This window comes from Heyndrickxia coagulans 36D1, from assembly GCF_000169195.2.
In the GTDB taxonomy this organism is placed as follows: Bacteria; Bacillota; Bacilli; order Bacillales; family Bacillaceae_C; genus Weizmannia; species Weizmannia faecalis.
Genome location: NC_016023.1, coordinates 1441788 through 1557130, shown reverse-complemented (window position 1 = coordinate 1557130; position 115343 = coordinate 1441788). Strand labels below are relative to the sequence as shown.

Annotated in this window: 96 protein-coding genes, 1 pseudogene and 1 riboswitch (2 of these 98 cut by a window edge); of the genes and pseudogenes, 32 read left to right on the top strand and 65 right to left on the bottom strand. The window is 45.8% G+C overall.

The genetic code is table 11. From position 1 onward, the window contains the following. The 8 genes from BCOA_RS24550 to rpoE form a co-directional block, all read right to left on the bottom strand. On the bottom strand, window positions 1-500 hold the 5' portion of the coding sequence (locus tag BCOA_RS24550) for a class II fructose-bisphosphate aldolase (RefSeq protein WP_014096741.1). It extends 358 nt beyond the left edge of the window; the window shows 500 of its 858 coding nt (coding positions 1-500); it begins with the start codon at window positions 498-500; its stop codon lies off the left edge, out of view. 211 nt (window positions 501-711) lie between these two features. Then, a complete protein-coding gene (locus BCOA_RS24545; RefSeq protein WP_013860752.1) occupies window positions 712-1077 on the bottom strand; it encodes a response regulator in 366 nt (121 codons plus the stop codon). A 194-nt stretch (window positions 1078-1271) separates the two neighbouring features. Further along, the gene (locus BCOA_RS24540; protein ID WP_014096740.1) at window positions 1272-2417 is read right to left on the bottom strand and encodes a hypothetical protein; all 1146 of its coding nucleotides are present in this window, start codon (window positions 2415-2417) and stop codon (window positions 1272-1274) included. Between the two features lie 12 nt (window positions 2418-2429). Further along, window positions 2430-3263: a hypothetical protein gene (locus BCOA_RS24535; protein WP_014096739.1), complete on the bottom strand. Its 834-nt coding sequence runs from the start codon at window positions 3261-3263 to the stop codon at window positions 2430-2432. Next, window positions 3260-3949 carry an ABC transporter ATP-binding protein gene (locus BCOA_RS24530; protein ID WP_014096738.1) on the bottom strand — a complete coding sequence of 230 codons (690 nt, stop codon included), beginning with the start codon at window positions 3947-3949 and terminating at the stop codon, window positions 3260-3262. Before BCOA_RS24530 ends, BCOA_RS24535 begins: the two co-directional genes overlap by 4 nt. After that, window positions 3946-4347, bottom strand: coding sequence for a GntR family transcriptional regulator (locus BCOA_RS24525; protein ID WP_014096737.1), 402 nt, complete (start codon window positions 4345-4347; stop codon window positions 3946-3948). Before BCOA_RS24525 ends, BCOA_RS24530 begins: the two co-directional genes overlap by 4 nt. 269 nt (window positions 4348-4616) lie before the next feature. Continuing rightward, window positions 4617-6218 (bottom strand): CTP synthase, encoded by a 1602-nt coding sequence (locus BCOA_RS24520; protein ID WP_014096736.1) that lies wholly within the window; start codon window positions 6216-6218, stop codon window positions 4617-4619. A 230-nt stretch (window positions 6219-6448) separates the two neighbouring features. Next, on the bottom strand, window positions 6449-7033 hold the full coding sequence (gene rpoE, locus BCOA_RS24515; RefSeq protein WP_014096735.1) for a DNA-directed RNA polymerase subunit delta: 585 nt from the start codon (window positions 7031-7033) through the stop codon (window positions 6449-6451). Window positions 7034-8044: 1011 nt separating this feature from the next. On the opposite strand from rpoE, the gene BCOA_RS24505 reads away from it, so the two are divergent. Next, complete coding sequence (locus BCOA_RS24505) at window positions 8045-8725, top strand: ABC transporter ATP-binding protein (protein ID WP_014096734.1); 681 nt, start codon at window positions 8045-8047, stop codon at window positions 8723-8725. Continuing rightward, window positions 8718-11183 carry an FtsX-like permease family protein gene (locus BCOA_RS24500; protein ID WP_014096733.1) on the top strand — a complete coding sequence of 822 codons (2466 nt, stop codon included), beginning with the start codon at window positions 8718-8720 and terminating at the stop codon, window positions 11181-11183. The genes BCOA_RS24505 and BCOA_RS24500 overlap by 8 nt, the downstream gene beginning before the upstream one ends. Before the next feature lie 258 nt (window positions 11184-11441). On the opposite strand, the gene icmF is transcribed toward BCOA_RS24500, so the two are convergent. The 6 genes from icmF to BCOA_RS24470 all read right to left on the bottom strand — a co-directional run bounded on the left by icmF (window position 11442) and on the right by BCOA_RS24470 (window position 21493). Next, window positions 11442-14696, bottom strand: a complete 3255-nt coding sequence (gene icmF / locus BCOA_RS24495) for a fused isobutyryl-CoA mutase/GTPase IcmF (protein WP_014096732.1) — start codon at window positions 14694-14696, stop codon at window positions 11442-11444. 65 nt (window positions 14697-14761) lie between these two features. Further along, a complete protein-coding gene (locus BCOA_RS24490) occupies window positions 14762-15397 on the bottom strand; it encodes a TetR/AcrR family transcriptional regulator (RefSeq protein ID WP_014096731.1) in 636 nt (211 codons plus the stop codon). Between the two features lie 19 nt (window positions 15398-15416). Next, window positions 15417-16559: an acyl-CoA dehydrogenase gene (locus BCOA_RS24485; RefSeq protein ID WP_014096730.1), complete on the bottom strand. Its 1143-nt coding sequence runs from the start codon at window positions 16557-16559 to the stop codon at window positions 15417-15419. Window positions 16560-16594: 35 nt separating this feature from the next. Next, window positions 16595-17731, bottom strand: coding sequence for an acyl-CoA dehydrogenase (locus tag BCOA_RS24480; protein ID WP_014096729.1), 1137 nt, complete (start codon window positions 17729-17731; stop codon window positions 16595-16597). Between the two features lie 41 nt (window positions 17732-17772). Continuing rightward, window positions 17773-18951: an acetyl-CoA C-acetyltransferase gene (locus BCOA_RS24475; protein WP_014096728.1), complete on the bottom strand. Its 1179-nt coding sequence runs from the start codon at window positions 18949-18951 to the stop codon at window positions 17773-17775. A gap of 424 nt (window positions 18952-19375) precedes the next feature. After that, window positions 19376-21493, bottom strand: a complete 2118-nt coding sequence (locus BCOA_RS24470; protein ID WP_187287745.1) for a heterodisulfide reductase-related iron-sulfur binding cluster — start codon at window positions 21491-21493, stop codon at window positions 19376-19378. A 236-nt stretch (window positions 21494-21729) separates the two neighbouring features. Between BCOA_RS24470 and cls the strand changes: the two genes are divergently transcribed. Next, entirely contained in the window at window positions 21730-22929 is a 1200-nt protein-coding gene (cls, locus tag BCOA_RS24465; RefSeq protein WP_014096726.1) for a cardiolipin synthase, read from the top strand. 298 nt (window positions 22930-23227) lie between these two features. On the opposite strand, the gene argS is transcribed toward cls, so the two are convergent. The 3 genes from argS to speB form a co-directional block, all read right to left on the bottom strand. Continuing rightward, complete coding sequence (argS, locus tag BCOA_RS24460) at window positions 23228-24904, bottom strand: arginine--tRNA ligase (protein ID WP_014096725.1); 1677 nt, start codon at window positions 24902-24904, stop codon at window positions 23228-23230. Next, on the bottom strand, window positions 24901-25341 hold the full coding sequence (locus BCOA_RS24455; protein ID WP_014096724.1) for a DUF1934 domain-containing protein: 441 nt from the start codon (window positions 25339-25341) through the stop codon (window positions 24901-24903). The genes argS and BCOA_RS24455 overlap by 4 nt, the downstream gene beginning before the upstream one ends. A gap of 155 nt (window positions 25342-25496) precedes the next feature. Further along, window positions 25497-26369, bottom strand: a complete 873-nt coding sequence (gene speB / locus BCOA_RS24450; RefSeq protein WP_014096723.1) for an agmatinase — start codon at window positions 26367-26369, stop codon at window positions 25497-25499. A gap of 181 nt (window positions 26370-26550) precedes the next feature. On the opposite strand from speB, the gene BCOA_RS24445 reads away from it, so the two are divergent. Next, window positions 26551-28602, top strand: coding sequence for a transglycosylase domain-containing protein (locus BCOA_RS24445; RefSeq protein ID WP_014096722.1), 2052 nt, complete (start codon window positions 26551-26553; stop codon window positions 28600-28602). Window positions 28603-28705: 103 nt separating this feature from the next. Here the strand turns inward: BCOA_RS24445 and BCOA_RS24440 are convergent, their stop codons facing one another. Beyond that, complete coding sequence (locus BCOA_RS24440) at window positions 28706-29218, bottom strand: YwhD family protein (RefSeq protein ID WP_014096721.1); 513 nt, start codon at window positions 29216-29218, stop codon at window positions 28706-28708. Between the two features lie 30 nt (window positions 29219-29248). Next, window positions 29249-29911 carry a site-2 protease family protein gene (locus BCOA_RS24435; protein ID WP_014096720.1) on the bottom strand — a complete coding sequence of 221 codons (663 nt, stop codon included), beginning with the start codon at window positions 29909-29911 and terminating at the stop codon, window positions 29249-29251. Window positions 29912-30056: 145 nt separating this feature from the next. On the opposite strand from BCOA_RS24435, the gene BCOA_RS24430 reads away from it, so the two are divergent. Continuing rightward, window positions 30057-30242 (top strand): 2-hydroxymuconate tautomerase, encoded by a 186-nt coding sequence (locus BCOA_RS24430; RefSeq protein WP_014096719.1) that lies wholly within the window; start codon window positions 30057-30059, stop codon window positions 30240-30242. 14 nt (window positions 30243-30256) lie between these two features. On the opposite strand, the gene BCOA_RS24425 is transcribed toward BCOA_RS24430, so the two are convergent. Both BCOA_RS24425 and BCOA_RS24420 read right to left on the bottom strand, forming a co-directional pair. Continuing rightward, window positions 30257-30775: a YwgA family protein gene (locus BCOA_RS24425; RefSeq protein ID WP_014096718.1), complete on the bottom strand. Its 519-nt coding sequence runs from the start codon at window positions 30773-30775 to the stop codon at window positions 30257-30259. Window positions 30776-30792: 17 nt separating this feature from the next. Beyond that, window positions 30793-32109: an HD domain-containing protein gene (locus tag BCOA_RS24420; RefSeq protein WP_014096717.1), complete on the bottom strand. Its 1317-nt coding sequence runs from the start codon at window positions 32107-32109 to the stop codon at window positions 30793-30795. 500 nt (window positions 32110-32609) lie between these two features. On the opposite strand from BCOA_RS24420, the gene BCOA_RS24415 reads away from it, so the two are divergent. After that, complete coding sequence (locus tag BCOA_RS24415; protein ID WP_014096716.1) at window positions 32610-33320, top strand: RsfA family transcriptional regulator; 711 nt, start codon at window positions 32610-32612, stop codon at window positions 33318-33320. Between the two features lie 1547 nt (window positions 33321-34867). Here the strand turns inward: BCOA_RS24415 and BCOA_RS24410 are convergent. Together BCOA_RS24410 and pta are read right to left on the bottom strand one after the other, a co-directional pair. Then, window positions 34868-35701 (bottom strand): lipoate--protein ligase family protein, encoded by an 834-nt coding sequence (locus BCOA_RS24410; RefSeq protein ID WP_014096715.1) that lies wholly within the window; start codon window positions 35699-35701, stop codon window positions 34868-34870. 779 nt (window positions 35702-36480) lie between these two features. Beyond that, window positions 36481-37452: a phosphate acetyltransferase gene (gene pta, locus BCOA_RS24405; RefSeq protein ID WP_014096714.1), complete on the bottom strand. Its 972-nt coding sequence runs from the start codon at window positions 37450-37452 to the stop codon at window positions 36481-36483. A 169-nt stretch (window positions 37453-37621) separates the two neighbouring features. Here pta and hemQ point away from each other — a divergent pair, with 169 nt between their 5' ends. Then, window positions 37622-38377, top strand: coding sequence for a hydrogen peroxide-dependent heme synthase (gene hemQ, locus BCOA_RS24400; protein ID WP_014096713.1), 756 nt, complete (start codon window positions 37622-37624; stop codon window positions 38375-38377). Between the two features lie 160 nt (window positions 38378-38537). After that, on the top strand, window positions 38538-38984 hold the full coding sequence (gene gerQ, locus BCOA_RS24395) for a spore coat protein GerQ (RefSeq protein ID WP_014096712.1): 447 nt from the start codon (window positions 38538-38540) through the stop codon (window positions 38982-38984). A gap of 42 nt (window positions 38985-39026) precedes the next feature. Here the strand turns inward: gerQ and BCOA_RS24390 are convergent, their stop codons facing one another. From BCOA_RS24390 to BCOA_RS24380, 3 genes are all read right to left on the bottom strand, one after another. Continuing rightward, a complete protein-coding gene (locus BCOA_RS24390; protein ID WP_014096711.1) occupies window positions 39027-39398 on the bottom strand; it encodes a DUF423 domain-containing protein in 372 nt (123 codons plus the stop codon). A 171-nt stretch (window positions 39399-39569) separates the two neighbouring features. After that, entirely contained in the window at window positions 39570-39827 is a 258-nt protein-coding gene (locus BCOA_RS24385; protein WP_014096710.1) for a YwdI family protein, read from the bottom strand. Window positions 39828-40277: 450 nt separating this feature from the next. Then, window positions 40278-40964: a uracil-DNA glycosylase gene (locus tag BCOA_RS24380; protein ID WP_014096709.1), complete on the bottom strand. Its 687-nt coding sequence runs from the start codon at window positions 40962-40964 to the stop codon at window positions 40278-40280. 147 nt (window positions 40965-41111) lie between these two features. On the opposite strand from BCOA_RS24380, the gene BCOA_RS24375 reads away from it, so the two are divergent. Then, entirely contained in the window at window positions 41112-41459 is a 348-nt protein-coding gene (locus BCOA_RS24375; protein ID WP_014096708.1) for a general stress protein, read from the top strand. 126 nt (window positions 41460-41585) lie between these two features. On the opposite strand, the gene BCOA_RS24370 is transcribed toward BCOA_RS24375, so the two are convergent. Beyond that, complete coding sequence (locus tag BCOA_RS24370; protein WP_014096707.1) at window positions 41586-41852, bottom strand: helix-turn-helix domain-containing protein; 267 nt, start codon at window positions 41850-41852, stop codon at window positions 41586-41588. A 1019-nt stretch (window positions 41853-42871) separates the two neighbouring features. Here BCOA_RS24370 and BCOA_RS24365 point away from each other — a divergent pair. Together BCOA_RS24365 and BCOA_RS24360 are read left to right on the top strand one after the other, a co-directional pair. Then, on the top strand, window positions 42872-44512 hold the full coding sequence (locus BCOA_RS24365) for a hypothetical protein (RefSeq protein ID WP_014096706.1): 1641 nt from the start codon (window positions 42872-42874) through the stop codon (window positions 44510-44512). A 68-nt stretch (window positions 44513-44580) separates the two neighbouring features. After that, complete coding sequence (locus tag BCOA_RS24360; protein WP_080564914.1) at window positions 44581-45267, top strand: ABC transporter ATP-binding protein; 687 nt, start codon at window positions 44581-44583, stop codon at window positions 45265-45267. Window positions 45268-45829: 562 nt separating this feature from the next. Here the strand turns inward: BCOA_RS24360 and BCOA_RS24355 are convergent. From BCOA_RS24355 to BCOA_RS24345, 3 genes are all read right to left on the bottom strand, one after another. Further along, a complete protein-coding gene (locus tag BCOA_RS24355; RefSeq protein ID WP_014096704.1) occupies window positions 45830-46474 on the bottom strand; it encodes an ABC-2 transporter permease in 645 nt (214 codons plus the stop codon). A gap of 5 nt (window positions 46475-46479) precedes the next feature. Then, window positions 46480-47160, bottom strand: a complete 681-nt coding sequence (locus tag BCOA_RS24350) for an ATP-binding cassette domain-containing protein (protein ID WP_014096703.1) — start codon at window positions 47158-47160, stop codon at window positions 46480-46482. Between the two features lie 346 nt (window positions 47161-47506). Continuing rightward, complete coding sequence (locus BCOA_RS24345; RefSeq protein ID WP_014096701.1) at window positions 47507-48700, bottom strand: MFS transporter; 1194 nt, start codon at window positions 48698-48700, stop codon at window positions 47507-47509. 365 nt (window positions 48701-49065) lie between these two features. On the opposite strand from BCOA_RS24345, the gene pdxK reads away from it, so the two are divergent. From pdxK to bshB2, 3 genes are all read left to right on the top strand, one after another. After that, on the top strand, window positions 49066-49884 hold the full coding sequence (gene pdxK, locus BCOA_RS24340) for a pyridoxine/pyridoxal/pyridoxamine kinase (RefSeq protein ID WP_014096700.1): 819 nt from the start codon (window positions 49066-49068) through the stop codon (window positions 49882-49884). Between the two features lie 119 nt (window positions 49885-50003). Beyond that, window positions 50004-50351: a YojF family protein gene (locus BCOA_RS24335; RefSeq protein WP_013860797.1), complete on the top strand. Its 348-nt coding sequence runs from the start codon at window positions 50004-50006 to the stop codon at window positions 50349-50351. A gap of 13 nt (window positions 50352-50364) precedes the next feature. After that, window positions 50365-51048: a bacillithiol biosynthesis deacetylase BshB2 gene (gene bshB2 / locus BCOA_RS24330; protein WP_014096699.1), complete on the top strand. Its 684-nt coding sequence runs from the start codon at window positions 50365-50367 to the stop codon at window positions 51046-51048. Window positions 51049-51158: 110 nt separating this feature from the next. On the opposite strand, the gene BCOA_RS24325 is transcribed toward bshB2, so the two are convergent. The 4 genes from BCOA_RS24325 to BCOA_RS24310 all read right to left on the bottom strand — a co-directional run bounded on the left by BCOA_RS24325 (window position 51159) and on the right by BCOA_RS24310 (window position 56553). Next, on the bottom strand, window positions 51159-52025 hold the full coding sequence (locus tag BCOA_RS24325; protein WP_035183175.1) for a Cof-type HAD-IIB family hydrolase: 867 nt from the start codon (window positions 52023-52025) through the stop codon (window positions 51159-51161). Between the two features lie 4 nt (window positions 52026-52029). After that, window positions 52030-54204 carry a DNA helicase RecQ gene (recQ, locus tag BCOA_RS24320; protein WP_014096697.1) on the bottom strand — a complete coding sequence of 725 codons (2175 nt, stop codon included), beginning with the start codon at window positions 54202-54204 and terminating at the stop codon, window positions 52030-52032. 102 nt (window positions 54205-54306) lie between these two features. After that, window positions 54307-55578, bottom strand: coding sequence for an alkaline phosphatase (locus tag BCOA_RS24315; protein WP_014096696.1), 1272 nt, complete (start codon window positions 55576-55578; stop codon window positions 54307-54309). Between the two features lie 126 nt (window positions 55579-55704). After that, the gene (locus BCOA_RS24310; protein WP_014096695.1) at window positions 55705-56553 is read right to left on the bottom strand and encodes a MurR/RpiR family transcriptional regulator; all 849 of its coding nucleotides are present in this window, start codon (window positions 56551-56553) and stop codon (window positions 55705-55707) included. Window positions 56554-56808: 255 nt separating this feature from the next. On the opposite strand from BCOA_RS24310, the gene BCOA_RS24305 reads away from it, so the two are divergent. Beyond that, the gene (locus tag BCOA_RS24305; protein ID WP_014096694.1) at window positions 56809-57675 is read left to right on the top strand and encodes an alpha/beta hydrolase; all 867 of its coding nucleotides are present in this window, start codon (window positions 56809-56811) and stop codon (window positions 57673-57675) included. Between the two features lie 165 nt (window positions 57676-57840). Here BCOA_RS24305 and BCOA_RS35315 read toward each other — a convergent pair whose 3' ends face one another. The 3 genes from BCOA_RS35315 to BCOA_RS24295 are packed head-to-tail and all read right to left on the bottom strand — an operon-like array spanning window position 57841 to window position 59939. Next, a complete protein-coding gene (locus BCOA_RS35315) occupies window positions 57841-58017 on the bottom strand; it encodes an SE1832 family protein (RefSeq protein WP_013860804.1) in 177 nt (58 codons plus the stop codon). After that, complete coding sequence (locus BCOA_RS24300; RefSeq protein ID WP_258433484.1) at window positions 58010-59269, bottom strand: sensor histidine kinase; 1260 nt, start codon at window positions 59267-59269, stop codon at window positions 58010-58012. The genes BCOA_RS35315 and BCOA_RS24300 overlap by 8 nt, the downstream gene beginning before the upstream one ends. After that, complete coding sequence (locus BCOA_RS24295) at window positions 59262-59939, bottom strand: response regulator transcription factor (protein WP_013860806.1); 678 nt, start codon at window positions 59937-59939, stop codon at window positions 59262-59264. Before BCOA_RS24295 ends, BCOA_RS24300 begins: the two co-directional genes overlap by 8 nt. 147 nt (window positions 59940-60086) lie before the next feature. On the opposite strand from BCOA_RS24295, the gene BCOA_RS24290 reads away from it, so the two are divergent. Further along, window positions 60087-60524: a DUF2231 domain-containing protein gene (locus BCOA_RS24290; protein WP_013860807.1), complete on the top strand. Its 438-nt coding sequence runs from the start codon at window positions 60087-60089 to the stop codon at window positions 60522-60524. Window positions 60525-60537: 13 nt separating this feature from the next. Here the strand turns inward: BCOA_RS24290 and ybaK are convergent, their stop codons facing one another. The 4 genes from ybaK to BCOA_RS24275 form a co-directional block, all read right to left on the bottom strand. Beyond that, window positions 60538-61026: a Cys-tRNA(Pro) deacylase gene (gene ybaK, locus BCOA_RS24285; protein ID WP_026104576.1), complete on the bottom strand. Its 489-nt coding sequence runs from the start codon at window positions 61024-61026 to the stop codon at window positions 60538-60540. 106 nt (window positions 61027-61132) lie between these two features. Continuing rightward, a complete protein-coding gene (locus BCOA_RS35310; protein ID WP_013860809.1) occupies window positions 61133-61279 on the bottom strand; it encodes a hypothetical protein in 147 nt (48 codons plus the stop codon). A 69-nt stretch (window positions 61280-61348) separates the two neighbouring features. Then, window positions 61349-62032 (bottom strand): LrgB family protein, encoded by a 684-nt coding sequence (locus BCOA_RS24280; protein ID WP_014096691.1) that lies wholly within the window; start codon window positions 62030-62032, stop codon window positions 61349-61351. Then, window positions 62022-62399, bottom strand: coding sequence for a CidA/LrgA family protein (locus BCOA_RS24275; protein WP_014096690.1), 378 nt, complete (start codon window positions 62397-62399; stop codon window positions 62022-62024). Before BCOA_RS24275 ends, BCOA_RS24280 begins: the two co-directional genes overlap by 11 nt. A gap of 102 nt (window positions 62400-62501) precedes the next feature. Between BCOA_RS24275 and BCOA_RS24270 the strand changes: the two genes are divergently transcribed. After that, the gene (locus tag BCOA_RS24270) at window positions 62502-63443 is read left to right on the top strand and encodes a LysR family transcriptional regulator (RefSeq protein ID WP_014096689.1); all 942 of its coding nucleotides are present in this window, start codon (window positions 62502-62504) and stop codon (window positions 63441-63443) included. A gap of 148 nt (window positions 63444-63591) precedes the next feature. Here BCOA_RS24270 and asnB read toward each other — a convergent pair whose 3' ends face one another. Further along, complete coding sequence (gene asnB / locus BCOA_RS24265; protein ID WP_014096688.1) at window positions 63592-65439, bottom strand: asparagine synthase (glutamine-hydrolyzing); 1848 nt, start codon at window positions 65437-65439, stop codon at window positions 63592-63594. A gap of 353 nt (window positions 65440-65792) precedes the next feature. Here asnB and BCOA_RS24260 point away from each other — a divergent pair, with 353 nt between their 5' ends. Then, a complete protein-coding gene (locus BCOA_RS24260) occupies window positions 65793-66806 on the top strand; it encodes a DUF1646 family protein (protein WP_014096687.1) in 1014 nt (337 codons plus the stop codon). 850 nt (window positions 66807-67656) lie between these two features. Here the strand turns inward: BCOA_RS24260 and BCOA_RS24250 are convergent. The 13 genes and pseudogenes from BCOA_RS24250 to BCOA_RS24190 form a co-directional block, all read right to left on the bottom strand. Further along, window positions 67657-69018, bottom strand: a pseudogene (locus tag BCOA_RS24250) (IS4 family transposase). Between the two features lie 784 nt (window positions 69019-69802). Next, window positions 69803-70249, bottom strand: a complete 447-nt coding sequence (locus BCOA_RS24245) for a threonine/serine exporter family protein (protein WP_014096684.1) — start codon at window positions 70247-70249, stop codon at window positions 69803-69805. Between the two features lie 75 nt (window positions 70250-70324). Next, a complete protein-coding gene (locus tag BCOA_RS24240; protein ID WP_014096683.1) occupies window positions 70325-71074 on the bottom strand; it encodes a threonine/serine exporter family protein in 750 nt (249 codons plus the stop codon). A gap of 453 nt (window positions 71075-71527) precedes the next feature. Beyond that, on the bottom strand, window positions 71528-72601 hold the full coding sequence (locus tag BCOA_RS24235) for a branched-chain amino acid aminotransferase (protein WP_014096682.1): 1074 nt from the start codon (window positions 72599-72601) through the stop codon (window positions 71528-71530). 339 nt (window positions 72602-72940) lie between these two features. Beyond that, window positions 72941-74743, bottom strand: coding sequence for a carbon starvation protein CstA (cstA, locus tag BCOA_RS24230; RefSeq protein ID WP_014096681.1), 1803 nt, complete (start codon window positions 74741-74743; stop codon window positions 72941-72943). Window positions 74744-74873: 130 nt separating this feature from the next. Continuing rightward, the gene (locus tag BCOA_RS24225; RefSeq protein WP_014096680.1) at window positions 74874-75590 is read right to left on the bottom strand and encodes a LytR/AlgR family response regulator transcription factor; all 717 of its coding nucleotides are present in this window, start codon (window positions 75588-75590) and stop codon (window positions 74874-74876) included. Beyond that, window positions 75565-77346: a sensor histidine kinase gene (locus tag BCOA_RS24220; RefSeq protein WP_014096679.1), complete on the bottom strand. Its 1782-nt coding sequence runs from the start codon at window positions 77344-77346 to the stop codon at window positions 75565-75567. Before BCOA_RS24220 ends, BCOA_RS24225 begins: the two co-directional genes overlap by 26 nt. 235 nt (window positions 77347-77581) lie before the next feature. Next, a complete protein-coding gene (locus BCOA_RS24215; RefSeq protein ID WP_014096678.1) occupies window positions 77582-78424 on the bottom strand; it encodes a MetQ/NlpA family ABC transporter substrate-binding protein in 843 nt (280 codons plus the stop codon). Window positions 78425-78485: 61 nt separating this feature from the next. Beyond that, window positions 78486-79148 carry a methionine ABC transporter permease gene (locus BCOA_RS24210; protein WP_014096677.1) on the bottom strand — a complete coding sequence of 221 codons (663 nt, stop codon included), beginning with the start codon at window positions 79146-79148 and terminating at the stop codon, window positions 78486-78488. Beyond that, complete coding sequence (locus tag BCOA_RS24205; protein ID WP_014096676.1) at window positions 79138-80178, bottom strand: methionine ABC transporter ATP-binding protein; 1041 nt, start codon at window positions 80176-80178, stop codon at window positions 79138-79140. The genes BCOA_RS24210 and BCOA_RS24205 overlap by 11 nt, the downstream gene beginning before the upstream one ends. A gap of 72 nt (window positions 80179-80250) precedes the next feature. Continuing rightward, window positions 80251-80359: riboswitch (SAM riboswitch) on the bottom strand. Between the two features lie 81 nt (window positions 80360-80440). Then, window positions 80441-81220 carry an ABC transporter ATP-binding protein gene (locus tag BCOA_RS24200; RefSeq protein ID WP_014096675.1) on the bottom strand — a complete coding sequence of 260 codons (780 nt, stop codon included), beginning with the start codon at window positions 81218-81220 and terminating at the stop codon, window positions 80441-80443. 61 nt (window positions 81221-81281) lie between these two features. After that, the gene (locus tag BCOA_RS24195) at window positions 81282-81854 is read right to left on the bottom strand and encodes a hypothetical protein (protein WP_014096674.1); all 573 of its coding nucleotides are present in this window, start codon (window positions 81852-81854) and stop codon (window positions 81282-81284) included. Window positions 81855-81865: 11 nt separating this feature from the next. Further along, complete coding sequence (locus BCOA_RS24190) at window positions 81866-83044, bottom strand: ParM/StbA family protein (protein ID WP_014096673.1); 1179 nt, start codon at window positions 83042-83044, stop codon at window positions 81866-81868. A 416-nt stretch (window positions 83045-83460) separates the two neighbouring features. On the opposite strand from BCOA_RS24190, the gene BCOA_RS24185 reads away from it, so the two are divergent. From BCOA_RS24185 to pepT, 3 genes are all read left to right on the top strand, one after another. After that, entirely contained in the window at window positions 83461-84810 is a 1350-nt protein-coding gene (locus BCOA_RS24185; protein ID WP_014096672.1) for an MATE family efflux transporter, read from the top strand. Window positions 84811-85003: 193 nt separating this feature from the next. Next, window positions 85004-85798, top strand: coding sequence for a glycosyltransferase family 8 protein (locus tag BCOA_RS24180; protein WP_014096671.1), 795 nt, complete (start codon window positions 85004-85006; stop codon window positions 85796-85798). A 62-nt stretch (window positions 85799-85860) separates the two neighbouring features. Further along, window positions 85861-87093 carry a peptidase T gene (gene pepT / locus BCOA_RS24175; RefSeq protein WP_041817991.1) on the top strand — a complete coding sequence of 411 codons (1233 nt, stop codon included), beginning with the start codon at window positions 85861-85863 and terminating at the stop codon, window positions 87091-87093. A 519-nt stretch (window positions 87094-87612) separates the two neighbouring features. Here the strand turns inward: pepT and BCOA_RS24165 are convergent. Continuing rightward, complete coding sequence (locus tag BCOA_RS24165; RefSeq protein WP_014096667.1) at window positions 87613-89115, bottom strand: DHA2 family efflux MFS transporter permease subunit; 1503 nt, start codon at window positions 89113-89115, stop codon at window positions 87613-87615. Between the two features lie 1367 nt (window positions 89116-90482). Between BCOA_RS24165 and uraA the strand changes: the two genes are divergently transcribed. Next, window positions 90483-91763, top strand: coding sequence for a uracil permease (gene uraA / locus BCOA_RS24150; protein ID WP_014096666.1), 1281 nt, complete (start codon window positions 90483-90485; stop codon window positions 91761-91763). Window positions 91764-91970: 207 nt separating this feature from the next. Here uraA and poxB read toward each other — a convergent pair whose 3' ends face one another. Beyond that, window positions 91971-93695: a ubiquinone-dependent pyruvate dehydrogenase gene (poxB, locus tag BCOA_RS24145; RefSeq protein ID WP_014096665.1), complete on the bottom strand. Its 1725-nt coding sequence runs from the start codon at window positions 93693-93695 to the stop codon at window positions 91971-91973. Between the two features lie 426 nt (window positions 93696-94121). Here poxB and deoC point away from each other — a divergent pair, with 426 nt between their 5' ends. After that, complete coding sequence (deoC, locus tag BCOA_RS24140; protein WP_014096664.1) at window positions 94122-94826, top strand: deoxyribose-phosphate aldolase; 705 nt, start codon at window positions 94122-94124, stop codon at window positions 94824-94826. A 142-nt stretch (window positions 94827-94968) separates the two neighbouring features. Then, entirely contained in the window at window positions 94969-96714 is a 1746-nt protein-coding gene (locus BCOA_RS24135; protein ID WP_014096663.1) for an ABC transporter ATP-binding protein, read from the top strand. Between the two features lie 511 nt (window positions 96715-97225). Here BCOA_RS24135 and BCOA_RS24130 read toward each other — a convergent pair. From BCOA_RS24130 to BCOA_RS24120, 3 genes are all read right to left on the bottom strand, one after another. Further along, window positions 97226-97882, bottom strand: coding sequence for a queuosine precursor transporter (locus BCOA_RS24130; protein ID WP_014096662.1), 657 nt, complete (start codon window positions 97880-97882; stop codon window positions 97226-97228). Window positions 97883-97893: 11 nt separating this feature from the next. Next, a complete protein-coding gene (gene queF / locus BCOA_RS24125; protein ID WP_014096661.1) occupies window positions 97894-98394 on the bottom strand; it encodes a preQ(1) synthase in 501 nt (166 codons plus the stop codon). Window positions 98395-98672: 278 nt separating this feature from the next. Continuing rightward, the gene (locus BCOA_RS24120) at window positions 98673-100877 is read right to left on the bottom strand and encodes an MMPL family transporter (protein ID WP_014096660.1); all 2205 of its coding nucleotides are present in this window, start codon (window positions 100875-100877) and stop codon (window positions 98673-98675) included. A 287-nt stretch (window positions 100878-101164) separates the two neighbouring features. On the opposite strand from BCOA_RS24120, the gene BCOA_RS24115 reads away from it, so the two are divergent. Next, the gene (locus tag BCOA_RS24115; protein ID WP_014096659.1) at window positions 101165-102628 is read left to right on the top strand and encodes an alpha-amylase; all 1464 of its coding nucleotides are present in this window, start codon (window positions 101165-101167) and stop codon (window positions 102626-102628) included. Between the two features lie 38 nt (window positions 102629-102666). Here BCOA_RS24115 and BCOA_RS24110 read toward each other — a convergent pair whose 3' ends face one another. Next, window positions 102667-102927 carry a diguanylate cyclase domain-containing protein gene (locus BCOA_RS24110; RefSeq protein ID WP_014096658.1) on the bottom strand — a complete coding sequence of 87 codons (261 nt, stop codon included), beginning with the start codon at window positions 102925-102927 and terminating at the stop codon, window positions 102667-102669. A 26-nt stretch (window positions 102928-102953) separates the two neighbouring features. On the opposite strand from BCOA_RS24110, the gene BCOA_RS24105 reads away from it, so the two are divergent. The 7 genes from BCOA_RS24105 to BCOA_RS24070 all read left to right on the top strand — a co-directional run bounded on the left by BCOA_RS24105 (window position 102954) and on the right by BCOA_RS24070 (window position 112717). Further along, complete coding sequence (locus BCOA_RS24105; RefSeq protein WP_014096657.1) at window positions 102954-103679, top strand: GntR family transcriptional regulator; 726 nt, start codon at window positions 102954-102956, stop codon at window positions 103677-103679. A gap of 146 nt (window positions 103680-103825) precedes the next feature. Next, window positions 103826-106204 carry a phosphoketolase family protein gene (locus BCOA_RS24100; RefSeq protein ID WP_041818266.1) on the top strand — a complete coding sequence of 793 codons (2379 nt, stop codon included), beginning with the start codon at window positions 103826-103828 and terminating at the stop codon, window positions 106202-106204. Window positions 106205-106447: 243 nt separating this feature from the next. Further along, the gene (locus tag BCOA_RS24095; protein WP_041818263.1) at window positions 106448-107272 is read left to right on the top strand and encodes an STAS domain-containing protein; all 825 of its coding nucleotides are present in this window, start codon (window positions 106448-106450) and stop codon (window positions 107270-107272) included. 606 nt (window positions 107273-107878) lie between these two features. After that, window positions 107879-109078 carry a saccharopine dehydrogenase family protein gene (locus BCOA_RS24090; protein WP_014096654.1) on the top strand — a complete coding sequence of 400 codons (1200 nt, stop codon included), beginning with the start codon at window positions 107879-107881 and terminating at the stop codon, window positions 109076-109078. Beyond that, complete coding sequence (nspC, locus tag BCOA_RS24085; RefSeq protein WP_014096653.1) at window positions 109078-110205, top strand: carboxynorspermidine decarboxylase; 1128 nt, start codon at window positions 109078-109080, stop codon at window positions 110203-110205. The genes BCOA_RS24090 and nspC overlap by 1 nt, the downstream gene beginning before the upstream one ends. A 275-nt stretch (window positions 110206-110480) precedes the next feature. Further along, window positions 110481-111557, top strand: a complete 1077-nt coding sequence (locus BCOA_RS24075; protein WP_014096652.1) for a DUF1611 domain-containing protein — start codon at window positions 110481-110483, stop codon at window positions 111555-111557. Further along, on the top strand, window positions 111557-112717 hold the full coding sequence (locus BCOA_RS24070) for an alanine/ornithine racemase family PLP-dependent enzyme (protein ID WP_014096651.1): 1161 nt from the start codon (window positions 111557-111559) through the stop codon (window positions 112715-112717). The genes BCOA_RS24075 and BCOA_RS24070 overlap by 1 nt, the downstream gene beginning before the upstream one ends. Window positions 112718-112751: 34 nt before the next feature. Here BCOA_RS24070 and BCOA_RS24065 read toward each other — a convergent pair whose 3' ends face one another. The 4 genes in view from BCOA_RS24065 to BCOA_RS24050 are tightly spaced (at most 27 nt apart) and all read right to left on the bottom strand, a layout consistent with a single transcriptional unit that may run on beyond the window. Next, complete coding sequence (locus BCOA_RS24065) at window positions 112752-113594, bottom strand: transporter substrate-binding domain-containing protein (RefSeq protein WP_014096650.1); 843 nt, start codon at window positions 113592-113594, stop codon at window positions 112752-112754. Window positions 113595-113621: 27 nt separating this feature from the next. After that, entirely contained in the window at window positions 113622-114359 is a 738-nt protein-coding gene (locus BCOA_RS24060) for an amino acid ABC transporter ATP-binding protein (RefSeq protein ID WP_014096649.1), read from the bottom strand. Next, on the bottom strand, window positions 114352-115041 hold the full coding sequence (locus BCOA_RS24055; protein WP_014096648.1) for an amino acid ABC transporter permease: 690 nt from the start codon (window positions 115039-115041) through the stop codon (window positions 114352-114354). The genes BCOA_RS24060 and BCOA_RS24055 overlap by 8 nt, the downstream gene beginning before the upstream one ends. Beyond that, window positions 115022-115343 carry the final stretch of an amino acid ABC transporter permease gene (locus tag BCOA_RS24050; RefSeq protein WP_014096647.1) on the bottom strand. 338 nt of this gene lie beyond the right edge of the window, so the window shows 322 of its 660 coding nt (coding positions 339-660); its start codon lies off the right edge, out of view — the gene reads right to left on this strand; the stop codon is at window positions 115022-115024. Before BCOA_RS24050 ends, BCOA_RS24055 begins: the two co-directional genes overlap by 20 nt.

Sequence of the window (115343 nt, the reverse complement as noted above, 5' to 3'; positions counted from 1 at the left end):
GCGTCAACCAGCTTTTTACATTCTTCAGGATCCGCATAAATGATGCCTTTTCCGACAACATCGTCTTCCTGGCCGCCGACAGTGCCGAGTTCTGCTTCCACAGATACGCCGTGGGCATGCGCATATTCCACCACTTTAGAAGTAATTTCCACGTTTTCATCAAACGGATGGTGGGAAGCGTCGATCATTACAGAAGTAAAGCCTGCATCAATGGCTTTCTTTGCATTTTCAAAGCTTGAACCGTGGTCAAGATGGATCGCGACCGGAACCGTAACATTCAAGTCTTCCATTAAACCTTCAACCATTTTTACAACGGTTTTAAAACCGCTCATGTAACGGCCTGCTCCTTCGGAAACACCGAGGATGACCGGGGATTTTTCTTCTTCTGCAGCCATCAGAATGGCCTGGGCGTATTCAAGGTTATTGACGTTGAATTGCCCTACCGCATATTTCCCTTCTTTTGCTTTATTCAGCATTTCAGTCATGGAAACTAAAGGCATGAATTTTCCTCCTTATCATTTGCGTTAAAAAGATTGCCCGAGGTTATCATTTTTATGATATACAATCTTCATAACATCATAGTAGCCTATTGATCATTCCTTAACAATCATAACAAACAAAACCGGCATTTACCAATGAACTTTATTTGTCGGTAAAAAGAAATAAAATTATCAAAATTTTACGGTTTAGCACTTTTTTCACTTCATGCGCTTACATTGCCAAATATTTTTTCACTGCCTTGCGGATGTCGTCAATATCAAACGGCTTTGCAAAATGGGTCAGTGCCCCGAGCTCCTTCGCTTTCTCAATCAAGTCCAGTTCGCCGTAAGCGGTCATAATGATGGCCCGGATATCCGGTTTCATTTCTTTCAGCTTTTTTAAAATTTCAATGCCGTCCATGCCGGGGATTTTCATATCCAGCAAGACAAGGTCGATTTCATGGTTTGCAGCCAGCGAAAGTGCCTGGGGGCCGTTTGCCGCCTGAAAGGTTTCGTAGCCCTCTTTCTGCAGCACTTCCGTAAGCAAAACCCGGATGCCAAATTGGTCGTCAACAATTAAAATATTCGGCTCTCTCATTTTTCTCCTCCATCAGCTGATCAGTTTTAACAAAATTTGTATGTATTTTTGCCTGGCATTACTCACTTGCTTTATGTATGTTAAACTATTTCTACTTCTTGTTCCTTTTTTCCTGCTTATGCAAGTGGCAAATTAAATGATCATAGACGGAGGCGGAAAAGCGGCAAAAAAAATAAAAGGGGAAGGCCCCCCTTTTATTCTATCGTCAACTTAACCCCTTCCACATACCGGGGGTTAATTCGTTTTCCTTTTTGAACCACTTTTCCACTGTACAGCTGCTTGCCGCTTGAAATGTCAAACACATACAGGAGACACGCTTTTTCCCGGGAATCGTTCGGGATAAGGAAGTACAACCTGCCGTTTTTGATTTCAGGGATGGGGTTGCCCGTACTCTGGTACTTGATAGCAAATGTCTTGTCTGCTTTCAGCTTTCCATTCCCGTCAAAGGTTAAAAGGCGCGCGCCTCCTTTCTTTCCCCCGGTTGCCATATAAACCGTCTTTCCGTTGTAAACATATTTCCAATTATCGCGGTTTCGCAGCGGAATGTTTATCGGTGGCTTGAGTTTTTTCGTTTCATTTGTGTAATATTTGTAAATGACGGTATTCATTTCCTTTACTGAACCGTCATCGTCCACTTTCTCTTCTTGATATGCCAGTATATGGTTGGGCTTGTTCATGTCGGTTTCTGCGAGCTGGGTATATTGAGCCATTCTCCCCGTCTGTCCTCTTTGTGTAATCCATTTGCCTCCGGTTATTTTCTTGTCCGGCAGGCTGACACGATATACGCGGATATCTCCATCTGTGGCTGCCGCTACTTTCAGCTCATTCCCGGTTTTTTGCACATCCCAAACCGATGGAAAAGATTGTTTTGAAAAACCCTGCACCTTCCTCTTCATTGTTTCTGTTTTTCTTGTTTTCTTATCCAGCACCTCGACATACAGTTCTTTATCGAACCGGTGAAGCGGCTGCGGAATGATGTCCGCATAAGCAATCATTTGTCTATCCTCATAAAAGCCGCCTTGATTGGTCTTTCCCCTCATAAATCGGGGGTACTGCTTGACATACTGCTTGTACCAATCGGGGTCTTCATCTAGTAGCGAAAAAGAAGATTCCCTTCCTAAATAGCGGCTTCCAGATGAAGTAATCGAAAACATGCGATTCAAATGGTTTTCCTGGTTATCCAGAGCAGTGATTTTAACATTTCGGATTTCTTTTTCATTTCCGCTTATCTTTTTCAGCATAAGCCCCGGATCCTTGTCAGCGGCCAATGCGGTGTAAAAAAAGGGAATCGCCGCCACAACCGCAACCACAATCACCAATAAATTTATATAGCGTCTCATCGTATCTCTCCCTTACACCGTTACTTTGTATTTGATCAAGTATCCCCCCAGCAGGATGGAATACCCCGCGATGATGACAGTCATGGCCACTTCAATCCATAACAATTCCGATTGGTACAAAACACCGGGCAGCAATATATCAAAGAGGAAATCCGGCGTCCAAAATAAAACGAACGAGAGAAAGCCGAAAAGCAGGCCGAGCAAGACCCCCTTCATGCGGAAACTTCTTTCCAATAAGATGGCCGTAAAGATCACAAGGACCACTGTAAACCCTAACCCGTAATGTAAGAGAAAGTCTATCACTGTACTAGGAAGGAGCAGGTTAAACAAGGGAAAACTTAAGACAGCATCTATGACCGTCATATCCATCCTGTAAATGCCCGGTGTAATAGCATTAAAAAAGAAATGTTCAACCGGCAGCAAAACAATCTGAACAGCAACAAATCCAAACACCATCAGCAAAATGCTTGCCGCTTTCGCCAAATAGAGATTCCATCTTTCAACAGGAAGCATCAAAAGCCGGTATATAAACGTATGCTTACCGTACCAGTCCCTGTACCAAATCAGGAATATATAAAACATCATGGCCGCCGCACAAAGCGCAATCGGCCCCATGAACCAAATCGAACCAAAGCAGTCGATAAAGCCGATCGAACCATAATGCTTTACGTATGCCAGCTTTGGCAGTGACTGATGATACATGATCTCATTTGCTTTAGTGATGTAACGATGCACCGTCAAAAAAACGGCCGTAAATTGTGAAAGGATGGTGATTGCAACCAAAGACCAGTAGATTTTCGCAAAACGGTTGATTTCGAAGTTGACGAGTTTTACAAAACTTTTCATTGCCGGTATACCTCCCTCATTATATCGACAACGGATTTCCCTTCGCTTTGGCGAATGTCTTCCGTGTAAAATTCTTTTAAAACCTTCCCGTCCCCGAGCAGCACCACTTTGTCCAATAGATGCTCAATATCGTTGATTTCATGTGTGGTAATCAACACCCCGCGGTTTTCAACCAGGCCGCTTGCGAACACATCTGCAATTTGTTCCCGGCTGAAAATATCAATGCCCGAAAAAGGTTCATCCATCAGCACATAATCGACATCGAGCGATAGCCCAAGCAGCAAATTCACTTTTGCCATGTTTCCTTTCGAAAGGTCACCGATCCGGTCATTTTCATTCAGTTTGAAAAAATAAAGCAAGTCTTTTGCGCGCAATGCATTCCAGTCCGGATAATAATCTCGCATAAAAAGAATGGCATCTTTGATTTTCATCCGCGGCAGCATGATGGGCGCATCCGGAATGAATGCCAGCTTCTCGTAAATATGTTTGTTGTACGGTTCCCCGTCGATCAGAATCTTTCCTTTGCTGACCGGGACAAGCCCTGCAATCGCTTTTAAAGTGGTTGTTTTGCCTGTCCCGTTCACCCCGATCAAACAGGTAATTTCCCCTTTTTCTGCTGTAAAAGAAAGCGAATCAAGCACTTTTTTTCGCCCGTATTTTTTCGTAACTTCCATAACTTCAATCATGCCCGGCCCCCCTTTTGCCCGCGGTATTGCCTTTTTACCAGCTCCAATAGCTCCTCCAGCGGAATGTCCATCGGGCGGATCGCATCCAGAAAATCAGCCAATGCTGACTGGATCAGTTCTTCCCGTACCCGGGCAAGCACTTCCCGGTCTGTTGTAATCCGGCTCGGAAGATTGCGTTCTGTGTGGATCAAACCTTGCTCCTCCATTTCTTTATACGCTCTTTGCGCGGTATTCGGATTGATTTTTAACATGGCTGCAAGTTCGCGCCGCGATGGAATTTCCTGTCCCGCCTCAAGGCTCCCTGACGCAATCCGGGTTTTAAAATAGTGGATAACCTGGATGTAGACAGGATCGCGGTTATTCCATTTAATCTCTGCGATGATCTGAATCGCCCCCATCCTTTTTCATCTCTCCATGTGTATGAAGGGCTTCATACACGAACGTCAAAATGATCGTATTAATACATTCATACAGCTGATATGTGTATCATATCGTTCATACACTTCTCCGTCAATGGTTTTTTATAAAAAACCCGAAAAAAATTCCGGGCTTTTGTATGAAAAAAACGGGATGCAAAAAAGCGGTGAGAAACCAAGCATAATGGTCTCTCACCGCTTTTTTCATTTAGGTGCCTTTGGAAAAATGGAGCACTTCCAAAGGGACGAGTTTATTGTTTCCCCTTGATCGACGCTTCGATAAACCCTTTAAACAAAGGCTGCGGGCGTGTCGGGCGCGAGGTAAATTCCGGGTGGAACTGGGAAGCAACGAACCACGGATGGTCCTTCAGCTCGACAATTTCAATGAGCCGGCCGTCCGGGCTTGTCCCTGAGAACGTGAACCCGGCATTTTCCATCTGTTCACGGAATTGATTGTTAAATTCATAACGGTGGCGGTGGCGCTCATAAATGACTTCATCCTGATAAGCTTCATACGCTTTCGTACCTTTCACAAGCCGGCAAGGATAAAGCCCGAGGCGAAGCGTACCGCCGAGGTCTTCAATTTCTTTTTGCTCCGGCAAAAGGTCAATCACCGGATAAGGCGTATCCGGGTTGATCTCCGAGGAGTGCGCATCTTTCAAACCGAGGACATGGCGGGCAAATTCGACCGATGCAAGCTGCATACCAAGGCAGATGCCGAGAAACGGAATCTTGTGTTCACGGGCATACTGGATGGCAAGAATTTTCCCTTCGATGCCGCGATCGCCGAAACCGCCCGGCACTAATATGCCGTCCGCATCTTTCAGCAGATCCGCCACATTTTCCCTGTCCACCTCTTCGGCATTGATCATGTCAATATCAATATCTGCATCAAACTGGTAGCCGGCATGTTTGAGCGCTTCTGCAACGGAAAGATAGGCATCCTGGAGTGCCACATATTTGCCGACAAGCGCAATTTTTACCGTCTTTTTCAGATTGCGCACCCGGTCAACAAGCCCTCTCCATTCGGCCATATCTGCTTCCGGGCACTGCAGTTTTAAATGGTCGCAAACAAGCTGGTCCAGTTTTTGTTCCTGCAGCATGAGCGGAATGGCATATAACGTATCGGCATCGATGCATTCGACCACTTCGCGCGGCTGGATATCGCAGAACAATGCAATCTTGTCCTTCATATCCTGGGAGATCGGCATTTCCGTCCGGACGACAATGACATTTGGCTGGATTCCGAGGCCGCGCAATTCTTTTACACTATGCTGGGTCGGCTTCGTCTTCATTTCGCCCGATGCTTTTAAATAAGGAATTAATGTACAATGGATATACATGACATTGTCAATGCCGACATCCGTTTTGATTTGCCGGATTGCTTCAAGGAACGGAAGCGATTCAATATCACCGACCGTCCCGCCGATTTCGGTGATGACGACATCTGCATTGGTTACTTTTCCAGCACGAAAGACACGTTCTTTGATTTCATTGGTAATATGCGGGATGACCTGTACGGTGCCGCCGAGATATTCGCCGCGTCGTTCTTTCCGGATGACTTCGGAATAAACTTTACCGGTCGTGACGCTGCTGTATTTTGTTAAGTTAATGTCAATAAAACGTTCATAATGGCCGAGGTCAAGGTCGGTTTCCGCGCCGTCGTCCGTTACAAACACTTCCCCGTGCTGGTACGGGCTCATCGTCCCCGGATCAACATTAATATACGGGTCAAATTTCTGGATCGTAATATTCAACCCGCGGTTTTTTAACAACCGCCCGAGCGATGCCGCAGTAATCCCTTTTCCCAGCGAGGAAACGACCCCGCCTGTTACAAAGATATATTTTGTCACGTGTTGTCCCCTCCTGTAATGTAACATTATTGTTGCCCCAATACACGGCTTCATCCATTTTTAAGGGCTTGGGTCTGGTATGAATCGTTTTTTAAATCAGTCCTGTAAAAAACAAAAAGCCCCTCTTGCAATACGGGTTGCAAGGGGGAGCTTGATTTATTTTGCGATATTCCGTCCTTTTCAAAGGAGCCCAAACATAATAATACCGTTGTCCTGGAAAGAAGTCAAGACTAATCTTTGTCGTTAGCGTCTTCCTCTTCTTCGTCTTCAGTAATGTCGAAATCATCCGTGAGCAGTTCATCGTCTTCGAAAGTTTCATCATCATCTTCATCTTCATCGATATCAGAAAACTCATCGTCAGCCAAATCTTCGTCTTCGGCCAAATCTTCATCTTCCTCGTCTTCGTCGGCAAAATCCTCATCATCATCTTCGACGACATCATCGATATCCTCAAGATCGAGGTCCTCATCATCAATAATGTCCTCTTCTTCCTCGACAACTTTCGCTTTTTTCCGCTTCGTTTTTGTTTTCACGGTGTGGGTCACTTCTTCGTCAATCTGGTCAACCGGGTACCAGGCGCGGAGACCCCAAGTGTTGTCCCCCAGGCTGATAAATCTCCCGTCAATGTTTAAGTCCGTATAGAACTGGATCATTTTTCTTTCGGTCTCTTCTTCCGGCAATCCTAAAACCGCGCCGATTTCCGCAAGCAAGTCCTGGAAGGAAGTCACTTGTTTCTTTTCCTCCAATATTTGTTCCGCCAACTCGATAAAAGACATTTCCTTCAGTTCTTCTTTCGGCAACTGTCGCAAGCTCACGCGTCGCACACCCTTTCTCATTGATCAAAACTGCTATATGGCAGGCAAATGCTAATCTTTGCATGATTTAATAGAAAACATATTTACCATTATATACAAAAAGCAAACGTTTATGCTAGCCCCGCGGCCTTTTCCGGCTTTTTTTATCCCGGATTTTTAAGCGGCCCGGTGTCCTCATCAGCCGGTATGCAAGATAAAACAGAAAAAAAGAGAGGATTAAAAAAGGGATGGCACCAAGTTCTTTACTGTATAAATAATACCCAGCCAGCAAAAAAACGATCATACCGCTGCATGATAGTAAAATTTTGATGAAAGAAAACAAACAGTCCACATCCCTTGAAAAAATAAGCGATTGACGAGTCCTACTCCCACCTTCCGCCTATTCAAGCACATCTCCTATATCCTTGTCCATTTTACATCCATCTGGTAGAAAGAAACAACAGAATTCTATGTGGAAAGAAAATTTATTTTCGTACTTGCCATTGAGCGAAAGCAAAAAACCGGCATTCAGCTGCCGGTTTTTTGCTTTTGGAAGCACACGCTGCATTTTTGTCCAGCGGCAACTCCTAGCGGAAAATGCTATTTGGGTCGTTCAGCTTTGCTGGCACTGTAGTTTTAGCTGTATCAGTATCCAACTTATCCTTTGTTGGCCCGGTAACGTTTGCAACAATACTAAAAGAATGGCCAGAACGCTTGGCACCTGCTTCAGTCGGAATATATAATGCTAATATCAATATTGTCGGTATGAGTAAACTCACATTATAATTGGAATATTATGTTAAACAGATTCTTTTTTAAAAAGTTCCATCATTATCAATATACTGGAAACTTCAAAATTCAGAGAGTAGTTTTACTTCTCCCATTTTGCCAGCCATTCACAAAAAATGGCAACCACTATGCCGCGAGGAGATCTCTTCTATGAATAATGACTTACGATGCAGATCCATACCTAAAATGACCATATGAATACATAGCTCAAAAATATTATCGTTTTTATTGAAGGAGAATATTATGGAAGCATTAATAGAAGCTAATCGAATTTGTAAAAGATATAATCAAAAGAGCAGTAACATGGAATTGAAAGAAACATCCCTTACCATTCAAAAAGGAAAGATTTATGTCATTGAAGGGAAAAGTGGAGCAGGGAAATCAACCTTGTTAAATATTCTGGGAGGAATGGAGAAACCCACATCTGGAAAAGTATATTACAAAGGAAAATCCTTTTATGATCTAAAGGATTCGGAACAGGCTGCTATTAGAGGAGAACAATACGGATTTATATTCCAATCTTTTCAACTTATTCCGGAATTGACTGTAAAAGAAAATATAGAACTTCCACTCATGTTTATAAATAGGCATGAAAGAACAAATAAAGTGGAAGAATTAGCTGGATATTTAGGGATTGAAAATCAATTACATAAGCTTCCTGACTTTTTATCAGGAGGGGAACAACAAAGAGTAGCCATTGCCCGGGCACTTATTACTGATCCCGAAATTATATTTGCCGATGAGCCCACCGGTAATCTTGATGGAGAAACAACCAAAAAAATGATCCATTTATTCACAAGTCTGTGTAACAAAAAAAATATAACACTGATTGTTGTCACTCACGAAAAGAATTTATTCGAATTTCCAGATACTTTGTTTCTTATGAAAAACGGGAGATTGCAGGTGATACAAGAAAATGTTTAATTTAAGCATGAAAATTCTTTTATCGCGAAAAAAATGGTTATTTCTCATCGCTGGTTCAATTGCGATTGTTCTATCATCCGTAGCTTCTATATTTATTGCTTCTGAATCTGTAAGATCGGCAATTAAACAAAAGGCTCAGAATACTTACGGAGAACATACCGGTATGTTAACAAATATTACAGAAACAAAAAAATCATTGTTGAAGAGAAATAAGGGGATATCGGTAGGAGTATATCAAATTATTGGTAAAACTAAAGTTAGTAGTGATAGATTTGCAACGGTGGGCTGGATGGATAAAAAATCAATATTATTGGGGCATTTAAAATTAATAAGTGGGAGATTTCCGGAGAAGCCAAATGAGGTTGCGATAGAATCTGCGTATTTACAAGGCCCTTTAAAAAATTGGAGAATCGCGGAAAAAAGAACAATCAAAATTGGCAACAGCACGAAAAGCTTACGCCTTGTTGGAATAGTAAAAAATTATTCATCACAATGGTCAGTAGCCGAGGATTTTGAGAAGGGTGTCAATGACTTCCCGAATATATTTATATCTAAACAGTTAACTACCAATTATAAGAAAAATAATAGTTTTTTGTTCAAATATAACGAAAGCACAAAAGATTCGTTTGAAAAATCAATAGATCTTATTAATCACTATGACCAACAAGGCACTGTTAATAGTCGATTATTTAATAACGGACTAAATCAATGTGATACTATCAGGTCCTTATCGATTACATTTCAATTATTAATTGTGATTCTTTCACTATTTTCTATAAACAGTCTCATTTTATATTTTACCCAAGATCAACATAAAAAATTGGGTATTATGAAATCCGTAGGTGCAAGTCAACGAGCTTTATACCGCATATACATTTACCAAGCTGTTATTATTTTTGTTTTAAGTGCCTTATTTTCATTTCCTATAGTATATTCTATTCAGTCACTAATCATTCATTTCTCATACAGAGAGTATTTTTCTAACTTTATGCTGATGATTGAAATGGTTGGAATGAGTATATTACTATACATTGGATTATTCTTTATGATCTTATTTTTATTCCTTAAAAATGTTAAGGAGTCCGGCACATTACATGTACAAGAACTATTGAACCAGCAAAATCGTGTAAGTTTCAGCGAACGATATAAAAGCGTTTTTAAAGGCTTTCATTCTAGCTATGGAAAATTATTAGTGAAAGAATTATTTTCGAATCCGAAGCAATTCTACCTTACTGTATTAATTTTATGCTTTTCATCTTTAACATTCACATTTACAAATTATATTCAAAAAGATAATTTATATAGTTGGGAAGGGCTTAAATCCAAGTATTATTTAAACTCCCAAGAAGCTTTTAGCTTTAAAACACAACAAAATTTAAAAGTATTAAGTCACCAGGGATTAACCTTTACAGAAGCTGAAGTAAAAAAACTGGAAAAAACACCCGGGGTTTTATACATAGATAAAACTCCATTCATGGAAGATGTCGAAACGCTAATTGATCGGAAAATGATTACACCTTCCATTAACAATTGGATCTTTAACGAAAACTCTACTTATAAAACTTATAATAATAAAATTATTATTCCGGATGTAAAATACGTTCTTCTCAATAAAGACGACTGGAAAAATATTGAGGCTCCAAAGAAATATAAAGATCTTGATGGCAAAGCATTCATTTATAATCCAGTTAACAAGAAAAACACAAACGAGGATAAAATCTTAGTTGGAAATACATTGACTTTAGTCAGATTGTATAAAACGCCAACTGGAATGAAAACCAGTCAAAAAAAGTTAAAAATTCTAGATGTTATTCATAAACCATTTAAATATAGAGTCAGCCCTTCTGTAGAAATAAAAAAAGATGACTTTATTATTTTGATGGACACTCAAACCGCAGTAAAATCCGGTTTGTTCCATGGGTTTAATGAACTTGAGATTTACACGAAAAAAGATATCTCTCATAAAGAAAAAATGAATCTTGATAAACAAGTAAAATCCTTATCGTCAACATTTCCTGGCAGCTTAGTGCAGAATACTTCTCAATTAATAAAAGACGATAATAAAATTTATAATTATCTCAAGGTGCTTGGCATGCTTTTGTTTTTTGTCTCTCTTATCCTCACTGCGATTTCCGTCACGATCATGATCTTTAGCAAATATCAAACTCAGAAGAGACAGTGGGGCATTTACTTATCTCTTGGGATGAGTAAAAGAAACATCATGCAACTCGTTTTTAGCGAAATATTCATTTATGTTTTTGTCTCTATGATTTTAAGTATGTTAATTTGTTGTATTGGATTGATAATGTTACCGCGTCAGTATCCCCTTGTTTTCTATTTTAAATATTTTCTGTTGTCTATTTTAATTGAAATCAGTTTTCTCATTATCGGGGGCTATATAATAAATCGTTCCTTACAACGTCAATCAATTGCTTCTTTCCTTAGAAGGGATGAGTAACACGCCTTGGACATAAATAAAGAAGCGAAAAGCTATCGTGATATGATGCAATAGCTTTTCGCTTCTCTTTCTTTTTTCTAATTCATTCGCAATATGAATAGAACGCGTGTATAATCGAAATTTTTGCCAGTTTTTTAAGAACAATACTTCTTGCAGCCGGCTCCTCGGATAGCATAACCTGCCCGTAATAAAGCCCTTAGCTTATTCCGGCCAGAACATTTGCCTGTCGGATACGGGCAAGGCGGCGGGACTTTCTGTTCACATATTCCTTCTGTATTGCCCGCCAATTTGGTAGAGGGTGTTGGTGATTTGGCCGAGACTTGCGACTTTGACGGTTTCCATAAGCTCGGCGAAAATATTGCCTCCTGAAACCGCGGTTTGCTTTAATTTTTCCAGTGCGGCTTCCGCTTCTGCTTTGTGGCGGGCCTGGAAATCACGCAAATTTTTGATCTGCAAATCTTTTTCTTCCTTTGTTGCGCGTGCAAGCTGCATATTGTTCAGTTCGTCCTCGTTTTTCGGGTTTGGATTCAGGAAGGTGTTGACGCCGATAATCGGGAGGGCGCCGGAATGCTTTCTGACCTCATATTCCATCGACTCTTCCTGAATTTTTCCCCTCTGATACTGGGTTTCCATTGCGCCGAGCACCCCGCCGCGGTCATTGATACGTTCAAATTCCTCCAAAACGGCGGCTTCGACAAGGTCTGTCAGTTCTTCAATGATAAAAGAACCTTGCAGCGGATTTTCATTTTTCGACAATCCATGCTCTTTTGTAATAATCAGCTGGATCGCCATCGCGCGGCGCACCGATTCCTCGGTCGGTGTCGTAATCGCTTCATCGTAAGCATTGGTATGAAGCGAATTGCAATGATCCTGAAGGGCCATCAGCGCCTGCAGCGTCGTGCGGATATCATTGAAATCAATTTCCTGTGCATGGAGCGACCGGCCGGATGTCTGAACATGGTACTTCAGCTTCTGGCTCCGCTCATTTGCCCCGTATAAATCGCGCATCACAACCGCCCAGATTCTTCTTGCAACACGCCCGATCACCGTATATTCCGGATCAAGCCCGTTCGAGAAAAAGAATGAAAGGTTCGGGGCAAAATCATCCACCTTCATGCCCCTTCCTAAATAATACTCCACATAGGTGAAACCGTTTGCAAGTGTGAACGCAAGCTGTGAAATTGGATTCGCACCCGCTTCTGCGATATGGTATCCGGAAATCGAGACCGAATAATAATTGCGCACTTTATGGTCAATAAAATACTGTTGGATATCACCCATCATCCGGAGTGCAAATTCAGTTGAGAAAATGCATGTATTCTGGCCCTGGTCTTCTTTTAAAATATCCGCCTGCACGGTGCCCCTGACCGTCTGCAGCGTCTTTTCGCGCACCTCCGTAAATTCCTCTACGGTTAAAACGCGCCCGAGCTCCGCTTCTTTCTTTTTCACCTGCTGGTCAATTGCCGTATTCATGAACATTGCCAGAATGACCGGCGCGGGGCCGTTAATCGTCATGGAAACAGAAGTCGAAGGCGCACAAAGGTCAAAACCCGCATACAGTTTTTTCATATCATCGAGCGTGCACACACTTACCCCTGACTCGCCGACTTTTCCGTAAATATCCGGGCGCTCATCCGGATCTTCGCCGTACAGCGTTACCGAGTCAAAAGCCGTGCTCAGCCGCTTTGCCGGATCATCTTTTGATAAATAATGGAAGCGCCGGTTTGTCCGTTCCGGTGTCCCTTCCCCCGCAAACTGCCGCTTCGGATCTTCTTCCTGTCGCTTAAACGGGAAAACGCCAGCCGTAAAAGGAAATGCCCCTGGCACATTTTCTTTATACAGCCATTTTAAAATCTCGCCCTTGTCTTCCCAATCCGGCAGCGCCACTTTCGGGATCGAGAGCCCAGACAAGCTTGTTGTTCTGATCCTCGTTGTGATCTCTTTATTGCGGATTTTGACAGTGACCGTCTCCCCGCTGTATTTTTGCTTTACATCCGGCCAGCTTTTCAAAAGGGTTTTCGATTCTTCTGTCAGCCCTTTTTCCGCTTCCGTACGAAGCGCTTCAAGCGATGCGATCACATCCTCTGCTGCCCCGGACTCCTTTGCAGCCGTAATGGCGCCTTCGAGTTGAAACATTCTCCGTGCGAGCATTGCCTGTGCCTCCGCCTTTTTATGGTACCGGCGGACGGTTTCTGCAATTTCCCGCAAGTAATGGCTGCGGCTTGCCGGGATGATGGTATGCCGGTTGCCCGCTTCCTGTTTTTTTGAAAAAGACGAGCGAAAAGCCGTTCCGCTCTTTTCATTGATTTTTTCCATCAGGGCGCCATATAAGGCGTTTGTGCCCGGATCATGAAACTGGCTGGCAATCGTACCGTATACCGGCATCTCATCCAGGCTTTGATCAAACAGCAGATGGCTCCGCTGGTACTGCTTTTGCACCTGCTTTTTCGCATCCTCTGAACCTTTCCGCTCGAATTTGTTGATCGCAATGAGGTCCGCGTAATCGATCATATCAATTTTTTCAAGCTGGGAAGGCGCTCCGAATTCGCTCGTCATCACATACATGGCAACATCGGAAACATTCGTAATTTCGGCGTCCCCCTGGCCGATCCCGCTTGTTTCGATCAAAATCAAATCAAAGCCGGCAGCCTTTACAATCCGGATGGCGTCATGGATGGCAAGGGAAAGTTCGGAACGGGATGCCCTCGTAGCCATGCTCCGCAAAAAAACGTTCGGATGGAAAATCGCGTTCATCCGGATCCGGTCGCCAAGCAATGCGCCCCCCGTTTTTTGCTTCGTCGGGTCGACCGAAAGAACGGCAATTTTACTTTCCGGATGGTCGTGCAAAAAACGGCGGATCAGTTCATCTGTTAATGAGCTCTTCCCCGCTCCCCCGGTACCGGTGATGCCCACGACCGGCGCTTTCTTCACAGCCGGCACCGCAGCTTCAAGGGCAGCGAGCGCTTCCTGATGGTTCAAATGGTTCTCGGCATAAGAAATCAGCCTGGCAACAGAACCGATCCGCCCTTCGCTTAAGCGCTCCACCTCTTTTACAAAATCCGCTTCCGTTACCGTCGGATGGTCGCACTCCCGGAGCATGATATTGATCATCCCCTGAAGGCCGAGCTTTCTGCCGTCCTCCGGTGAAAAAATCCGCGCGATCCCGTAGTCATGCAGTTCTTTCATCTCACGCGGGATGATGACGCCTCCACCCCCGCCGTAAATACGGATCCCGGAGGCGCCGTTTTCCTGGAGCAAATCATACATATACTTGAAAAACTCGAGATGCCCTCCCTGGTAAGAAGAAACGGCAATGCCCTGGACATCTTCCTGAATCGCCGCCTGGACAATTTCGCGTGCCGAGCGGTTGTGACCGAGATGAATGACTTCCGCACCGCTTGCCTGCAAAATCCTCCGCATAATGTTGATGGAAGCATCGTGACCGTCAAACAAACTGGACGCTGTGACAAAACGGACCGCATGTTTCGGGCGGTAAATTTCTGTGTCAGCCATCATATCCTCCTTGTCTTCATCAGGATTAAGTTAAAACGCATAAATGAACCCCGGGATGGAAAAATTTATGCCATCATACCCCTTGTCTCAAGGCCGGAAAACAGCAAATGGGTTTGCAGGCGGATATAATCCTCAATTGTAAACTTCTTTTTAAATGCCCAGCGGCGGAAAGCCCACATTTCACCCTGGACAAAAATATTGTGGGCGAGCATCTCCATCTCTTTTTCATCCAGATCAAGTTCGCCGTTTTCCGCGCATTTTCTAATCATTTTTTCAAATATGCCGACCATTTCCATTTCCTTTTTTAATACATAAGGCAGTGCTTCTTTTGTCAGTGATTTTGCTTCCTGATACATGACAAGCACTTCATCTTGCAGTTCGTCAACAATCCGGAAATAATGGGCAATCGCGAGTTTCAAACTTTCAAGCGTCCCCTGACCGGCATCAATGCGAAGCAGCCTGTCGCGCACTTCATCATAAATCCGGTCGCACACCAAATAGAGGACATCCTCTTTTGCCCGGATATATTCATAAAGCGTCCCGATGCTAAAACCGGATTTTTTGGCAATTTCCCTCGTTGTCGTCCGGTGGAACCCCTTTTCTTTAAAAAGCGCGACGGCGGCATTGATCATTTGGTTTCTGCGCTTTTCAATCAGCCTTTCGTCCCTGACCGATGCCGGCACAAACTTTTTTTGGCTCACAAACGGCCTCCCCTCTCCATCAGTCCCTTGTCAGCATTCTTGAAATAACAAGCCGCTGGATTTCCTGCGTCCCTTCGTAAATTTGCGTAATTTTAGCATCGCGCATGAACCGCTCAACCGGATAATCTTTTGTATAGCCGTAGCCGCCAAAAATCTGCACGGCTTCCGTTGTGACTTTCATCGCCGTATCGCCGGCAAACAGTTTGGACATGGCGGATTCTTTTCCGTACGGCAGCCCGTTTGATTCAAGCCAGGCCGCCTGGTACGTTAACAGCCTTGCCGCTTCGACTGCAGTGGCCATATCGGCAAGTTTGAAAGACACGCCCTGGTTCGCTGCGATCGGTTTGCCGAATTGTTTCCGCTCTTTCGCATAAGCTGTAGCCGCATCCAGTGCGCCCTGGGCAATGCCGACTGCCTGGGCCGCAATGCCGTTACGCCCGCCGTCCAGCGTCATCATCGCGATTTTAAAGCCCTGTCCTTCTTCCCCGAGCCGGTTTTCTGCCGGCACTATGACATTGTCAAAAATGATTTCCGTTGTGGTGGAAGCCCGGATGCCCATTTTCTTTTCTTTTTTGCCGGTTGAAAACCCGGGAAAATCTTTTTCAATAATAAACGCGCTTGTGCCATGGTGTTTGCTTTTCGGATCGGTGAGGGCAAACACGATGTAAATATCCGCCACGCCGCCGTTTGTAATGAAAATTTTGGAGCCGTTTAAAACATAGTGGTCGCCTTCACGCCTGGCCGTTGTCACCATCGCGCCTGCATCGGAACCCGACCCCGGCTCCGTCAAGCCGTACGCACCGATTTTTTCCCCGCGGGCAAGCGGAACGAGGTATTTCTGTTTTTGTTCTTCTGTGCCGAATTTAAACAGCGGCCAGCTGGCAAGGGAAGTGTGTGCGGAAAGGGTCACGCCGGTTGAGGCGCACACACGCGACAGCTCTTCCACCGCAATGCAGTATGCCAGAAAATCGCTCCCGATCCCGCCGTACTGCTCCGGCCATGGAATCCCGGTCAGGCCGAGCGCCGCCATCTGGTCAAAAATGCCACGGTCAAACCGTTCGTTCTCATCGCGTTCCGCTGCTGTCGGTGCCACTTCCTTCACGGCAAAATCGCGTACCATTTTCCGGATCATTTCATGTTCTTCACTCAAACGAAAGTCCATTTTTCTGCCTCCAATATTGTATAATCCAGGACAACTTATAGCCTTTTCTCCCGTAATAACTGATTGCTGATCACGATTCTTTGAATTTCACTTGTTCCTTCATAAATTTGCGTAATTTTCGCATCACGCATGAACCGCTCAACCGGATAATCTTCCGTGTATCCGTATCCGCCGAAAATTTGCACGGCTTCAATCGCTGTATCAACAGCTGTTTGCGAAGCGAGCAGTTTGGCCATCGCCGCTTCTTTTTTGCAGTCGAGACCGTTGCTCCGCAAAAAGGCTGCCCGGTAGAGAAGTAGTTTGCTGGCTTCAATGTTTGTTGCCATGTCGGCAAGTTTAAAACCGGTTCCCTCAAATGCATGGATGGGTTTTCCGAACTGGCGCCGGTTTTTTGCGTATTGAAGCGCCCGTTCATATGCGCCTTCCGCAATTCCGAGGGCCTGGGCCGCAATCCCGATCCGGCCGGCATCCAGCACCGCCATCGCGATCTTAAATCCTTCCCCTTCTTCCCCAAGCCGGTTCTCAGCCGGAACTTGCAGATTTTCAAAGTGAAGTTGGACGGTTTTTGACCCGTGAAGCCCCATTTTTTTCTCGTCCTTGCCGACCCGGAAACCCGGCATGGTCTTTTCAACAATGAAAGCGGTTATGTTTCCGTCTTCCGTGCGGGCGAATACAATATATGTATCCGCCTCGCCGCCGTTTGTAATGAACATTTTTGAACCATTGAGCACATAATGCCTGCCCTGTTTTACCGCTCTTGTTTTCAAATTTTTCGCATCTGACCCCGCTTCGGCTTCCGTCAGGCAAAAAGCCCCCAGGTACTCCCCGCTTGCAAGCTTTGGCAAATATTTTTGTTTTTGCGCTTCGCTTCCGAAATATAAAATCGGCGCGGTCCCAACGGATGAATGGACGGAAAGAATGACGCCGATCGTCGCGCTGGCTTTGGACAGTTCATGAACAGCCAGAACGTAAGCAGTAAAATCCAGTCCCGCACCGCCATATGTTTCCGGAATGGTGATGCCCATCAGACCAAGGGTTGCCATTTTTCCAAGTATTTCACGCGGGAACACGCCGCGCTCCATGTCGCCCGTAGCCGGCAAAATTTCGTTTTCCGCAAAATCCCGTACGGTTTTCTTTAGCAAAAGCTGTTCTTCCGTAAAATGAAAATCCATGATAAGGCCCCCTTTTCCGGGTGGTCATACACGTTGAAGTTTTATTGCACTTCGATCATGACGGCATCACCCTGGCCGCCGCCGGAGCAGATGGCTGCAATTCCGGTCCCGCCGCCGCGCCGTTTCAGCTCGTATGCAAGGGTTAAAATAATGCGCGTGCCGCTTGCGCCGATCGGATGGCCTAACGCAACCGCGCCGCCGTTTACATTCACCTTTTCCAAATCGAGTTGTGCGATTTTGCTGCTGGCAAGCGCCACTGCGGCAAATGCTTCATTGATTTCAAACAAATCAATGTCATCGAGCTTTCTTCCTGTTTTTTTCAAGATTTCGTTGATCACAAGCCCTGGTGTCTGCGGAAAATGCTGCGCTTCCACCGCCACTTCTGCATGCGCCACAATATTTGCAAGCGGTTCCAATCCTGCTTTTGCAGCCCGTTCAGCGCTCATTAACACGAGTGCTGCTGCCCCGTCATTCACGCCTGGTGCATTGCCGGCCGTAATGGTGCCGTCTTTGTCAAAAGCAGGCGGCAGCTGGGACAGTTTTTCAAGCGTCGTATCCGCGCGCGGCGGCTCATCCTGTTCAACAAGCAGTGCAGGACCTTTTCTTTGCGGGATTTCTACCGGAACAATTTCTTCGGCAAACTTGCCGGAATGGATCGCTTCCAATGCTTTCTGGTGGCTTCTTAATGCCCAGCGGTCCTGAAAATCGCGGGTCAGCCCGAACGCTTCCGCCGTACGGTTTCCGTATGTGCCCATATGGACGCCGGAAAATGCGCAGATGAGTCCGTCATGGGTCATCATGTCTTTCAGCTGGACATCGCCCATTTTCAATCCCCATCTTGCCTTGGGCAGGAAGTAAGGCGCGTTCGACATCGACTCCATCCCGCCGGCTACAATAACTTCCCCGTCTCCCGAGCGGATGATCTGGTCCGCCATGGTCACGCTCCTCATGCCGGAAGCACACACTTTATTCATCGTTTCCGTTTTGACATGCCACGGAATGCCGGCGTGCCTTGCCGCCTGCCGGGATGGGAGTTGCCCCTGGCCGCCCTGCAGGACATTCCCCATAATCACTTCATCTACTTCCCCGTTTTCAACGCCTGCTTTTTCCAATGCATGCCGGATCGCAATCCCGCCTAACGCGGACGCCGGAAGTGCAGCCAGTTTTCCCCCGAATTTCCCAAATGGCGTACGCGCCCCATCGATGATCACCGTGTTCAACCAACTTCTCCCCTTTTACAATGGATTTATGATAAGCGCCGGCCATTTGCGCGAACGCTAATCATCGTTCATTCATCGTTCCTTTGCCATTCGTTGCTAAAATTGTGGCGAGCCTCGTATGAACGAAAAGCGCCTCCCAATCGAGCGAACGCTCAATCATCTTTCATTCATGGCCCTTTGCCATTCGCTGCCAAACAGCAGTGAGCCTTGCCACACTGTGTGATTTATGAAAAGCGCCAGCAATTTGCGTGAACCCTTCATTCTCCAAAACATTTGTTTTCCTGTACGATCTGCGAAAAAAACGGCGGAGAATCTACCCAAACTTTTACATATCCGTTCCCCGCCGTTTTTGCGCAGATGATTTGCCGGTTTAAATACAACTGTTTTTCCTGCCGTGCATCCGTTTCGCAGCGGCATCACCCGCTTAAGAAACTGCAGCCGTCTGACCCGGCGCCCCGCAGACCGAACGTTCCAGAATTTCAGCGACATCCAGGGTTTTCACAGTGTCTTCCACTTCTTTCGCTTTTGTGCCATCAGAAAGCATTGTCAGGCAGTACGGGCATTCCGTGCTGATGACTGTTGGATTCACAGCAAGCGCCTGTTCCGTCCGCGCCACATTAATCCGGTGCCCGGTATCTTCTTCCGTCCACATTAGCCCGCCGCCGGCCCCGCAGCACATCGCTGTTTCTCGGTTCCGTTCCATTTCTACAAGCTTTACGCCCGGGATCATTTTTAAAATGTCACGCGGCTGGTTATAAATATCATTGTACCTGCCGAGGTAGCAGGAATCATGGAAGGTAACCGTTTCATTGACTTCGTATTTCGGCTTTAAGCGCCCTTCTTTCAGCAGCTCGTAAAGCACTTCGGTATGATGGTACACTTCCCCTTCAAAGCCAAAATCTTTATATTCTTTCTTAAATGTATTGTATGCATGCGGATCGATCGTCACGATTTTTTTCACGCCGTTCTTTGTAAACTCGGCGATGTTCTGGCCGGCCAGTTCCTGGAATAAAAACTCATTGCCAAGCCTGCGTGCCGTGTCTCCGGAGTTTTTCTCCTTGTTGCCGAGAATGGCGAATTTCACGCCCGCTTCATTCAGCAGTTTCGCAAACGACTGCGCGATTTTCTGGCTGCGGCTGTCGTAAGACCCCATTGATCCGACCCAGAATAAATATTCGAATTCCTCATCTGCTTTCTTCATTTCTTTGACCGTCTTGACCTCGATATCTTCGCGCCCTTCACGCCACGACTCGCGCTCTTTCCGGTTCAGCCCCCAAGGATTGCCCTGACGTTCGATATTTTGAATCGCCCGCTGTGCATCCGGTTTCATTTTTCCTTCCGTCAAAACGAGATAGCGCCGCAAATCGATGATTTTATCGACATGTTCGTTCATAACCGGGCACTGGTCTTCGCAATTCCGGCAAGTCGTGCATGCCCAGATCTCTTCTTCTGTTATGACATCGCCGATCAGGCTCGGATTATAATCGAGTGCTGCAGCTGCCTCTTCCGCCCCGCGGGTTGCACTTTCCCGGGCGAGCCGGTTACCTGTCGTGTTGGCAAAAGCAAATGCCGGAACCCACGGTGCTTTAGACGTAACGGCCGCGCCGTAGTTGGTCAAATGGTCCCTTAATTTAATGATCAAGTCCATCGGTGAAAGCATTTTCCCTGTTCCGGTTGCCGGGCACATATTCGTGCAGCGGCCGCATTCCACACAGGCGTAAAGATCGACAAGCTGAAGCTGCGTGAAGTCCTCGATTTTGCCGACGCCGAAACTTTCCTGCGATTCGTCTTCAAAATCGATCGGCCGTAATTTCCCGGTATCCCCGAGCCGGTTTAGATACACATTCGCAGGCCCTGCAATCAAGTGGGCATGCTTTGACTGCGGAATATAGACAAGGAAAGTAAGCAGCAGCAACAGATGGATCCACCATGCCACGTAAAACACAACAGCCGCTGCAGTTGGCCCGATCCAATGAAAGGCCGCTGCAATCCCGGCTGCCACCGGTTCCGTCCATGACGGCTCCTCAAAGTGCCAAATGATTTCCATGCCGCCCCCGACCAGGACAGAAACCATTAGCCCGCCGATAAAGATGAGCACAAGCCCCGCTTTAAAATCACGTTTTAAGCGGACGAGCTTCTCAATGTAGCGGCGGTAAAACGCCCAGCCGACCGCAAATAAAATGACGAGCGTGACGATTTCCTGAAAGAAAGTAAATCCGGGGTAAAGCGGCCCGAGCGGCAAGTGTGAACCCGGCGCAAGCCCCTTCCATATGAAATCAATCGCGCCGAACTGGACGAGAATAAACCCGTAAAACATCATCACATGGATGGCGCCGCTCTTTTTATCCTTGAGCAGTTTTTTCTGTCCGAAAACGTATACCCATATTTTTTTGAGCCGCGCCTTGACATTGTTGTCGAATTCCTGTTTTTTCCCCAACTTGATATACTGGATCCTTGTCCTTACCAAATACACAAAAAGGCCGATGCCGTAAGCGGTTACAGACAGGAACAACAGCCAGTTCAACCATAATAAGATGTGCATTTTTCTCCCGACGCTCCCTTCATTCATTTATGCTCGCACAAAAAAGCAGGTAATTTTCCGAATCTTGCTTACCTATATTATATAATGAATGAGCATTCAGTCAATCCTTTTTTCTTTATTTTTTTTATTTCTTTGTGCCTGTTTCCGGCTTTTGTAAGTAGAATCGGCCGCATTTGGGGAAGAATAAAGATACGACTCAGCCACGGAAAAAATCGATTGAAGCGGGGAAAAAAGATATGGTTTTGCTCTTATTCCTTTCTGCCATCATCCTACTCATCATCTGGCTTTTCACCGATTACACGCTTGGGAAAAGGCATTTCTGCAAACATTGCAAACAGCACCAATATCCCGTACGGCACGGGGATTTTACTGTTTTTACCAGCGGAGAAGATCTGTTTCCCCACTACTTTTCCGATATCCTTCATGCCAAAAAAAGCGTATACGTCCTGTTTTATATTGTAAAAAATGATGAAATCAGCCGTGAATTTTTCAGCCTGCTCGCAAAAAAAGCGCGTGAAGGGAAAGAAGTAAAAGTATTGCTCGATTGGGCGGGCAGCCGGAAGGTCACAAAACAGATGATTGCCCAGCTGAAAAACGCTGGCGCCTCGTTTGCCTTCAGCAACCGGCCGAAATTCCCTTTTTTCTTTTACACGCTCCAGCAGCGGAACCACCGAAAAATAACTGTCATTGATGGGGAGACAGGCTATCTTGGCGGTTTCAATGTAGGAAAAGATTATATCGATGGCAACAAGTCGCTTTCTCCTTGGCGGGATTACCATTTCCGCTTAACCGGCGGAAGTATCCGCGACTTGCAGCAGGAATTTATCAGAAACTGGGAAACGGCTACAGGGGAAAATATGCCGTTTAGAACGCCTCTCTCTCCCCATGAGGAGAAAAGCGGATGCCGCCACCGGATCATCCCGACTGCGGGCGATGAGCTTGAACGTCTGGTTTGCAGCCTGATTGAGGAAGCCCGCGAATCGATTTTTATCGGTTCCCCCTACTTTATCCCGACTCCGGCCATCCACAAAAAACTGGTGCAGGCTTTAGTGCGCGGCGTAAACGTCACAGTGCTCGCCCCGGATAAAGCGGACCATCCGCTTGTCAAAGAGGCCGCAAGCCGCTATTTCCGGCAGCTGCTTGATAATGGCGCAAACATTCATTTGTTCAAGCCCGGATTTTATCACGCGAAAATTATGATCATTGACCAGACCATCTGTGACATCGGAACGGCTAATTTTGACCGGCGCAGTGTCCGTTTAAACTTTGAAGTCAACTGTCTTGTATACGACAATGCGTTTATCCAAAAAATGTGTGCGGTCGTAAAGGAAGATATGCGCCACGCTGTCCCTCTTACAGCAGACGGCCTGAACCGCCCCGGATTGGCAACGAGGCTGGCCGAATGGGGTGTGAGGGCAATTGAAGGATTTTTGTGATGAAAGACCGGCTCTGAGCCAGTCGACGCGATCAGAAAAAATTTCCTTAGGAGGACTGGGGCACTGCCAGGCACAATAGGTGGTTAACAGCTAAACCAACGTTTTGGCCGTCCTTGAATACCATCTTGCCGTGCTTGTATCACATGCCCTTTTAAAAGCCATCACTGAACCCCAGGCATGCAGCTGAACGCTATCTTGCTGCTTGTATCCCATTTTGCTTTCCTTAAACCCAATAAACCATTGCGCACCAAAAAAAGCCGCCCCTGAACCCGCAAACGGATGGGGACGGCTTTTTTCTTTACATTTTTTCCGGTGCGGAAACGCCGATCAGCTGGAGCGCATTTTTCAGCGTTATTTGCACGGCCTTCACGAGGGCAAGGCGCGCTTTGGTAGCGTCCGCATGCGCCGGGTCGATCACTTTCACAGCATTGTAAAAGCTGTGGAAGTTGGCCGCAAGTTCGTTAATATAATTGGTAATGCGGTGCGGGATCCGCTTTTCGGCCGCTTCTGCAATCACCTGCGGGAATTCTCCAAGTTTTTTCAGGACATCCGTTTCTTTTTCAGACCGGATCACGGAAAAGTCGGCATGGGCATCTGTATCCGGCGCAAACCCTTTTTCTACCGCCTGGCGCAAAATGCTGCAAATACGGGCATGGGCATATTGTGCATAGTAAACCGGGTTTTCATTGGACTCTGAAACAGCAAGGTCAAGGTCAAAGTCCAAATGCGTATCCGAACTTCTCATCGCAAAGAAGTACCGGGTTGCATCGAGCCCGACTTCGTCAATGAGTTCACGCATCGTGACCGCTTTTCCGGTCCGCTTGCTCATTTTCATTTTTTCGCCGTTTTTATACAAGTGAACAAGCTGGATGATCTCCACTTCAAGATTGTCGCTGTTATAACCGAGCGCTTCCATGGCCGCTTTCATCCGCGGGATATAGCCGTGGTGGTCGGCGCCCCAAATATTGATCAACGTATCGAATCCGCGGTCAAATTTATCTTTATGGTAAGCAATATCCGGGGTCAAATACGTGTAAGTCCCGTCGTTTTTGATGAGCACGCGGTCTTTGTCGTCGCCGAAAGCCGTCGAGCGGAACCACGTTGCCCCGTCCTTTTCATAAATATGGCCTTTTTCGCGCATCAGCTTCAGCATTTCGTCGATTTTCCCGCTCTTGTAAAGAGACGTTTCCGAATACCAGACATCAAAACGAACGCGGAAATCTTCAAGGTCTTTTTTCAGTTTGGCCATTTCGTAATCAAGGCCGTACTGGCGGAAAAATTCGTAACGCGTTTTTTCATCCGTGTCCACAAATTTCCGGCCGTATTCATCGGCAAGTTTCTTTCCAAGGTCAATAATATCCTGCCCGTAATAGCCATCTGCCGGCATTTCCTTTTCAATCCCGAGCGCCTGGAAGTAGCGCGCTTCGACTGACAGTGCCAAATTGTGGATCTGGTTGCCGGCATCGTTGATATAGTATTCACGGGTCACCTCATACCCTGCTTTTTCTAAAATATTGCACAGTGAATCACCAACAGCGGCACCGCGCGCATGTCCGAGGTGGAGATCGCCGGTCGGGTTCGCCGATACGAATTCGACCTGGATTTTTTTACCTCCGCCGGCATCTGAACGGCCATAATCGGCGCCATCGTGAAGAATAGAAGGGATCAGCCGGGTCAAATACGTATTGTCCAAATAAAAATTGATAAAGCCGGGGCCTGCAATTTCCACTTTTTCAATCGAAGTTTTCGATTTGTCGATATGTTCGACAATCGCTTCCGCAATCTGGCGGGGTGCTTTTTTTGCCGTCCGCGCAAGCTGCATGGCAATGTTTGCAGCATAATCGCCGTGTGCTTTTTCTTTTGGCTTTTCCAGCACAATAGCCGGAATATCCGCTTCCGCAACCAAGCCGGTTTTCATCACCGCTTCTTTGATTTCCGTTTTCAGCGTTTCCTGCATTTGTTCCGCAATGTTCATTTTGCTGCTTGTACCTCCTCATAATGGATCTTCATTTTATATGTACCGACCGAATCCCCATGCATATAAAGCCTGTATCCGAGGGAAAGCTGCCCGGAAAGCGAGCCTGTGCGCGTGTGCACAATCTCATCTGCCGCCGCTTCAATCGGGAATTGGCCATAGCCGTTTTCGTAAGTCCCCGGGCGCCTTGAGCCTTCACGCAAATCAAGCCGCATGGAGACCGCACCGCTTCTCATTACAAGCGCCCTACCATTTGCCACTTTGACAACCGTATGAATTTTGCCGGCTTCCTGCACTTCCTCGTACTTTAAATAGGCCGAACCGCCTTTTTCATAATAATGGCCGAACAAAACCAGTTCGATCTTTTCCGCTTCTTCCTGGAAAATCTCCGTGGTCATATGTATTTTTACTGGGCAAGAAACGGTTTTCTCCGCCATTTTCCCACATCCTTTATTTCATCCATTATAACCTTTCCGGCGGAAAAATAATATGCGTACTCTCCTTATTTTATCATATATAACGAAGCTGCTCTCCCGCAAGCTTCACTTTAAAAACTCGGCACCGGCTGCGGGGGCAGGTGCCGGGTTTTCCGTTACTTCACCCAGCCAAGCATCATTTCGCGCACGAGCTTGCTAGCCGTATTGGCTGTTTGCTCAGAATGGTCGTATACAGGCGCCACTTCAACAAGATCACAACCGATGACATTCACGTTAGAACGGGCAATTGCATGAATCGATGCCAGCAGTTCTTTTGAGGTGATCCCGCCGGCATCAACCGTCCCTGTCCCCGGCGCAAAAGCCGGATCGAGCACATCAATATCGACCGTTACATACACATGGCGGCCGGAAAGCGCCGGCAACACTTTTTTGAGCGGCTCAAGCACTTCAAATTTTGCGATCTGCATGCCGTTTTTTTCCGCCCATTCAAATTCCTCTTTCAAGCCGGACCGGATACCGAATGAATACACATTCCGAGGTCCAATCAACTCCGCCGTTTTCCGGATCGGCGTCGCATGCGAAAGCGGCTCACCTTCATAATCCGTGCGCAAATCGGTATGGGCGTCAAAATGAATGACAGCAAGATCCGAGTATTTTTTATAAACGGCGCGGATCACCGGCCATGTCACCAAATGCTCGCCGCCGAGGCCGAACGGAAATTTCCCGTCGCCGAGCAATGTCCCAACATAATCCTCAATCATATCGAGGCTTTTTTGCGGATTGCCGAACGGCAGCGGCATATCGCCGGCATCAAAATAGCTGATTTCGGCAAGTTCCCGGTCAAGATACGGGCTGTATTCTTCAAGCCCGATTGAAACTTCCCGGATGCGCCCCGGACCGAACCTTGAACCCGGGCGGTAGCTGACTGTCCAGTCCATCGGCATGCCGTAAAGCACCACCCGGCTTTTTTCATAATCAGGGCTTGCCCCGATAAAAACATGGCCTGAATAAGCTTCATCAAATCTCATCTTTTTCTCCTCTTTTTCACAATTTCCGACACATGGAAAAAGTATAGTGAAATTCCGAAAAAAAGCAAGAATCTTTTTACAGCGGGCCCACTCTCTTCGGTATCCTTTTTTCGGTTCTGGTGTTTAAAATTTCCTTTCTTACTAAATACTAAGGAAATAAGGAGAAAAAGAGGTGCGGATGATGGAGACACAGACAACACCAAAGATCCGGAAAGCCAAATGGGGCCTGCGCCTGATGCTGTTTGCCCTGATTACTTTCGCCATCCTGCTGTCCGTCTTAACGGCAGCTGTCTATCTGTATGCAAAAATTCTCGGTCCGCCGCCGCTGTCCGTGCCGCAATCAACGCTGTATTATGCACAAAACGGCAAACAAATCGGCGAGTCGAACAGCGGCCAGCAAAGATACTGGGTGCCGCTTGACGGCATCTCCGAAAACGCTATTGACGCGACCATTTCAATCGAAGACCGCAACTTTTACCATCACCACGGTTTTGATTACCGGCGCATGGCCGGGGCGGTCGCTGCCGATATGAAAGCAATGGGAAAGGTGCAGGGTGCAAGCACCATTACCCAGCAATACGCCCGCAACTTGTTTTTAACGCTCGATAAAACATGGGAAAGAAAATTAAAGGAAGCGTTCTACACGATCCGGCTCGAGTCCAGCTACAGTAAAGACCGGATTCTGGAAGGCTATTTAAATACGATCAATTACGGACATGGAAAATACGGAATTGAAGCCGCAAGCCGGTACTATTTCGGAAAAAGCGCCAAACAGCTGACGCTTGCCGAAGCCGCCATGCTTGCCGGGATTCCGAACGGCCCAGGAGTCTACTCCCCTGTTATTTCGCCGGAAAAAGCGAAAAAACGGCAGCTTGCTGTTTTGCAATCGATGGTGAAAAACGGCTATATTACAAAAAAACAAGCAACAGCGGCCGCCAATGAAACGGTAAAAATCATGCAAAAAGCGGATCCGGATACAAACCGGATCGCCCCTTATTTCCAGGACCTTGTGAAAAAACAGCTGAAAACAAAACTCGGGTTTGATGACCGGACGATTGCGCTCGGGGGATTAAAAGTATATACCACCCTTGATGTGAAGCAGCAAAAAATTGCCGAAGAAACAGTGAAGGAAATCATTCCGGCATCTTCGCAAATCCAGCTCGGTTTTGCGGCAATCAATCCGAAAAACGGCTTCGTAACCGCACTTACCGGGGGCCGCGATTATGCGGAAAGTTCCTTTAACCGCGCCACACAGGCAACGCGCCAGCCCGGTTCCACCATGAAGCCGCTCCTTTATTATGCTGCATTGAACCACGGATTCACGCCGGCAACGATGCTCAAAAGCGAACCGACCGTTTTCCGGCCGGGCGGATCTTCATACAGGCCGCATAATTTCAACAGCCAATATGCCAATAGGGACATTACGATGATGCAGGCGCTCGCCGTTTCAGATAATATTTACGCCGTGAAAACCCATTTGCTGCTCGGGCAGGATGTGCTCGTTCAAACCGCAAAACAATTTGGCCTTACAACCCCGATGGAAAAAGTGCCGTCACTTGCGCTCGGCACATCCGGCGTGCACCTGCTCGATATGGTGAACGCCTACAGCCTGCTTGCAAACGGCGGCACTCAAAACGGGCCTGTTTTCATCACAAAAGTGGAAGATTATAAAGGTCACGTCCTGTATGCATACGACAAACATGAGAAAAAACGAGTGCTGGACAAAGCGGCGGCGTTTGTCACCTCGCAAATGATGACCGGTATGTTTGACAAGCGCCTGAACGGCTATGCCCGTGTCACCGGCGCCTCCATTGTCAAAAGCCTCACCCGCCCGTACGCCGGCAAATCCGGCTCCACCAACACGGACAGTTGGATGATCGGGTTTTCGCCCCAGCTTGTGTCAGGCGTTTGGGTCGGATACGACAACGGGCAGGAAATCACGTTGGCCGCCGACAAAATGTACGCCAAAAAAATATGGGCCCGGTTTATGGAAAAAGCACTTGCCGGGCGCCCTGCCGCGGAGTTTAAGCCGCCCAAAGGCGTAACCGGCGTTGAAATCGATCCTGAAACCGGGAAAATTGCAACCGAAAACTGCCCGGTGGCAAGGCTGACATACTTTATATCCGGTACCGAACCGGCCGAGCCCTGCAGCAAACATCCCGCAGCAGGAGAAAATGAGTTGTATCCGAAAAAGCACCGTAACTGGCTTGAAAAACTGTTCCCGTTTTTCTAAAAATAGCAAAAAGAAAGGCCTGGCCGCTTTGCGGTCAGGCCTTTCCTGCTCTTTCAATCCATCTTGAAATTCCGGCCGGTTCCTCGCACCAAAATGCACGGGGTCAGGCCTTTAATGCTTCTTTCAATTCATCGCTGGATAAATCCCACATCTCGCTGCTGTGGCCTTTTAAGAAATCCGCCAGCACCTTCTTGGACCGGTCATCCATATGGTCTACAATGATATGGCCCTTCATCGACTTGTCGAGGCGGTTGACATGTTCCGGCAGCGATTTGTAGCCGCGACGTTTTTCCTTGTTGACCACCATTTCGCAGGCTGTCACCCCGTGATAATAAGGGCCGTTTTCGCCGCGTTCAATTGTCACCCACACAAGCCAGTACGGTTTTGCCCCCTCTTCCGGGACTTCCGAACGGTCGGGGAAAAATCTCACCCGTTTTTCCACGGCGCTCCTTGCATGCATCGCCCCAATATCGACAACCGCCGTGCCTTCATTGACATCAATGATCACCGGCGAGACATTTTCAAGGTTCAGCGCCCCGGTGCCAAAACTTTTATGGCCGTCAGTCGGCGCATTTTTAATAATATTAAATTCTGCCTTTTTCTTTTTTTTAGCCATCTTGCACATCCCCTTTCTCTCAATGGCAATCTATCCGAATACGGAAACAATGGTCTGGAATCCCTTCATAATCGACGGAACCGCACTGTTAAGCAGCGGCGAGATCGTATACCGGCCAAGCGGCGTGACCAGCAGGACCAGAAATACAACGATGCTGTACTGCTCGTACTGCGTCAATTTTGCCCGTACCCCCGGCGAAACCAAATCTTCTATGATCCGGTACCCGTCCAGCGGCGGAAGCGGAATTAAATTAAAAATAAACAATACGAGATTCAGCCAGACAAAATAATTGAAAAAGGAAAGGACAAACCATGGCAGGCCTGCGCCAAGCCCGGTTGCCACCAGCACATAAAAGATGATTTCCCCGATAAACGCCATCAAAAAATTGCTGGCAGGGCCCGCAAAAGATACCGCCACCCCTGCCAGGCGCGGATTTTTGAAATGGTAGCGGTTTACCGGGACAGGGCGCGCCCAGCCGAAGCCGGCGACAAAAATAAGCAGCGCGCCGAGCGGGTCAATATGCTGCGCCGGGTTCAATGTCAGCCGTCCCTCGCGTTTGGCAGTCGGGTCGCCGCACAGATAAGCCGTATAAGCATGGGAAAATTCATGGACGGTAAAAGCAATGATCAACACCGCCGCGACAATCGGGATATCCCTCAACGGATATGCCAAAAACTGTTGTAATTGTTCCACGTACCGGTCTCCTTTAAAAACAATATATTGACTATAGTATACAAAATTTTCATTCGGTATTCACTTGTTTTAAAAGTGCCACTTGCAGGCGGGCAAAAAAGACTTTACAATTTTTATGAAATCATATAAAAGGAGATGCACCCGCATGCCATATGTAACCGTCAAAATGCTGGAAGGCCGTACAGACGAGCAAAAGAAAGCGCTGGTCGAAAAAGTAACGGCCGCAGTCAGCGAAACCGTAGACGCCCCGAAAGAAAACATTACCGTTTTCATTGAAGAAATGTCAAAAAACCATTATGCCATAGGCGGCGTCCGCAAAAGCGACGAATAGGGGATGAAAAATCGCTAAGCCTGCTGGACGGGCCTGGCGATTTTTTTCAATTTTTCTATGTAATCGTACGCCTCGTTGATTTCCTCCTCCGTATAACGCTGCTTCGCCTTTAATGTAAAGATTTTCTCCTTTACTTCCTCTTTCGGAAGCATATCAAAATACATGACGGTTGAAACGAGCTCAAGGAAACGCGCATTTTGCCCGTTCATTTCTGCCAGGCACGCATCCAGCCCTGGCAGATCCGGTTCGTACATTTCCAGAAATTCCCGGCCTTCGTCTGTTACCGTATACCGATATTGGACATATCCGCCTTTTTTCTCTTTTACTTCGTTTACAAACCCGAGGTTGGTCAGCTCCTCTACTTTGAGCGTCAACTCTTCAGAATACGGGCCGTAAAAATGAAACTCGAATTTTTCCTGAAACGGGAAAGATAATTTTTTTGCAATATAAATCATTTTTTGCAGCTTTTTACGCCCGACAATCTCTCCGCTTATGGCAAGCGCACCCATAATTTTTACATGATCTTCTAACACAAACCATTCACTCCTGACTAAATTTCCGAACTCCGGGGCAGTTTCAGCAAAGCAGCAATTTCCCTTTTCTTTTCCCCGTGTGTCGTTTCGTCTTCGATCAAATCAAGCGGAAAATACAATTTATGATCCGTCCTTCTTTTCCCCGAAATCGCGTCCACAATATCCGATTCCCTTGATAATTCTTTCAGGTCACCGTTTCGCATCAGCAAATTGATCGGCAGCCGCTCCCCTTCCTCGCCCGGCCGGTAAAAATCGTACGGAAGATCTGAAGACGAATCAATGACTAAATAATAGTTCGGGTCGATCCCGGCTTCTGCAAAAAGCTTTTCAAGCCGGCTGTGCACCTTAAATTCTTTTGCCGGGTCAAACTCAATGTATTTAAACAGATTCCGGTTTACAAAGCGGGCGCAAAGGTCCCGCAAAACCGGGTCATCTTCTTCCTGCCAAACTTCAATATAATACAGCATGACGTGCTCATCCAGCTTTAAATAATCATTCAGGCTGAGTCTACCTTCAAAAAGCGACTGGAAATGGCTGGGCCCGTGTTTGAACGGGTAACGGGCATCGTACAACGTTTTTGCGCGGTGCAAAATTTTTGTTAAAATCACTTCCGCGCTTCTTGTCACCGGGTGAAAATACACTTGCCAGTACATTTGGTAACGGCTTAAAATATAATCTTCGACCGCATGCATGCCGCTGTATTTAAAAACAGCCTGGTCTTCATGCGGGCGCATGACGCGGAGCAGCCGTTCAATGTCAAAATGGCCATAGCTGACCCCTGTATAATACGCATCGCGCAACAAATAATCCATCCGGTCCGCATCAAGCTGGCTTGAAATCAGGCTGACCACCAGCTTGTTTTCTGAAGTTTTCGCAATCACTTCCGCCACTTTTTTCGGGAAATTTCTGCCGACCCGCCGCAATACTTCATTGACTTCCGTCTCCCCGAGGATGATTTGCCTTGTAAACTCCTCATGGTCCATGCCAAACACTTTTTCAAACGAATGGGAAAACGGGCCGTGGCCAAGATCGTGCAAAAGCGCAGCGCAAAGCGACAGTAGCCTGTCCTTTCCGTTCCAATTCACCCGGTCTTTAAAAACATCATCTGTAATTCTCCTGACAATTTCATAGACGCCGAGTGAGTGGCTGAAACGGCTGTGTTCCGCCCCGTGGAAAGTCAGGTAAGTCGTGCCGAGCTGCCGGATCCGGCGCAATCGCTGGAACTCTTTTGTTCCGATCAAGTCCCAGATCACCCGGTCACGCACATGGACATAGCGGTGGACAGGGTCTTTAAACACTTTTTCCTCACTGAGCTTAAGTTTGGCGTATTCCATGCTTTACCCTCTTCCTGATGTCGTAATTCTATTATACCGGGACAGGTGCGAGAAAAAAAGGCTTGTAATATGCGGATAGGCAGCTTTTAAAATGTGGAGGTCGATTGAAAAGTTTGTTTTTTTTTTAAAATCCCAATAAAAGGGCGCATCTGCGAAAATGCGGGACTCCGCCCTTTCCATGCGTTGAACCAGGTATCAACGGCTGCATTAAAAGGGCGTATCCGTGAAAATGCGGGATGCTGCCCTTTCTATCTGTTGTATCAGGTTGCAATGGCTGCATTTTTTAAAACCTTTGCATTTAAAGCCACCAGAATCCTTGCCTAGGCAACCCAAATGGGCATTTTGGCTTCTCTCGTGTGCCTCCCGACTGTGTTGCTACAAGCAAAAATCCGTTTGCGCGCTAAAATTCTATTATTTTTTTACCATATTGGTATAAATTACGTGTTTTTTGTCCATTCTCTTAGTACAAACAAAAAATTTACATTTTGGGGGTAATGAGAATGAAATCACGTCAAGATGCGTGGAGCGAAGAAGATGATTTGTTGCTGGCGGAAACAGTGCTCCGCCACGTGCGCGAAGGAAGCACGCAGCTGAATGCATTTGAGGAAGTCGGCGATAAGCTGAACCGTACATCCGCCGCCTGCGGTTTCCGCTGGAATGCGGTTGTCCGCCATAACTACGAACAGGCGCTGCAGCTTGCAAAAAAACAGCGCAAACAACGCCAGCGCCTGCTTGGAAAAGACCAGGGCGGGAAAAAGAAACTGCTGTACCAGCCGCCGGTTCCAACACTCGAGGAAATTGGCGAAATACCGCTTGCTGAATTTCCGGAACAACCTGCTCCGGACGGGGAAGAAGCTGAAAACAGCAGCCCTCAAGTTTCCCAGGCGGCCGAAAACAGCGGGGAAATGAGCCTTGTCAAGGTCATCAGCTATCTGCAATACTTGAACAATACGCAATTCCAAAGCACGATTTTAAAAAGTGAGAATGCAAGATTGAAGCACGAAAACCAGGAATTGAAAAAGGAAACGGAAGAATTGAAAAAACGCGTCGAAGAGCTCGAAGAAGGTTCGGTTACCATGCAGGAAGACTACGAAACCTTGATGAAAATCATGAACCGCGCGAGAAAATACGTCCTTTTCGAAGAAGACGAAACCGGGGCAACCAAATTTAAAATGGACCGCAACGGCAATCTCGAAAAGCTGGCGGAATAAGTTTCGGGCGAGTAAACACAAACACCCATTGGGCGATGCATGCTCAATGGGTGTTTGGCGTGCAAGCCGGCAATCTCCCGGCTTTTGTTGCATGAAAGGATAATTGGGACGTTCCCTAGGTGCCTTTTGGCTTTTAAGATACTCTAGAGGACAGTTTGTTTGATTCACAGGCGCTTTTTGTCTTTTTGAGATGTTCTAAAAGACAGTTTGGACGCTAGCTAGGTTTCTTTTGGCTTTTTGAAACGTTCTAAAGGACAGTTTGGATGATTTCCAGGTGCGTTTTGGCTTTTTGAGGTATTCTAAAAGACAGTTTGGACGCTGTCAAGGTGTCTTTTGTCTTTTTGAGACGCTCTAAAGGACAATTGGCACGTTCCCCAAGCACCTTTTGGCTTTTTGAAACGTTCTAAAGGACAATTGGCACGTTCCCCAAGCGCCTTTTGGCTTTTTGAAACGTTCTAAGGGATAATTGGGCTGATTTCCAGGTGCGTTTTGTCTTTTTGATCTACTCTAAAGGGCCAAAACACATGGCAGAGGCGGATCTTTTGTCCAATTGGAAATCCTAATTGGACAGTTTAACATGACCCGCTTGTTCTTTTGTCTAATTGAAACTTCTATCGGGGGTCGGTTTGGCTGACACGAATGTTTTTTGCCTTTTTGAAATGCTCCTAAAAGGAAAGTTTGGTCGCCGTCCAAGTGTCTTTTTGGAGCCACGTCTTAAAAATGTCTTTCATTCGTTTTATGAAAGACAAAACAAAATCGCCTCAACCCCAAAATGTCCTTCATTCGTCCGATGAAAGACAAAAAATGATTGCCACCGCTTTAAAATGTCCTTCATCTTGTACATGAAAGACAATTGCCAACCAGCCGCGCTTCAAAATGTCTTTCATCCACTTTATGAAGGACAAAACAGAGACCATCTCTGACCCCAAATGTCTTTCATCCGCTCCATGAAGACCAAAACAAACTCACCATAACCCTAAAATGTCCTTCATTCACCCGATGAAGGACAAATCAAAGACAGCACAGAGCCCAAATGTCCTTCATCCGCTCCATGAAGACCAAAACAAACTCGCCATAACCCTAAAATGTCCTTCATTCACCCGATGAAGGACAAATCAAAGACAGCACAGAGCCCAAATGTCTTTCATCCGCTCCATGAAGGACAAAATAAAGTCGCCACAACCTCTAAATGTCCTTCACTCGCCTAATGAAAGACAAAAACGGGCTACCGCCACTTTAAAATGTCCTTCATCTCGCACATGAAAGACAATTGCCAACCAGCCGCGCTTCAAAATGTCTTTCATCCACTTTATGAAGGACAAAACAGAGACCATCTCCGACCCCAAATGTCTTTCATCCGCCCCATGAAGGACAAAATAAAGTCGCCACAACCTCTAAATGTCCTTCACTCGCCCAATGAAAGACAAAAACGGGCTACCGCCACTTTAAATTGTCCTTCATCTCGCACATGAAAGACAGCAGGCAACCGGCCACGTTTCAAAAATGTCTTTCCTCAGATCAGCAGGTGGCCCTTGATCGTTCATTCTTCACAAAAACCGTGCGTTTCTTTCCAGCATGCGTTCATAATATTTGCCGTACCATTCCGTTTCCTGTTCCGAAAGCGGGCGGGACACAAGCCGGCTCCCCAGCGTCTTCAGCGTTTGCAAAAGCCGCATGAACACATCCTGGACCGTGAGTGTTTCCTGTAAAAGCTCCGCCAAAGAAGCCATCACTTCAGGCCGGACACACGGGTATTGCAACTTTGTCTCCGCGCCCTGTTTTGCCCGCTCATAAAAATCCCGAACGAGTTCTGCCCTGTCGGCGCCGCTTCCCGTCACACACAAATAAATCTGGACGGCCACCCCTCTCCTGACCCGCCGCTGGGAGATGCCGGCGAATTTTTTCCCCCTAATGCTCAAATCATAGCTTCCCGGGCAGTACGAGCCTGCTATTTCCCCTGCTTCAATCACAACCGGAAAATCCGAAAACATCATTTGGACCAGCTTCCACATCGCTTCGTAACCGCGGTTGATATCCATCCCCTTTTCCGTATCCGGGACCACAAGCGAAATGTTCAGCACACCCGTATCCAAAACAACGGCAAGCCCGCCCGAATTACGGACAATATACCGGAACCCTCTATTTTTAAGAACGGCAAGCCCCTCCTCAAGAAAGGGCAATTTTGTATCCTGAATGCCAAGGCTGACGGTGTCGTGATGCACCCATGTCCGGACAACAGCCGGGGATGCGTTTGCCCCGACAGCGGTGCACAATGTGTCGTCCATCGCAAATGACTGGGCCGCTTCAAACTGCAGGCCCAACCCGGACTGGTCCATCACCCGCCACTCGGGCTGCTTCAGCAATTGCAGCGCTTCTTCCATGTTGATCCTTCCCCCATTTATTTTACTACTATCATATCATGACGGATTGACTACCAAAAAGCTGCGGCCGAAATCCCTTTACAATGGGGCTGAACCCATAAAAACTGCCCGGCCGCACTCCAATTCCGGGTGCCATCAAATTCAGCCCAACCTCCTTTTCTCCCCAAAATCTTCCATTATAAAATGGCTCCGCCCAGCATGCCGTATAAACCAGAAAAAAGGTTTGGCATCATCCAAAAGCCAAACCAAAAAAGGCGAGCATTCTAAGCCCTGGTGTGCAAGCTGGAAAAGAAGAGCCTCGGCCACATACCAAGGTCATTTTCCCCCGCAATGTCCCACAGCTTTACTTCCCTTTTCCGTTCGTACCCATTCTTTGCACATCGGTACACCCTTTTTTCGTTTTTGTTAAAAAAATCACAAAGCAGCCAGACGCAGACATTACCGGTAATTTGTCAGCCGGACACCTCCCAAAAAATCAACACGCCCTTCTACAAATGCTGTCCAACCAACCGACAAGACTGCTGTCACGGTTCAGATTCAGCCGGTTCAAACATATAAGGGATTCAGTATAGGGTTGAGATAAGAAGGCTGCTTTCCAGGAAAAAAACCTAAATAAAATGAACTTAAGTTTTTCGCGTCCAAAATTCATTACAATCAGGTTAGACATTGATTCTGGCAACACTGAAAAAATAATATTGGTTTGTTCAACTTATATAAGCCTCTTTTTTAGTTCTCCTCCCACCGCTGTCCATTCAACAGCCGGAAGCCTGGCAACTCCCTTACAAACTTTGTGCTGCGGAAATCAAAGCCAAATGATAAACATCTTCCGCATTGCAGCCGCGCGACAAATCGTTGACAGGCGCATTCAGCCCTTGCAAAATCGGACCGACTGCTTCAAAACCGCCAAGACGCTGGGCCATTTTATAACCGATATTCCCCGCATCCAGATTTGGAAAAATAAACACAGTTGCATTCCCCTGAATCACGGAATCCGGCGCTTTCTTTTGCGCCACAGCCGGCACATACGCGGCATCAAACTGCATCTCGCCGTCCATGACAAGCTCCGGATCGCGCTCTTTAGCCAATCGGACTGCCTGCGCCACTTTCTCCGTCTCATCGGAATGGGCGGAACCTCTTGTTGAAAAGCTCAACATCGCAATCCTCGGTTCAATATCAAATGTCCGGGCAGTTTTCGCGCTCTCCACGGCCGTTTCCGCCAAGTCTTGGCTGTCCGGTGAAATATTGATTGCACAATCGGCGAAAACAAATTTCTCTTCGCCCCTCACCATAATGAAAACGCCAGAAACTTTTTTCACGCCCGGTTTTGTTTTAATGATCTGCAATGCCGGCCGGACTGTATCTGCCGTTGAATGGATGGCACCGCTTACCAGACCGTCCGCTTTTTTCAAATAGACGAGCATGGTGCCGAAATAATTGACGTCTTTTAAAATTTGGCGCGCATCTTCCTCCGTCGCTTTGCCTTTTCTTCGTTCCACAAAAGCCTGCACCATTTCTTCAAAACCGGCATAGTCTTCCGGGTCATACACTGTAACGCCCTTGACAGAAACACCGATGGCCTGGGCTTTTGCCTGAATTTTATCCTTGTTCCCGATTAAAACCGGCCGGAGTACTTCATCGGCTGCAAACCGGGAGACGGCTGTTAAAACCCTTTCATCCGAACTTTCCGGAAAAACAATCGTTTTGTTATGTCCCCGCACTTTTTCTTTTATCCCGTCAAAAAATGTACTCACGCTCAACACTCCTCGTTTACGGTATCCATTTTAAGGATAATCCATTTTTCCGGAAAATCAAAGGCAAAAGAAGGCTTCTTTTAGACAATTTCGCGGTAGCCGTAATATTTTTTCCCTTTTCTAACCTGTGTTATAGTAAGGGAAGAGAAAAACATTTGGAGGGAAAAAAATGAGCGAAGCAGCAGAAACACTGGACGGCTGGTACTCACTGCATGATTTCCGTTCTCTCGACTGGGCGGGCTGGAAGGCGCTGCCTGCCGAGGAAAGGGATGCTACGGTGAAAGAATTCCGGCAATTTCTTCAGCAACTGGATGCCATCCAAAGCAAACACGAAGGGGCTTATGCTTTATATACCATCACCGGCCAGAAAGCCGACTTTGTTTTATGGACGATGCGGCCGGCCCTGGAAGACCTCGAAGAAATTGAAACAGCCTTTAATAAATTAAGGATTGCTGATTTTACCATTCCGGCATATTCGTACATCGGTGTAAATGAACTGAGCAACTATGTGCGCGGCGGGAAAGCGGACGAGTCTGCGTATGAAAATCCGCGTGTCCGCGAGCGCCTCTACCCGACATTGCCGAAATCCAAATACTTCTGTTTCTACCCGATGGATAAACGGCGCGAAGGCAATGACAACTGGTACATGCTGCCAATGGAGGAACGCAAGGAGTTAATGAAAAGCCACGGATTGATCGGCCGCAAATATGCCGGCAAGGTAAAACAATATATTCTCGGTTCCACCGGGCTTGACGACTACGAATGGGGTGTGGCTTTATTATCCGATGATGCCCTGCAGTTTAAAAAAATCGTCTATGAAATGCGGTTTGACGAAGCCAGCGCAAGGTACGGAGAATTCGGCCCGTTCTATGTCGGCAGCCTGCTTGACGAAGAACGGTTAACCTCCTATTTGCATATTGGTTAAGAAAAATCCTTCCAGCCTGCTGGAAGGATTTTTTCACGAGAGATCTTAAGCATAACCCGTTTCCGGCCGGCATACACATAAATGTAGTGAATGCCCTTGTTTTTTGTGCATTTTACAAAAACCAGGGCAGACCGATATGCAAAATGGAGGGGGAAATCAGTTGGAAAACGGCAATTACACACCGCCCGTATACGGATATCCTTATTATTACCGGCAGTCCGCACAGCCTTATTACGGAGGATATTATCCGCCGTACCAGGTTCCCGGGGGGCAGCAAGCGCAGGCACCCTCACAGAACCTGCCCGGCCAGCTTCCGCTTGAACAATCGTATATTGAAAATATTTTGCGGCTGAATAAAGGAAAACTGGTCACGCTGTACGCCACGTTTGAAAACAACCGGGAATGGAATGCTAAAGTGTTCAATGGCATTATTGAAGCTGCCGGACGGGACCATGTCATCCTTAGTGATCCGCAAACCGGGCAGCGTTATTTAATCCCGATGGTCTATGTTGATTACGTTGTCTTCTCTGAAGAAATCGAATATGAATACCCATATGGCAGCACAACGCAGGCCGGTCAGCCGCTGGCAACCTATCCGCCGCGGTGATCAGCGAAAGAAAAAACAGCTCCGAAACCGGGCTGTTTTTTCTTACATCCACTTTACCGCCGCTATAGCAAGCAGTATCCAGGAAGCAAGGAACGCGACGCCTCCGATTGGCGTAATCGCACCAAGCACACTGATTTTCGTTAAGCTTAAAACATAAAGGCTGCCGGAGAAAAGGACGATGCCAATCAGCATCAACCATCCTGACCAGCTGAGCAGTGCGGATGATTTGAGGATGCCGGAAAGAATGCCGATCGCAATCAACCCGAGCGCATGGTACATTTCATAACGGACGCCGGTCTCCCAAATATCCAGATACTTCTGATCCATGATCCCTTTCAACCCGTGGGCCCCAAAAGCCCCGAGCGCAACAGATATACACGCGTTCAGTGCTCCAAAAAAAACAAAAATATTCATGCGATGCACTCCCATTTTTTAATGTAAAACGCTGTAGAAGCTTAAAAACAAGTCAACATAAATGTTCATGATAAAAAGCTAGATACCATGATAGGTATACAAACCGTATAAGAAGCTGCAGAGAAGACAGGAACGCCCGCTTTGGTGGACGCTTGTTTCAATTGTTTGCGATTAAAAATCAAAAATAGAGTCTCCGTTTGCACCATCTTCCATTTTCAACGGCTCCGGTTTCAGCACCGTTTTCGGCACAGAAGGACTGGCAGGCAATGGCTCTTCTGGCTGTACCGCCTTTCCGCTTTCCAATAAAACTTCACACAAAGCTTTTACCGCATAGATATGCTCCCTGAATTGTTCCGCCGGCATTGCCTGTTTTGCCTTTGCCAATTCCTGCTCCATTTTTTCCAAAAGCATTTCCGTTGTAATGGCCATTTCCGCACCTCTGTTTAATTTCTATATAAAATAAATGAAATCTGTTGCCTACTGCAAAAAAGTATGAGCAATGAATATAAGTTTTTCCCCCAAGCCCGCGTTCCATTTGCACGATGACATTTTTTCCGAAGGCAACAGAACTGCGATATTTTATTCATTTTATATAGCCTGAAAATTTGTTTTCATCCCGCTGCTGTGATGCGTTCCCTGTAGCATAGGCGTCCAACCTGAAATTTGTAATCGCTAGGTTCATGACTTCCGATCGCATCATGGCTGCAGGGTGCCGGTCCTGACAATGTTTCCTTCCTTTGCTGGCCCGCATTTGTCGTTTGCTTACATTTATTTTAACAGAGGACAATTATCCGAACAATGCGGAACGCTGTCATACCTTGCAAAAAAATCGCCATGTTTCACGTGGAACATTGTCGGATTTCCGCGATGGAATGCGTTTTATATCTTTTCCTGTTCCGGCAGCTGCCAGTCGATCTCTTTTTCTTCCAACTTGCGCAAAATATTGTTGGTTTTTGAAAACGGACGGCTCCCGAAAAAACCGCGATGGGCGGACAACGGGCTTGGATGGGCAGCAGTTAAAACAAAATGTTTGTTGGTGTCGATCAGCGCTTTTTTGCTCTGCGCAGGCCTTCCCCATAACAGAAAAATGACAGGTGTTTCTTTCGCATTGATTTTCCGGATCACTTCGTCTGTAAAAATTTCCCATCCCATTCCTTGGTGTGAATGGGCCTGCCCTTCCCTGACAGTCAACACGGTGTTTAACAGCATCACGCCCTGCTTCGCCCAGCTGACCAAGCACCCGTGCTGCGGAATCCTGCATCCAACATCGTCATGTAGCTCTTTGAAAATATTCCGGAGCGAAGGGGGAATATCCACCCCCGGCTTTACTGAAAAACTAAGCCCGTGAGCCTGGCCCGGTCCGTGGTAAGGATCCTGGCCAAGGAGGACAACCTTAACATCCCGATAAGCCGTATAGTGAAAAGCATTAAAGATATCGAACATATCAGGATGGATTCGCTGTGTTGCATATTCTTTTTTGAGGAACTCCCTCAATTTTAAATAATATGGTTTTTGGAATTCCTCCTTTAAAAGCGGGCCCCAATCATTTTTAAAAATGTCCTTCATTTTATTTACAGCCCCTTTCTTTCCTATACTTTCATTTTATCAGTTTCCTTGTCCGGCGGCTGTAAAACTTTTCTTTGTTTAAGGACGGCAGGAAGCGGTTATATAAATGTCAAACAGTATCATCATTTTTCGGAAGGAGGAAGACAGGTGCATAAAGTAGAAGTGGTCGAAAACGGGCTCGAAGCGACGAAAAAGATAACAGAGTTTGAAAATGAAGGATTTGCGAAAGACAATATTTATATTTTCTCGCATGACAAAGACCGTTCAAAAGATTTAACCGACGCAACGGAAACGGGATCTGTCGGCATGGAAGAACAAGGAGTCATTGATTCGGTCGGCAATCTGTTCAGGGAGCGAGGGGATGAACTGCGTTCGAAAATGCAGTCGCTCGGACTGTCGGAGATGGAAGCCGTACAGTATGAAAAAGTACTCGACGAGGGGCGCGTTGTCGTCATCGCCACGGATAACCAGGAGGAGCCTGAACACCTGCTATAAAACCGGACCGGGCCGGCGTTCCTTAAGCCGGCTTTTTCTGCTTTTATCAGGCTAAGTGGCTCTCACTTTTTCGATGCATAGCTTTTGGCAGCAACAACTCATTCAAGCGCGGAAAGTGTTTAATCGCTATAAAAACAAATGATTTAAAAAATGCAAAAAACGTTCAATGGGTAAGTCGAGTCTGTATAGTATGTAAAAAAAGGTAAACAGGTTGGGCAATACCTGGCCGTTCTCAATCCTCCGAATCGTTCTCTCGGATAAAGTATCGCCGGCCAGGTCTTTTTGGGTCAATCCTCTTTCCAATCTGGCCGTTTTTATGAACAAACCAACATTTTCGGCGGTTATGATTTTTTGTAAAGGCACCTCCTCCGAATGATATTGTTTATCTTGCATCAGCCGCCCCACCCCATTTATCATTCAAAATAAAACACACACGGTTTGCTGCACAAAATACAAAACGATCAATTTAGAATTCGAATTAAACACGAAATCTTTTGATACTTTTTATTTTAATAAACCATGAGCTGTTGTCAACGAAAAAGTTTTTCGATATTCCTGTTATACCCGGATTTTTTAAGCACTGAATTCAAAGCTGCGTTATTTTCCGGTTGTTAAGCTGGACATTCAAGTATCTCTTCAAACTGAAGGTGGTTTTCTAAAAAAGATATAATAGCCGAAATAAAGTAAAAACGCCCCTCCCAATAAACCTAAAATATTATCCCAATAAAAAAAGAGCAATGGAATTGGTATCAATAACAAATAAAAAATCCCCCACAAAATTCTTTGCCATCTCGGCATATCAGTATCACTCTCTCCAAAAATATATTATACCTGGAATACAATTGAATTGAGAATAAACGTATTACACCACGTGCAACTATTCCCTTTAATGCCGCACTCGATTTTGTAAATATGAATGCTCACAACTAGAAAGCGTTACAAGACCACAATATCATTTATTTCTCCATATTTTTCAGCCTTAAATGTATGTTATGAAAATATCATTCCATTGACAAGGGACATGTTTGTCCGGTTATGTCCTAGGAACGAAAGAAGGGCAAAACCGGGAATGGCACAACCCTCAATTCAGAAGTTTTCCATCCGAAAATCAGTATGAAGCATCTTAATTGGTCCGGGATCCCTCTATCATCTTACGGGATGCCGAAAAAAGATTTCGGTCATACCGAAAAAAATTTTCGTTGACAACAACTGCCAGTTCATTAAAATAAAAATATGTCATAAGAATTCGCAATTGTCATTTTGTTTTTCCGGTTTGTCCAGCAAGCCATTGGAATTGCCGTAAGAAACGTGCCCTGTGAGAAAGCGATGCTTGGTAAAAACTCAAACCGCCAGGATCTGCAGTCCCGGCTGTTAAAAAAGCATTTTTTGTTAAAACTGTGGAGTTGTTATTGATGGGAATTTTGAAGCTCGTTATGCTATATATCATAAATACATACTCAACCCGGGGATTTTTAGTGAAAAAAATTTTGAAATTAAAAAGCACGAAAAAATATATACTATTGAGCTTCTTGTTCGAAGCCTGTATATCACTATTTTTAATTTCTGGTTTAAGCAAAATCTTTTTACCGGGCCATGAGCATATTCTTATTGGAGCGGCTCTGATTCTGACTGTTGGGGACCAAGTGAAAGCTGTTCTAACAACAAGAAAAACGTTAGATGAAAGGTACCTAGTCTATCATTTTAGCAGGTATCTCGGGAAGAATAACAATTTAATGAAAAAGGTTATACTGCTTGACTGGATGGTTAGCATGGTGCAAAGTTTAACCAAAATCGTGCCGTTTGGGGTGTTTTTTTATTTACACAGGATGGGAACGAAGTACATATTGATTGTGATTTTGTTCGAACTGCTCCTGTTTTGTATTCATTTACTTGGAAAATCGCTATCTTATCATAAAGGTTTCCGCATTGTGCTAAACCTGACAACAAAAGCTTTGTTATGCTGCTTCGTTTATACCGTTGCTTCCATCTTCATGCAAATCATTTATGAATCAAGACGTAACATATCCACTTATGGATATAAATTAAAAGCCATCACAAATTTAAATAATCAAGCAAAAGAAATACTTCTAAGCTCAAATTTGTTTATCATTTTTAAAAAAGCAGCCTTGTTTGTTGGCCATATGCATATTTTCACGGCTACTTTAACCGTGGTATTGCTATTCATCATTAGTATTGTCATTTTTGCTTTCTCAAAAGATACGAAGGAAGTTCATTATCAAACGCCTTTCTTTGGTTTTTTATATAAAACATTGAACAAGGGGCACTATTATACCTATGCTGACTACTATTCTTTAAAAGCAAACTCAAAAGAATTACCGAATAATCCTTTTGACCTGTTTATCACAGGAGAAGTTTCTGTCAGTACAGGAATTTCATTGGCTTCGGCACCTTATATTCATAATATCATCGTTATCCTTATTTTTATGTTTTTTCAGCTGCACACCATTCTGAAGGGAGCGATAAGCACTACAAGCTTTATCTACAAAAAAATTTTTAAGTTTGAACAAGAATGTTCTATGATGGAAATTTTTAAAATATATGAGATAAAAAAGAGTGATATTCTATTCTCAAAATATGAATTATTAAAAAGAACGATCAATATATATTTATTTTGTCATTTGGTTTTGTTCTTTATTGCAACTTTGTTTATTTCGTTTCAACAAAGTCTGTCTTTTTTGATTTTAATTCTATTTTTTTATGCGATGAAAAATGAATATGTTTTATACTCGCTCAGAACCCATTATGACGTTTTTGTTTTATTACTTAGCAAAAGGAATCCTCCCAAAATTGAAAGGCTGAATGAATTCGATGGATTCTCTTTAATTGCTACAGCGAATAATGTATTATCAAGACTTGTCACCCAATTTACAATATTAGGGTTGATCATCATAGCGATGTTCAAATTGGTCTCGGGGATTTATTGGCTCTATCCCTTCTTGGCAATCTTCTTTCTCCTATTTGCACAAATGATCTACAGCAACAAAAAATATAAAAAAATGAAACAGACTGCTGCGGATGAAGTTTATAAATGAATAAAATATTTTTTCTCATTAATTTTATTGGCAATTGCTGCATGGATTGAAGCGGGCATATCATATGTATGAACGGAAGTGAAATAGATATGGAAAGGATGTCAATAAAGCATTTAACTTATGGTTATGGAAATCAACCCATGTTATTTAATAACGTAAATATCGAGATAGATCAAAACAGTATTGTAAGATTATATGGAAAAAACGGTTCAGGAAAGACTACTTTGCTGAAAATCATTGCAAATATTATAGACGATCCTCATCTGTCTTATGAGTTGTGGTTTTTTGGTGAAAAGCTAAGTTTTGCAGACATTCGAAAGCGTAGAGTATTTGTTGGAGACTCCCCTGTATTTTATGAAGAATTAACAATGGAACAAAATATTCAATTTTACAATTTGTTATTTCATTACGGCCCCGTATTCAGCAAACAAGTATATGAATACTGTAAAAAGTTTGATGTTGATGCCTATAAGAATGAGCAAGTGAAAAACTTGTCATTAGGGACCCGGCAAAAAATCTTTTTATCCATTAACTTATCGATCCCTTCAGAATTGGTCTTATTGGATGAGCCGTTTAATTCCTTGGACACTTCCAGTAGAAAAGTTTTATCTGACATCATCACACAAAGTAAGCAAAAAACGTTTGTCATTGTGTCACATGAAAAGGAAGCAAGCCTGTCTTTCACACATGAATTAAATAGTGAAAATTGGCAGTTAAAAAGTTTAAATAACACGAATGGGGGTGTGGGAGAATGAAATCCGCCATGTTCACACTGGTACTAATCGCCATTTTTGTTTTTGTCTATATTAAAAAAACGGGGATTTCAAATATTTCTATTCCAAAGTTATTGTTCATACCGGCGATTTTTATCGCAGCCTATTTTATAGACAAAAAGTTACAACAGAAATTACGAAAATAAGCATTCATACCAGTAATTTCCTGGGCCAGTTGCCAGATTAAACATAGGTAAAACAACGAGGGAAATGCACTTTTAGAAGAAGCTGGTCCGGAATTGCGCAAATTCATCGTTGTGAAACGCGACGTGAAGCAGGAGCAGTTTCCTCCCATAAACTAAAAACGCCGCCACGATTGTTTCCTTTTCACAAAGGGCATTGAAAAAAATACCCATTTTGTGAAGGCAGGATACGTATGCCCTTTTTGAAGAAAAATGCCCTTTTTATTTTTATTGAATTTGAAAACCTGGAAGAAAAGCCAAAAATACGGGATCATTCATTTTCCAGCGCCTCGATCAAGGGTAATTTTTAATTTGCTCTAACAAATAATAATGTTTATGGAATCCTCATTTCTATCATTTTTTCAGTTATAAAAGCGCTTTTTGCATATAATGACGGAGACTATATAAGAAATACAGGCAGTTAATAAAACACAAAGCACACAATAAAAACCTAATTTTAGGTTAGAAGATTGATGAAAAAAATTTGAAATCTTTAAGGCTGAATGATTAACTTTGGAGAGTATAAAAGCAATCAAAATTATCAATACGACAGCAATAGTTAATCCGTTTTGATTGAACAAGTATATAAATGGAATTAAAATAAGCATATACATTAAAGAAATACACAGGGTTAAAAGCCCTATAAATAAGTAAGATTTTAAAGGCAAATTTTTATAAAAGACATATATAATTAAATTAACTAAAAAAGAAAAAATGCTTGAGATAAGGCATAACGAAATACCCGTTAAATAACGTGCAAATACTATCCTATTGAAAGATAAACCTGTTGTATTTAGAAAGTCTAAAAAGCCGGATTTATTATCATCATTAAATAGTGACTGAATACTATTTAGAAAAAGCATAGTTATAAATATTGAAATTACAGCACTGTCTTGGCGTAGAAATATTATTGCCAAAATTAAGGCCGCTACAAATAATATTACGAACTTTAATTTAAACCAGTGTTTTCCCAATAATAATATATCTTTTAAATATCCCCCTATCATATTGATCACCTCCTTGCTATTATATTCTTCAATTCCGCTTCCAACTCATTTGTATTACTTATATCGGAAACATCTTTTTTTAGTAGCATCGAACCTTTATGTAAAAATATAACCTTATCTGCAATTTTAATAATATCGTCAAGTAGGTGTGTGCTCATAATTGCAATAGATGAGGTGGTCTTTACATATTCCTTTATAATGGTTAACACAGTATCCCTCATTAAAGGGTCTAATCCACCAGTAACTTCATCAAGTAATAATAATTTTGGGTGGTGGGATAGAGTAACAGCAATACCCATTTTGGTTTTCATTCCCTTCGAAAAATATTTAATGCTTTGAGTTTCGGGTATTTCAAATTTATCTAGATAATCCTTAAATTTTTTTGAATTCCATGATTTAAATATATATGGCATAAATAAGTTAATATTTTCCGCAGATAATTCCTCGGGAAAATGATTAGTGTCAAATTGAAAACCAATTTCATTCTTGGGAGGAACCGAAAGATTTCCTGAATCCAAAGAAACTGTTTGAGAAATAATCTTTAAAAGTGTTGTTTTTCCAGCTCCATTTTCACCAATAATTCCCACTATATTTTTAGGAAATGCTGAAAAACTAATATTATTTACATGAAATTTACCGATTTTTTTAGATACAGATTCTAACTTGATTGGATTTGTCATATTCATTTTTTTTCACGCTTTCCATATTTAATAAAATAAGTTAGTGATATTGCAATTAATACATAGGAAAGAATATGTGAAGTATTACTATTCCCTGTAAAAATAAATGAGCATATAGTTGCAATGAAAACTAAAAAAACGATAACCCTTAAGATGATTGCCATATTGAAGTTGGACTCCTTTTTCTACAGTCTATTCGAAACAAGCAATGTAAGTGTTATAAGCTTAACGGCTGAAAAAGCGATGCCAAAGTACATTAACCCAACAAGTAAGCTTATTAAATTTAGACACAACTAATCCTAAAATATATCCATAGATGGATTCTTTTTTTCTTGTTAACGTACTTGGTGAATTATTTTGTTAAAGTATGATCGATCTCCTGTGACAATGCAATCCGCTTATTATATTTCGAATGAATAGAATATATGATTGTATAGCCAATGCCGATGATCAAATTTAAAATTGCAAAAACAATGAACAGCATAGATATGCTTAAATTATATAAATATCCCCCCACTGGACCTCCAACCGAGTCACCTACCAATACAGAAGATTGAACGATTCCCAAATAAAGGGTTAATTCTTCCGCAGGAAACATGGTATACTCCATTATTTCCCTCACTATTTGAAATCCTGTTATGAGGATCGCAAATAAAAAAACGGGAATGATGATCATATGACGCAAATCCATTACGCCAGTAAAAGTAAAGATAATAAAGATTACCAATTCTATTATTAAAAAGAAAATATTTGGCCGCTGATTCATTTTCTTATTGCGAAAGAACAAACTGCTAAGCATTTGAACAACAGAAACAATTGTCATCAGCGTACTGACAAATGATATATTAAATTGGCCTACTTCCTTTAATATTATGGGCAAATAAGGTTGCACTAAGCCAAGATTCATTCCGATAAGGATTCCTAAAGTATATACAAGAATTGCTATCTTTTTGTTTGATGGCAACACTGTTTTATTTCTTGTCTTTTTAATAATGTGATCATCCGGATAATCACGGATGAAAAAAACACCAAATAAAAGAATCGGAGCCATGATCAACAAACTAATATAAGATGCACTGCTCTCTCCTAAAAAATATAAGGCCTGCCCACTGAGAAATGTAGTGGAGATCATAGCAATTTGAGAAATAATGGCCTTTGATGATATTAATTTTGAACTTATTTCCGGATGATCAGCTATCAGTGCAGCGATCCAGGTTCGGGTAATTAATAAGACCGTTGCTGCCCCAATCCCTGATACGGCGCCGGAAATTATCGGAATAAAAAACGGCTGGGGAAAGATCCTGAGCAACATGCCTGCCATATAAAGCGGAATAAAAATAAATATCCCTTTTTTAATACTTAACTGATTTACTTTCTTTCCTAATAGAAAACTAAATGAACCTGCTACCGCCATGGCGGAATAAGATAAAGAAAAATTAAATACGCTATCGTTCTTTTCAAACCAAAGTATCTGGATATACTTGGATACCCCCATACTAAAGTAAAAAGTAAACAAGAAAATGGTTAACGTTTTAAATTTGTACATTACGAAACCTCTAATTTTTAAAGAATAAATAGAAGGCACGAACAATTTTGAAATTAATCAAATAAAATATTGTTTTCACAAGACATGGTTCTTTATCATGAAATTCTTATTTTTCTCAAGTTAAAATATAGTACAGATGATTAAATAAGTCAATATTTACTTTCTATTTTAAATATTACAATACCTTCTTTTGAAAGCCGGTCATTCTAAAGTTCGGTTCGCGGCCCTGCTGTGTGACTGGCAGATCATCCCCTGTTCATCAAGCATTCGGCCGCTTGATGCACGTCCCCGGGATTTGTATTTTTCATGGCAGTATTATATTCTAAAATAGTGTAAAGCTTATTTTTAAAGGAGATGGGTGCGTGATGGGTTTAAAGAAAACTTTTACGCTGGCTGGTTCTGATTCGAGCGGCGGCGCAGGCCTTCAGGCGGACTTGAAAACATTCCAGGAACTCGGGGTTTACGGCATGTCCGCGATTACTTCCATCGTTGCGATGGATCCAAAAAACGGTTGGCATCATAATGTTTTCCCGATTGATGTCAATATTGTCGAACCGCAGCTTGAGACCATCCTTTCTGTCGGAATTGACGCGATGAAAACCGGTATGCTCGGTTCAGTGGACATTATTGAACTGGCCGCCCGTAAAATAGATGAATACCATCTCGACAAAGTGGTCATTGACCCGGTTATGGTATGTAAAGGCGAAGATGAGGTATTGCAGCCGGAAAATACGGATGCAATGCGCGAGCTTTTGCTTCCGCGGGCAACGATTACAACGCCGAACTTGTTTGAAGCCTGGCAGCTGGCCCAAACCGGCCCGATTAAAACCGTTGAGGACATGAAAGAAGCAGCGGTCAAAATTCATGAACTGGGCGCGAAAAATGTTGTCATAAAAGGCGGCAGAGGGTTGGATACGGATCAGGCCATCGACTTGTTCTATGATGGGGAAGATTTTGAAATTCTCGAATCGAAGAAAATCAAAACAACGTATAACCACGGTGCAGGCTGCACATTTGCCGCTGCCATCACGGCCGAACTGGCAAAGGGCAACACCGTGTCTGGTGCAGTGAAAGTGGCAAAAGAATTTGTCCATATGGCGATTGAACACGGCTTTAAGCTGAACGAATATGTCGGCCCTGTGATGCACGGCGCATATACCCGTTTCTCGCATACCAACTCTTAAGTCAAACCGGGCCCTGCCGGAACATTCCGCCGGGGACCCGGTTTTTAATTTTTTCTTAAAGTGCTGCCGGTTGGTATAATGGAAAGAAACAGGAGCGGACGGCCAAAAGGAGGAAGAAAATGGAACCGATACAAAAACAAACAGCCCAAAAATGGCTGGACGAACTTGCCGGAAAACCGGTGTATATCCATTTGGAAACAACCAATGGCGCCTATGCCTCCCATGTCAATGAGTCATTTTTCTCTGCAGGCGCCTATATCCGCAATGCGCAAGTATCCTATGAACACGGAAAAATTGTTGGGGACGGCCCTTACCGGATCGGCTTGAAAATGAAAATTGGCTGGATTTATGCAGAAGGCCTGACCCACTTTGAAAAAGATGAATTCGACCGCTTGCTTTTTGCCGGCCATGGTTATGACGGGAAGTTGGCTGTTGCCCTCGAATTGAGCATGACACCATTTGAGTGAGGAGATGAGAAAAATGGAAAAAGAGCGCCATGTTCTGGTGATTTTCCCGCATCCCGATGACGAGGCTTTCGGTGTATCCGGCACGATCGCAACCCATGTGAAAAACGGCACGCCGGTCACTTATGCCTGCCTGACGCTTGGGGAAATGGCGCGAAATCTCGGCTATCCCCCTTTTGCCACAAGAGAATCGCTGCCGCATATCCGGAAAAAAGAACTGCAAAAGGCGGCCGAGATTATGGGGATTCAGGATTTACGCATGATGGGGTTGCGCGATAAAACTGTAGAATTTGAAGACGATGAGAAGATGGTCAAAATGGTACTTGACCTCGTCCATGAGCTGAATCCGTCACTTGTCATTACCTTTTACCCAGGCTACTCTGTCCATCCTGACCACGAAGCAACCGGAAGAGCCGTTGTCCGCGCGCTCCGCCGAATTCCTGAAAACAAACGCCCGAAACTCCACTGCGTTGCTTTTTCCAAAAACCATGAAGCGGAGATCGGAAAGCCGGATGTCCGCAATGATGTAAGCGGCGCAGCTGAGCAAAAAATCGGCGCAATGAAAGCCCACCTATCCCAGACCGGCTGGATGATGGCAGAGCGGGAAGAAAAACTGAAGCAAAAAGACCCAGAAACTCTGGAATGGCTCCATTATGAATACTTCTGGACGTATGACTGGGAAAACGACCGGGTCCGATAAGGGTAATTAACCCATAAAGGCGCCAATCGTTGAGTCGTGCAAGGAACTCTGCCTGCCAGACCCCCTGCCCTCGGTTTATCAAATATAAACCGGGGCGGGGGCAATGGGTTCTAACCCATTTCAAGCATTCTGTAAATCGCTTTTGCCACGCCGTCTTCATCATTTCTTTTCGTCCGGTAGCGGCAAATTTCCAATACTTCATTTTCGGCATTTCCCATCGCAAACGGATAGCCCACCCTTTCGAGCATGGAAATATCATTTAAGTTGTCCCCGATAGCCATCGTTTTCTCCATTGAGAGCCCGTGTTTTTCCGTGTATTCCTTGAGCGCAATCCCTTTTTGCGCCGACACATGGTTGATTTCAATATTACGGAATCCTGATGAAGTCACTTTAATATCGGGAAAATCTTTTTCAAGGTGCTTGCCGATTTGTCGGAGCCTTTGTTCATCTTCATTGAAGGCCAATATTTTGTAAAACAAAATGGACGGATCGTGAAAAATATCCTTTGTATCTCGAATATTATGGACGTATCTCCGGATGCCGCGCTGCTCAATATAGTTCCGCACTTCTTCCACCGGCACTTCGGGGTTTGCGGTATGGAACAAATTGACCAGCATATCCATGTTTTCCTCGTAATCTTCCGTATAGGTACCTTTATTGGTAAAAAATTCATAATAAATGCCGAGTTGGTCGAAAACATCGGCCACCTGGGAAGCTGTCAGGGGATCCAGCCCGCTTGTTTTGAGTAATTTTCCCTTTTCATCCCGCACTTCGGCCCCGTTCAGCCCGATTACCGTACAGTCAATGCCGACAGGATCGAGCACAAGCCGCGCTTCTTCATAAGACCGGCCTGTTGTCACGACAAAGTGAATCCCTTTTTTCTGCGCCAGTTTAATCGCTTCGGCATTTGCCGGGCTGACTTCCTGCCTTGAGTTGAGCAAAGTGCCATCCATATCGGATGCGATACATTCAATCATGATGTCAATCCCCTCCAGATATATATGATGCTGGTTTTTCTTGTTCCGCATGATGCTTCCTTTCCTGTAAGAAGGCCCGGATCATAAAATAACTGACCTCATCCGGCAACAATTCCTTTATCGGCGTTAGCCGCCCGGAACCTGCCCGGTTTATGGCATCCGCGATTCGCTCCCGGTACCTTTCGGGAATAAAGCGGCTCCATTCTACCGGAAATCCCTCGTCTGAACATTTGATCACATGCGTTTCAATCGTTCTTTCCGACATGCCGCGGATTTCCGCGATTTCACGGATCGTTTTTCCTTCTTGCAACAGGCGGTATGTCACATGATGGCTTTTTTCTTTCCCGTCTTCATGCACCTTTTTTGTATGCGGCAATGCTTTCGGCTGCGCTTGTGCTTGTATCCCTTCTTCTTCCATGTAAGTCCGGATCACGCGCATAAACAGCTCGGCGTACTGTTCCACCTTTCTTTCCCCAACCCCTTTCACCTGCAGGAACGCTTCCCTGGTTATAGGCATTCTGGCACTCATTTCCCTTAGCGACTGGTCGGAAAAGACAATATAAGGCGGTATTTTTTCACGGTCAGCAATCTCTTTGCGAAGTGTCCGCAGTTTTTCGAATAAAAGGTTATCGGATGCAATTTGCTGCGCCCTGACACTTTCTTTCCGGAAAACCTGTTTTTTTGAAAGCAGGACTTCCACTGCCTTTTTGGTCAGCATAAGCACCGGGTATGTACCGTCTTTGGCACGCAAAAAACCGTCAGCTGTCAGAAAATCAATCAGTTCTGCCACTTCTTTTTGCGTTTTGTCTTTCATAATGCCAAAAGTGGACAGCTTGTCAAAACCGAATTGCCTGATTTTCTGGTCGTTTGATCCGGCCAGTACTTTTGCAATCATCGTTTTGCCGAACCGTTCCTGCATCCTTTTGACACAGGAAAAAACCATTTGCGCTTCTTTTGTCACGTCTGTTTTTGCGCGGGTATCCAGGCAGTTGCCGCATTTACCACATGGCTGTGTCTCTTTCTCGCCGAAATAATGCAAAATGAACTGCTGAAAACAGCCTTCCGTATGGCAGTAGTCCAGCATTTTTCGTAACTTGGCATACTCGCCCGGTTTTCTGTCTTCATTTGCTGACTGCTCGATTAAAAAAGTTTGCGTATGGATATCTTGGGGGGCAAACAGCAAAATACAGTCGCTTTCCTCCCCGTCGCGCCCGGCCCGTCCTGCTTCCTGGTAATACGCCTCCATATTTTTCGGCAAATTATAATGGATGACAAACCGCACATTGCTTTTATCAATCCCCATTCCGAACGCGGAAGTGGCGACCATGACGGAAATATCATCGTATAAAAACCGGTCCTGAAAGCTGTCGCGCTCCGCTTCTTTCATCCCTGCATGATATTTTCCCGCACGAATGCCATTTTTAACAAGAAAATTGTAAATGCGTTCGGTCTCTTTTCTCGTTGCCGTGTAAAGTATCCCGGACTGGTTTGCATTTTTCAGGATGTAGTCCAGTACAAAGGCATCGCGGTTCTGGCCTTTCACCACCTGAAAATGCAGGTTCTCACGGGCAAAACCTGTCGCCACCGTGTTTTCTTCCGGAATCATAAGCAGCCGGCAAATGTCTTCCTTTACCTGCGGCGTTGCGGTAGCGGTTAAAGCAAGCGTCACCGGCTTTGGCTTGAATTGGGAAATCAATTTTTCGATTAAACGGTAGCTTGGGCGGAAGTCGTGACCCCATTGTGAGATACAATGCGCTTCATCAACAGCAATAAGGGAGACATTGATGTTTTCGAGAAGATGTAAAAAAGGAGAAAATTCGAGCCGTTCCGGTGCGAGATAGATTAATTTGTATGCGCCTGTTGATGCAGCCGCAAGCCGCTCATCGATTTCTGCCGGATTCAGGGAGCTGTTCACATATGTTGCCGGTATCCCGATGTTTTCCAGTGTATCCACCTGGTCTTTCATCAAGGAAATCAGCGGCGAAATGACAAGCGTGACCCCTGGTAAAAGCATGGCCGGCACCTGGTAGCAAACCGACTTTCCCCCGCCGGTCGGCATCATGCCCAATGTATCCTTGCCATCCATGATCTGGCTGATAATGGCTTCCTGCCCGCGGCGAAAATGGTCATAGCCATAATATTGTTTTAAAACCTGTCTGGCTTTATCCATTGCTGCCACAAGGCTCCCATCCTTTCCGCAAAATTTGCCTCTATTATAACAGATTTTGCCGGGGCGGTATACGAAGAAAACCACTCCGGCAGTTGTCCGGCCCGCTATATATTATTTTTTCAACCCCATCGCTCTCAGCAACGCATCATGAATATATGTGTTTTCATAAGTACCTTCAAACAACGATGCGCCGCTTCCTGTCGCCGTAAGCGGAATGTCGGCTGCCGTATGGCCAGAAGTTGTCCAGTCCACGACAAATTGCTCGCTGGAACCCGCCACCTGGAACGGTCCGTCTTCTTTTGAAATGCCGTCCCCGGATTCATCGCTGTGCTCGACGTTTTCAACCGTCATGCCGCCGCAGTCATGGTCGGCCAGGACAAGCACAAGTGTATCCGGGTGCTTTTTCGCATAATCTTTTGCCGCTTTAACGGCATTATCCAGTTGCCGGCCCGCCTTGATCAGCTGGGAGGCATTATTTTCATGGGCCATTTCATCGATCGCTTCTTCTTCAACCATCAGGAAAAAGCCTTTTTTATTTTTTGACAGCGTGCTGATTGCTTTTTCCGTCATTTGCGGAAGCGAAACAACCGGGTCATACTGGTCGCCATGGCCCTCCTCTCGCTGTTCAAACATTTCTTCATTGGCAAAAAGGCCTAAAAGCTTATTCCCGCCTGCCTTTTTCAACCCGGAAGCATTTGTCACATACTGGTAACCGAGCCGTTTCGCTTTGCTGACAAGATTTCCTTCCGTGCCTTTGCTTGCTTCGGAAGGATCTTTTGCCGGATGGTCTTCATAAGCGCCCTGTGAGCCTTTCGGGTACCAGTAATCTTCCCCGCCGCCGAGCAGCACGTCCACTTTGCTGTTTTCCAAGTATTGCTTTGCAATTTTGCTCTGTTCGGAACGGTTTTTGACATGGGCACCGAAAGCGGCAGGCGTTGCATCTGTGATTTGACTTGTTGTGACCAATCCTGTTGCTTTGCCGGCTTGCTTTGCTTCTTCAAGAACGGTCTTTTTGCTTACTTTATTGGCATCAACACCGATTGCCCCGTTATACGTTTTGACGCCTGATGCCATAGCGGTCGCAGCTGCAGCCGAATCGGTCACCACGGAGGTGGAGCTTGTATGTACAACCCCCGTATACGGCATTTTGTTCATTTCAAGGTCCCCGCTCAGGCCGGTTGAAGCAAGGCGGATCGCATCCCGCTGCGCAGCCCCCATACCATCCCCGACAAACAGAATCACGTTCTTCGTCTTCGCGGAAGTTGCGTGACCGGTGTGTTGCGAAGGCTTGTAAGCTTTTGCATTTGCAATCCCGGATATCCCCAATACCGCCACTGCAGACAAGGCAATTGCCGCTTTCATCATACGGTTCTTTTTACCCAATGTTCTTCCTCCCCTTTTTCGTTTTGTGCTTACGCCTCTTATTGTAAAAAAGGATTTTGAAGGAAGTATGTTGGATTTGTAAAAGAAAGATATAAATCTTGTGTAGGGGCTTTTACAAAATTCCCGTTATCTTCGCAGCCTGAGGTATTCGTTTCTCGTTTCATTGTAATACTTCAAAATGTCTTCCCCCTTGCGCTGAAAAACACTTAAATAGAGCGCGTCAATGATATTCAGCTGCGCCATTCTCGAAGACGTCGTTCCGATCCGGAAATCTTCCTCGGTTATCGGCGTGCAAAGCCTGATATCCGCTTCTTTGTACAGCGGGGATTTCTCCATATTCGTGATGGCAATCACTTTTGCCCCTTTCCTTTTCGCAAAATCAGCGAGTTCGAGCACATCCTTCGTCCGCCCGGAAACGCTGAGCGCCACAAACACATCCATCTTATTCATGTAAGGGATTAGGGAGATTAGATAATGATAATCTTGGGAAAAAATGGACTGGCACCCCAGCCTTGTAAATTTATAGCATGCATCGACAGCGGCAGTTACCGACCCGCCGACACCAAAAAACACCACTTTTCTAGCATTTTCAAGCACGTTGGCGGCTTTTTCCAGTTCTCTCCTGTCAAGGGAAGAAACACACGATTCTATCGCCTTCTTATTCCCATACGTAACTTTTTGGAATAAATCATAAGGAGAATCTTTTTGTTGCAAAATTGAAAAGTCTGTCATATGACTTTCGGTTAAAGTTAAATTTTTCACAAGCTCCAGCTTAAACGTCTTAAAGCTCGCAATGCCGATCGTTTTGCAAAACCGGACAACGCTCGACTCGCTTACACCGGTTTTTTCCGATAAATCCTTTGTGGTCATTGTCGGAACCATTTCGGGATGTTCCAAAATATATGTGCCAATTTTCTTCTCTGTGCCCGTAAAGTGATGCATTTCCTTTTGAATTCGTTCAAGTATTGAATCCACAACTTTTCCTCCATTTATAACCATCATTGGTATACGCGAGGCAACAGGCGTTTTCCCGCCTTTACGCCTGCCTATTCACCAGTAAAGAAAACAGCGCTTTCCAACATCATAGAATGAAACTTTTTCTCCGTCAATGGCATCGGAAAAATTCTGTTACAACCGCTTTCTCCCTATTCCCTTTCGCTACTTTGTATGATAAAATAAACATCATTTCGCAGGAAAGTTACACCATGACTTCCATCAAGGGGTGTTAGCATGCCATATATCCAGCGTCGGAATGCGATTCTGGCCATGATTTGTTTGTTTCTTATGCTCAGCCTTTCAACTGTATGGTTTTCCTATCGTACGGACAAAAGCAATGCCGCTGCGGCCCCGCCGGCACAAAAACCCGTTCCGACTGTGTTCGTACACGGCTATAAAGGAACGGCCCGATCGTTTAATGGGATGCTCGGTCGGCTGGAAAAAAGCGGAGTTGCTGAAAAAGCAATGGTGATTCGCGTCACAAAAGACGGGATGATTGTGGTCAATGGGGAAATTTCCAACCGGGCCCGGCATCCGATGATCCAGGTCATTTTTTCCGATAACCGTGCAAGTTTCCGGCAAACGGCCAGCTGGCTTGAAAAAACCATGCACATTCTTTATACGAAATACAATGTGAAAGAAGCAAATCTCGTCGGACATTCGATGGGCGGTTTGATTTGCACAAAATATATTGAAGATACTTCCGGCAGGCGGCAATATCCGGTCATTCAAAAGCTTGTCACGATTGGAAGCCCTTATGAAGGCGTGCTTATCCGTGTTTTTAAGCAAAATCCGAATAATACCGGCGATGCGGCGCGCGACCTGCTTCCGGGTTCCGTAGCGTTCAAAGCTTTATATGCCAACAAAAACCGCTTCAGCCCGCATATTCAGGTGCTTGCCATTGCAGGCGTTGTGGAAAAACCGGCATTGGGGGATTCCCTTGTTTCCCTGGACAGCGCGCTTGGCGGTAGGTTCATCGTGCCGAAAAAGCAGTATACGTCCAAAATTGTTTACGGAAAAAATGCGCAACACAGCAGCCTTCATGAGAATAAGCGCGTGGACCGGATTGTCACGGACTTTCTTTGGGATGCAAAAAAATAGAAAAAAGCGGCGATACCTGCATAAAAGCAGCATTTGCCGCTTTTTTTTGCTTAAACCCGGGGAAACCGTTTTTCCTTTTCTGCCGGAACCGGCTCTTGCAGTCTTATTAAAGTTGGGGTGATCCGGTGAAAAAGCAGCAACCGCCCCTTCTTTGCAAGCAAAGGATTAAAAGCGGTCCAGTTGCTGGTACAGTTTCTTTAATGCCTGTTCAATCTCCGCGAGCTGTTTTTCGAGCGGGTGGAGATTCCCTTTTACATACTCAAGTTTTTCCAAATCCTGCTGCAGGCGGACATAATCCGCTTTCAAATCGGCAATTTGGTATTCCACTTCCAGTTTATCCATGATGCACCTCCTTTAAAGGAATGAAAATGGTAAAAATGGTGCCTTCTCCCGGCTTGCTTTCCACCTCAATCCTGCCGCCATGTTTTTTCGCTATGGTCTCCGCAATCGACAAGCCGAGACCGGTTCCGTCACGCACCCTTGCTTTATCTCCTCTGTAAAACCGTTCAAAAATACGGGGAAGGTCATGGGCGTCAATGCCGATTCCGCTGTCCGCGATTTCAATCGCGGCAAAGCTGCCTCTTTTGTACAACGACAGTTTGATGAACCCTTTTTCCGTGTATTGGCGCGCATTTTCAAGAAAAATATAAACCAGTTCCTGCAGCCTTGTCGGATCCCCCCAGACAACCGGGCAGTCCTGCAGGTTGTTCACAAGCAGAATCTCTTCCGGCAGCCCAGACTGGAACCGGCGGGCGATGGAAGTGCATAAATCATAAAGCCCTACTTCTTCGAAACGGTACGGCTGCACGTTCTGGTCGCTCCTTGCGAGGAAAAGCAAATCATCGAGCATGGCTGCCATTAATTTGGCTTCCGTTTTTAAATCGGCGACAATTCCCCTGCCGAACGCGCTCAAATTCTCCCCCTCTTCCCGTTCCAGCAGCTCAGCCGAACTGTAAAAAACGCTGACCGGCGTCCGCAGTTCATGCGATGCATCCGACACAAATTTCCGCTGCTTGTCAAAAGCCTGCTGGATGGGCACAATTGCTTTTCCGGCCAGAAAATAACTGAGCAGCGCAAGCACCCCCGTAAATACAGCAGCCAGGAATAGAAACAGCAAAAGCAGTTTTTTCAAAACAAGATGCGCGCCTGTTGTTTCAATTCCAATCACCGTGTACACACGGCCTATGCCCGGGACGGTTCTCATCCCGGCATGGTACATTGCATGCCGTTCTTTATATTCCGTTTCATACATGCCAGATGGGGAGCTTTTCTCCGTAACAAATTTTTTCATCTTTGTGTGGAAGCCGGGAATCAGTTCCTCTCCCTTGAGCAGGGTGCCGTCCGGCTTAAAAATATAGTAGAAATACGGATGGTCCGCTTCCTTCACCTTTTCGGCAGGTTTTCCTTTTAAACGTGCGATCCCGCTTTTGCTGATGGCCGCCTCCTGTTTCATATACTGGCGGATTTCTCTTGCTTGTTCCCTTTCCGCCACTTTTTGGACGGTTACATACATGACGGCAAGAATAAAGATAAGAAACAGAAAAAAGGTCAATATGTAAACAATGGTTAAGTTTTTCCGGATCGGTTTAAACATGGCCATCATTCATTCTGTATCCGAGCCCCCGCACAGTTTCAATCAAGGACCTTTCCCCTTCTCTGTCAATTTTCTTACGTACGCGTTTTACCAGGGCATCGAGCGCGTTATCGGAAATATCTTCGTCCAGCCCCCAAATATGCTCGATGATTTTTTCGCGCGGCAAAACAAGGTTTTTATTGCGCATGAAATATTCACAAAGCTGGTATTCCTGTCTTGTTAACGGGATCATTTTGCCATTTGCTTCCGCCTGCTTGGATTCAAGATGCAATGCCAGATAAGCGCATGTGATGGTTTCCTGATATGTTTTCAACTTCCTGCGGCCGAGCGCATCAATCCTCGCCACCAGTTCATCAAAGGCAAATGGTTTGACAATATAATCATCTGCGCCTGCCCGAAGCCCGGCAACCACATCATCAACTGCATCCCGTGCCGTCACCATGATAATGCCCCCCTGGAAACCCTGTCTCCTCAGTTTCCGGCAGATCTCAATCCCTTCCAGGCCGGGCATCATCCAGTCCAGCACCAGCATGTCATAAGACCCGAACACCGCTTCGTCATAAGCGCGTTCACCGTCCTGTTCCCATGCGACCTGATGTTTTTCTTTTTCCAGCATATGATGGAGCAATTTGCCGAAACGCCTATCGTCTTCCGCCAGTAAAATTTTCATATTTCATCCCCTCCTCCGAAAAGATTTCTTATTTTTATCATACCATGCGGGTAGAAAAGCTTCTAAGTTAATTTTGTTTTTTCAGTTTCATTTCAGATACGGCTTGTATACTGGGCCTGTAAATTAAAGAAGAAGGGGATTATCAAAATGGGAACACCGATACACCCGTTACTGGTGCATTTTCCGATTGCCCTGCTGATATTCGGGGTTATCTTTCAGTTTGTTGCACTGTGGAAAAAAGAATTTTTCAATAAGATGGCGCTGTATTTATTCGGCAGCGGTTTTGTGATGGGAATCGCCAGTTATATGACAGGCGACTCCGCGATTCCGGATGCAAGGGAAAAATGGGGGCAGGCGGTACATTCGATGGTCGAAACACATGAACATTACGCCCTGATTACCATGGCGATTTTCGGCGCCGTCCTGTTTTTCAAACTGCTCGCCCGTTTCAAACCGTATAAATGGATCATGCCGCTTGTGCTTGTCCTGTGCATTGCTGGCACAACCACGCTGGCTTTGACCGGCCATTACGGCGGGAAAATGGTCTATAACATGCCGGGCGAAACATCTGCACCGGCAAAATAAAGGATATGCCGCTTTATCGCGTTTCCTGCGTTAAAGCGGCATATCTTGCATGGGCAGCTTCCAGCAATCCTTGCGGGGAAAGAGTGATCTGTGTCCCAATTTTTCCTGCGCTTACAACGATTTCATCAAGCGTTGCTGCGCTCTCATCGACAAATGTCACATAGTGCTTTTTCATGCCGATCGGGGAACAGCCACCGCGGATATAGCCGGTATATTTTTGGATATCTTTCACATGGATCATTTCGATCTTTTTCTCGCCCGCTGCTTTTGCGGCTTTTTTCAGGTCGAGTTCTGCCGCAACCGGGATGACAAACACATAAAGTTCACCGCTGTGCCCCTGCGTGACCAAGGTTTTATAAACGGCTTCCGGCGGTTTGCCGATTTTTGCCGCAACGGAGATGCCGTCGATTTTCCCGTCCTTTACCTCATACGACAGCATGCCGTACGGGATTTTCTGCGCATCAAGCAGCCGCATCGCATTTGTTTTTGCTATTTTTGCCAAATTCACCACTTCCTCCAGAGGCCTGTTACTATCATTGTACCGGTTTCGGGGCGGATTTTCCATCAAAACAAAAAAGCCGGCCTGCACGGGGCGAGGCCAGCTTCCTTTATTTACGCACACCTTTTTTCTTTTTCTGGTCGATTTCATCTTTTCTCCCCGTGGAGAATTCCACGAGTTCTTCTGCAACCTCATTTCCAAGCTTGGCATTTTTATTCCGCTCAGCATTCTGGTTTCCGTATTTTTGCCTGCCCATTTGCACGCTCCTTTCCTTTTTTACAGCTATATTTTGCATTGAAAAAGGAAGAATATGCGGCGTTTTAGATTAATGAATGATATGGGATACCATCCACGGCGTAACAAAAATGGAAATGGCCGCAACGATAATCATGCTGACGCTGGAAATGGCGCCTGACCGGGCGCTGAGTTCGAACGCTTTAGAAGTGCCGATCCCGTTCGCATGCGTTCCAAGCAAGATGCCGTGGGCAATTTCGTTTTTAATGCGCAGATGCTTGATCAGCCACGGCGCCATCACAGAACCGATAATCGCGTTCAAGATCACAAAGACAGCCGTTATAGACGGCACGCCGCCGATTTTTTCAGAGACGCCCATTGCAATCGGGGTTGTGATCGTAAACGGGATGATACTGTGCTCCAGGCTTTTGCTGAAATGGAAAAGCGTGGCGATGGCCGAGGAAAGGAATACTGCCATCAGCCATCCCGCCCCGATGCCGATTAAAATTTCAACCGCATATTGGCGGACGATTTTAAAATGGCGGTAAAGCGGCACAGCAAAAGCAACAATGGCCGGCTGCAGCAAATCCGTTAAAACAGAGGTGCCTTTCTGGTAGTCCCGGTACGGTATATCTTCCCCGAGTAAAAAGGCGCCTAATAATACCGGCGTGACCAAGAGCGGGGAAACAAAGATTTTTTTATATTTCCCGTACAGTTTTTTGAAAATCCAGTAACTTCCAACCGTTAACAGCAGGCACACAATTTTAACGATCACGCATCTTCACGCTCCTTCGATTTGCAATTTTGTCCGCAAGCCATCCCGAACAAGCCATCGCGGCAATCAGGCTGATCAGGATCACAACCAGGATTTCCGGTCCGTTATGGACAAGCAGGTTTCTATACTTTACCATGCCGACTGCTGACGGAATAAAAAACAACAGCAGCTCCGCCATCAGGAAATTGGCCCCGATTTCAATCCAGCCCATTTTGACGATGCCGAATTGCAGCAGGAGAAAGAGGGCAATCATTGCCAGCATGCTGCCCGGCAGCGGGATGTGCAACAGTTTTGCAGCTGCGCCCATGACTTCAGCGAACAGATACAAACCGACAATCTGTAACATTCCGATCAGGACTTTTTTCAATATTTTCACCTTCTAAAACTAGTTTACCGCGCCGGCGATAATAGGTAAAATGAATATATAGAATGGTAAAAATGCCTTTTATCTATACAAGGAGGGTTCCAGTTGGATATCCAGCATCTCCAGTACTTTGTTTCCGTTGCCACTCACGGCAGCTTCACGAAAGCCGCCCGGGAATGTTATGTATCGCAGCCGACAATCAGCAAAATGATAAAAAGCTTTGAAGAAGAACTCGGCGTCCCCTTGTTTAACCGCGCCGGGAAAAAAATCGTCCTCACCGATGCCGGACAGGCCGTTTTTCAGCAGGCGCAAAAAACGCTGAAAGCTTTTCGGCAGCTGACAGATGCGATCAATGATGTGGCCGGCCTGAAAAAAGGAAAAATCCGGATCGGGCTGCCGCCAATGATCGGGTCGCGCTATTTTCCCCGGGTCATTGATGAATTTCATCATGCCTACCCGGATATTAAAATCCAGCTCGTGGAAGATGTTACAAGAAAAGTGGTCCGTGATGTGGAAAATGGGACATTGGATCTCGGCGCCGTCGTGATGCCGGTTGATGATGAGGTGTTCGGGCATTTTTCGTTTGTCCATGACCGGCTTGTGCTGCTTGTGCACCCGTCCCACCGGTTTGCAGGCTGCTCAAGCGTCCGGCTGAAACAGCTGAAAGAGGAGGAATTCATTTTTTTCCATAGAGATTTTGCCCTTCACGACCAGATTATAAAGGAATGTTTGAAGCTTGGGTTTATGCCGAACATTATATACGAAAGCACCCAGTGGGACCTCATCTGTGAATTGGTAGCGTCCAATCTCGGCGTTGCCCTGCTGCCAAGTACAATATGCCATGCGTTTAACCCGGAACGCGTCAAAATCATTCATCTGGAAGAACCTGTCCTCCCGTGGAATCTGGCAATCATCTGGCCGAAACACCAATACCTTTCTTTTGCGGTAAAAGAGTGGATCCGGTTTACAAAGCATTTATTCGGCCGCGGGATCCCGCCTGCCGTGCCGCAACCGGAAGAAGCCATGAAAAAAGAAAGTGAAAAATAGGGGCGCGGGTTCAAAAAAGGGGCGAGTTTTGAGGCACTGCGAAATGCTTCTGAAATGCAGGTAAAAGGTGTCTCCATAATAGCCGTAGTGATGTTTGAGACAATGCGAATGCGTCTGAAATCCAAAAAAACCGGCTTGAGGCAGCCGGCTAAGCTTTAATGTCAATCCTGTATGTTTCAAACCAGTAATGGATCTGGGCGAGGTAGGCAAGCAGCTGCGGGCCCGTCATCAGCTGTCCGAACCACGGTGTCCGGAATGCTTTCCCGTCTGTCTCCATCAACTCCATTAATTGATCGCGATGCAAAAATTCATACAAAATGGAATCTTTCTGTTCCAAAACTTCACCGAGCCACCGCTTCACTGCTGCCGTGTAAGCCGGATGGTGCGTCTTCGGATACGGGCTTTTTTTCCGGTATAAAATCTCTTCCGGCAAAATGCCTTCCAGCGCTTTCCGCAAAATGCCCTTTTCCCTGCCGCCGTACATCTTCATCTCCCACGGTATATTCCAGACGTACTCCACAATCCGGTGATCGGCAAACGGTACGCGCACCTCGAGGCTCGCCCCCATGCTCATCCGGTCTTTCCGGTCAAGGAGCGTTGTCATAAACCAAAGCATATTGATGTAAAACAGCTGGCGACGCTTTTTTTCCAAATCGGTTTCGCCATCTAAAAGCGGCGTTTCCGCAACAGACGCTTCATATTTCGACATCACGTAATCTTTTAACTGCAATTTTTCCTGCCAGCCTTCTTTTAACAGGCCGATCCGTTCATCGAGGGACCGCATCCATGGGAAGCCTTCTCGGTTCAAATCATCTTCGCGCCGGAACCACGGATACCCGCCGAAAATTTCATCCGCGCACTCACCCGAAAGGCTGACGGTAAAATCCTTTTTGATCTCGCGGCAAAACCAGAGCAGCGATGAGTCAACATCCGCCATTCCCGGCACATCCCGGGCGAGAACAGCCGCTTTTAAAGATTCGGCCAGTTCTTCCTGCGTGATCACGCAATGATGGTGGACTGTATCAAATGCTTCTGACATCTTGCGGATAAATACCCCGTCAGCATCCGGCTGAAAATCATTCGCTTTGAAATAGCGGTCGTTCCCTTCGTAATCAATGGAAAAAGTATGCAGCCGCCCTTTTCCTTCCCTTTGAAAATGGCCTGCAGCAATGGCGGTAATGGCGCTTGAATCGACGCCGCCGGATAAAAACGTGCAAACCGGGACATCCGAGACAAGCTGACGGACAATCGCATCCTGAATGAGCAAACGGATCGTTTCCGCCGTTTCCTCTGCTGCCTCCGTATGCGGCGCGCTTTTCACGTTCCAGTACCGCCACACTTTTAATCCGTTACGATCCATCTTCAGCGCATGTGCCGGGCGCAGTTCCGCCATGCCGCGAAATATTCCCGTCCCCGGTGTTCTCGACGGCCCGAGCCCCCATATTTCGGCAAGCCCTGCCTCATCCACTTCCGCTTTCACATCCGGGTGGGCGAGCATCGCTTTTACTTCCGAGCCGAACAAAAGCCCGCTTCCGTGTGCTTTGTAAAAAAACGGTTTTACCCCGAGGCGGTCGCGTGCCGCAAATACCTGTTCCTTGTTCCCGTCCCAGACCACAAACGCAAAAATGCCGTTCAGGCGGTCCACACATGCCTCTTTCCACTCGATATAAGCGGTTAAAAGCACTTCCGTATCCGAGTGGCCCTGATAAGTATAGCCTTTTTTCAAAAGCTCCGCGCGCAAATCTTCCGTATTGTACAATTCGCCGTTATAGCAAATTGTATACATCTTTCCGTCCTTTTGCCGCGTCATCGGCTGCACACCGCATAAAGGGTCAACAACGACGAGCCGTTTATGGCCGAATGCCGCATGTGGCGAAAGCCAGTAATTCGTATCATCCGGTCCCCGTTTGGTCAACGTCTCTGTCATTTTTTTGACTGTTTCCAGTTCACTCCGCAAGTCTTTTTGAAAATCGACCCATCCGGTTATTCCGCACATTCCGGCTCACCCCTCCTGAATTTCTCTACTTCCTGCAGCCCATAAAAGCCGCTTTGCCGTGCCATTTTTCTTACCGGCTGTATTAGTATATAGGCGTATGCCCGGAAATGTGCATGGCCCGTATGTGTAAAATTTTACGCGAAGGCGTAGCGGGGTGGAAAAAACAGGAGACCATGGTGTGAAACGAAGTGAAAATGTCTTTTATGGTAAAATAAAACTATATAAAATGGACAAAATATTGCCGCTCTATTGCCTGCCGCAAAAAAGTAGTTCTCATGCAAATGGATGCTTGGGCTTGATGTAAAAACTTAAGTTCATTTTATATAAGTTTTTTTACAGAAAGGGTTGGGCCGATGATTTCTGCTTTGATCATCATCCTGGCGCTCGTCTTGTTATTGCCTTTTTTTGTGCCGTTTGTCGAGCGCAATTTGGAAATATTTTTGTTTATCATGGGATGGGCTGCGGCCATTGCCGGCGGTGTCCTAGACAAGCCTCTGTTGAGAAAGGCTTTGGAAGACCCGGTTAACATCACCATTGCCGTATTTGTAGCCGGCCTGTTGTTCCGCTGGCTGGAGCGGCCGCTTGAAAAAGTAATTTCCGCCATTAACCGGGGGATACCGTTTCCGCTTCTGGCTGCCTTGACGGTAATCATTCTCGGGTTGCTTTCGAGTGTCATCACGGCCATTATTGCCGCTTTAATTTTAGTCGTGATTGTCAGCGTGCTGCGGCTTGACCGGAAATCGGAAACACAGCTCGTCGTCTACTCCTGCTTTTCCATCGGGCTCGGCGCCGCACTGACGCCGATCGGCGAACCGCTCTCCACCCTTGCGATCAGCAAGCTGGGGGAGGACTTTTTCTATTTGCTTCGCCTGATCGGGCCGGAAGTCATTTCGGCAGTTGTGATTTTCGGCATTCTGGCTGCCATTGTGATCAAACCCGAACAGTCGGCGATCGGGCTGAAAACGGCGCATAAACGAGAGTCGTATGTGGAAATTGCGGGGCGGACAGTGAAAATTTACTTGTTTGTGATGGGGCTGACCTTGCTCGGCGCTGGGTTTGAACCGCTCATTAACCGCTTCCTGCTCGATTTGAGCCCGTTTATTTTGTACTGGATCAATATGATTTCAGCCGTGCTGGACAATGCGACACTGGCAGCAGCAGAAATCAGCCCGAAAATGGCGGACAAAACGGTACAGGCCATTTTGCTCGGACTGCTGATCAGCGGAGGCATGCTTGTACCCGGCAATATCCCGAATATAATCTCCGCCGGAAAACTCCGCATCACAAGCCGGGAATGGGCCCGGTTCGGCCTCCCAATCGGTCTCGCCGCCATGGCCGTTTATTTTGTCGTGATTTTGTTTGTATAAGAGGGTTGAAGACAGGTTTACAAAAGTATAGGGATGGCTCCCGCTTTGTTCTTTTTCTGTTATGGAAGACAAATTGCGCGGCGGGCTATCCCTTTTTTCTTTATCTCTGTTGTGAAAGACATTTCGGGAGACGGGGATTCTCTTTTTGTCTTTCATCCCCGTTATGAAGGACATTTGGGGCGCCGGCGATTCTCCTTTTGTCCTTCATCCCCGTTATAAGGACATTTGGCTTGGCGGAGCTTTTCCGTGTGTCCTTCATTCCCGTAGTGAAAGATATTTTCCGCAGCGGGATTCTTCTCTGTGTCCTTCGCCCCTATTGTGAAAGACAGGTTGCATGGCGGTATCCTCATCGCCATTGTGAAGGACAATGCTGGTTCCCTCCACAAATTCTATACAAAATGAAAGCTCCAGTACAGAAGACATATTACTATAATAACTCCGAAAATAAGAGCGCCAATATAAGGAATCATTTTTAACTTTCCAGGCTCTTTTCTAATAAAAGAAACAATACTTGCTAAGAAGCTAATACCCCAAGCAAACCAACCCCAATGGTGAAAACGAGTATAATATTTTATATCTTGGCCTGTTAAAAATAGGGTAATAGCAATTATAAAAAGAATAAGCCCAAGGATAAACATAAAAAAGGAAACTTTAACCTGAATTATTCACAGAAATTCAGAAACTTATTATAACTTATGGATTACCAAGTCTTTTCGGCTTTATTGTAATTCATTAAAAAAATGAAAAAAGAATCCATTTCTGTTAAAGTTAAAGTAACCAAAACAAAAACCAAACAGAAAGGATTCTTTATATGGTTACTTTAACGCAAAAAACACTTGATTTCAATCACTCAACTTTCGCAGACTGAAACAGGTAGGTATACCTTGATATAATTCGGCAGACCCGCAATCCATTGTTGTAGTTGACTTTTGATCAGTTGTTGAATTTTCTTATTACTTTTATCCAGAGTATCTTCAAGAATCTCGACTAACTGCTGCAATGCAACAGCCCAATCAAGGTCATCTATTTCATCACATAATTCATAAAACATGCCACTTAATGTTCTGTCATCTACACTGCAACGGTTTTGCCATGACAAGACAATATACCTTGCAAACACAATGGTCGTGTGGCTGATAAGCGCGTCATATGAACGACTCTGGAATTCCTTTTGTAGTTTTAATAGGGACTTTGTTGTTTTGAAGAAAACCTCAATATCCCAACGCATCCCGTAAATACGGATGATTTCCTGGTCACTCAGTGTACAGTCTGTACTCAAAATCGCCAACCAGTCGCTTTTCTTGTTGCGGTTGCGAACAAAGACAACTTTAATTGGCACGCCATTGGCCTGCGTTGTATGGATGGAACGCAAGATTCCTTTCTTTCCACTAGTCGGTTTAGCTAGACGATACAATTCATCTAGGCTAACACGCTTACCATCGACAAAATAGCGTTGTTTTAATTTTTTGACCATACCAATTACGTCAAGACCTTGTTCTGTAATCTCCTTGATGAGAGGTTGTTGGGTGAACCACGAATCCATTAGAACATAGGAAGCATCGATACCAGAATTCATCGCCCGGGCAATCATGCCGGGAATCTGTTCTGGTGCCGTTTGTAATGCTTCTTTTCGGCGCTTATAACCGGAGCTGCGTTTATCGATATTTTCGGATATGCCGTTGATCTGGCTCTTTTTCGAACTCAATAATGAGAAGTCAACGGGTAGGAATGTTGCGCCATCAGATCATCCTAATGTCAACATGCGGAATCCTTTGTAAAAACGCATTTTTTGAGATGCATGATCAAAGCAGCGAGCCAGGAGCTCAACGTGTTTGCTTCGGTTCCGGTCATAAGATGAATCATCTAAAATCAATACTTTCGGACGGTCATGACGTGTCAATTTCGAAACTTTTCCAATCACTGAGGCAACCAGTGAAAGGAGGAAACGACGCCAGTTGAACGTTGATTGGTTGAGAAACCGATAAACGGTATCTTTGGCTGGAATGTCTGTAGCTTTCTTACTTTCCAACATCCTGAACCAGTTTTTGTTTTCAAAGATCATACAAAAAATCAATTGAAAAATGTAGGCACAAGAAAAACCAAAGGACTTCGTAATACCGGCGATTCGCAAGTGTTTCAACACATTCAACTCTTTAAATGTTGATTTTATTTCATTTGGTAGTTGATTATTCAGGCTGTTTTTCGCTATCATAGTAGGAGACACCTCTTCTATTTGGTAGTGATTTTCGATAAATCAACTATACCAAAAGTAGAGGTGTTTTTTCATATATTAATTTTACTGTCAAGTGCTGTATCTGAGACGTAATAGACATTAGCCAGCACTGAATTTATTATGATTTTCTAGGTGCGAAAGTTGAGTACTTAACTAAACTATTTAAAAAAGCACTTTGCTTCCATATTTTCAACTGCTGTTTGGATTAAATACCAGCAAGCTGCACCAGCGGCAAGCGCTACCGAAATACATGCTATATAACTGAAAAAAATACAAGCCCATTTAAATGCTGCCTTATTAATACCTGACGCGCTAAGGTGTACGGCATGCTGGTCATTATATACCTTTTCACTAACAAGATTCCCCTGTTGATCAACTTCTGGAACTCTTCAGGATTTTGGGAATTTGCCAAGCGTTTTGATTAATATTTGAAGGGGCTGTTTGCAGATAGCTTTTTTTAAAAGTTTTCCTCAAAGTAAAGAGTTATCTGTAGTGTGGATTTCTTGAAGTGCTCTCACTAAATTTTTAAAACGTTATCTAAACGTTTTAAAGTTATCTTTTTAAAGATACTGTTTTCTAATTTTATCTCGCAAAAAAACTGGCTGCAATCGGGAAATCATGCTGCCAACAAGCAGCCTGCCGCCGATTTTGCAAATATACGGGATATCCCTAATACTCTTACCGTCAATATTCGACATCGTTCGCAGAAAAACGAGCAGAATAACAAGCGTTAGCCGGGCTGTCAGGCAAACCCGGCTTAAGGCTACTTCATTCTTTTTGGCCGTCTATCCGGTAGTTTTTTGATAAACTGGTTCGCCACTTCCGAAGCCACCAGCCCGATCGCAATTGCAATAGATAGAAGCAGCACTTTAGCGGCAAGCGATACGGCGCCGTTATAATCGTTTTGGACAAAGTGCCGCATGGCGTCATACGCAAGGCCGCCTGGCACAAGCGGAATAATCCCGCCGACCGTAAAAATCAAGATCGGCGTCTTATAAAAACGGGCAAACACCTGGCTGATCACCCCGACGAAAAAAGCTGCAATAAACGTGCCATACACGACGTTCTGCTCATACATGTAAAATAGAAAATAAATACCCCACCCGATCATGCCGGTAATCCCGCACTGGATCAACAATTTTCTCGGTGCATTGAAAAGAATGCCAAATCCCGCCGAAGCAAAAAAGCTGGTTAATAGCTGTTGGAACAACTTCCGTCACCCTTTTAAAAAACTGTAATCTTTGATGTGTAAAAAACGCAGGGGCCTTAAAAAGCAGGCGGCCTTTTAAAAAATCGTGAGTATAATCGCGATCCCGGAACCGATGGCAAATGAGGTTAAAAAAGCTTCTGCGCCTTTTGTGACACCGGAAAAAAGATGTCCCGCCATCAGATCGCGCAGTGCGTTGGTAATCGCCAGCCCCGGAACAAGCGGCATGACAGAACCGATAATGATTTTATCCAGTTCCCGGCCGATGCCTGCATGGACAAGGATGTAAGCTGTAATCCCGATCACAAGCGAAGCGACAAATTCAGCAAAGAAACGCACCTTTACGAACCGGTGAATGTAATGCGTGCTGAGGAAGCCAAGGCCGCCTGCAATACATGCGGGCAGAAAGTCAATCCAGCCGCCTAAAAAAATGATGACAAAACAGCCACTTGAAATCGCCGCAGCCACAAATTGTAGCCAGAGAGGGTAAGCTTCCTCTTCCGTTTCAATTTTTTTCAACTGTCCATACGCTTCCTTAAGGGTAATGCCCCGGTTGCTGATTTGCCGCGAGATGCTGTTGACCTGGTCGACTTTTCTCAAATCCGTTGAACGTTCGGAGATGCGGATCAGCTTTGTCAGCTCCGCCCCGTCCAGTGAAAAAATAATGGCAGTCGGGGTGACAAAGCTGTGTGACCCACTGATCCCGGCAGCCGCAGCAATTCTCGACATCGTATCTTCCACACGGTACGTTTCCGCGCCGCTCATCAGCATGATTTTTCCGGCTAATAAGCAAACCCTCATGACCTGCTGGGCTTCATTCTGATACATGCTCATTTCTCCCTATCGATTCACCTGCAATTATTTAACCACAGTTTGCCGGTCAATAAAATAGCCGGGCCATTTTTCAGGGCCGGCTTCTTAAATCATTTCCTTTAACGCAGCGAATTTCGAGGTCACCCGCTTATGCTGAACAAACGAATTTTCAAACGGTCTATATTTATGTTAAGGAAGAACTTCGGTTTCATTCGCTTTCTTAACGTAGACGGCCTCTAGGTTAAGGAAGAACCTCATTTCCCACCGCTTCCTCAACGTAGACGCGCTCTAGGTCAAGAAAGTGACCCCATTTCCTCCGCTTTCTTAATGTAAAGTCCATACAGCTTAAACTTGCGGCATGGACGTTTCATTGCGCTGAAAATAAATGGGCGTGATGCCCTTGTATTTGATATAAGAATTCCATTTCCGATGAAAAGCTGGCTAAATGCGCCATCTTTACGATCATCATTATTTTATTTCGACCGTCCAATTGAGCGGGTCTTCCGTTTTTCCGAGCTGGATGCCGGTTAAAGCATCATAAAGCCGGTTTGCAATCGAATCCGGCGCTTCAGCATGTGGAAGCTGCATCGCAACATCCTTCCAGCCGAGTTCGCCAACAGGAGAAATTACAGCTGCCGTTCCTGTGCCGAACACTTCTTCCAGCTGTCCATTTTTATAAGCATTATAAATTTCGTCTATGGAAATTTTCGTTTCCTTTACAGGGACGTTCCAGTATTTCAGCAACTCGATAACGGAGTCTCTTGTGACACCACCGAGAATACTGCCGTTCAGTTTCGGGGTGACGACTTCTCCGTTGATTTTAAAGAAGATGTTCATGCTGCCGACTTCTTCAATATATTTTCTTTCAACACCGTCCAGCCAAAGCACCTGGTCGTAGCCCAACTCCTCTGCTTTTTCCTGTGCTTTCAAGCTTGCTGCATAATTGCCGCCTGTTTTTGTAAATCCGACGCCCCCTGGGACAGCTCGGACATATTCATCTTCCACATAAATGCGGACAGGTTTCAGCTGGTCGCCGTAATACGAACCAACAGGAGAAAGGATGATCATAAATTTATATTCATGTGCCGGATGTACGCCAAGGCTAGGCTCTGTCGCAATAATGAACGGGCGAATGTAAAGCGATGTCCCTTCCCCGTCCGGAATCCAGTCTTTTTCAAGTTCAACAAGCTGCTTAATGGCATCAAGCACAATGGTCTCGTCTATTTGCGGGATGCTTAATCTCGCGCAAGACACATTCATCCGGGCAACATTTTTTTCAGGCCTGAACAACAGAACCCTGCCGTCCTTTGCGCGATAGGCTTTTAATCCTTCGAATACAGACTGGCTGTAATGGAATACCATTGCCGCCGGTTCCAATACAAGCGGTGCATACGGTGTTATTCTTGGTTGGTGCCAGCCTTCTTCCTCATTATAGTCCATGACAAACATATAGTCCGTAAAATGTTTGCCAAACCCCAATGATTCAACAGCCGGTTTTTCTTTTTTCACATCTGCTTTAACGAATTCGATAACCTGATTCAAACCGATAGCATCCCTTTCCAATACGTGAAATTATTATTTTCGATCTATTATAACAACTTTATGAAGAAAAGACCAGAGGCTTTATAAAATTTTTAAAATTTTTTGAGTGAAGCACTTTCCGAATCAATAGCAGATGCAACCTTAGCCCCCTTGTAAAATAGACTGCAGCAAAGGGCTGTATACATTAAAAGCGGAGAGACCACGGAAAATCGTGTCTCGCCGCTTTTTTCTAATATTCTTCCTTGCGCTGAGCAAATTTGCCAGATTATACAAGAATGCATGTAGAAAAAGGGCTCCATTACTAGCTGGTGCATGCAAAGTTTTCCCTTTAAAATGGCATCAAGCTTTCCTTGCCGATACCTCCAAATCCGGCATGGCAGGCGTTCTCAGCAGGTCGTACCAGTTCTTTAAAGCGGAGATCATAATGACGATCCCGAGAATGAGCATAATGATCGACAAAATGCCGTTCAGTACATTGTATCCCGCTGCGGCATGGTTCAAGTAAACATTTTTTACCATCCAATAACCGGCATAGTTCACCGTAACATACAAATACGCAAGCGGAATCAGGCAAGTGAACATATACCGCTTTTTATCGGCAATTTTCAAAATGACAGTTGCCCCGACAATCAGCCCAATCGAGGCCATCAGCTGGTTCGATACGCCAAACAACGCCCAGACGGAACCGATATCGCCGGAGTAGAGCAAATAGCCCCACATAAAGCAAGCCGCAGCACTTGTGAGAATCGATCCTGGCAGCCAGTCGGTCTTTTTGAGTGGTTTATACAATTCTCCTAAAAAGTCCTGCAGCAGGTAGCGTGCCACCCTTGTCCCCGAATCGATCGCCGTCAAAATAAACACGGCCTCAAACAAGATAACAAATTGATAGAAATAGGGTGCAAGATTGCTAAACCAGTGGATTTTTGTAAAAATATACGTCATGCCGACTGCAAGCGTTACTGCGCCCCCAGTTCTGCCGGCCAGGTCCATTCCGATTTCACTGCTTAAATGCGGAAGGTTGACAACATGCATGCCGAGCGTCTTAAAGACTTCCGGCGTGGAGTTGATGGCAAAATAGTCGGCAGGCTGCAGGGCGGTCGCAGCGACAAGTGCCATTACGCCGACAAGCGATTCGACAAGCATGGCACCAAATGCAACCGGCTTGATATCCGTCCATTTATCAAGCATTTTCGGCGTTGTGCCGGAGCCGATAAAGGCATGGAAACCGGAAATCGCACCGCAGGCAATCGTGATCGAAATAAACGGCCAAACCGGTCCTGTCATCGTCGGGCCGCCGCCGTGGATAAATTGCGACAGCGCTGGCATATGAATCGGCGGATTGATGATAAAGACACCAATAATGAGGGCAATAAACACGCCGATTTTCATAAAACTGCTCAAATAATCACGCGGTGCCAACAGCAGCCATACCGGAAGCGCCGCGGCAAAAAATGCATAAGCTGGAAGAATAATGGCCAATGTTTTCGGATCAAACGTAAGCCATTCGCCAATCACAGTATGTCGGATCCACGGCCCGGCAAAAACGCCCGCTACGATTAGGAGGAACCCGATCGTTGTCGTCAGCTTCAAATTGCCGGTTTTTTTGTAAAACAAGCCAACGCCCATTGCAACCGGAATGGTGATCCCCACGGAAAAGGTGCCCCATGGGTTATTTTGCAGGGCATTTACGACAACCATGGAAAGACCGGCCATTGTAATTACAATAATAAACAGCATGGCAAGGCCTGTACAGAACCCGGCAACCGGCCCCATTTCCTCTTTCGCCACTTCGGAAAGTGATTTCCCTTTCCGGCGCATGGAGGCAAAGAGCACGACAGCATCGTGTACGGCACCGCCGATAACAGCGCCGATCAAAAGCCATAAGAGGCCCGGCAAATAGCCGAACTGCGCTGCCAAAATCGGTCCGACAAGCGGGCCTGCAGCCGCAATCGCCGCAAAATGGTGGCCGAACGTCACCCATTTATTGGTCGGCACATAATCTTTCCCGTCGTTAAACTCATGTGCCGGCGTCGGCGTATCATTATTCAGCTTTAAAACCTTTACGGCCATAAACGTGCCATATAAACGATAAGCAATCATTAAGATACAGATGGAGCCGATTACAATTGTAATCGCATTCATTTGGTGAAAGCCTCCTTTTTGTCATTCTCATCGCTTATATTTTATAAGTTTTGCACGCTGTAAAAGCTGTTTTCCGGCAAAATGCAAATATCCTAGGATAAGAGGGCGAATCCAGAGGATGAAATGCATTTTAAATTCGAATAAACTGTTTTAACACATGCTTGTAAGTTCGGCTGACCGGAATTTTCGCCCCGTCCCGCATGATTAGATTATAAGTGGAATGGAACCATGGCCGGATCTCGACAATGCCATCGAGATTGACGAGATAAGCGCGGTGGACGCGGGCAATCGACGTAGATGGCAGTTTCTTTTCTACATTTACCAGTGATTCTGTTATGGTATATTTTTTATCATCTGTCGCAATGACTGTCCGCCCGTCAACCGACTCCGCGTACAACAGTTTTTCAACCGGGATGATGACAATGCGCTCATCTGTTGTGACCGCCAGTTTGCCGGGATTTTTCGGAACAGCAGGACGGTCCCCTTCCAACATTTTTTTCACCTTTGCGACTGTCTGCGCCACCCTTTTTTCTTCAAACGGTTTTAAAATATAGTCTGCAGCATTGAGTTCAAACGCTTTTACGGCATATTCATCATAAGCAGTCGCAAATACAACGGCCGGATGCTGCGGATGGCGGCTGATTTCCTTCACGAGATCTATGCCGTGCTCGTTTGTCAGCATCATATCGACAAACACAATATCCGCCTCTGTTTCTTTCAGCTTCGCAAGCGCTTCTTTTACGGATCCAGCTTCGCCCGCCAATTCCACCTGCCCCGTTTTTTTCAGCAAGTAAATCAATTCATCTCGGGCCGGGGCTTCATCATCCACTACAAATGCCTTCAGCATATTCTCCCCCCCATATTTCCTCTAATGGTATCGAAATGGCCACTTTGGTTCCGCCGGTTTTTCTGTTTTCAATCCGGAATACAGCACTATGCCCGTAGATTTCCTCAATTCTTTTCCGGATGTTCCACAAGGCTGTCCCAGTCCCCTCGGCTGAGTCGACAGCCACATTGCCAAGCGACTGCACCTGTTCTTTAGAAATGCCTTTTCCGTTGTCCTCCGTTTCCATGATAAATTTTCCGCTTTTTACACGTGCGCGGACAACAATATACGGATTTTTCGTAAATTGTTGTGTAAAGGCATGGCGGACGGCGTTTTCCACCAAGGGCTGCAGTGTAAACGGCGGCACCATCGCTGTGTGTAAAAGCGGATCAATATCAAAATGAACATGATACCTCCCCGGGAACCGCGCCTGTTCAATGGCCAAATAAGCTTTCACATGTTCCAGTTCTTTTTCAAGGGGGATCAGCATTTTTCCCGCCCCCTGCAGGTTGCTGCGGAAAAAGGCCGCGAGCTGCACGAGCAGTTCCCTTGCTTTATCCGCATCTGTCCGGACCAGGCATGTAATCGTGTTAATCGCATTAAAGAAAAAATGCGGGTGAACCTGGGCCTGGAGCGCTTTAATCTCGGCATCTTTCAAAAGTTTTCTTTGCAGTTCCGCCTCCGCCAGTTCAAGCTGGTTGGAAAACAACTTGCTCAAACCTTCCGCCAACTCCTGTTCGACCGCGCTTAATTGTGATGCTGATGTAAAGTAAAGTTTTAACGTGCCCGCAACTTGTTCGCGGACAAACAGCGGCAGCACGATCGCCGCCTGGAGCGGGCAGCCTTCATGGTTGCACTGGATTTCCTTAGCCGTTCTCGCGACCATGATTTTCCCGTGCAAAAGCACCCTTTCCGTCAGCTTTGTCGACATGCTCTCAAGCGGAATATGATGGTCCGATGCTACCCCTGCATGCGTCAGCACTTTTTCCCGGTCCGTAATAGCGACGGCATCAGCTGCTGTATGCTTCAAAATAATTTCTGCCGCTTCTTTGCATGATTCCATGTTCAGCCCTTTCCGAAAATGGACCAGCGTTTCCTGTGCAATCTGCAGCGCTTTATGGGTCTGCACCGCTCTTGTCCGTTCTTCTTCCAGTAAAATCGTCTGGATAATCAAGATAAAAATAAACGTACCAAAGCCGTTAATCGAAATCATCGGTACCGCGATCAGGCGGACGAGCGCCACTGCCTCTTCAAAAGGTTTTGCTACTGCCAAGATGATGCCCATCTGCAGCATTTCCATTAAAACCCCAGCAGCGACCGCTTCAAGCGCAGCATACTTCCCGCGCACGTTAAAGCGTCTGCCAATAAAGCCCATGATAATGCCGGCAATCATCGTCGACAGGCTGCAGGCAATATCCGTATAGCCGCCGAGAGAGAGGCGGTGGATGCTAGCAAGCAGGCCTGCGCCGATGCCGACAACCGGCCCGCCCAAAAGGCCTGCAATCCCGACGCCCATGATTCGGGTATTGGCAATCGCACTTTCAACCGATAAATGCCCCTGCCCGAAAGCATGCGAGACTTTCCCATGCTCAATAACGATGCCGGTATAGTTACTAATGATACCAAAAATTCCAAAAACAATAATCAGCACCAATTTTTCTTTCCGTCCGTATTCCTGATGGATAATTTGCCGGAATGTCTTCAGCCGCGAGAGTAAAAAAGCAGCAATGACAAGAATCCCGGCCCGCTCAAGCATTACCGGCAAAAGTGTTGCCATAAAGGATCCCCCTTTGTTTTCCACCCGTCCGTATTGAAAACCCTTTCTTTTATTATAAAAGACTTCACCGGTTTTAGGAAAGCAAAAAAGCAGTGTTTCAAAAAGCCCAGCCCTAAAAAAAACGGCGGGATACCGTTCGAACTGTATCCCGCCGTTTTTTTCTGCTATGGGGCGGATAAACCGCCTGTCTCTATGCCCGCTGTTTTTTAGGGGGCTGCTATGAAACTATTTGCCATCATTGTGTTTGCTTATAATCTTTTAAATACGATACCGGTTTATTGACCGGGACGGCTGCACCTTTATAATGCTTTTTGATAAAGTCAGAGACTTCTTTTGAATGATAAATGTTTACGATTTCTTTCAACGTTTTGTCATTCTTGTCTTTTGTCCGGGCCGCAATAATATTGATATACGCTTTGTTGCCCGCATCTTCACGGAAGATGGAGTCATTCGTCGGGTTTAAGCCGGCATTAATGGCCATATCGCAATTGATCACAGCGAGTGCCGAATCATCCAGGCCGCGCGGTGTTTGGGCGGCATCCACGGCAGTAATTTTCAAATGTTTCGGGTTTGAAGCGACATTTTCAAGCCCGCCTTTGCCTGTGAAACCTTTTTTCGTCGTAATCAATCCGGCTTTTTGCAGCAAAAGCAAAGCCCTGCCGAGGTTTGTCGGGTCTTTCGGAATCACAACTTGGTCGCCATCTTTCACTTCGCTGACCTTTTTATATCTTTTCGAGTAGATCCCCATCGGCCAAATATTCGTTGTGCCGATCGCCGAAAGCTTCAGATTGCGTTGTTTGATAAAATCATCGAAATAAACAACCGTCTGGAACGCGTTAATATCAATTTCCCCGTCGCTTAATGCGAGGTTCGGCTGAACATAGTCGTCAAAGCGGACAATCTTAATATTAATATTTTTCTTTTTCGCGAGTTTCTGGATTAAATTCCATGTCGGCACTTCAGAAGTGGTTGTCCCGACTTTGATTGTTTTTGTGCTTGTACTGCTCGAATTGTTTTTGGCCCCGCATCCTGCCAAAACCAGGATGAGCCCCAATAATAGAATCGCAAATTTTTTCATCGCTGCTAAGTCCCCCTGAATTGAATTTTTTATAAAAAAGGTGTAACCCTTTTTCCCAATATTATTTTCTCCGGATTTTTTTGGAGAGAAAGTTGCCCAATGTCTGGACAAGCTGGGTGAAAATGACCAGCGTGATAACGGTAACGATCATGACGCCTGTCTGAAACTGGTTGTACCCGTACGTGATCGCCAAATCCCCGATCCCGCCGGCACCGACCGCGCCCGCCATCGCGGAAGCCCCAATCAGCCCGATGGTGGCAATCGTTAAATTGAGCACCATGGATGCCTTTGCTTCCGGAAGCAAAAACCGCCAAATAATCTGCCAGTTCGTCGCCCCCATTGACTGCGCAAGTTCGATTGTCCCTTTGTCGACTTCAAGCAGTGAACTTTCAATGAGCCTCCCGATGTAAAAAGCAGTGTACAACACAAGCGGCACAATCGCTGCGGTTGTTCCGATCGCTGTCCCGACAACCCAGCGCGTAAACGGAATGATCGCGACAACGAGAATAATAAACGGGATCGACCGAAAAATATTGATAATCACATTTAAAATATTAAAAATCCATTTGTTTTCCCATATGCCGTTTTCCCGGGTAATAACGAGAATGACGCCAACCGGGATGCCGATGATGATGGAAATGAGTAATGATACAGCCACCATATACAGCGTCTGGCCCATTGCCGTGAAAAATTGCGGCCAAAACCATGACCAATCAAATGCCATTTTTCTCCACCTCCCGAATGATCGCTTCGTGATCGTTGATGTACTGAATGGCCCGCTTCATTTCTTCCGGGTCGCCTTTCAATTCGACAAGCAGGTTGCCAAAAGGGATTCCCTGAAGTTCGGTGATCATGCCATGAAGCACATTCAGGTCGATTGAAAATTGTTTTGCTGTATTGGATAACAGCGGCATATTGGTGGAAGCTCCCTTAAACAGAATCCGGTAAATGCCGTGCGGGTTGTCTTTGCTGCTTTCATCGATCAGTTTTTGCACCGATGGCGGAATCGAATCATTCAGCACAGTTTTCACAAAGCTTCTCGCAATTTGCGTTTTCGGTTCTGTGAAAAGGTCGATTACAGGGCCCTGCTCCACAATTTTTCCGCCGTCCAGCACCGCCACTTTATCACAAATATCACGAATGACATTCATTTCGTGGGTAATCATCAGGATCGTAATGCCCAGCTCGTCCCGGACTTTCCGCAAAAGGTCCAACACGGCTTCGGTCGTATTCGGGTCAAGGGCAGACGTTGCCTCGTCACAAAGCAAGATGTCCGGATCTGTCGCAAGGGCTCTTGCAATACCGACCCTTTGTTTCTGGCCGCCTGACAACTGGTCAGGGTAGTGATGCATTCTCTCTTCCAGCCCGACAAAAGACAATAATTCTGCCACTTTTGCCTTTATTTCTTCCTTCGGGCGATGTTCCAGCACAAGCGGCATGGCCACATTTTGAAAAATCGTCTTTGACTGAAGCAGATTGAACTGCTGGAAAATCATGCCGATTTTTTTTCGCTCTTGACGTAGCTTGGCAGGCGGCAGGCGCACAAGGTCGACCCCGTTAACGAGCACTTTCCCGGAAGTCGGCCGCTCGAGCAGATTGACGCACCGAATCAGTGTGCTTTTCCCGGCACCACTGTAACCAACCACCCCGAAGATTTCCCCTTTTTCAACACGCAGGTTGATGCCTTTTAACGCTTCAACCTTTTTGTCCTTCCCTTTTCCGTATACCTTATGAATATCTTCTAATACCAGCATGTTGAAAACTCCTTCTGTTCCTTTTGGCAAAAAAAAACCTTCTTTCATTCGAAAGAGGTTTGCCGGTCAAGTGACTTATCTCTCAGAATGAACCATTCTGCAGGAATTAGCACCTTTCAAAAAAAGATTTGAAGGTTGCTGGACGTCATCGGGCCTGTCCCTCAGTCTCTCTGGATAAGTTATTCATTTGTTATATTTAAATATTAGTGGACGGCTCGGGATTTGTCAATTCATTATTTTATATTTTTTTGTTTTTCAATCGTCAGACAACTTGAAACAATGCCCGGTTTCCGCGCCACTCCACGTGAATTTCATGCTCAAAAAAGCGGGAAAGCACTTGTTTTTCAATCATCTCGGAAGTCCGGCCCTGCCGGAAAACTTCCCCGTTTCTGATCAGCAATGTTTTTTGGAAAACGGGAGAAATTTCTTCCGGATGGTGCGTGACATATACAAGCGTCGGTCCGTTCTTATCTTTCGCCAGCTCTTCCACACTTTCTAGCAAAATTTCCCGGGCAAACAAATCCAGCCCGTTGCAAGGCTCGTCCAAAATTAAGATGCGCGGTTCCGCCATTAACGCGCGCGCAATTAAAAGCTTCTGCCGCTCTCCTTGCGAACAATGTTCATAAGCACGGCTAAAAAGGGAAGCACAATGTAATTGTTCCATCAAGCGCAGGGCTTTCTCTTCGTCTTGTGCATCCACCGCTTCATACAGCCCGATGGATGCATATTTGCCGCTGATGACCACATCGCGTGCAAGTTGGGTGCGCGGTATCCTTTCCTGGATGGAGGAGCTGACCCAGCCGATTGATTTCCGCAGTTCCGGCAGGCTTGTTTTTCCGAACGCTTTCCCGAGCACCTTGATGCTCCCCTTTGTCGGCCAAATATACCCGTTGATCATATTGAGCAAAGTGGTTTTGCCGGAACCGTTTAAGCCGAGGACAGCCCAATGCTCCCCTTTTTTGACCGTCCAGTGAATGTCCGAGAGCAGTTTTTTGCCGTCGCGCATCAGGCTCACACCGGCAACTTCGATTATATTTTCCATCTGTGCCATCCCCTTACATTTCGTACAAGTTTTAGACACACAGGGGTTCACCCTGCGCACTTCATTTATTCATGCTGGCGAGAAAATCCCCGAGCAGGTCTTCCGCATCTTCTTCTTTTTCCGGCGCTCCCGTTTCGGGCGGTGCCGGTTCGGCGGCGGCAGTTCTCCAGTCGAATGCATCAAGATCATCCGATCCAGGCGGCTCACCACCGGATCGAACCGGTTTCCCGTCCGCTTCTTCGCTGGTTTGCGGCAATTCGTCTTCCTGTAAAAAAAGCGTCTCATCCATAGATACAGGTTGTTTCGAAAGGGCCGCAAAGAGCGAAGTCGCCCGGAGTGGATCCTGAATCAGTTCGTAAACAATGCTGCCGAGCATCGCTTCCGAATGTTCATGCTTCAGCCAGTCATGTTGCACTTTTGTCAGTTTGCGCGGCAGCGGGATTGTAATGGTTTCTTTGTCCTTTACGAGCGACTGGTTAACACCTTGTATCACATATCCGGCTATTTTGGCGGAGAAGTTCCGTTTCTCTTTTTCTTTTAACTTTGACAGTTCTTTTAAAATATGATCGGGCGTATCCTGGGGGATCCGGAACGCAATCGTCTGGCCCCGCTTCATCCCGCTTTGTTTTTCCATATTTTTTCACCTTATTTGGATTCGACCGGTTTCTTTCCTTTGTCTTCCGGTTTATTGTTTTTCCTCACATAATCCGAAATTAATTTGTAGTAAGCATTGGCCATCATCCAGATGCTCTCTTTTTCATCTTCAAAGAAATCAATATTGTAGCCGTCAAGGCTGTTGTTCAGCGTTTTTAAGTAATCTTTCAGGACAACAGAACCGCCGCCGACAAAATAGCAAATCTCTGTTTGTGAGTTTTTCTGCCACACGTTCCGGAGCAGGCGGTATTGTTTCTTTGCAAGGTCAAACAGAATCCGGTCTGTAATGTCGTGCACGCTTGTCCGGCTGCCTTTTACCATAATATGGTTGCGGTCATGCTTTTTCGTGATAATATCGACCACATCACGGCGGCTGTCCAATTCGACCCCGTATTTGACGCGGATTTCTTCACGGATCTGTTCAAGCGCTTCTGATACGCCGAGATTAAATCCCTGCGCCCGGTCATCATCGACTGTCCTGTTTTTGATCACGGCGATATCCGTTGAGAGGCCGCCGATATCCTGGATTAAAATGCGTTTGTCAATCAATTCGCGGTTAATAATGTTTAAATCGTTATCCATGACAAGATTGATAAAAGCGGCAAAGCCTTCCGGATACACTTTGATTTCGTCAAATTTCAGATTGACTTTCAACCCCTGATATTTCGGTGTGACAAGAAATTCCACCTGGTGGACGGATCCAAGCAGCTGCGAGCGGTAGCCCGCATCTTTTCCCTCTTTTACTTCGCGGAGCGGCAGGCCTGTCCCAAGCGTGTAATTGGCATCAATGACATTCTGGTTGCGGGTAAAAACTTTGGCGTTTTCCTCCCTTACTGCGTCAAGCGCAAGGCTTGTAAAAAGCAGGACGAGGGTCTGATCCTCTTCCGACTTGCTGCTTCCCGGGTCAAGTTCGGTTGCATTATCGCTTTTGGTTGCGAGATCCCCGACACGGTAAATCACGTTATTTTCCTTTAAAGCAGGGGAGTGGACTTTTACATGGATGCCTTCAAGCGGATCTTTGCTGTCCAGTTCCTCAATGCCAATTACCGGCCGGTCTTCAATATCCCGTGCAATGACGTTCGGGATATTGAGTTCATACTCCATTTTTCCAAAAATGCCTTTTAAAGAATCGTTGCCTACATCGACTGCGGCAATCCGGGTCTTCCCCATTCACTTTTCCTCCCTGTATCGCTTTCTTTGGCTTACTCTAAGAATATCTGAGTCTATAAAAATAATCAATACTCTGAACTTTTTTAACGAAAATGTAAACTTGTTTGCGGCTTGTAAACTTTTGAAAAGTGTTGTTATAAAGCCATGCTTACAGGTTTGCAAACATGTTTGCGTTTTTGTTTACAAATGTTTGCGTTTGTGTAAACATGCAAACAGCTTTGAAAACATGTAAACAAATACGCAAACACAGCCAATATCCCTCATCCATAAAAAATTCACGGGTTTTTTTAAGATTCCAATTGACAGCACGACAATAAAGACTACAATGTTTCATAGTATTGAAGAATGAACATCCGCCAGACCCGGCAATATAACCGGTTTAAAAGGCTGGGGTATCAGATAAAGGGGGAAAAGTGTTGACAGCACAACAGCAATATTACAAAGACCAGACCCTGTTTCAAATTTCTTGGCCGCTCTTTATTGAGCTTTCTTTGCATATGGGAATCGGGATCATCGCAACCCTTATGCTCGGCCACTACGCCGATGATGCGGCTGCCGGGGTGGGCGTGGCCAACCAGCTGTTGAATATGTTTATACTCATTTTTAATGTCACATCCGTCGGCGCGATTATCCTGATCGGGCAAAATCTTGGCGCAGGGAAAATGAAAGAGGCGCGCCAGGTCGCCCATTCCGCTTTCGGTCTCAATTGTTGGTTCGGCCTTGCCGTCGGGCTTTTTGTTTTTCTGTTCGGGCAACTGCTTCTCGGGTTTTTCGACATTCACGGCAAGGTTTATCAATACGCGCTGACATTTGTCAAAATTTGCGGGGCTTCCCTTTTTCTCGAGTCCATCTCCCTCGCTTTAAGCGCAGTACTGAGGAGCCACGGTTTTACAAAAGAATCGATGCTTGTCACCGTTTTAATGGATTTAATTAGCATCTTTGGGAACATTTTGGCCATTACGGGGATTTTCGGGCTCCCGGTTACCGGCGTCATCGGGGTATCGTGGGCCATTGTTGTTGCACGCGTTTTTGCGGTATCGGCGCTTCTTTTCCTTGTCTACCGCAGGCTTGCATTGAAAATGGGCATCCGCGATATCGTCACCATAAAGAAAGAAGACATCCGTGCATTGCTTGAGATTGGAATCCCCTCAGCCGGTGAAAATTTTTCCTACCAGTTTTCCCAGCTGGTGATTACCGGGTTTATCGCCGTACTCGGGGAAGCATCCCTGGCAGCGCGCGTTTATTTAAATAATATTTCGATGGTCTGTTATTTGTTTACCCTCGCCATTGCATCCGGCACCCAGCTGCTTATCGCCCGGTATGTCGGTGCAAAAACGTATGAACGCGCCTTGAAACGCGGGATGAAAACTTTAAAGATTGCCATGATGGCTTCTTTCTTTACTTCGCTGGTGATTGCGCTCATCGGCTCACCTGTTTTGCACATATTTACGAAAAGCGAAGACATTCTCGCCGTCAGCATCCCGATTCTTTGGGCCATTGTTTTTACAGAACCAGGGAGAGCGATGAATATCGTGCTGATGAGTTCGCTGAAATCAGCAGGCGATGTCCGCTTCCCGGTCATGATTGGCATTTTTTCCATGTGGGTATTTGCAGCCAGCTTAAGCTATGTCCTTGGGGTGCATTTCGGGCTTGGGCTGCTCGGTATTTGGATTGCCCAGGGCATTGATGAATGGTTCCGAGGCATCTTTGCCACTCGGCGCTGGCTTTCAAAGCCTTGGGAAAGACTGTCGCTTCTCAGAGCCTGACCATTTTTATGGCAGGCTTTTTTCTGTGGAAACGCCAGAGGGTGCAATGTTTTCTCACCTATAAGGGCACAAGCAAGCAGCCATGATTGTACGATGAAAAAGGCCCATACCCGGAACCCAAAAGGATTGTTAGCGGAAAAAGAAACCTGTATCATGGAAGTAGTTGAAACTACAGCCAAAAGGTGGAAAAGCCATGAATATCCTTGTTACATTAAATGAAAATTACCTTCCTCCCCTAAAAGTGTTAATAAACTCTCTTGTCCAAAACAATCCTGAAGAAGCGTTTTCGATCTACCTGCTGCATTCCACCATTTCTGAAGAAAAGCTTTCCGAGTTACATCACTATGTTGAAGAGAAAGGACACCATTTTTTCCCGATCCGGATTCCGCCGGATCTGTTTAAAGATGCGCCTGTCCTCAGGCATTACACTTCAGAAATGTACTACCGGCTTACTGCCCACTTGTTTTTGCCGGCGCATCTTGACAGAATTCTTTACCTCGATCCTGACATTGTCTGTATCAACCCTGCTTCCGCATTTTATTATACAGATTTTGAAGGGCATTTTTTTATTGCATGCGAACATGAACACTCGGCAAAAAAGGCCCGCCTGATCAATAAAATGCGCCTGCGGACACCGAATGCAAAAGGATATTTTAACACCGGCGTTCTTCTCATGAATTTGGAACTGATCCGGCAGCATGTTAAAGTGGAGGAGATCTTTCAATTCATTGAAGAAAATAAACTGAAACTGCTCCTACCCGATCAGGACGTATTCAATGCCTTGTTCTGGAACAAAATAAAACCTGCCGAAAGCTACCGGTATAACTATGATGCCCGGTTTTTTGAACGTGCCGCGCTAATCAAAAAACAAGATTTAGAGTCGATCAAAAAACACACCGTATTTATCCATTATTGCGGAAAAGACAAACCGTGGCACCCGAATTATAAATACGCGCTCGGCACTTTTTACCAAAAATATTGCGAATAAATACAAGCTTTTGGGCTGGGTTTGGTAAAATATAGACATACTAAAAATGAGGAGTGAAGATGATGAAAGAAGCGTTAATGAAAAGATTTACTACATACGTGAAAGTGGACACCCAGTCTAACGAAGACAGTGAAACCTGTCCTTCTACTGACGGGCAATGGACACTCCTCCGCATGCTTCGCGATGAGCTGGAATCAATCGGCATGGAAGAAGTCCATCTGGATGAAAACGGCTATCTTTTTGCCACTTTGCCAAGCAATACCGATAAAGAAGTCCCGGTAATTGGATTTTTGGCACATGTCGACACGGCGACAGATTTTACAGGGAAAAACGTCAATCCGCAGATTGTCGAAAACTATGACGGGAAAGCCATCGTTTTGAACAAAGAACAAGGGGTTGTCCTGTCTCCGGATGAATACCCGAACTTAAAAAATTATATCGGCCAAACTTTGATTACAACGGACGGCACGACCCTGCTCGGCGCCGATGACAAAGCCGGCGTGGCGGAGATTGTGACGGCCATGGACTATTTGCTTAAGCACCCTGAAATCAAACACGGCAAAATCAGAGTCGCTTTTACCCCGGATGAAGAGATCGGCAGAGGGCCGCATAAATTTGATGTGAAAGCGTTCGGTGCCGATTTTGCCTATACGATGGATGGCGGCCCGCTCGGTGAACTCGAATACGAAACGTTTAACGCCGCTTCCGCCAAAATTACGGTCCGCGGCAATAATATCCACCCGGGGAGTGCAAAGGGGAAAATGGTCCATTCGGCAAAAATTGCGATGGAACTGCACAGCCTCCTGCCCGAGGATGAGGTACCGGAACGGACGGAAGGTTATGAAGGATTTTATCATCTCCTGTCCATCCACGGAGATGTCGAGCAAACAAAACTGTATTACATTATCCGCGACCACGACCGCGAAAAATTTGAGGCAAAAAAGGCAAACCTCCAGTCGATTGTCAACCGCTTAAAAGAAAAATACGGTGAAGAAAATATTACGCTGGAGTTGGCCGACCAATATTACAACATGAAAGAAAAAATTGAACCGGTGAAAGAAATTGTCGATATTGCGCATGATGCCATGAAGAGCCTTGGCATTGAACCGGTTATCTCTCCTGTCCGCGGCGGCACGGACGGATCACAGCTGTCTTACATGGGGCTACCGACACCAAACATTTTTGCCGGCGGGGAAAACATGCACGGCAAATACGAATACGTTTCAGTGGAAACAATGGAAAAAGCCGTCCAGGTCATTGTCGAAATTGCAAAACGTTTTGAAGCAAGAACGTAAACAAAACAGCGGCCGATATTTCGACTGCTAGGGCTTTTAAAAAAGCCAAAAACGAATAAAACCGTTGGAATAGGTGAATTTCCAACGGTTTTTTTGTATTTAGGGCTTGCTGAATAAGCGAAATTCCTAGATTTGGAAAGGATGCTGACAGCTTTGGCGATCATTAAATGCAAGGGGTTTACAACAAATCCAGGGAAATGCCTGCACGCGAAAGCCGATTCAACGTCCGGAGAAGATCAAATCACCCCTTTTCGCAAATGGATTCTTCTATATTTTGAGACAGAGGTTGCAGATAAATTGGGCACAAACTCAGCGTCGGATTCGTTCAGCAAGCCCTATTTATATTTTTCCACCAAAACCAAACAGGCATTTGCAGAGATTTTAAAATCATTTCAGAGAGGGCTAGTTTGAACACCCCGCTGCACCAGAATAAAAAGGCAGGCCTCTTTCATGCCGTTGGACAAGATAAAAAGGTGTCCTTTCGCCAGCTACTGCCGGCTTTAGGACACCGCATTTTGATTATGATTCCGTTATCGGTTTTACCTGCTGGGCTGTATTTTCCGGAAGGCTGTCGCGCGGGATGGTTTTCCGGATAAAGAAAGCAAGAATAAAGGCAATCACAGCCAGGTAGGTGGCAACCATAAAGGCATCATTGATCCCCATCACCGTTCCCTGCCTTGCAGCAAGCGCCGCATGAATTTTATCCGCAGGGGAAATTTGACTGGAGACCATAATATCCTTCGTATGCGCAATCCCTTTATTCGTCATGACCGAGACAAAAAAGGCCGTCCCGACAGCGCCTGCTACCATCCTGAAGGTGTTCACCATCGCAGTGCCGTATTTATTCATCGCAAGCGGCAGGTCATTCAACCCGGCCGTAAAGATTGGCATCATCAAAATAGAAATCCCGAAACTACGGATCGTATAAATAGTGACGACATAAGTAAAAGAGGTATCCAATTTCAGACGGGTCAATGCAACAGTAGTCACAATGGTAATGGCAAGCCCGATTAAAGCAAGCCATTTTGCACCATAGCGGTCAAACAGCCGACCTGTAATCGGCGACATAATTCCCATGATGACCCCGCCCGGCAAAAGCATCAGCCCGGACATAAGCGGCGAGAAACCGCGCACGTTTTGCATATAAATCGGCATTAAAATCATACCCGAAAACAATGCCATCGTCACAATAATATTAATCACCATCGTTAACGTAAACACCGGATAACGAAAAATGCGGAATTCCAAAATAGGATGGTCTATGACCCACTGGCGCCAGACAAACAAGCCGAAAGCAATCACCCCGACTGCCAGCGTCGTCATTACTTCCACACTGTCCCAGCCTTTCGTGCCGCCGGTTGAAAATCCGTATAAAATACCGCCGAAACCGAGCGAAGACAAAATAACACCGATTTTATCAAGTTTCGGCCGGCTCGTTTCCGTCACATTTTTTACAAAAACAAAAGCGAAGATCAAGTCAATGATTGCGATCGGCAAAATAATGAAAAACAGTGTCCGCCACGAGTGGTTTTCCACAATCCACCCGGAAAGCGTCGGCCCGATTGCCGGTGCAAAGTTCATGGCGACACCGAAAATCCCCATTACAAAACCGCGCCGGTCAGGTGGAAATAGCACGAAAATGACGTTTGTCACCAGCGGAAAAATAATCCCCGCTCCGGCCGCCTGGACCACCCGGCCAATGAGCAGCACAGAAAACCCTGGTGCGACTGCACAAATCAGCGTCCCCACCGCAAACAGCCCAATGGAAAACAAAAACAGCTGTCTTGTTGTAAATCGGCTCATAAGGTACGCCGTGACCGGAATGACAATCCCGTTTGTGAGCATGTAAATCGTAGAAAGCCAGTTTGCCGTAGAAGCGGAAATGTGTAAATGATTCATAATTTGCGGGAGGGCAACATTAATCAGCGTCTGGTTTAAAAACGCCACCAGTGCGCCAGCCATCATCACCGCAAAAAAAGGGACAATCCTGATAGAACTATTTTTTGTATTCATTGTTTCCATTCCAATCCCCCATTCATGATGTTAGTGTAAACGTTGTATACCGGAACTATGCCGGAAATGCAGATGGTTTTCTTTTGGCAGAAGTTTTGAAGAAAACTCCCGCCACTCAAGCGGGAGAAAGAAAGCGTTTCGATTATTTAGAGAGGGTAAACTTTCGGTACTCTAACTATTTTATTCATTTTAAGCCTGAAGTCAAGAGAAAAGTTTACTTAATTAGGGCAAAGTGCGATTGCGGAAAAAGCGCTGCCCATCAAAATTTTACCGGGTAGAATTACCGTTACATTCGGTAATCAATCTTTTTTGCAATCAAAGACAAGCAAAAGCGGGGGAGCATTTTAACAGGGCTGGTTTCGCGATTAACAGATGTAATATCAATGATGGAAATCAAAATGCGATCACAGTATGTTAAGATTTTAAAGGAGCGTGGAAAGTTGAAGGCCTTCCTTCACATAGAGCCCGGCTATGTTAAGGAAACACGAAAAAAAGATGGTCTTTCTTAACATAGAATGCGTCTACGTTAAGGAAGCAAGCAAAAACGAAAGCCTTCCTTTACATGGAACCCGGCTATGTTAAGGAAGCGTGGAAAATTGACGGCCTTCCTTCACATAGAGCCCATCTATGTTAAGGAAACGCTCAAAAACGAAGGCCTTCCTCCACATAGAACCCGGCTACGTTAAGGAAGCGTGGAAAAAAGGCAATCTTTCTTCACATAGAGCCTGTCTACGTTAAGGAAGCAAGCAAAAACGAGGCCCTTTCTTAACATAGAGGGCGTCTACGTTAAGAAAGCGAGGAAAAACGAAAACCTTTCTTCACATAGAGCCCGGCTACGTTAAGGAAACACGAAAAAAGATGGCCTTCCTTCACATAGAGCCCGTCTATGTTAGGGCTTGCTGAACGAATCCGATTCTGAATTTGCACTCATTTGTCAGCAAAATATAGAAGAATTCGTCGACGAAAATGCGTGATTCTGTCTTCTCTATACATTGAATCAGCTTTCAAATGCAAACTTAAATTTTTGCCAAAGCTAGGAATTTTTCTTATTCAGCAAGCCCTAAATAACCAGAACCAGACCCGATAAAGCATCTGGAAAGAGGGGCGCGGTGGTGACAATACTTGGCGCACCCGCGGTCCCAAAGCTGGCAAATGCAAAATAAGAATTGACAAACCCGGTTGGAACTGCCATAATAGCAAGGACAAAAGATGAATGAATGCCTTTAAAACAGTCCCGTGAGGCTGGCAAGGTTCCGGATAAATGTGCACTTCCATGCACCTTGCTTTCATTCGGGCAAGGTGCTTTTTTTTGCCAAAAGGGCACTTCCTGGAAAACCCCTGCCTCGCATTTTACCAATCCATTGAGGGGGAGAAATATGGAACAGCATGAAATTCAAGTTAACCAAAAACTACCTTTTCTCAAAAGCCTGCCGCTAAGTTTTCAGCATTTGTTTGCCATGTTCGGTTCAACCGTTCTCGTTCCTGTCCTGTTTAAAATTGATCCTGCGACCATTTTATTCATGAACGGGATCGGGACGCTACTTTATATCCTGATCACAAAAGGAAAAATCCCGGCCTATCTCGGGTCCAGCTTTGCTTTTATCTCGCCGGTATTTGCCGTTCTTGCAAAACATGCGGGCCTTACCGGATACAGTTACGCATTGGGCGGATTCCTTGCAGTCGGCATTATTCTTGTCATCATTGCACTTATCGTTAAAATTGCCGGCACGGGCTGGATTGAGGTTGTCTTTCCGCCTGCTGCAATGGGCGCGATCGTGGCCGTGATCGGGCTCCAGCTTGTCCCGACTGCGGCACAGATGGCAGGCCTTGTCCAGACGGATGCTTCCGTAAAACACTGGAGCCCGGACCCTGATACCATCACGGTTTCCTTATTAACACTTGCAATTACAGTGGTCTGCTGGGTTACCCTGCGCGGCTTTCTTAAAATCATTCCGATCTTAATCGGGATCATTTGCGGCTACCTGATTTCCCTGGCATTCGGGATTGTCGACCTCAAACCCGTCCAGGAAGCAGCCTGGATCTCATTGCCGACGTACTATCCGATCAAACTGAACTGGTCCGATATCATGATGATCGTGCCGGCAGCGCTCGTCATCATTCCGGAACATATCGGCCACTTAATCGTCACAGGCAATATTGTCAAAAAAGATTTAACCAAGGACCCTGGGCTTGACCGGTCTTTGCTCGGAAACGGCATTTCCACGATTCTGTCCAGTTTTGTCGGTGCCACACCAAATACGACGTACGGTGAAAATATCGGTGTGCTCGCGATTACGCGTGTCTACTCCACATGGGTGATCGGCGGCGCTGCGGTTCTCGCCATTATCCTTTCCTTCTGCGGAAAATTGGCGGCGCTCATATCATCGATTCCGCAGCCGGTTATGGGCGGCATCTCTCTCCTCTTGTTCGGTGTCATTGCGGCAAGCGGACTCAGGATGCTGGTCGAACAAAAAGTGGATTACGGAAAATCGCAAAATTTGATTCTCACCTGCCTTGTTCTCGCTGTTGGCTTAAGCGGCGCAACGATCAATATCGGCACCGCCTCATTAAGCGGGATGGGGCTTGCAACAGTCGTTGCCATTATCGTAAGCCTGTTCTTTAAACTGCTGAACGTGCTCCATTTGGAAAACGAATAAATAAGGGGCGCCCCAAAAGCCGGAAACTGGCGGATGGGACGCCCCTTCTGTAATATTGGACGGGGTGCGCGAGAGCCCGCATACCATTTGCCCGGCCCGCTTTTCCGATAGCTTATAGCAGCCACAAACACCACTCCAAAATATGAAAAAACCTTTGTTTAAAAGAAAAAGCCCGGTTTCCCATACGGATACCGGGCTTATTTTTGATTATCGAATCAAGTTTGTTTTAGCCAAATCAATTAATTCATTGGCACGGCCGTTTAATACGGCTTTCAGCATCCACAGCGTAAAGCCGTGTGCTTGTTCATACGTAATTTTAGGCGGCAAGGACAATTCCTGGCGGTTTACGGCAACGTCAATAACGGCCGGTCCGTCATGTTCGAATGATTCACGGAGTGCCCCTTCCAGATCAGCTGGGTCTTCCACACGGATCCCTTTCATGCCCATCGCTTCAGCAATCGCTGCATAGTTCGGGCTGTCAAGGCCTGTTCCAGTTTCCGGATAGCCGGCTGCTTTCATTTCCAGTTCAACAAAGCTTAATGCCGTGTTGTTAAAGACAACGACTTTAACTGGCAGCTTATGCTGGCGGAGCGTTAACATGTCACCCATCAGCATCGACAGGCCGCCGTCCCCGCTGAGCGAAACAACTTGCTTGCCAGGTTGTGCAACAGCCGCGCCGATCGCTTGTGGAAGCGCATTAGCCATCGTACCGTGGTTAAATGAACCGAGCAGGCGGCGTTTGCCGTTCATTTGCACATAACGTGCTGCCCACAACGTTGGTGTACCCACATCGCAAGTGAAGATAGCATCTTCATCTGCCAGATCACTGACCAGTTTTGTCAAATATTGCGGGTGGATCGGTTTGCGTCCCGGTTTGCCAACAGCCAATTCATCGAGATCTTCTCTTACTTTTTGATAAGCTTTGACATGTTTTTCAAGATGCTTGCTGTTGTCTTTTTCCTGAATCATTGGCAGCAAAGCTTCAACTGTATCTTTTACATCTCCGACAACGCCGAGTGTCAGCGGTGTCCGGCGTCCCAAATGTTCGGAACGGATGTCGACCTGCAACACTTTTGCGTTTTTCGGATAGAATTGGCGGTACGGGAAGTCTGTGCCGAGCATCAGCAGCGTATCGCATTCCATCATGGCGTCATAGCCGGAAGAATATCCGATCAAGCCTGTCAACCCTGCAAAGTAAGGATTATCGTATTCCAAAAACTCCTTACCGCGCAGTGCAACGACCATTGGCGATTTCAGTTTGTTGCACAGTTCCATAATTTCGTCATGGGCACCCTGGCAACCCGCACCGCAAAGCAGCGTTACTTTTTTCCCGTCGTTTAAGTAAGAAGCAAGCTGTGTTAAATCTTCTTCTGACGGTTTCACGACCGGTTTGGCAACATGGACCGGTACTTGCGGCACTGCTACGTTGTCATCCAGGCCTGCAACATCACCAGGCAAAACAAGAACGGAAACGCCTTGGTTTGCGACCGCCTGTTGCATCGCCATATTTACCATTAAAGGCATTTGTTCCGGGCGTTGTACTGTTTCAATAAAATGCGCACAGTCTTTGAAAATCAATTCAGGCCGTGTTTGTTGGAAATACTCGCTTCCGATTTCACTGCTCGGAATATGGGCGGCAATCGCCAATACCGGCACACGCGAACGGTTGCAGTCATACAGCCCATTGATAAGGTGCAAGTTTCCAGGGCCGCTGCTGCCTGCGCAAACCGCAATGCTGTTATTTAAGGTAGCCTCTGCGCCGGCTGCAAAAGCGGCCACTTCTTCATGGCGCACGCCGACCCATTCAATCCGCCCGGAACGCCGGATGGAGTCGAGCACTGCATTTAAAGAGTCCCCGACGATCCCATAAATTCTTTTTACACCTGCATTTAATAATGAATCAATCAGCAAATCCGCTATCGTTTTTGCCATTTGTCAATCCCCTTCTTTTCCATTTATTTTTCGTTAGTATCCCCTAAATGCCGGCTTTCAATCTCCTAATTCCTTTATCCGCATTGCGGCAAACCTGGCCAATGATCCCTTCTTTCTCCGCTGTTCTTGCACCCTTCGGCATTTGGCATACAAACTGTTATAGTAAAAAATGAATCTGTACTATATTTGTTCATAAAAAGTTCACATTTATATATTAAACCTATATATGCGGTGAAAACAAGGTTTTTGCATGAAAAAATTTATAAAATGCTTGTTTTGCACAAAACTGTATTAGTCCATATGCAAAAGATATTAATACACATTTTTAAAGCGGTTGCATTTTTTCGCGTCCGCAAAACAGACAAACCCTTTTTCATGCAATTTGCGTTATGATGGTATTGATGTATGATGAAAGGAATGAAGAATATGAAACGTTATACAATTGACCAGCTGGCACAAATGATTGACCATACCAATTTAAAACCGTTTGCGGATCAAGCGGCAATGGAATCACTTTGCAGGGAGGCGCAGCAGTTCCATTTTAAAATGGTGGCAATTAACTCCGTCCAAACTGCCCTTTGCAAACACTTGCTGGAGGGTACAGATATCCATGTCGGCGCAGCCATTTCTTTTCCGCTCGGGCAGACCACGCTTGAAACCAAAGTGTTCGAAACACAAGATGCGATCGAAGACGGGGCAGACGAAATTGACTATGTCGTGAATCTGTCCGAAGTAAAAAATAAGAACTACCGTTATATCGAAAAAGAGATGGAAACCATTACGGACATTTGCAGGGAAGAAGGTGTCATTTCAAAAGTGATCTTTGAAAACTGCTATTTGGAAAAAGATGAAATCGAGGCGCTGGCCCGGATTGCCAGAAAGGTAAAGCCCGATTTTATTAAGACTTCTACCGGGTTCGGAACAGGCGGGGCCACAATAGAAGATGTCCGGTTTATGAAAGAAATTGTCGGGGACGATGTAAAAGTGAAAGCTGCAGGCGGTATACGCGACGCTGAAACGTTCCTGGCAATGATTGAAGCAGGCGCCGAACGGATCGGCACAAGGTCAGGCGTACAAATCATGGCCAGTCTCCAGACAAAAGAAACAGATGGCGTGATGACGATCGAATAATGGTAAATCTAGAGCCTTAGTTATAGATTCATTTCGCATATCTTTTTTAAAGCCATCCTTTAAAAAAGATATGCTCCTTTTAGTTCATTAGAGATTTATTTCTAAACTATCCGTATATTTAAAAAGGAGACAATTTAAATATATGAATGATAATAACAACGGAAGCAGCCTTTCGTTCGTAGATATAATTAAGACAACTAAACCATCTAAGATTCTCTTTTTTTCAGCATCTGTTCTTTCCCTTTTGGGATGTGTGATCAGTCTTACTGTCCCTCTGCTTATTGAAAGATTAATTGATCAGTTAAAATCAAATATAGACATCAAACTGATCGTTTGGATTATTGCCTTTTCATTATTAGAGAGTGTGGCATCTTCAATTTCACAATTTTTACTTTCCGTATCTGCAGAAAAAGTAATATTTAATCTACGGGAAGCACTGTGGAATAAAACATTACAATTGCCCATGAAATACTACCAGAAAAATAAATCTGAAGAGCTTGTGAGTAGATTAACAAATGATACAACTACTGTAGCGTCGATTGTAACGGATGAGATGGTTGATCTAATATCCTCATTTTTTACGCTCTGTGTTTCTATCGTCATTTTGTTGTTTTTAGATATTCCAATGACGCTTGCTCTCATTATTGTTGTCCCGCTATCCCTTTTTATTATTATTCCATTTGGTAAACGTTTTGGGGAGATTGCCTACAAATCACAAGACAGAATATCTGAACTTACAATGTTCTCTTCACAAATATTGAGGAATATTAAAATAGTAAAGTCATTTGGAGCCGAAACAAAAGAGTTGCAAAGTGGGAAAGATAAATTTTATTCACTTTACAAACTGGGAGTTAAAAGTTCGATTCTTAATGCTGTTATTGGTCCATTTCTGGGTACATTTGGTTTCTTATTACTCATTTCAGTTGTCGGATTAGGGGCCTTGCGGGTCAGCAACGGGGATATTTCAATTGGAAAATTAGTAGCATTTATTATTTACTTATTCCAAGTGATTGCCCCATTTATAAATATCAATATGTTTTTTACATCTTATCAGGAAGCAAAAGGCTCTCTAAAAAGGATTTTTGAAATCCTAAATGAGGATGTTGAACCTGATCACTTCTTAACAAATTCCGTTAAGAATAAAAATTCATTTAACACCTTAATATTGTCTCATATTACATTCTCTTATCATGAGGAGCAAGTTTTAAAAGATATCTCTTTTCATGTCAATAAAGGAGAGATCGTTGCATTAATCGGAGAAAGTGGGGCTGGAAAATCAACAATCTTTAATCTTATTGAACGCTTTTATGAACCGCAATCAGGAGAAATGTACTTAGATCATGTTTCTTTTAGAGAAGTGGAGCCGGGATTATGGAGACAGTCCTTTAGTTATGTACCACAGGATTCACAACTTTTTGACGGCACGGTAAAAGATAATATCACTTATGGTTTATCATCAGTAACGGAAGAAGAAATTGTTCATGCAGCAAAACTTGCCAATGCACATGATTTTATATTAGCACTTCCTGATGGATATGGAAGCGAGATAGGGGAGTACGGGAATCGTCTATCAAGCGGGCAAAAACAAAGAATTGCAATTGCCAGGGCTTTTCTAAGAAAACCTGATTTTATACTAATGGATGAATCAACCGCCAATTTAGATTCAGAATCTGAATATTTATTACAAGATTCTTTGAAACATTTATCTGAACATGTGGGCGTCATTTTAATTGCCCATCGTTTATCAACCATCATGAATACAGACCGGATTTTGGTATTGGAAAATGGTAAAATAACTGGTGATGGCAGTCATGAGACTTTATATCAAACCAACGCTTATTATAGAAATTTGATTCAGCATCAAGGATTGAATAAGAATCAAGCCTGAATTTCGAAAGAAAAATAGAAGTTTAAAATGAAAAAGTTCTCGCATCTGCCTTATTCCCAAAAATGTTAGGATCTGCTTCTCTCCCAAGCCAAATATAATCCTCCAGCTGCCTCTGTGTAGGCAGCTGGAGCTAAATGGTGAGCTAAAATGATTTTTTAACCAATTTTATATAAAGCATACTTGTTTCCTCATTTTCCAACTATAATACCACGTTCATGGACAAATTGTTGCCCTTATCATAGTAGTGTTCGTTTGGTTCCGCAGTCCGTTTTCGTCATATTCATACTGGGCAATAGTTGTCCCGCTGATTGTCGTGACTTTTCCTCATTCTGGTAATTAGCAAGATAGGTATGTGTTGCTTTTTATGTTGCAACATTTCGTTTCTGGTTGAAGATTTTTTTATCGGTAAATCGGCATTCGCAACCCGTTAATTTCGCCGGAAACAGTTGCGGCTTCTTTCATACCCGACCAGGCCGGGCACAAAAGAAGCCACTTCCGTTCGTGTAAAGTTTTATGCGTTTCCTTTTTCCACTGCTTCCGGGACGGTTTGCAACCCATTTTCGCTCCGGGTTTTGCGGATCAGGCCGACAAGCAAATAGACAACCGGGGTCATGATGATCGAAGCTGCAAATTTAAAAATATACTGGGTGAGAATCAGCGTTCCAATCATCCCAGGCGGCACCGTTCCGTAAAAAGCAATCACGATAAAAATAGACGTATCGATCAACTGGCTGAACATCGTGGAAGCATTGTTGCGCAGCCACAGTTTTTTTCTGCCGTGCCTTGTTTTCAGCTTATGAAATACAAAAACATCGAGATTTTGGCTGACCCAATACGAAATCAGGCTGGCCAACACGACGCGGAAACTGCCGCTTAAAATCGTTTTAAAGGCATCTTGGTGCTGAAAAGAAGGGGCAGCCGGGAGATGGATGGCGGCCACGATAAAAACCAGGGCAAGGATTTGGGTGAGAAAACCTGCCTGGACCGTTGCCCGGCCCGCCTTTTTCCCGTAAACTTCCACTGTAACATCAACAAGGGGATACGTAAAAATGTAAATGATGGCGGCAGCGGGCAGCACAATCGCATCGCCAATATGAAACAGCTTCACAGAAATGATATTCGATAAAATCAGCAGCCCGACAAACATGCCATTTAAGTATGCATTCATCTGTATCCCCCTCACCGGTTATCCACTTTTTCAGGATACAGATCGTGATGCATCAGGCGAAAATGGGCCATGTCTTCATATTTGGTGCCCGGCTTCCCGTAATTGCACCACGGATCGATGGAAATACCCCCGCGCGGCGTAAATTTTCCCCACACTTCAATGTAGCGGAGATCAAGCAGCTTGATGAGATCGTCCATGATGATATTGACGCAGTCTTCATGAAAATCGCCATGGTTGCGGAAACTGAAAAGATACAGTTTCAGAGATTTGCTTTCGACAATTTTTTTGTCCGGTATATAAGAAATATACATGGTTGCAAAATCCGGTTGTCCGGTAAGCGGGCACAGACTTGTAAATTCCGGACAATTGAATTTTACAAAATAGTCACGGTCCGCATGCAGATTGTCAACCGCCTCCAATACCCCGGGATCGTAATCCGCCGGGTATCTTGTTTTTTGGTTGCCGAGCAACGTTAAGTCCTGCAATCCTTCTTCTTGTTTTCTTCCAGCCATAAAAAAACCTCCTGTCAAAAATGTTCCCCTCATTTTTTCCAAGAGAGGCGCAGACCCGTGCCAGAATAAGATGAAAAAAGCCACATCCCGTATGGACATGGCTTTTTGATCCATTTATCCATAGTTTTTTATAGAGGGTTTGCTATGAACCTCATGCTTATGCAACTGTTCAATACCTCTCCCGGTCGGGTAGGTGTTCCTTACCATTTTAGAAAATGGTGAGGCGCCTGTAAACCCTTTGAACGAGAGAATCTTTCATTCATTCGAAATAAAAGCGATCAGTCTTCACTTTTTACAGGTTCCGCTTTCGCAAATAATTTTCCCGGCCAGAAGGCATAGCGGCCGAGCACGGTGGTAATCGCCGGCACGAGCAGCGGGCGGACGACAAAGGTATCCAGCAGAACGCCAATCGCGGTTACAATGCCGAACTGGACCAATATTTGGATCGGGAGCACCGTTAAAACCGCAAACGTTCCGGCTAAAATCAGCCCGGCTGAGGTAATGACGGCACCTGTTTCTGTTACGCCAAGGGCAATCGCGCGCCTGTGCGGCAAATGCTGTTTGTTTTTCCAAATGCCCGAGATCATGAAAATATTGTAGTCTTCCCCAAGAGCGACAAGAAATACAAATGCATAGAGCGGAATAAGGTCCTGGATGGCAGAAATGCCCAACCCATAATGGATCAGCAGCCAGCCTGCGCCCAATGCCGCCACATAGGAAAGCAGAACTGTCACAATCAAGTAAACCATGGCAACGAGTGACCGCAAATACAGCAGCAACAAAATGGCAATGATGAAAATGACAGACGGGACAATGACCTTCATATCCCTTTCAGTCACCTTTGCCGTATCATAAAGGGAAGAGGTAACGCCGCCGATCCAGATTTGGTTTTTGGACAGGCCGGCCTTTTGCAATTGCTTTTGTATCATCGGGATGGATTGAATTGCTTTTTCACTGTACGGGTTATCTTTTAATCTTACATTGTAAGATTCATATTGTTTATTTTTTTTCCCGTATTGCGGCCCGGTTACGGTGTCAACAAACGGCAGTTTTTCAAGCGCTGCCTTTACATTCGCGCCTTTTCCTTCCGTATTTGCGATTACCTGGACAGGCGCCAGCTCGCCCGGCGAAAAATGGTCTGCGATGATTTCATAGCCTTCACGCGATGGCATATCTTTCGGGAACGACTCAATCAAGTTCTGCGTATACGCGATTTTAGGTGCGAAGGAAGCGAGCCCGCCGAGAATGATGACGCTCAGCACAATGATCAGCCACGGCTTTCTTGTGACCGCTTCTCCCACTTTCCGGCTCCATTTCCCATGCGCAGCATGACGGCGGATCTTTTTCCCTTTTTTCGCTTCCAGGGCGCGGGCCATTTGTTCTGTTCTCGGGATAAACGGAAAGAAAGAAGCCCGGCCTAAAATGGAAAGCAGCGCCGGCAGCAGTGTCAATGCAGCAATGCCCATGATAAAAATGGCAAGGCTGAACGGAACGGCAAACCGCTGATACGTCCCGTAGTGCGCAAAAAGCAATGTGAACAGGCTGAGCACGACCGTAATCGCACTGACCATGATCGCGCCGCCTGAATGCCGGATGGCCGTGTGCAGCGCTTTTATCTTATCTTCTTCTTCCAGCAAACATTCACGGTATTTCGAAACAAGAAATAAACAGTAATCCGTGCCGGCCCCGAATAAGAGGACAGTCATGATCGAAGTGGCCTGGGAATCCACTGTAATGATGCCTTCTTTTGCAAGAAAACCCAATATCGGCCCGATTGCCCCATAAGCAAATACGACACCGATAAGCGGAACAAGCGCCAAAATCGGCGACCGGTACAATACAATCAAGAGCACTAGCACAAGCAGCACGGTAGAAATCAACAGGGTGATATCCGCTTTGCTAAATAGGGACACCGCATCCGTGGATATGCCCGCAGGCCCTGTGAAGCGGACATGCAGGCCGGTATCCGCCAGTTTCTTATTCAAAACGGCTTTCGATTCGAGGGATGTCACTCTCTTTTTCAATTCTTTCAAGTTATCAGCGAGTTCATCCGTTCCTGCACTTTTTTCCATAAATACCGGCGTAACCATCGTAGTGCCGTCTTTTGAAGCCTGCCCGCCTAGTGCCTGCGGCGGCATTTTTTCGTACGGTGGGATAAAACTTTGTGCGGGAAGCGGGTTTTTCTTTAAATCCCCGTACAATTTAGCAATCGTTCCGTAATCCTGCTGCGTGAGTCCGCCTTCGCGGTACCAGGCGATAAGAAGCGGCGTGCCTGCATCCGGAAACTGTTTTTCGGCCACCTTTTCAGCCCGGGCGGACATGGCTGAAGCCGGCAGATTTGCTGCGCTGTTATCCGTTACTTTATTCACATTCGGAAAAACGGCAGACAAAACGGCCACGGCCAGGATCCATACAGCAAGCGTTACCCATCTCCCTCTCCTTCCGGCGCATGCTCCCGTAAACTTTTCCAGCACATTCTTCATCGGTTTCCCACCCTTTTTACAGACTTATCACTATTTTATAATAGATGAAACGGCAAAACAACCAAATTGGGCGGGCAGTCCCATGCCGGGAGCCGGATTTGAACCGTATTTTTGAAAGCGAAAGAAAAGCCTGCCTGTAAAAACAGGTTTTTCCGGATAAAAAGCGGGAATAGTGCCCTTGTTCTATTCGCTTTTTGGCATGCTTAAAATCATAATTGATTGAAAATTTTTCCACATTCACTTATACTAAACGCATCAACCTAGTTCTTTTGGAAGGGGTATTTTTCTTGGAACGAAATCATACGATTCTGCAGTTTTTTGAATGGAATACGCCGGCAGACGGCAGCCATTGGAACCGGCTGAAAGAAATGGCGCCTGAATTAAAGAAAACCGGGATTGATGCCGTCTGGCTTCCGCCGGTGACAAAAGGACAGTCAGACATGGACAATGGTTACGGGGTGTACGACCATTACGACCTCGGGGAGTTTGACCAGAAAGGCACCGTCAGGACAAAGTACGGGACAAAACAGCAATTACATGAAGCGATCAACGCCTGCCACGAGCACGATATCCAGGTCTATATCGATGTCGTCATGAACCATAAAGCGGGCGCGGATGAAACCGAATCTTTCCAAGTGGTGGAGGTCGACCCGATGGACCGCAACAAAGAAATTTCCGAACCGTTTGAAATAGAAGGCTGGACAAAGTTCAATTTTACAAACCGGAAAGGCAAGTATTCTGATTTTACGTGGAATCATACCCATTTCAGTGGCGTCGATTACGACAACCGGACAGGGCGGAACGGCATTTTCCGTATTGTCGGGGAAAATAAGCATTGGAGTGAGCATGTCGACAACGAATTTGGAAACTTCGATTATTTGATGTACGCGGACATTGATTACAACCATCCGGATGTAAAAAAAGAAATGATCGAATGGGGAAAATGGCTGGCCGATACGACCGGTTGCGACGGCTACCGGCTCGATGCCATTAAGCATATCAACCATGACTTTATCCGCGACTTTGCCGCTGCCTTAATGGAACACCGCGGAGACCATTTTTATTTTGTCGGCGAGTTCTGGAATCCGCAGCTGGAAGCGTGCCAAAAATACCTCGACCATGTACAGTTTAAAATCGATTTGTTCGATGTTGCACTCCATTATAAATTGCATGAAGCATCTAAAAAAGGGCGCGCGTTTGACCTCCCGACGATTTTTCATGATACACTCGTTCAAACGCACCCGCTGAATGCTGTTACGTTTGTCGATAACCATGATTCACAGCCGAACGAATCGCTGGAATCATGGGTGGACGACTGGTTTAAACAGAGCGCCTATGCTTTGATCTTGCTGCGGAAAGACGGTTATCCGTGCGTCTTTTACGGGGATATGTACGGCATCGGCGGCGACAATCCGATTCCCGGAAAAAAAGACGCCCTTTCCCCGCTTTTATCTGTCCGGCGGGAAAAAGCGTACGGCGAGCAGGATGATTATTTTGACCATCCGAACACAATCGGCTGGGTACGCCGCGGCGTTCCGGAAATGCCGCATTCCGGCTGTGCCGTCGTCATCTCAAACGGCGAGAACGGCGAAAAAAGAATGCTTGTCGGAAAAGAGCGCGCTGGCGAGGTTTGGGTGGACGCTACCGGCAACCGGCAGGAAAAAGTTACAATTGGCGAAGACGGCTATGCAGGATTTCCGGTTAACGGCGGCAGCGTTTCTGTCTGGGTACAGGAAACGGATGAAAACTAAGGAGGGGCACTGTTCCATCTTCCGGAACGGTGCTTATTTCATTCTTTCAGCTTATAGCTGTTTTTGCCGCGTTTTTTAATTTCGTACATCGTTTCATCCGCTTTTGCAATCAAGGTTTCTTCATCGCTGCAATGGTCCGGATACAAACTGATCCCGATGCTGCCTGTTGCTTCTATTGAGTGGGGGCCGATTTGGAACGGGCGGCTGAACGCTTCCACCATCCGGTTTTGCAACGCGGTCAAAACTTGGCGCCTGTTGTGATTCATTGAACCAAAAAGAATCTGTGGTAAACTGTTCATACAGAAACCTTTAGAAGGGATACGCCATGGCACAATTCGTATACAAGCAAATTATCGATGATTTGAAACAAAAAATTTTTGCCGGACAGTTCCCCGATATGAAACTGCCGGATGAACGAAGCCTGAGTGAAGCCTATCAGGTCAGCCGCAGTTCCATTAAGCGGGCGCTCTCGAAAATGGCCAACGACGGCATTATTTTTAAAAAACGCGGTTCCGGAACATTCATCAATCCTTTGTATATAAAAAACGCGTCCATTTTTAATTACGAAGGCACAAACCTCGGTGTCACCGACAATTTTCACATGTATGGCCAAAAGCCGGCCACAAAAGTGCTCTGTTTTGAGGTCATTCCGCCGACAGAAGAATTGCAGCGGAATTTGTTTTTGAACCCCCATGATTTTGTTTATAAAATACGCCGGCTCCGCTTGTTTGATGAGGATCCGTTTATGATCGAGACCGGTTATATTCCGATAAAAATCGTCCAAAATTTAACGCCCGAAATCATTGAAGGCTCCATTTTCAACTATCTGGAAGATGTCCACAATATGGCCGTAACGAAATCTTTTTTATCTATTTTTGCAGAACCGTCCAACGCGAAGGACCGTGAACTTTTGCGTTTAAAAGAACATGAACCGGTCGGTATTATGGAAGGCATCTTTTTTCTCGACAACGGCACGCCGTTTGAGTTTTCCCATATGCGGCTCCACTATCAATATTTAAAGTTCAATACATTTGTATCGGTGTCAGAGTAGGCTGAATGCATTTCAGCTTTTTTAGACATGATATGTTCATAATTTCACGAATTTGGACCGTATTAATTTGTAAAAAGATTGATTTTTTAGGTGTAAGCGGTATGATGAACGTAGATGATAAATGAAAGGAAACGGTTGAAATGGAAATGGCAGCTTCGCAAGTCGCTTATTCCTCCCCTGCTTATCTGAAAAATTTAGATGTATACTGGCGTGCAGCCAACTATATTTCGGTTGGCCAGCTTTATTTAAAAGACAATCCGTTATTAAAAGAACCCGTAAAGCCTTCTGATCTGAAAGCAAAACCGATCGGGCACTGGGGGACGATTTCAGGGCAGAACTTTATTTACGCCCATCTGAACCGAGTGATCAACAAATACGATTTAAATATGTTTTATATTGAAGGGCCGGGGCACGGCGGCCAGGTGATGGTATCCAATTCTTATCTTGACGGCAGTTATACTGAAATTTATCCGAATGTAACACAGGACATAGAAGGGATGAAGAGACTGTTTAAACAGTTTTCATTCCCGGGCGGCATTGCTTCCCACGCGGCACCGGAAACGCCGGGATCGATCCATGAAGGCGGCGAACTGGGCTATTCCCTTTCACACGGCACCGGCGCCATTTTGGACCAGCCCGATTTAATGGCCGCTGTTGTCGTCGGCGACGGGGAAGCGGAAACCGGGCCGCTTGCCACTTCCTGGTTGTCCAACCGGTTCATCAACCCGGTAACGGACGGCGCCGTTCTGCCAATTTTGCTTTTAAACGGTTTTAAAATCAGCAATCCGACCATGCTCTCCCGTATGTCTGATGAACAACTGGCGCTTTATTTTGAAGGGATCGGCTGGCGGCCGTATTTCGTTGAAGGAGAAGACCCGGAAGAAATGCACCGCGATATGGCGTATGTAATGGACCAAATGATCGAACAGATCCAAGCCATCCAGTCACATGCCCGGAAAACCGGTGACACCACCCGCCCCGCTTGGCCAATGCTTGTTTTCCGTGCGCCAAAAGGGTGGACCGGCCCTAAGGAATGGGACGAGAAGCCGGTTGAACATTCATTCCGCGCCCACCAGATTCCGGTGCCGGTCGACCAGGACCATATGGAACATCTCGATGTTTTAATCAACTGGATGAAAAGTTACAGGCCGGAAGAATTATTCAATGAAAACGGGCGGCTGAGACCGGAAATTGCCAAGATCGCCCCGAAAGGCAGCAAACGAATGGCGATGAATCCTGCCACCAATGCCGGCTTCCATATCAAAGACCTTGATCTGCCGGATTTCCGCGATTATGCGCTGGACAACAAGGAACATGGAAAACAGATGGCGCAGGATATGACCGTTTTAGGGACATATTTAAAAGACGTGATTTTAAAAAATGAAGCCAAACGCAACTTCCGGATTTTCGGCCCGGATGAAACGATGTCGAACCGCCTGGCGCCAGTATTTGAGGCCACAAAGCGGCAATGGGTGGGAAAAATCAAAGAACCGAATGATGAATTTTTGGCACCGGACGGCCGTGTCATTGACTCGCAACTGTCTGAGCACCAGGCGGAAGGATTTTTGGAAGGCTATGTTTTAACCGGCCGCCACGGTTTCTTTGCAAGTTACGAAGCGTTCCTGCGTGTCGTCGATTCGATGATCACCCAGCATTTCAAATGGCTGCGGAAAGCAGCAGAACAAAAGTGGCGTGCGGATATCCCGTCATTGAATGTGGTCGCCACTTCCACTGTATTCCAACAAGATCATAACGGCTATACCCATCAGGATCCGGGTATTCTTGGCCACCTGGCTGATAAAAAACCGGAATTTATCCGGGAATATTTGCCGGCCGATGCCAATACGCTGCTCGCTGTATTTGACAAAATCCTGAACGACCGTGGGAAAATCAATCTGATTGTTTCGTCCAAACACCCACGCCCGCAATGGTTTACCGTTGAAGAAGCGGAAGAGCTGGCAGACCGCGGACTGAAAATCATTGACTGGGCAAGCACGGACGAAGGCGGCAATCCGGATATTGTCATTGCCGCATGCGGGACAGAACCGTTGCTTGAAAGCCTCGCTGCTGTTTCGATTTTGCACGAAAAACTGCCGAAATTGAAGATTCGCATGATCAATGTGCTCGATATTTTGAAATTAAGAAGCCCGGCATTGGATCCGCGCGGCCTTTCGGATGAAGCGTTCGACGCCTATTTTACAAAGGACAAACCGGTTGTTTTTGCCTTCCACGGTTACGAAGGCCTGATCAAAGACTTGTTTTTTGACCGTGCAAACCACAATCTGCATGTGCACGGCTACCGTGAAAACGGGGATATCACAACGCCGTTTGACATGCGCGTGATGAACCAGATGGATCGGTTTGACCTTGTAAAAGAAGTGGTGTCAAGCCTGCCTGATACAGCCCGGCACGCAGCCCTCATCAGCGAAATGGACAGCATGCTGCAAAAACATCATGCGTACATCCGCGAAGAAGGCACAGATCTGCCGGAAATCGAAAACTGGCAGTGGCAAGCGATAAAATAACAGCAAGAAAAACCGGGCGGACGTATCGAAACCGCTGAAAAAACCAATGAAATATAAAACGGCGGGACACCATCATGAATCGTGTCCCACCGTTTTTTCATTCTATAGAGAAAACGGGTTTTTTCTTTTCCAAATCCAACATTTCTATTTCAATAAATAGAATTTTATTTTAAAATAGAAAGACAAGAAATGGCGAAAACGATCATGACCATCAATTCAATCTTACATCATGCGGGTGATAAAATGGAGCTAAGACAGGCATTGCATCATTTTTTCCTTGAAAAAACATGGCAATTGACGGAAGACTGGTACGCATCTCTCGACAAAAACAGCGTGCAGGGGGTTTATGCGTCCACCGACCCCGAAGTGGTTGCAAGACTGAAAGAGCAGAACCACGAGTTCCACGTCCAGTTTTGTGAAGTGTTTTTAAAAGATGAAGATACCTTTTTACACCATTTTGAAAAGTGGGTAATGAGCGTTGCACAAGATGAAGAGCATCTTGCCACACCGAACCACTTCATTTTGCGTGAGTTCTTCCACACGCAGGAACAGTATCTCGACCTGTTCGATTCATTTGTTGCAGCTCACGAAGGAGATTATACATATGAGGAATTGAATTTTTGGCGCAGGGCGATCATCCGTACATTCGAACATGTCATGATCTGGTTTATGAAAGAAAACCACCACTATTCCTTAAAGCGGCTGGAGTCCCAGCAAGAAACGATTAAAGAGCTAAGTTCCCCTGTCATTATGGTCGGCAAAAATACCGCGCTGCTGCCGCTTGTCGGGGAAATTGATTCCAACCGTGCGAAAATCATTCTGGAAAAAACCCTTGAACAATGCGCAGAAAAAAGCGTTCTCCTTCTGTACATTGATTTATCCGGCGTGGTCGTCATCGATACGATGGTCGCCCAGCAAATTTTCCGGCTGATTGAGACGCTGCGGTTAATCGGGGTAAAATGCATTCTTTCCGGCATCCGGCCGGAAGTAGCACAAACTGCCATTCAATTGGGCATTGATTTTAATGATGTAACGATCCACTCCAAACTGGAACTCATGCCGGAATGATGAAAAATCTATCAATCTACTGCAAAAAGGATGCAACAGAGCGTTGCATCCTTTTTGCTGTTTCCCCAACCGCCCGCTTATGATTATTTTCATAGGAACAGGGTAAAAAAACGATGAGCCAAGGCGCCATGAAAAATTTTCTTCTTGCTATTTTAAGTTCGTGCTGATACGATAGAAGAGCATGATTTGGAAAGCATATATAGAGCATCAGGAGTCTTTCCAAGCAGATAATTTTGGCCAGTGGAGTAAAGGCATCGGTGTGCCGGGCCAAATGCCGAATCGGCAACTTTTGGTTGCCTTATTGATTGAGTGGGAAACTCAAATTTTATAAGTTGGTTACTTTACAACCGGTGCTTGTGCACATCAACTTGTGAAACGATCAATAAGAGTGGTAAAAGTAATTATTTGCTATATAGACTCTGATCCTATAGGAATATAAAGCTTTCTTCCATATTGTCCACGGACTTTTATGGCAGGCGTATATCCGTTTTTTTGCAGATATGCATGCTTTTTTAGGATGATGATTTCAAGCAAGTGTTGTGCGCACGTATGCGGATTGCACTTGCTTTTTATTATGCAAAAATTCTTTTTGAAGGAGACAGAAGAATGGGAAAAGCGTTGATTATCGGGGCCGGCGGCGTAGCATCGGTCGCTGCGCATAAATGTGTCCAAAACAGCGAAGTCTTTGAAGAAATCTGCATCGCAAGCCGTACGAAATCAAAATGCGATGCGTTAAAAGCAAAGCTTGACGGCGGCAAAACGAAAGTGACGACTGCACAGGTCGATGCCAATCATGTCGATGAACTGGTTGCTTTAATTGAAAAAGTGAAACCGGATGTCGTCATGAACCTGGCGCTGCCTTATCAGGATTTAACCATCATGGAAGCCTGTCTTCAAACCAAAACAAACTATCTCGACACCGCGAACTATGAGCCGAAAGACACGGCAAAATTTGAATACAAATGGCAATGGGCGTACCGCGAACGTTTTGAAGAAGCCGGCATTACCGCCCTTCTCGGCAGCGGCTTTGACCCGGGCGTAACAGGCGTATTTTCCGCTTATGCCCTGAAACACCATTTTGATGAAATCAATTATATTGATATTTTGGACTGCAATGCCGGCGACCATGGCTATCCGTTCGCAACAAACTTCAACCCGGAAATCAACATCCGTGAAGTTTCCGCCAATGGCAGCTACTGGGAAAACGGCAAATGGGTCGAAACAAAGCCGATGGAGATCAAACGCGTATATGATTTTCCTGAAATCGGCGAACGCGATATGTACTTATTGCACCATGAAGAGCTGGAGTCGCTTGCTGTAAACATCCCTGGCATTAAACGGATCCGTTTCTTCATGACGTTTGGCGAAAGTTACCTGACCCATTTGAAATGCCTGGAAAACGTCGGCATGACTTCGATTGAGCCGATTGAATTTGAAGGCAAGCAAATCGTGCCGCTGCAGTTTTTGAAAGCTGTGCTGCCGGACCCGGCTTCCCTCGGCCCGCGCACAAAAGGGAAAACGAATATCGGCTGCATTTTTCACGGCAAAAAAGACGGCAAGGACAAAACCTATTACCTTTACAATGTGTGCGATCATGAAGCCTGCTATAAAGAAGTCGGCTCGCAGGCGGTATCGTACACAACCGGCGTGCCGGCAATGATCGGCGCGATGATGCTGATCCAGGGTAAATGGGACAGAAAAGGCGTTTATAATGTGGAAGAATTTGATCCCGATCCGTTCATGGAAGCCCTGAACAAATGGGGCCTGCCGTGGAAAGAAAGCTTTAATCCGGAGCTTGTCGACTGATGAGATTTGAAGAACTGCCGACGCCTTGCTATGTGATTGATGAACAAAAGCTCGAAGACAATTTGAAAGTTTTAAACGGCGTGATGAAACGGACCGGATGTAAAATTGTTTTAGCGCAAAAAGCTTTTTCGATGTTTGCTTTGTACCCGCTCATCGGCAAATACTTGAGCGGGACAACAGCAAGCGGCTTGTATGAAGCACGCCTCGGGCATGAGGAAATGGGAAAAGAAAACCATATTTTTTCCGCCGCTTACCGTGAAGGTGAAATCGATGAGATCGTCTCGATTTGCGACCATATTATTTTTAATTCATTTTCACAGCTTGAGAAATTCAAAGGCCGTGTGCTTGCAGGCGGAAAAAAGGTGGGCCTGCGCATCAATCCGGAATGCTCGACACAGACCGGGCATGCGATTTATGACCCTTGTTCGCCAGGCTCGCGCTTCGGTGTGACGCAGGCACAGTTCCGCCCTGCGCTTCTGGACGGCGTCACCGGCCTCCATTTCCACACGCTCTGCCAGCAAAATGCGGACGATCTGGAGACAACGTTGGATGCCGTCGAAGAAAAGTTCGGGGAATGGCTGCCGCAAATGGAATGGATCAATTTCGGCGGCGGCCACCATATTACGAGGGAAGACTATGACATTCCGCTCCTCGAAAAATGCATCAAGCGGATGCAGGACAAATACGGTTTGGAAGTCTACCTTGAGCCGGGCGAAGCTGTTGCTTTAAATGCCGGCTATCTTGTCACAACAGTGCTTGACACGGTGAAAAACGGCATGGACATCGCGATCCTCGATACCTCCGCTTCGTGCCATATGCCGGATGTGCTGGAAATGCCGTACCGCCCGCCGCTCATCGGGGCTGGGGAGCCGGGCGAAAAACCGTATACGTACCGGCTTGGCGGCCAGACATGCCTCGCCGGCGATACGATCGGCGATTATTCCTTCGATAAGCCGCTTAAAGAAGGCGACCGCCTTGTATTTGACGATATGGCCATCTACACCATGGTGAAAAACACCACCTTTAATGGCATGCCGCTTCCGGCCATCGCGATCCAATACAAAAACGGCGATTGCACAATTGTCCGTGAGTTCGGTTATCACGACTTTAAAATGAGACTCGGGTGAATGCCGAATGCCCGCCGTTCCAAATGCAAGGGGCTTTTCCAAATGCCGGATTGGCAGCGGAATTGCCCCTTTTTTTGCTGTCCTGGTTGCATGCTTCCTGCTTCCCTTTTTACTCCGTCATTGTTATAATAATATTTGGAAGCTTCCAATAACCTCAGGTTTTCCGGCATGCCCATACGTAAACGCGGACAGCTAACTTCTTTAGTATTTTACTATTTGAAGCCATTAGGTGTTCTTTTTGTGTTGCCTGAATTTCAATAAATGGAGGGATGGCAATGAAAAAGCGGGCAATTGTATATTGCGAAAACCAATTTGGCACAACAGATGGCAAAACAGCAAACGGACTCATCCGTGAACCCGGGAATTACACCATTACGGCTGTCATTGACAGCAGCAAACACGGGCAGGATGCCGGCATGCTCCTCGACAACAAATGGAGCGGCATTCCGGTTTGCAAAGACCTGGAAGACGCACTCATCCACTCCGGCCCGAAAACGGATGACTTCATTTTCGGCATCGCGCCGGCGAACGCCTTTTTAAAACCGGAAGAAAGAAAAGTCATTCTGCAGGCAATGGAAGCCGGATTGAACATCATCAACCCGCTCCAGGAATTTTTAACAGAAGATGAAGAAATGGCGGCCCACGCACAGGCTTGCGGTGTCACGATCCGCGATATCCGCAAACCGCGGCCGAAAAAAGAATGGACTTTGTTTACCGGAGAAATTTTGAAAATGAACACCCCTGTCGTTGCCGTGCTCGGAACAGACGGGGCCTGCGGAAAACGGACAACTGCCAAATGCATTGAAGAGGCATTCATGGAAAAAGGCTACCGCCCGGCATTTATCGCAACCGGGCAGACAGGCTTGATCCAGGGCGCCAAGTACGGGTTTGCGATGGATGCTTTCCCACTCCAATATTTAATCGGTGAACTGGAGCGCGAAATTTTGCGGGCCAATAAAGAAGAACATCCGGATATGATCATCGTGGAAGGCCAGGGCGCGCTCAGCCATCCGGCATATGCAAGCTCAACCGGCATTTTAAAAGGGGCAAGGCCGCAAGCAGTCATTTTACAACACGCCCCGAAACGAAAATATTTATCCGATTTTCCATTTGCCGAAGTGCCGAAAGTGGAAGATGAAATCAGCCTGATTGAACATTTCGGAAAGACAAAAGTCATCGGCATTACGCTCAACCACGATGGGATGTCAGAGCGCGAACTGGAAGAAACCATCCGCCGCTATGAAGAAACTTACCATCTTCCGGTTACGGATGTGTTAAAAACCGGCACAGACAAAATTATAAACGCCTTGCTCGATTTCTTCCCTTCCCTGAAAAAGGCAGTGGTTTCCTGATGGCCGTTCTTCCACGGGTGGAAATCAATCTGGAGAAGATCCGGCACAATGCCAAAACGTTAAAACAATTATTTGGGAGGAAAGGAATCAGCATTACAGGCGTTGTGAAAGGCGTTACAGCCGATTTAAACATTGCCGGCGCCCTGGTGGAGGCAGGCATCACAAGCCTCGCAGACTCGAAGATTGCAAATATCGAAAAAATGAGAAAAGCGGGGATCAAAGCAGATTTGATTTTGCTTCGTTCCCCCGGGATCAGCGAAGTAGAAAAAACGGTCCGGTATGCGGATATCAGCATGAACACGGAGCTGGATACGATCCGTGCATTATCCGCTGAAGCGGTGCGGCAACAGAAAACCCATAAAATCATCCTGATGGTGGAAATGGGAGATTTGAGGGAAGGCATATTATTAAAAGATGCCCCTGCGATGATCAGAGAAATATTCACCTGCCCCGGGATTGAACTGGCCGGAATCGGGACGAACTTTGCCTGCTTTGGAGGCGTGCTCCCGACCGAACAGAAGATGCAGACGTTTTCCCGGTTTGTCCAAGCTATGCAGGAGCTGTTTTCCCTCAAACTTCCTTATGTTTCCGGCGGCAACTCCGCCAATTACAACTGGGCCGTGAAAACAAAAGATGCCGAGGCCGTAAACAATGTACGGCTCGGCGAGTCCATTTTGCTGGGCCGCGAAACATCAGGCGGGCATATCATTCCGTCATTATATCAGGATGCCTTTTGCTTTGTTGCCGAAGTCATCGAATCAAAAATCAAACCTTCCGTGCCATATGGGACAATTGGCAAAAATGCATTTGGGGAACAAGTCACCTTTATCGACAGGGGCAACAGACGGCGGACCATTATCAGTGCGGGCCGGCATGATGTGCTTGTTTCAGGCCTTACCCCTGTCCGGCCGTTCCATATCATTGGCTCAAGCAGCGACCATATCATTTTGGATACAAAGGATGCGGTTCTCGTGCCGGGCGATGAAGTAAGGTTTTATATGAACTACGGCGCGATGCTGAGAGCCATGACGTCCCCGTATGTTTATAAAACGTATGTCCATGGCGCGGCCACAACCGAGCCTTACAAACAACAGTTTCTGCTTTCGCGCGGAACAAGGCAAAACCGTCCCCCAGAAACCGAAAAAAACCCTGCAAATTAAAGAAAGACAGGCTGCGAGCACAGCCTGCCTTTTTTTACTTCGTTATAATAATATCTTCCGCGCGGATATCACTGCCAAAGTATGGCGCCAGATTGTTGTTGTAATCATTTTTGAAAAAGCCATTGTTGTTTAACTTCGTAATTTCTTTGTTCATCCAATTAAGGAGCGATTTGTTGCCTTTTTTCACAGCAGGGGCAATATATTGGTTCGGCCCGAGCGTTTTAATGCCGACCGTATAATCCGGATGGTTTTTCACCCAAGCATACAGATAGGAATTGTCGTCCGCCAGTGCAACGGCCCGCCCGTTTTTAAGCGCATTGAACTGTTCTGTTTTGGAATCGTACTTTTGCAATTTCACATCTTTTTGCTTGCTTGTAAAATAGTTTTCCGCAGTAGTGCCCTTGTTGACGATCAAAGACTTGCCCTTTAATTGGCTGACATTTGTGATCGGGTTTTTCTTCGGTGAAACGACACCGATGGAAACTTTCATGTATGGCTTGGCAAAATCAACAACTTGCTTCCGTTCCGGTGTGATTGTGAAATTTGCCAGAACAAGATCCACTTTATTCGATTTCAATGCATCCACACGGCTGTTGGCGTTCACTTGCACGAATTTCACTTTTACCCCAAGATCTTTGGCAACCTGTTTGGCGAGCGCAACATCATATCCTTGCCGTCCCCCGTTTTTATCGACCCATCCGTACGGCGGAAGATCTCCAAATACGGCAATTTTGATCGTGCCGTTTTTCTTAATTGCTGAAACACTGGACGGATTGCTGCTTGAAGAATTGCCGGAACTTTTGCCGCAGCCTGCAAGCGCCAGCGACAAAATCAATAAAAGTGCTGAAACCAAACCAAACAAACGATGCTTTTTCATAGTCTAACCCTCCAAAATATTTTTCTTTTAAAAATCCATGCTTTCCAAAAAGCTTTTCGCCCGCTCTGTCTGCGGTTTAGTGAAAAATTGGCGCCCCGGGGTTTCTTCGAGAATCTTCCCGTCTTCCAAAAACAAGATTTTATCCCCGATTTGCCGGGCAAAATTCATTTCATGCGTGACGACAATCATTGTCATCTTTTCTCTTGCCAACCGCAGGATGATCTCGAGCACGCCGCGCACCATTTCCGGGTCAAGCGAGGCGGTCACTTCATCAAACAGCATCAGCTTCGGGTTCAGCTCAAGCGCGCGGACAATCGCCACCCGCTGTTTCTGCCCGCCGGAAAGCTGGCGCGGGTAGGCATTGGCATACTGCTCCATGCCGACTTCCTTTAACAGGCTCATGGCCTGGCGCGCTGCTTCGTCTCTTTTCCGTTTCTGGACTTTCACTGCACCGAGCAGGATGTTCTCCAACACCGTCATATTCGGAAATAAATCATAGCTCTGGAAAACCATTCCGATCTGCTGCCTGAGCCTGCGCCAGTTTTTCGGCGACGGCCGTACGGTTTCCCCATTAAACATAATGGTGCCACCCTGGAAGGCTTCGAGACCGTTTAAGCAGCGGATCAATGTACTTTTTCCCGATCCGGACGGCCCGAGGAGAACAACGACACTGCCTTCCTCCACTTCGAAAGAGATATCCTCCAGCACCCGTTTTTCGCCGTACGACTTTTTTAAATGTTCGACTTTCAGTAAAGGTTCAGCCATTAGCCCCTGCCTTGCCCCTCCTTTCTAATCGCCTTGCCAGCCGGGAAAGCGGATAGCATAAAATGAAATACAGGATAAAGATAAAACCGTATACCCAAAACGCGCCGTCCTGATAACGGTGGCTGTTCGCTTCGATAATTTGCTGGCCGACATTGATGACATCCACGACGCTGATCAATAGCAAAAGGGAAGTCGTCTTAATTATTCTGGTCATCAGGTTAATGGTCGCCGGAATCATTAAGTGGACCGATTGCGGCACAAGCACGTACCGGTAAAGCTGGACCGTGCTTAAACCGATCGCTTTTCCAGATTCCACCTGATGCATCGGAACAGAAATCAGCGCGCCACGGACGATATCGCTCATTTCGGCAGCCATCCACAGGCTGAAAACAATGGTCCCGACCGTATCCGCCTTATAGTTGATGTTAAAGCTTTGCGGCAGAATATAGTAAAACAAAAATAACAGGACAATCGTCGGCACAATGCGAAAGAACTCCAGATACAGCCTAAGCAAAAGGCGGAGCAACGGATTGTGCAATGTCCTTAAAACCCCCAGCACGATGCCGAGGATACCGCCGAAAAAGATGGACAGAAAAGCAATTTTTGCCGATACATATAATCCGCCCAATAAACGTAAAAAATTGGCTCCTTCAAAAAAGATACTAATTCCCGAATGTCCCATAACGCACCTTCTTCTCCAGCCATGTCAGCAAGATGGACAATGGAATTAAAATGATGGCATAAGCCACAACGAGCATAAACAGATACTCATTCGTGTTGTAATACATCCCGATCAAGTCAAGTGCCGTGTTGGTTAGTTCCGGAATCGCCAGCACGGTAAAGATGGATGTTTCCTTGATTAAAAAAATAATATTTGCGGCGAATGCCGGGACACTGAGCATCAATCCCTGCGGAAAGATGACGTAGCGTGCCAGCTGGAACCGGCTCAGACCGATCGCAAGCCCGGACTCAATCTGCGTTTTG

Coding starts and splice junctions, on each gene's coding strand:
- BCOA_RS24485 (WP_014096730.1), bottom strand. CDS start 16,559: ATGGACTTTCGTTTGAGTGAAGAACATGAAATGATCCGGAAAATGGTA.
- BCOA_RS24060 (WP_014096649.1), bottom strand. CDS start 114,359: ATGGCTGAACCTTTACTGAAAGTCGAACATTTAAAAAAGTCGTACGGC.
- BCOA_RS24260 (WP_014096687.1), top strand. CDS start 65,793: ATGATTTCTGCTTTGATCATCATCCTGGCGCTCGTCTTGTTATTGCCT.
- BCOA_RS24380 (WP_014096709.1), bottom strand. CDS start 40,964: ATGAAGGACATTTTTAAAAATGATTGGGGCCCGCTTTTAAAGGAGGAA.
- BCOA_RS24545 (WP_013860752.1), bottom strand. CDS start 1,077: ATGAGAGAGCCGAATATTTTAATTGTTGACGACCAATTTGGCATCCGG.
- icmF (WP_014096732.1), bottom strand. CDS start 14,696: ATGGCTGACACAGAAATTTACCGCCCGAAACATGCGGTCCGTTTTGTC.
- deoC (WP_014096664.1), top strand. CDS start 94,122: ATGAAACGTTATACAATTGACCAGCTGGCACAAATGATTGACCATACC.
- BCOA_RS24240 (WP_014096683.1), bottom strand. CDS start 71,074: ATGTATCAGAATGAAGCCCAGCAGGTCATGAGGGTTTGCTTATTAGCC.
- pepT (WP_041817991.1), top strand. CDS start 85,861: ATGAAAGAAGCGTTAATGAAAAGATTTACTACATACGTGAAAGTGGAC.
- pdxK (WP_014096700.1), top strand. CDS start 49,066: ATGGGTTTAAAGAAAACTTTTACGCTGGCTGGTTCTGATTCGAGCGGC.
- BCOA_RS24505 (WP_014096734.1), top strand. CDS start 8,045: ATGGAAGCATTAATAGAAGCTAATCGAATTTGTAAAAGATATAATCAA.
- BCOA_RS24130 (WP_014096662.1), bottom strand. CDS start 97,882: ATGAATGCATACTTAAATGGCATGTTTGTCGGGCTGCTGATTTTATCG.
- BCOA_RS24305 (WP_014096694.1), top strand. CDS start 56,809: ATGCCATATATCCAGCGTCGGAATGCGATTCTGGCCATGATTTGTTTG.
- BCOA_RS24410 (WP_014096715.1), bottom strand. CDS start 35,701: ATGGAAGAAGCGCTGCAATTGCTGAAGCAGCCCGAGTGGCGGGTGATG.
- BCOA_RS24470 (WP_187287745.1), bottom strand. CDS start 21,493: ATGCACATCTTATTATGGTTGAACTGGCTGTTGTTCCTGTCTGTAACC.
- BCOA_RS24385 (WP_014096710.1), bottom strand. CDS start 39,827: ATGGCCATTACAACGGAAATGCTTTTGGAAAAAATGGAGCAGGAATTG.
- BCOA_RS24095 (WP_041818263.1), top strand. CDS start 106,448: ATGGAGCTAAGACAGGCATTGCATCATTTTTTCCTTGAAAAAACATGG.
- nspC (WP_014096653.1), top strand. CDS start 109,078: ATGAGATTTGAAGAACTGCCGACGCCTTGCTATGTGATTGATGAACAA.
- BCOA_RS24165 (WP_014096667.1), bottom strand. CDS start 89,115: ATGGAAACAATGAATACAAAAAATAGTTCTATCAGGATTGTCCCTTTT.
- BCOA_RS24540 (WP_014096740.1), bottom strand. CDS start 2,417: ATGAGACGCTATATAAATTTATTGGTGATTGTGGTTGCGGTTGTGGCG.
- BCOA_RS24090 (WP_014096654.1), top strand. CDS start 107,879: ATGGGAAAAGCGTTGATTATCGGGGCCGGCGGCGTAGCATCGGTCGCT.
- BCOA_RS24220 (WP_014096679.1), bottom strand. CDS start 77,346: ATGGCAACACTTTTGCCGGTAATGCTTGAGCGGGCCGGGATTCTTGTC.
- cls (WP_014096726.1), top strand. CDS start 21,730: ATGGTTTTGCTCTTATTCCTTTCTGCCATCATCCTACTCATCATCTGG.
- BCOA_RS24445 (WP_014096722.1), top strand. CDS start 26,551: ATGGAGACACAGACAACACCAAAGATCCGGAAAGCCAAATGGGGCCTG.
- cstA (WP_014096681.1), bottom strand. CDS start 74,743: ATGAATGCGATTACAATTGTAATCGGCTCCATCTGTATCTTAATGATT.
- BCOA_RS24525 (WP_014096737.1), bottom strand. CDS start 4,347: ATGGGGGCGATTCAGATCATCGCAGAGATTAAATGGAATAACCGCGAT.
- BCOA_RS24365 (WP_014096706.1), top strand. CDS start 42,872: ATGGGAATTTTGAAGCTCGTTATGCTATATATCATAAATACATACTCA.
- argS (WP_014096725.1), bottom strand. CDS start 24,904: ATGAACATTGCGGAACAAATGCAGGAAACGCTGAAAACGGAAATCAAA.
- BCOA_RS24205 (WP_014096676.1), bottom strand. CDS start 80,178: ATGCTGGTATTAGAAGATATTCATAAGGTATACGGAAAAGGGAAGGAC.
- BCOA_RS35310 (WP_013860809.1), bottom strand. CDS start 61,279: ATGGGCAGGCAAAAATACGGAAACCAGAATGCTGAGCGGAATAAAAAT.
- BCOA_RS24120 (WP_014096660.1), bottom strand. CDS start 100,877: ATGAAGAATGTGCTGGAAAAGTTTACGGGAGCATGCGCCGGAAGGAGA.
- BCOA_RS24350 (WP_014096703.1), bottom strand. CDS start 47,160: ATGAATATGACAAATCCAATCAAGTTAGAATCTGTATCTAAAAAAATC.
- BCOA_RS24075 (WP_014096652.1), top strand. CDS start 110,481: ATGAAAAAGCGGGCAATTGTATATTGCGAAAACCAATTTGGCACAACA.
- BCOA_RS24535 (WP_014096739.1), bottom strand. CDS start 3,263: ATGAAAAGTTTTGTAAAACTCGTCAACTTCGAAATCAACCGTTTTGCG.
- speB (WP_014096723.1), bottom strand. CDS start 26,369: ATGAGATTTGATGAAGCTTATTCAGGCCATGTTTTTATCGGGGCAAGC.
- uraA (WP_014096666.1), top strand. CDS start 90,483: ATGGAACAGCATGAAATTCAAGTTAACCAAAAACTACCTTTTCTCAAA.
- BCOA_RS24055 (WP_014096648.1), bottom strand. CDS start 115,041: ATGGGACATTCGGGAATTAGTATCTTTTTTGAAGGAGCCAATTTTTTA.
- hemQ (WP_014096713.1), top strand. CDS start 37,622: ATGAGCGAAGCAGCAGAAACACTGGACGGCTGGTACTCACTGCATGAT.
- BCOA_RS35315 (WP_013860804.1), bottom strand. CDS start 58,017: ATGGATAAACTGGAAGTGGAATACCAAATTGCCGATTTGAAAGCGGAT.
- BCOA_RS24195 (WP_014096674.1), bottom strand. CDS start 81,854: ATGGAAAAACAAAGCGGGATGAAGCGGGGCCAGACGATTGCGTTCCGG.
- BCOA_RS24455 (WP_014096724.1), bottom strand. CDS start 25,341: ATGGCGGAGAAAACCGTTTCTTGCCCAGTAAAAATACATATGACCACG.
- BCOA_RS24210 (WP_014096677.1), bottom strand. CDS start 79,148: ATGGCATTTGATTGGTCATGGTTTTGGCCGCAATTTTTCACGGCAATG.
- BCOA_RS24440 (WP_014096721.1), bottom strand. CDS start 29,218: ATGGCTAAAAAAAAGAAAAAGGCAGAATTTAATATTATTAAAAATGCG.
- BCOA_RS24530 (WP_014096738.1), bottom strand. CDS start 3,949: ATGATTGAAGTTATGGAAGTTACGAAAAAATACGGGCGAAAAAAAGTG.
- BCOA_RS24105 (WP_014096657.1), top strand. CDS start 102,954: ATGGCACAATTCGTATACAAGCAAATTATCGATGATTTGAAACAAAAA.
- BCOA_RS24225 (WP_014096680.1), bottom strand. CDS start 75,590: ATGCTGAAGGCATTTGTAGTGGATGATGAAGCCCCGGCCCGAGATGAA.
- BCOA_RS24335 (WP_013860797.1), top strand. CDS start 50,004: ATGGAACCGATACAAAAACAAACAGCCCAAAAATGGCTGGACGAACTT.
- BCOA_RS24345 (WP_014096701.1), bottom strand. CDS start 48,700: ATGTACAAATTTAAAACGTTAACCATTTTCTTGTTTACTTTTTACTTT.
- BCOA_RS24190 (WP_014096673.1), bottom strand. CDS start 83,044: ATGGGGAAGACCCGGATTGCCGCAGTCGATGTAGGCAACGATTCTTTA.
- BCOA_RS24065 (WP_014096650.1), bottom strand. CDS start 113,594: ATGAAAAAGCATCGTTTGTTTGGTTTGGTTTCAGCACTTTTATTGATT.
- BCOA_RS24360 (WP_080564914.1), top strand. CDS start 44,581: ATGAACGGAAGTGAAATAGATATGGAAAGGATGTCAATAAAGCATTTA.
- BCOA_RS24070 (WP_014096651.1), top strand. CDS start 111,557: ATGGCCGTTCTTCCACGGGTGGAAATCAATCTGGAGAAGATCCGGCAC.
- BCOA_RS24215 (WP_014096678.1), bottom strand. CDS start 78,424: ATGAAAAAATTTGCGATTCTATTATTGGGGCTCATCCTGGTTTTGGCA.
- BCOA_RS24135 (WP_014096663.1), top strand. CDS start 94,969: ATGAATGATAATAACAACGGAAGCAGCCTTTCGTTCGTAGATATAATT.
- BCOA_RS24300 (WP_258433484.1), bottom strand. CDS start 59,269: ATGTTTAAACCGATCCGGAAAAACTTAACCATTGTTTACATATTGACC.
- BCOA_RS24290 (WP_013860807.1), top strand. CDS start 60,087: ATGGGAACACCGATACACCCGTTACTGGTGCATTTTCCGATTGCCCTG.
- BCOA_RS24110 (WP_014096658.1), bottom strand. CDS start 102,927: ATGAACAGTTTACCACAGATTCTTTTTGGTTCAATGAATCACAACAGG.
- BCOA_RS24370 (WP_014096707.1), bottom strand. CDS start 41,852: ATGCAAGATAAACAATATCATTCGGAGGAGGTGCCTTTACAAAAAATC.
- BCOA_RS24480 (WP_014096729.1), bottom strand. CDS start 17,731: ATGGATTTTCATTTTACGGAAGAACAGCTTTTGCTAAAGAAAACCGTA.
- BCOA_RS24295 (WP_013860806.1), bottom strand. CDS start 59,939: ATGAAAATTTTACTGGCGGAAGACGATAGGCGTTTCGGCAAATTGCTC.
- BCOA_RS24390 (WP_014096711.1), bottom strand. CDS start 39,398: ATGAATATTTTTGTTTTTTTTGGAGCACTGAACGCGTGTATATCTGTT.
- BCOA_RS24415 (WP_014096716.1), top strand. CDS start 32,610: ATGAAATCACGTCAAGATGCGTGGAGCGAAGAAGATGATTTGTTGCTG.
- BCOA_RS24355 (WP_014096704.1), bottom strand. CDS start 46,474: ATGATAGGGGGATATTTAAAAGATATATTATTATTGGGAAAACACTGG.
- queF (WP_014096661.1), bottom strand. CDS start 98,394: ATGGCTGGAAGAAAACAAGAAGAAGGATTGCAGGACTTAACGTTGCTC.
- BCOA_RS24100 (WP_041818266.1), top strand. CDS start 103,826: ATGGCAGCTTCGCAAGTCGCTTATTCCTCCCCTGCTTATCTGAAAAAT.
- BCOA_RS24430 (WP_014096719.1), top strand. CDS start 30,057: ATGCCATATGTAACCGTCAAAATGCTGGAAGGCCGTACAGACGAGCAA.
- bshB2 (WP_014096699.1), top strand. CDS start 50,365: ATGGAAAAAGAGCGCCATGTTCTGGTGATTTTCCCGCATCCCGATGAC.
- BCOA_RS24180 (WP_014096671.1), top strand. CDS start 85,004: ATGAATATCCTTGTTACATTAAATGAAAATTACCTTCCTCCCCTAAAA.
- BCOA_RS24500 (WP_014096733.1), top strand. CDS start 8,718: ATGTTTAATTTAAGCATGAAAATTCTTTTATCGCGAAAAAAATGGTTA.
- poxB (WP_014096665.1), bottom strand. CDS start 93,695: ATGGCAAAAACGATAGCGGATTTGCTGATTGATTCATTATTAAATGCA.
- BCOA_RS24420 (WP_014096717.1), bottom strand. CDS start 32,109: ATGGAATACGCCAAACTTAAGCTCAGTGAGGAAAAAGTGTTTAAAGAC.
- asnB (WP_014096688.1), bottom strand. CDS start 65,439: ATGTGCGGAATAACCGGATGGGTCGATTTTCAAAAAGACTTGCGGAGT.
- BCOA_RS24325 (WP_035183175.1), bottom strand. CDS start 52,025: ATGATTGAATGTATCGCATCCGATATGGATGGCACTTTGCTCAACTCA.
- BCOA_RS24200 (WP_014096675.1), bottom strand. CDS start 81,220: ATGGAAAATATAATCGAAGTTGCCGGTGTGAGCCTGATGCGCGACGGC.